Below are 115,343 nucleotides of genomic sequence, written 5' to 3'. Positions count from 1 at the left end.
TGCCATTGAGCTCGCCACGCAGGTCGATGGCCAGTTCAGGCTGCACGACCGGTTCAGGCTTGAGCCATTCGAGGCGCAGAATGGCCTCCAGGCGCGCGCTGTCGTGGCTGGCCAGCAGGGTCAGGCCGACCACCAGCGGAATGCAGCCCAGCCCACCGAGAGCGACGGCACTGCGCGCGTGGCGCCAGTGAATCAGCACAAACAGCACTGCCAGCGGCGGCAGCAGGCTGGCAAGCCCCCAGAACAGGCTGCGCTCGAAGGCGCGGGCGATGAGCCAGACGTACCCGGCGAGGATCAGCAGCAGGCCGAGCAGGATCAGCAGCGTGTCCATTCAGGCGCCGTCGACCTTGAAGTGCGCGCGGGCGGTGGCGATGGGCTCGGTGCGGGTGGTCTGCCAGGCGGTGATGGCGACGTTGGCCACGCGCCGGCCCTGGCGCCAGACCTGGCACTGCGCGTAGGTATCGCGGAAGTGCCCGGCGCGCAGGTAATCGATGGAGAAGTCGATGATCTTGGGCATGTGCGGGATGCCCATGAACATCAGCAGGTGCAGCAGCGCCGATTGCTCCATGAAGCCGGCGATCACCCCGCCATGCAGGGCCGGCAGCGTCGGGTTGCCGATGTTGTCCGGGTTGGCCGGCAGGTGGAAGATCGCGTCGTCGCCCAGGCGCAGGCAGCGGATGCCCAGCAGCCTGGCGTAGGGAATCATGTCCAGCAGCGGGTCGTAGTTCTTGCTCTCGTGCGCCGCACGCACCATCGCCTCGATGTTCACCGCGCTCATCCCTGGCCCCCCTCGACGTCACGCTTCACGGCGCCGGCGGACACCGCCTTGCCCATGCGCATGAAGGTGCCGACTACGTGGGCGATGGGCTCCGAGGGGTCGTCCTGGTAGGCGTAGCCGCGGGTAAAGATGATGTTCGGGGTGACCCGGTAGCACTCGGCGAATCCGTAGACGTCCTTGTGCGGCTGCGCCGGGTGCATGTAGTCGATGCGCAGGTCCAGGGTCGGGCATATCTCGAATTGCGGCAGCACGCAGACGGTGGAGATGCCGCAGGTGGTGTCCATCAGCGTGGTGATGGCGCCGCCGTGGATCACGCCAGTCTCCGGATTGCCGACGATGGCCTCGCTGTAGGGAAGCCGCAGGGTCAGGCCGGAAGCATCCGCCGCGTGTGCGCTGATGCCCAGCAACTGGCAGTGGCGCAGCGCCGACAGGAAGCGTTGGGCACGCTCCAGGAGTGGGTTTTCGGACATGGGAGGGGTCGACCGATTGACTGCACGGGGCCGCATCATACCCCGTGCGTTGTCACTCCTGCAGTGATGGATTACAGGGCCTGCGGAATATTCGTTGAACTAATTCACACAACCTCTGTTCAAAGGGCTAACACCAGGAAAGCCGCACATGGAGGCTCCGCATGAAAAAAACCCTTCCCTTCGCTCTGCTGATCGTTGCCGGTCTCGGCCTTGCCGCCTGCGACAAGAAAGAAGAGCCGAAAGCGCCGGCCGCACCCGCCGCGACCGAGCAGCCGGCAACTCCGGCGCCGACCACCCCGCCGGCACCTGAAGCCGCCCCGGCTGCTCCGGCTGCCCCGGCCACCGCGCCGCAGGAGCCCGCCGGCGAGCAGAAGCAGCAATAACAGCGCTTTTGCCGCACAAAACAAGGCCCGCACTATGCGGGCCTTGTCGTTTCTGTCGTTTGCCGGTCAACCGCTGGGGGGAATGTCATTGTCCCGTGGCGCGTCGCCCTGCAGCGTCGGCGTGTAAACCATCACGTGGAGCACGCTGGAGTGGAATTCGCGCTGGTACAGCACGCCCACCACGCCCGCCGTCACCAGCATGAAGATCCACGGGTTGATGAACCAGGCGAGCATGGCCAGGGCAAAGTAATAGGTCCGCAGCCCCTGGTTGAACTGGTGCGCCGCCAGCGATACCACGCGCGCCGCCCGCTCGGCGAAGGACTTGCGCTCCAGCTCGCCGACGTTGCGCTCCCCCACCATGGGCGCGGAGCCGATCAGCACCGCCGCGAAGTTGTACTGGCGCATGCACCAGCTGAAGGTGAAGAAGGCGTAGACGAACACCACCGCCAGGCACAGCAGCTTCAACTCCGACAGGCCACGGGTTGGCGCCGTGACAAAGGGCAGGTCGGCCAGCACGGAGATCGTGCGCTCGGCGGAGCCCAGCAGGGTAAGGATGCCGGCCAGGATGATCAGGGTGCTGGAGGCGAAGAACGAGGCGTTGCGCTCCAGGTTGCCGATCACGCTGGCGTCCGCCACACGGTTGTCACGCAGCAGCACGCGGCGCATCCAGTCCTGGCGGTAGAGGTGCAGCACGCTGGCCAGGCACGCGGTGTCGCGGGCCTTGGTCTTGGCATAGCGGGTGTAGCCGATCCAGCAGAAGAGGAACCAGAGGATGGCGAGCAGGTTCCAGAAATACTGGATGTCGAACAGGTCGACGACGTCGGTCATGGATTTCCTTGCGATTCGAGACGGGATGAAGTCAGTACGCAGCCGATAGACGCCAGATCCTACCCTCAAGACACGATTTCCGCTTCCCAGGGCAACGCCCTCTTCCGCTGCGCCCCGCCATCGACATTGCCTGTCCAGGGACCCGATCAGATCGGAAGAATTTCTGAATAAAAAGCCAATATTGACGTACTCGTCATTTTTGTTAGATTCCGCCTCACCCGGATCAGCAAGAATCCGGGCCCACTTCTGGCTGCGGATCTCCCAATGCATAACAACAATGAGCTCCTTCCCGAATCGGTCGATGTCCTGGTGATCGGCAATGGCCCGGTCGGCGCGACGCTGGCTGCCCTGCTCGGCCGCTATGGCGTGGACGCCCTGGTGATCGACAAGGCCCATGACATCCTGCCCATGCCGCGCGCCATCGCCCTGGACAACGAAGCGCTGCGCATCCTCCAGCTCGCCGGGCTGGGGGAAGACGCGTTCGAAACCGTGGTCATCCCCCAGGTGAAGATGCACTGCCCCATCGTCGGCCAGTTCGGCCAGGCCAACACCAGCGGCCGCATCGACGGCCACCACAAACTGGTGACCTTCTACCAACCGGACCTCGAACAGGCGATGCGCCGACAGGCCCGGCACTACGAGAATCTGCGCTGCCGGGGAGGCCTGGAATTGCAGGAGTTCACCCAGAACGACTGCGGCGTCAGCGCCACCCTGCTTGACGGAGCCGGCGTGCAGCACCATGTACGTTGCCGCTATTTGGTCGGCGCGGACGGCGCAAGCTCGCGGGTACGCGGGTTGATCGGCCAGGAATTCAACGGCCAGAGCTATTCCGAGGACTGGCTGATCGTCGATGCCGGCTCACGCCAGGGAAAGGCCATCGACCACGTCGAATTCCTCTGCGACCACCGCCGGCCGACACCGCACATGCCCGCCCCCGGCGGCCGCGAGCGCTGGGAGTTCATGCTCCGCCCCGGCGAAACCCGCGACGAAATGGAAGACCAGGAGCGCATCCGCAGCCTGCTGGCGCCCTGGATCGAGCCGCAGCACCTGACCATCGAGCGCCAGGCGGTCTATCGCTTCCACGCCCGCTGCTGCGAACGCTTCCAGCAGGGTCGGGTTTTCCTCGTCGGCGATGCCGCGCACATCACTCCACCCTTCGTCGGCCAGGGGCTGGTGGCCGGCTTGCGCGACGTGGCCAACCTGGCCTGGAAGCTCTCCTGGGTACTCCAGGAACGCGCCTCGCCGCGGATACTCGACAGCTACGATCAGGAGCGCCAGCCCCACGCGCGGGAGATGATCGACCTGGCCAAGCTCATGGGTCGCCTGGTCATGCCCGGCAATGCCCTGGCCGCCGCCCTGATCCACGGCCTGATGAAGACACTGCGGCTGATCCCGGCGGCGCGGCGGCACTTCGAGGAGCTGGACATCAAGCCCAAGCACCGCTTCCGCCGCGGCCTGTTCGTGCGCAGCCCGCGGCAGGCGCGACCGGTCAGCGGCGGGCTGTTCCCCCAGGGCTGGGTGCGCAACGCCGGACGCATCTGCCTGAGTGACCAGTTGCTGGGCGATCGCCTGCAACTGGTCGGCCTGGGCACCGACCCGCGCCAGTGGCTCGACGCTGCGCAACAGCAGCAATGGCTGGAACTGGGAGGCAGCTTCCTGCAGATCGTCCATGCCCGCGACGATAGCCGCGTGGATCTTGCCGAAACCCTCGACGGATCACTGCTCGCGCCCTGGCCTGATCCGGCGCTGGTGGTGGTGCGCCCGGACCGCATCATCATGCATCAGGGCCGGCCCGAGCAGGCCGCCGAGTTGCTGCGCCATTGCCAGGCGCTGCTGCGGGCATGAGCGGGTACCGGTTGGCCATGGGCATCCCGTATCATCGCCGCAGCCCCGCAGACGAATGATCGCCATGACCGACCGCCAGCCCCGCGAAGACCACAGCGAACCCCTCACCCGCGGCCACAAGAAGCGCGCCCGCACCCGCCAGGGACTGCTCGATGCGGCGCTGCGGGTGTTCGCCCGGCAGGACATCGCGGCCACGGTGTTCCAGGACCTGGCCGCCGAGGCACAGGTCTCCACCGGCACCATCTACAACTACTTCAAGACCCGCGAGGAGCTGGCCGAGGCCGTGGGCATCTCGCTGGCCGGCGACTTCTCCGAGACCATCACCCAGCTCAGCGCCGGCATTTCCAGCGGTGCCCGACGGCTGGCCATCGGCGTGCGCATGTTCGTCCTGCACGCACAGGCCGACCCGCAATGGGCCAGCGCGCTGTTGCGGGTGATCCATTACGACCAGGCCATGCATTCGACGCTGGCCGGGCATGTTCGCGACGACCTGCGCGGCGGGCAGGCCGAAGGCGTCTTCAACTACGAGAACGAAGATGTCGCCCTGGACCTGGTGCTTGCCTGCGCCACCGGAGCCATCCGCGCCAGCCTCGAGGGCCGGGCGCCGGAGGGTCAGGACATCCTGCTCAGCGAGATGGTCCTGCGCGCTCTCGGCGCCACTCCCGCCAGGGCGGCGAAGCTAGCCGCCCTGCCCTTGCCGCAGGGCGACTGAACGCGACTCAGGCCTGAGCGACCCAGAGCCGGTAGCGACGCGACAGCTTGCGCAGCTTCAGCTGGTTGCCGATCAGCGCCAGCAGTGGCGAGGTGCGCGGATTGGTCGGGCGGCCCTGGCTGAGCAGCGTCAGTTGCTTCTTCACCACCGACTGGGTCGCCACGGCGGCGAAGGCCTTGTTCTTCCACGCCACGACTATCGGTTCGACCTGTGCGCCCTCGCCGGCCTGCCAGCGCCGTGGCAGCGTGGGATCGACTGCCAGGGCCGTGGCCATCCCCACCATCGCCACCGGGCCCTGCAGGGCGCGTTCGGCGACCTCGCGCCTGCGAATGCCACCGGTGACCATCAGCGGCATGCGTGCCGTCGCGGCGATACGCTCGGCGAACTCGAGGAAGTAGGCCTCCCGCGCCAGTGTGCTGCCGTCGCGAGTCTGCCCCTGCATCGCCGGGCTTTCGTAGCTGCCGCCGGACAGCTCGACCAGGTCCACGCCGCGCTCGTTGAGCAGACGCACCACGGCCTCGGCGTCCCGCGCCTCGAAACCGCCGCGCTGGAAATCGGCGGAGTTGAGCTTCACCGCCACGCAGAATTCCGGAGCCACCCGCTCGCGGATCGCCTCCACCGTGCGCAACAGGATACGCGCGCGGTTCTCCAGGCTACCGCCCCAGTCGTCCTTGCGCTGATTGCTCAGCGGAGAGAGGAACTGGCTGAACAGGTAGCCATGCGCGGCATGTACCTGCACGCCAGTGAACCCGGCGCTCTCGGCCAGCAGAGCGGTGTTCAGGTAGCGCTGGATCAGCCCGTCGATTTCCGCGCCGGACAAGGCACGCGGCTGCGCGAAGACGCCCTTCAAACCGGGAATGTCCACGGCGATAGCCGATGGCCCGAGGGCTTGCTGGCCAAGGTCGGCCATCAGTTGGCGGCCCGGATGGTTGACCTGCATCCAGGCCTGCGCGCCCTGGCTGCGACAGACCTCGGCCCAGCGTCTGAAGCGCGGCAGCAGACGGTCGTCCTCCAGCACCACGCCGGCCGGGCCGGTCAGCGCGCGGCGGTCGACCATCACGTTGCCGGTGATGATCAGCCCGGCCCCGCCTTCGGCCCACCGCTGGTAAAGGCGCAGCAGCGTTTCGCCAGGCGCGTGGTCGGCATCGGCGAGGTTTTCTTCCATCGCCGCCTTGGCGATGCGATTGCGGATCACCTGCCCGTTGGGCAGGCGCAACGGTTCGAACAGGGTGCTCATGGGATCGCTTCTCCGTTAATCACTGGGACCTGGCTCAACGGCTGCGCACCCGCTCGACGTAGGCGCCCAGCGGACGGGTGAGACTGCGCTTGATCCGGCTGGCGAACGACTCGCCGCTGTAGATCGGCGCCGCCACCACCTGCTCGCGGGCATCGCGGTACTGCGGGAACAGGCTCAGCGCGTGCCCCCGGTTGATCCCGTAGCGCTGCGCACCCGACCACAGGGTGTTCTGCTCCAGGGTCTGGCAGGTCAGGGTGGTGACCGGCGCCGGCGCGAAGGGGAAGTCGCTGCCGAAGAGAATCTGCGAGGGCTCCACCAGCTCCTTGAGCGCCGCCATGGAGTAACGCGACGGCGACAGCGCGGTGTCGAAGTAGAAGCGCTTGAGGTAGGTCATCACCCCCTGCGGGGCCTTGTCCTGGAACTGCGGCAGGGCATTGGCAAGGGACACGCGCCAGGCCACGTAGGGCAGGAAGCCGCCGCCGTGTGCGAGGATCCAGCGGATGCGCGGGTACTTCTCCAGGGTGCCGGTGAGGATCAGGTTCACTGCCGCACGGGTGGTGTCGCAGAGGAACTCGACGAGGAAACCCGGCGCGGCTATGCCCAGCTTCTCGCTGCTTTCGTGCATGTTCGGGTGGACGAAGACGATGGCCGCGCGGCGGTCCAGTTCGGCCATCAGCTCGTCGAAACGCTCGTCGCCAAGGAACACCCCATCGGTGCTGCCCAGCAGCACCACGCCTTCGGCCTTCAGCTCGTCCAGTGCGCGGATGGCCTCGCGACAGGCGGCTTCGGTGAAGGGAGTGGGCAGCACGGCGAAGTTGCCGAAGCGCCCCGGATGATCGGCCCGCATCTGCGCGGCGAAGTCGTTGCAGCGCATCGCCAGCTCGCGGGCCTGCTCCACTCCTCCGCCGAAATGCACGCCCGGCGCCGACAGCGAGGTAATGGCGGTCTGGATGCCGTTGAGGTCCATCACCTCGATGGACTTCTGCGGCGACCATTTCGGCAGCGGCGCGCCGGCGACCATGTCCAGGCCGTTTTTCGCCATGACCTCGACGAAGGCCGGCGGGATGATGTGATGGTGCACGTCGATTCGACCTTGTTGGATCGTCATTCTTGTTGTCCTTGTGTGATCCGTGAGGGGCTAGGCAGCCCGGGCGATCTTCATGGCTTCGTTGAACCACAGGGCCACCGCGAAGCGCCCCTGCAACTGGCACTGCCCGCCTTCGACGGCGCGCAGCATGTCGGTCTCGTCGCGGCTGAGCATCACCCGCAGCGCGTCCGCGCTGCGTTGCCAGTGCTGGATGAAGTCCGGCCTGCGGTGCTCGCCACGGTGCAGGCTGAGCACCCCGCCGCGCAGTTGGAAATAACCGCCGACGCCATCACCGGTGCGAATCTGCAGCACGAACGAGTCCTCGTGGAGCAGCTCGCGCAGGCGCGCCGAGCGGCGTTCGGCCCGGCGCAGCAGCGGGATGGACGCCAGCAGGAGCAGGCGCAGTTTCAGCGAATCGATGAACAGGCTCATGGTCAGCGGGCTCCGCGCAGACGGTTGAACAGCGAATAGCAATCGACCGGCAGGCTGTCGCCACGCCAGCACACATGCTGGTCCGGGCGTACCAGCACGAAGCGCCGTTCGTACAGGCTGGCCAGGTACTTCTCGTGAATCGGCAGAACGCTCAGCGGCACGCGGCATTCCTCGGCGGCCTCCTGCAGCGGTGCGCAACTCTCGGCGTCCACATCGAAGGCCAGCAGGGTATAGCCGCCCAGGGCCAACTGGTCGAAGACCGCCATGCCATCCTCGCGGAACGCGCTGGGCAGGCGCGCGCCGGACCAGGTGGTGGGGGTGTAGCGAATCTCCTCGTAGGCCGGCTCACTCGCGGTGTCTGCTTCGATCGCCGGAGAGCCGTGATAGCGATAGCCGATCTCCACGCCCAGCGACTCGTAGAGCCGCGACACCTTGCGTTCGAACTCGCGCCCGGCAGCCTCTCGCGCCGCCTCACCGGCCGGCCCCTGGGCGAGTAGCGCGTCGTCGCGGCGCATCTGCGCCTCGAAGGTCGCTGCCGCGCATTTCTTCACGTGGTCGCGGTTGCGCCGGGCAACGGGCAGGCGCTCCGCCTCGTAGCTCTCCAGCAGGCGCGGGCCACCCCAGCCGGCCAGGCAGGCCGCGAGCTTCCACGCCAGGTTGTGCGCCTCGGCCACGCCGGTGTTCATCCCCAGTCCGCCGGTGGGCATGAACTGGTGGGTAGCGTCGCCGGCAATGAATACACGCTGCCGGCCGAACGAACGGGCTACCAGGAACTGCGGGCGCCACGGGCCGGACTGGACGATCTCATAGCGCAGCCGGGTGCCGAGGGCAGCGTCCACCACGCTCTCCAGCGACTCGCCGGGGCGCGGCGCAAAGGGCCGGTGCAGCACGTAGTCGTTGCGGCTGGCATCCGGCGATACCAGCAGCCCGGCAAAACCCGGCCGGGTCAGCCAGGTGTGCCAGTAAGGCTGGTTGTTCGGAAACAATCCAGCGATCTCGTCGGAGCGCAGGTGGATGATGAACAGCTCGCCGACCAGGTCGCGGGTGCCGTCGTAATCGATGTTGAGGAAGTTGCGCACGCGGCTGTTGGGGCCGTCGCAGCCGATCAGGTACTGGGCGAAGAACTGCTGCGCCTCGCCGCTATCCACTTCGTGGGCCATCGCCACCACGCCGGTAGAGCCCTGCTCGAAGCCGTACAGGCGCCAGCCCATGCGCAGCTCGATGTTCGGGTCAGCTTGCACCTCGGCCATCAGCACCGGCTCCAGGTGCATCTGCGCGATTCGCTGCATCGACTCCAGCGGCAGGCTGCCGTCGCGGCAGGCGCGGATGGCCTGTTCGGCCTGGCTGACCGGCTGGTAAATGAGGTGACGGTCCGCCATCACGCTGTAGAACGGCCCGTTGGCCGACGCCGCCATTGCCGAGTACTGGTTGGCGTCGACCGGGTTGCCGGCCGCGCGGATGCGCTCGGCCAGGCCCAACTGGCGGAAGATTTCCATCGAGCGGCAGTTCACCACGTCCAGCTTGGGATGCGTGGTGGTCTCCCGGCGATCGTTGAGCAGCACCGAGCGAATGCCCAGGCGGCTGAGGTTGAGCGCCAGGGTCAGGCCGACCGGACCGGCGCCGCTGATGAGAACGGGCGTGTCGATCATGCCGCCACTCCTTGGGGTTGGTTGCTGTGCCGGACCAGTGCCAGACCGGCGAGGAAGCGCTCGGCGACACGACCCAACTGGTCGGCACGGCCGGCGTCGAAGACGTAGCGGTCGGGGCGGATCAGCACGAAGTCCATGTCGGCTTCGTCGAACCAGTCCTGCAGCGCGCCGGTGGGGTCGCCCAGCACCGGGCTGGTCGGGTCTTCGGCGAACTCCAGCAGGCGCAGCTCCACCTGTTGCGCCAGCCGCTCCAGCAGGGCGCGCTGGGTGTCCAGGCAACCTCGCCGGGCGAGCAAGGCGAAGCCGTGGCCGAGCGCCTCGTCGAGCAGCACCCGCTCGCCCTCCTCCTCCCGCAACACCTTCGGCTGCAGCGCGAGGTGGCCCGACAGCCGATGCCCCCAGCCGCAGAAGCCGGCAGCCAGCGGCTTCTTGCGGTTGGCGCGCTCGTTGAACGCCTTGTTGGCGAACGGCAGCATGCCGGCGATGCGGAACAGCAGCCAGTCGCGCAGGAAGGCCACGCCGCGGTGGCGGGTCTGGATGACGTTGCCGAGGAACATCGCGCCGTTGATGATTTCGCGCACGTGGGCCGAGCGCTCGGCCTCGTAGTCGTCGAACAGTTTCTCCTGCGCGGCCCCGCGCAGCACCATGTCCAGCCGCCAGCACAGGCTGCTGGCATCGCGCACGCCCGAGCACATGCCCTGGCCGAGGAACGGCGGCATCTGGTGAGCCGAGTCGCCAGCCAGGATGATCCGGCCGTTGCGCCAGTCGTTGGCCCACAGGCCGTGGAACTTGTAGTAGGCGATGCGGGTGATCTCGATCTTGTCGAGGTCGACGAAGTCGCGCAGCTGCTGGCGCACCAGGTAGGGATCAGTGGCCTCGCGCTCGGACTTGCCGCCGGTGACCATGAACTGCCATTCGTAGTACGGGCCGGCCATCGGCACGTAAGTCACCGGCTGCGCCGGGTTGCACACCTGCGAGTGGTTGGCCGGCAGCAACGCATCCTTCTCGCCGGAGCGCGTCTTGGTATCGACGACCACCCAGGCCTCGTCGAAATCCGCTGACTCCAGGCGCAGCCCGGCCTCGCGGCGGACGAAGCTCTTGCCGCCATCGCAGCCGATCAGGTAGCGGCCCTGGAACACCCGCTCGCTGCCGTCGCGCTGTACGGCGGTGGCGCGCACGCCTTCGGCATCCTGCTCGACGCCGGTGACTCGGCAGCCATACACCGGAGTGACGTTGGGGTAGCGCTTGAGCCCGTCGTGGAAATGCCGTTCCAGGGTCGGCTGGTGGAACCACCAGGCGCCGGGATGGCCGTAGCGGCGGTCCTGGCTGCCGATGCGCGAGCGGGTCACCGGCTTGCGACCGGGGCGCAGGATGATTTCCATGTCGGTGAACGACTCGCTGGTGCGGCCGATGTCGTCGGCCAGGCCAGCGGACTGGAAGATGCGCATGATCTCGTCGTCGAAGTGCACGGCACGCGGGGCATAGTAAAGGTCCTCGTCGCGCTCCAGGCCGATCACCGACCAGCCATAGCGGCCCAGCAGGTTGGCCAGTACCGCCCCGGTGGGGCCGAGGCCGACGATGATCACGTCACAAGTTGTCGTTGTTGTTGTGGACTGTTGCATTGCTTGCTCCAGGGGAAGACATCGCCGAATCATTTTGAACACTAGTGTTCAATTTAGTCAACTGGAGATCAATTTTGATTCGAATTGCCTAACCAAACCCGCCGGCCAGAGCCTTTCCAGAGCACCGCCGCGGTACTGGAAAGGTCCGGAAGTCGGAAGAAACCGAGGAGAAAGCAGGAAAAATGACGACCAATGGACCCTGTTGACTTATTTTGAACGCAAGTGTTCAATCGCTCCAAGCTTGACCTTGGAGCCATTTCTTCATGGAAACCCTCAACCCCGTACAACGCCGCATCCATCAGGCCGCCCTGCGCCTGTTCGCCGAGAAGGGCGCCAGCCAGGTGAACATCAGCGATCTGGCGCAGGAGGCCGGTGTGGCCCGGGGCACCATCTACAACAACCTGCAGTCGATCGACGACCTCTTCCAGCACGTGGCCAGCCACCTGGCGGCGGAGATGCACCAGCGCGTGGTGAAGAGCTTCGGCGAGACCTCGGACCCGGCCCTGCGCCTGGCCAACGGCATGCGCTTCTTCGTCCGCCGGGCCCACGAGGAACCGCACTGGGGCGCCTTCATCAGCCGCTTCTCGATGAGCGAGGAATCGCTGCGCGGCATGTGGTTCGGGCCACCCACCGCCGACCTGCTCAGCGGGCTCGCCAACGGCCGCTACAGCTTCCGCCAGGAGCAGCTGCCGTCGGTGATCTCGATGATTGCCGGGTCCGTGCTCAGCTCCATCTTTCTGGTCCTGGAGGGCCACCGCACGTGGCGCCAGGCTGGCAGCGATGCCGCAGAACTAACCCTGCGCGCGCTCGGCGTGGCGCCGGAGGAAGCACACAGCCTGTCCACCGGTGAGCTGCCGGTGCTACCGCCAGCGGACTGATCCAGCCGAACCTGCCAACGCTCCTTTTCAGGGGCGATGGCGAAGCCTTGCCTGACGAAAGCCACGGAGAACAACAAACATGAGCCGTCAGCACTCCTCTACTTCCCTGGCAACGCCGCAGCCGGCGCGCCATCCGCAGCCGACGGTGAAGGCCCGCGCGCTGGCGCACCTGATCTTCGAGCGCCCGGACCTGGAGCAGGCCGAACGCTTTCTTGGCGACTTCGGCCTGACCCTGGCGCGCCGCGATGCCGACTGTCTCTATCTGCGCGGCACCGGCCCGGCGCCCTACTGCTATCGGGTGCAACAGGCGGCACAGGCGCGCTTCGTCGGCTTCGGCCTGGTCGTGGAATCGCGCGAGGACCTGCAACGGCTGGCACGCCTGCCGGGCGCCTCGCCGATCCAGAAGCTCAGTACTCCCGGTGGCGGCGAGTCCGTCAGCCTGAACGACCCTTCCGGCTTCGTCGTCGAGGCGATCCACGGCCAGCAGCCGGCCAGCCAACTGGCGCACCGGGCGGCCCTGCCGCTGAACCAGGTCGACGACGCACCGCGGATCAACGCCACCCAGCGCCCGCCCGTGGCGCCGCCGGACATCATCAAGCTCGGCCACGTGGTGCTCGAAGTGGCCGACTACCAGGCCACCGCCGGCTGGTACACCGAGCATTTCGGCCTGATTCCCAGCGACGTGCAGGTGCTGCCCGATGGCTCCCCGGCGGTAGCCTTCCTGCGCCTGGACCTGGGCGACACACCCGCCGACCACCACACCCTGGCACTGGCCCAGGGCTTCATGGCGGCCTACAGCCACAGCGCCTACGAAGTAGTGGATGCCGACGCCGTCGGCATGGGTCAGCGGGTGCTGCGCGAACGCGGCTGGAAGCATGCCTGGGGTATCGGCCGGCACATCCTCGGCAGCCAGATCTTCGATTACTGGCAGGACCCCTGGGGCGACAAGCACGAGCACTACTGCGACGGCGACCTGTTCACCGCCGAGCGTCCCACCGGACTGCACGGCGTCAGCCCCGAAGCCATGTCGCAGTGGGGCCAGCGCATGCCCAAGAGCTTCACCAAGCCGGCGATGAACCTGCAGAAGCTGCGCATCCTGCTGCACAACCTGCGGCACAGCCCGGACCTGACGCTGCGCAAGCTGATCACCCTGGCGCGGATGTTCGGCTAGCCCCGCGGCACAACAAACAGCACAACAACAATCGCCGCCCCGACGCGGCCCACAGCAGTACCAGGAGTCGCCCCCATGCCCGTGCACCTTGTCCGCTTCGAACACCAGAACGAAACCCGCTGGGGCGTGCTGCGCCAGGGACGCATCAGCCCCCTGCCCGACCGCTACGTCAGCACCGGCGAGCTGATCCGTCAGATGCAGATCGAGGAATTGAGTGAGCTGCGCGGCGACGAACTGGCGCTGGATGCGGTGAAGCTGCTATCGCCGATCACCCGCGACCAGCAGTTCGTCTGCCAGGGCGCCAACTACCGCCAGCACATGATCGAGTCGGGCATGGACCCTGACGCCAAGCACTTCAACATGATCTTCACCAAGGCGCAGAGCTGCATCGTCGCTGCCGACAGCGACCTGATCAAACCGCGCCAGGTGCGCTTCCTCGACTACGAGATCGAACTGGGCCTGGTGCTGCGCCGCGAGATCACTGGCAAGGTCGCGGTGAGCGACGCCAACCTGCACGAGTTCATCGCTGGCGTGGTCATCGTCAATGACTACTCGGCGCGGGATATCCAGATCCCGCAGATGCAGTTCTACAAGGGCAAGAGCTTCCGCACCTTCGGCCCGGTCGGCCCGTACCTGTGCCTGCTGCAGAAGAACGACATGCGTTACCTGAAGGATCTGCAGCTGCGCCTGACGGTCAACGGCGAAGTGCGCCAGAGCGACAGCACCGCCAACCTCGTGCACGGCCCGGCGGAGACTCTGAGTGAGCTGTCCGGCGTGCAGGACTTCGCCGCCGGCGACCTGATCGCCACCGGCACGCCGGCCGGTTGCGCACTGTCGGTCCCCTCGCCAGCCAAGCAGCGCATCGCCGCGCTGCTACCCGAGCACATCAAGTGGAAAGCCTTCCTCAAGACGCAGGCGGGGCGTAGCCAGTACCTCAAGGCCGGCGATCTGGTCGAAGCCAGCATCCGTAGCGCCGACGGCGTGATCGACCTGGGCGTGCAGCGCAACCGTGTGGTGGAGCAAGCCTGATGGCCGTGCAGACCCTCGCCGACATCCAGGCACTGGAGAGCGTACCGCTGTCCCGTCGCGAACTGCCCGCCAGCACCTATGAGGCCCTGCGTCGCTGCACCGCGCAGCACGGCCAGGCAACGGCGCTGAGCTTCTTCCTCGAAGCAAAGGATTTCCGCCGTACCCACGACTGGACCTACGCCGAGCTGTTCGCCGACATCACCCGCGCCGCCAACGCCTTCCATCGGCTTGGCGTCGGGCCGAAGGACGTGGTCGCCTTCCTCCTGCCGAACCTGCCGGAGACCCATTTCGTCATTTGGGGCGGCGAGGCCGCAGGCATCGTCCTGGCGATCAACCCGCTGCTGGAAGCCGCGCAGATCGGCGACCTGCTGCGTGCCGCCAATGCTCGGCTGGTAGTGACCCTGGCGCCGACACCCGGCAGCGACCTGTGGCCCAAACTGGCCAGCCAACTCGACAGCTTGCCCGGGGTGCGCGATGTGCTCTGGGTGAGCATGGCGCCCTACGTCGGCAGCGTGGCGTCTCTCGCGCTGCGCTGGATGGCCCGGCGCGAACGCGCTCGCCACCCGCGCCTGCGCATCCACGACCTGCGCCGCCTGATGCGCCGCGAGAATGGCAAGCAGCTCAGCAGCGGCCGGGTGATCCGCGCGGAGGAGCCCTCTTCCTATTTCTGCACCGGAGGCACCACCGGTCTGCCGAAGATCGCCAAGCGCAGCCACGGCTCGGAAGTCTTCAACGCCTGGGCCATGGCCGCCAACATGCAGCCACGCCAGAGCGGCCAGGTAATCTTCTGCGGGCTGCCGCTGTTCCACGTCAACGGCCAGCTGGTGACCGGGCTGATGCCCTGGACCCATGGCGACCGGGTAATCATCGGCACGCCCCAGGGCTATCGCGGCGAGGGGGTGATTCCGGCGTTCTGGGCGATGGTCCAGCACTTTGGCATCAACTTCTTCTCCGGCGTGCCAACCGTCTATTCGGCACTCCTGCAACAACCGGTCGCCAACCATGACCTGTCCAGCCTGCAGTACGCGCTGTGCGGCGCCGCGCCTATGCCGGTGGAACTGTTCCGCGAGTTCGAGCGCGTGGTAGGCGTGCGTATCCTCGAAGGCTACGGCCTGACCGAAGGCGCCTGCGTCTCGTCGAGCAACCCGCCCGACGGCGAGCGCCCGATCGGCTCCATCGGGCTGCGCCTGGCCTACCAGGGCATGCGTGCGGTGATCCTCGATGACCACGGCGACTATCTGCGCGACGCCGAAGCCGACGAAGTCGGGGTGATCGCCATCCACGGCCCGAACGTCTTCCTCGGCTACCTCGACGACAGCCACAACAAGGGCCTGTGGATCGACATCGGCGGACAGCGCTGGCTGAACACCGGCGACCTCGGGCGACAGGACGCCCAGGGCTACTTCTGGCTCACCGGGCGCAAGAAGGAACTGATCATCCGCGGTGGCCACAACATCGACCCGAAGCAGATCGAGGAGGCACTGCAGGCGCACCCGGCAGTTGCTCTGGTAGCCGCGGTGGGCAGCCCCGATCCGCATGCCGGCGAGATTCCCGTGGCCTACGTGCAGCTCGCCGCCGGCCAGCGTACCGACAGCGCCGCGCTGCTGGACTTCGCCAACCAGCGGATCAGCGAACGCGCCGCGGTGCCCAAGCGCATCGAGATTCTCGACGCCCTGCCGGTCACGCCGGTGGGCAAGATTTTCAAGCCCGCATTGCAGCAACGCGAGATCGCTCGGGTGATCCACCAGGAAGCGGACAACCAGGGTCTGGCCGGCATCGCCGTGGAGGTGGTGCAGGACGCCCGTCGCGGGCTGGTGGCGCAGGTTCGCGCCGGCACCGGACGCGATGAACTGGCCCGCGCGCTGGGCCGCTACAGCTTCGCGGTGGACTGGCACGGCTGAGACCAATCGCACCACCGCCTCGCTCGCACCCGAAACAACAATAAAACGAAGGAAGTGCCATGCGCCCCCGACTGCCCCGAGCCCTTGCTCTGCTGCTCGTCCTCGCCCTGCCCGGCTGCGAACGCATCCAGCACGCGGCCCTGGATACGATGGTCAAGGACCACACCGACCAGTCCCTGATCCAGGGCGGCAACGCCATCCGCGTCATCCTCTGCGGCACCGGCACGCCGCAGGTCAACGCTACCCGTGGCCAGGCCTGCACCCTGGTGGCTGCCGGCGGTCGACTGTTCCTCTTCGATGCCGGCGAAAACGCCATGCGCAACCTGGAGACCAATCACGTGCCGGTGCAGGCGCTGAACCAGGTGTTCATCACCCACTGGCATTCCGACCATTTCAATGGCCTCGGCGCGCTGATCAACCACAGCTGGATCTACGGCCGGCAGACGCCCTTCCTGGTCTACGGCCCGCCCGGCGTCGAGCAGGTCGTCGAAGGTCTGGCCATGGCCTACGCCCAGGACGCCGGTTACCGCAGCGCCCACGCCCTGCCGCCGACCAACCAGCAGCTGGCGTTCGCCGAGCCGCGCCGGGTGGAGATCGTCGAGGGGCTGGAGTCGGTGCGTGTCTATGACCAAGGCGGGGTGACCATCGACGCCTACCGTGTCGATCACCACCCGGTGGAACCGGCCTACGGCTACGTACTGCACTACCAGGGCAAGAAGCTGTTCATCAGCGGCGACACCCGCGTCAGCGAGCGCTATCTCCAGGCCATGCGCGATGCCGACCTGGTGGTGCACGAGGCGATCAACGCCCATCTGGTCCGCGAAGGCGCCGCCGCGCTGGAACGCACCGGGCAGCCGGATCGCGGCGCGCAGGCCGTGCGCGTGCTCGACTACCACGCCGACACCCTGGAGCTGGCGCGCATGGCCCAGCGTGCCGGGGTGCGCCACCTGCTGCTTACCCACCTGATTCCCGCCCCGGACAACTTCCTCGCCCGACGCATGTTCGTCAGCGGCATGGCCGATGAGTATTCGGGTGAGATCACGCTCGGGGAGGACGCCCTCGACCTGAGCCTCTAGCGCCTCCACCTCACCACCTTCATCAACTGGCCCGCAGACCGCGGGCCAGCGGGGAGCCGCTGCGCCCGAAAAAGGGCCGGCAGACGACAGAACAACAACAAGAGGTCGTTTCAGATGAACCGCAGATCACCCGCCTTGCACAAGCTTGCGCTACCCGCCGCCATCGGCCTGGCCCTCTTCGGTAACGGCGCGCAAGCCTACACCTTCTCCCTTGGCGAGATCGAAGGGCAGTTCGACTCCAGCCTGTCAGTCGGCGCCAGCTGGGCCATGCGCAACGCCGACGCCGCACTGCTGCACAGCCACAGCTCGGATGACGGCAAGCGCAACTTCCGCGAGGGCGACACCTTCTCCAAGGTGTTCAAGGGCATCCACGACCTGGAGCTCAAATACGGCGACTCCGGCGCCTTCCTCCGCGGCAAGTACTGGTACGACTTCAAGCTCAAGGACGAGCACCTGCACTTCAAGGACATCGATGACAACGGCCGCGAGGAAGGCGCCAAGGCGTCGGGCGCCGAGTTCCTCGATGCCTTCCTCTACCACAACTACAGCATCGGCGACCTGCCCGGCACCGTGCGCCTGGGCAAGCAGGTGGTGAGCTGGGGCGAGAGCACCTTCATCCAGGGCGGCATCAACGCCATCAACCCGATCGACGTCGCCGCCTTCCGCCGGCCCGGCTCGGAGATCAAGGAAGGCCTGATCCCGGTGAACATGTTCTACGTCTCGCAGAACTTCAGCGAGCACCTGTCCGCCGAGGCCTTCTACCAGTTGCAGTGGCAGAAGACGGTGATCGACAACTGCGGCACCTTCTTCTCCACCACCGACGTGATGGCCGACGGCTGCAACGGTCTCGCCGCCGGCCCGGTAATCAATCAGAACCCGCTGGCGGTACAGGCCCTGGCGCCGGCCGGAATCAACCTGACCGACGAAGGCATCGTCATCCCTCGCGGCAAGGACAACGAAGCGCGCGACGACGGCCAGTGGGGCGCGGCGCTGCGCTGGTTCGCCCCGGAACTGGACAGCGAATTCGCCGGCTACTTCATCAACTACCACAGCCGCCAGCCCTACCTCAGCCTGCGCAGCGGCCCGCACGCCGCCGACCTGGGCTTCGCCCCGCAACTGTGTGGCAACCTCGGCATTCCCGACGCGCTCTGCGGCGCGGTGATCGGCAGCAGCGCCGGCCAGCAACTGACCCAGGCCTATCGGCTGGGCAGCGCGCAGTACTTCGCCGACTACCCCGAGGACATCCAGCTCTACGGGCTGAGCTTCAGCACCAGCCTGCCCACCGGCACCACCCTGGCCGGCGAGATCAGCTACCGGCCGAACATGCCGGTGCAGATCAACCCGGTCGACCTGGTCACCTCGACCCTGGGCATACCGGCGCTCACACCGGTCTACGGCGATGCGCCGGCACCGGCCAACGACGCGGTCCTCAAGGGTTACCGGCGCAAGGAAGTGACCCAGGCGCAGGTCACCGCCACGCACTTCTTCGACCAGGTGATGGGCGCCGACCGCCTGACCCTGATCGGCGAGATCGGCGTCACCCACGTCGGCGGCCTGGGCGGCGACGACGAGCTGCGCTACGGCCGCAGCCCGGTGTTCGGCCAGGGCGCGTTGTACCCCGACAACAGCCTGTGCACCGGCAACAGCGTCACGCCGCAGTACTGCAACGACTCCGGCTTCGTCACCAGCACCGCCTGGGGCTACCAGACGCGGGCGATCTGGGAATACGCCGACCTCATCGACGGCGCCACGGTGCGACCCAACCTGGCCTGGTCCCACGACGTCCACGGCTACGCCCCGGAGCCGGGCTTCAACCAGGGCGCGCGGGCGATCAGCATCGGCGTCGATGGCACCTACCTCAACACCTACAACATGAGCCTTTCCTACACCAACTTCTTCGGCGGTAAGTACAACGTGAATACCGACCGGGACTTCCTTGCCCTGAGCTTTGGCGTGTCGTTCTAAGCGGAGAAAAACCGATGAACAAGAAACTTGCGTGCGCTTCACTGCTGTTCCTGGCCCTGCCCTTCAACCTCCAGGCTGCCGTTCCCGAAACGGAAGCGGCGAAACTGGGCAACACCCTCACGCCCCTGGGTGCGGAGCGCGCCGGCAATGCCGACGGCAGCATTCCCGCCTGGGACGGCGGCCTGCCAGCCAACGCAGGCAGTCGCGGCGCTGACGGCCGCCTGAGCGACCCCTTCGCCGCGGAAAAACCGCTGTTCACCATCACCGCGAAGAATATGGCGCAGTACGCGGCGAACCTCACGCCGGGCCAGCAGGCGATGCTGCAGCGCTACCCGGATTACCACCTCAACGTCTATCCCGCGCATCGCTCGGCGACCTACCCGGCAGCGGTACTGCAAGCTGTGTCCGCGAATGCGCGCCATGCCAGCCTGGTCGAGGGCGGCAATGGCCTGAAGGACTTCCAGACGGCGATTCCCTTCCCCATTCCGCAGAGCGGCGTCGAGGCGTTGTGGAACCACATCACCCGCTACCGCGGCGGCAGCGCCCAGCGTCTGCACGTGCAGGCGACGCCCACCGCCAGCGGCACCTACACGCCCACCTACTTCCAGCAGCAGTTCAGCTATCGCGACCAGCTCACCGATTACAGCCCGGACAAGGACAACAACGTCCTCTTCTACTACAAGCAGTTGGTCACCGCGCCGGCGCGCCTGGCGGGCGATGTGGTGCTGGTCCACGAAACCCTCGACCAGGTCCGCGAGCCACGCATGGCCTGGGTCTACAACGCTGGCCAGCGCCGCGTGCGCCGCGCCCCGCAGATCGCCTACGACGGCCCCTACCCGGCCTCCGATGGCCTGCGTGTCGCGGACAACCTGGACATGTTCAACGGCGCGCCGGACCGCTATGACTGGAAGCTGGTGGGCAAGAAGGAAATCTATGTGCCCTACAACAGCTTCGCCCTGGACTCCACCACCCACCGCTATGACGACCTGGTCAAACCCGGCCACCTCAACCAGGACCTGGTGCGCTACGAGAAACACCGCGTCTGGCAGGTCGAAGGCACCCTGCGCGCCGGCGAGCGACACATCTATGCACGCCGCGTGCTGTTCCTCGACGAGGACACCTGGCAGGCCGTGCTCGCCGACCACTACGACGGCCGCGGCACCCTCTGGCGCGTGGGCGAGAGCTTCATGACACCGCTGTACGACAAGCAGATTCCCTGGCTGGGCGTGGAGGCCATCTATGACCTCATCAATGGTCGCTACCTGGTGTCCGGCCTGACCAACCAGGAGAAGTCCCAGGTGGAGTTCGGCTTCAAGGCCAGCAGCGTCGACTACACCCCGACGGCGCTGAGGAACCAGGGCATCCGCTGACCTTCAGCGAACGGGATAAATCGACCTGCATGAAAAAGGCCGCCTTGTGGGCGGCCTTTTCGTGGATGGCAGGATATCAGGCCATCGCTTCCTGAGGTTTGCCCAGCAGGCGATCAATCACCACCATCACGGCCAGCATCACGACCGAAGGGATCAGCCAGGCGAGGCCCTGTTCGGCCAGCGGCAGGTGTTCCATCCACGCCGGCATCCAGGCGTCGAGCTTGGCGCCCTTCAGGGCATCGATGAGGCCGAAGACGAAGGAGATCACCATTACCGGGGCGACGATGCGGGTCTGCGAACGCCACAGGCTGGCGCAGAAGCTCAGCGCCACCAGCACGATGCACGGAGGGTAGATGGCGGTCAGCACCGGGATCGAGAACTGGATGAGCTTGGTCAGGCCCAGGTTCGATACCAGCAGCGAGAAGCCGGCGAGGATGACCACCAAGCTGCGGTACGACAGCGGCAGGATGCGGCAGAAGTACTCGGCGCAGGCGCAGGTCAGGCCAACGGCGGTGACCAGGCAGGCCAGCGCGATGAGCACGGCGAGGAAGGTGCTGCCCAGCGAGCCGAAGGTGTGCTGTACATAGGCGTGCAGGACGGCAGCGCCGTTGGCGGCACCGGCGGCGATGTCGTGGCTGCCCGAGCCCAGGCGGAACAGGCTGATGTATACCAGCGCCAGGCCGACCCCGGCGATCAGGCCGGCGATGATGGCGTAGCGGGTGATCAGCCGCGGCGAGTCGACGCCACGGGAGCGGATCGCGTTGACGATGACGATGCCGAAGACCAGCGCGCCGAGGGTGTCCATGGTCAGGTAGCCATTGACGAAGCCCTGGGAGAACGCCGCGGCCTGGTAGGCCGGTTCAGCGACGCCGATGGGACCAGCCGGCAGCATGAAGGCGGCGATGCCCAGGGCGGCCAGGGCAATGATCTTCAGCGGCGCGAGGAAGCGGCCGACGGTATCGAGCAGCTTGCCCGGATACAGCGAGATCACCAGTACCACCGCGAAGTACACCAGGCTGTAGAGGAACAGCGGCAGCGCGCCCTCCCCGGTCAGCGGCGCCAGGCCGACTTCGAAGGACACGGTGGCGGTACGCGGGGTGGCGAACAGCGGCCCGACCGACAGGTAGCAGACAGCCGCCAGCAACCCGCCGGCGACCTTGCCGATGGGGTGGCTCAGGGTGTCCATCGCCCCACCGACCTTGGCCAGCGCGACGACGGTGATCACCGGCAGGCCGACTGCGGTGATCAGGAAGCCCAGCGCGGCCATCCACACATGCGGCCCCGACTGCAGGCCCACGATCGGCGGGAAGATGATGTTGCCCGCGCCGACGAACAGCGCGAAGGTCATAAAACCAAGTGCCAGGACGTCCTGGCCTTTCAAGACTTTCATGAAGGGAAATACCACAGTGCTGAAACGGTTTCGTGGTCTCCCAAGGCACGCACACCATACAGACGTGACAAAGCCGCATCGAACGGAATTGGCCGACTCACGCTGGGCGAGCCTGGGCATCCTGTGATGCTGCTGTCATCGGTACGGTGATTTGTTCTTGGAAGTCCGATAGCAGAGGTTTTCCATGGGCTCGTGGCCCGGTTGCTCCTGCATTCTGGTTATCCCGACATCCTTGCCGGTCAGGAATCGCCGTCGCTTCCGGGTAGGAATTGACGGTGAGCGAGCCTTCCCTTGTGGGGAACGCGACGCTTCATATAGTTGCTAGCCTAACGATCTATTCCGATGAACTGCACTGACATACGTCAGATCGTCCGCGCAATGATCGGCGATGTCGCCTGAACGACACTTTGTAGACGCCGCCATAACGACAGAGGCCACCCGAAGGTGGCCTCTGTTGACAGGCGGTTAAGTAAGCGAGGGGCTTACTTGACCGGCCAGCCGGTCAGCTCGGCCAGGGCCTTGCCGATGTCAGCCAGCGAACGCACGGTTTTCACGCCAGCGTCCTGCAGGGCGGCGAACTTCTCGTCCGCAGTGCCCTTGCCGCCGGAGATGATGGCGCCAGCGTGGCCCATGCGCTTGCCGGGCGGTGCGGTTACACCAGCGATGTAGGACACCACCGGCTTGGTCACGTTGGCCTTGATGTAGGCAGCCGCTTCTTCTTCGGCCGAACCACCGATTTCGCCGATCATGACGATGGCTTCGGTTTTCGGGTCTTCCTGGAACAGCTTCAGGATGTCGATGAAGTTGGAGCCCGGGATCGGGTCACCACCGATGCCCACGCAGGTGGACTGGCCGAAGCCGGCGTCGGTGGTCTGCTTCACGGCTTCGTAGGTCAGGGTGCCGGAACGCGACACGATGCCTACCTTGCCCGGCAGGTGGATGTGACCCGGCATGATGCCGATCTTGCACTCGCCGGGAGTGATCACGCCCGGGCAGTTCGGGCCGATCAGGCGTACGCCCAGCTCGTCGCACTTGACCTTGGCTTCCAGCATGTCGATGGTCGGAATGCCTTCGGTGATGCAGACGATCAGCTTGATGCCGCCGAAGGCCGCTTCCAGGATCGAGTCCTTGCAGAACGGAGCCGGAACGTAGATGACCGAAGCGTCAGCGCCGGTAGCTTCCACGGCTTCCTTGACGGTGTTGAACACCGGCAGGCCCAGGTGGGTGGTGCCGCCCTTGCCGGGGGTCACGCCGCCAACCATCTTGGTGCCGTAGGCGATGGCTTGTTCGGAGTGGAAGGTACCCTGCGAGCCGGTGAAGCCCTGGCAGATGACTTTGGTGTCTTTATTGATCAGGACGCTCATTACTTACCCTCCGCGGCCTTGACGACTTGCTGGGCAGCGTCGGTCAGGCTGGTCGCCGCGATGATGTTCAGACCGCTTTCGGCCAGGACCTTGGCGCCGAGGTCGGCGTTGTTGCCTTCCAGACGAACGACAACCGGGATTTTCACGCCGACTTCTTTCACGGCGCCGATGATGCCTTCGGCAATCATGTCGCAGCGAACGATGCCGCCGAAGATGTTCACCAGAACGGCAGCGACGTTGCTGTCGGACAGGATGATCTTGAACGCTTCGGTCACGCGCTCTTTGGTGGCACCGCCGCCAACGTCGAGGAAGTTGGCCGGCTTGCCGCCGTGCAGGTTGACGATGTCCATGGTACCCATGGCCAGGCCAGCGCCGTTGACCATGCAACCGATGTTGCCTTCCAGCGCGACGTAGTTCAGTTCCCACTTCTGCGCATGGGCTTCACGAGCGTCGTCCTGGGACGGGTCGTGCATGGCGCGCAGCTTGGGCTGACGGTACATGGCGTTGGAGTCGATGTTGATCTTGGCGTCCAGGCAGTGCAGGTTGCCGTCTTTCTTGATCACCAGCGGGTTCACTTCCAGCAGCGCCAGGTCGTAGTCCTGGAACAGCTTGGCCAGGCCCACGAAGATGTGGGTGAACTGCTTGATCTGGTCGCCCTTCAGGCCCAGCTGGAAGGCCAGCTCACGACCCTGGTAAGGCTGCGCGCCAACCAGCGGATCGATGGTCGCCTTGAGGATCTTCTCAGGGGTTTCGTGCGCAACTTTCTCGATGTCCACGCCACCTTCGGTGGAGGCCATGAAGACGATGCGACGGCTGGAACGGTCGACAACGGCGCCGAGGTACAGCTCCTTGTCGATGTCGGTGCAGGATTCCACCAGGATCTTGCTGACCGGCTGGCCATTGGCGTCAGTCTGGTAAGTCACCAGACGCTTGCCCAGCCAGTTGGCGGCGAACGCCTTGGCGTCCTCTTTGCTCTTGACCAGCTTCACACCGCCCGCTTTACCGCGGCCACCGGCGTGTACCTGGGCCTTAACGACCCACTCGGTACCACCGATCTTTTCACAGGCTTCTGCGGCCTCTTCGGGTGTGTCGACGGCGAAGCCCTTGGATACGGGCAGGCCGTACTCAGCGAACAGCTGCTTACCCTGATATTCGTGGAGATTCATGCTTGTCTACCGTTTTCGTCTTGGGTATTGCGCATTCGGCGCGGCGCTCGTGGCACCACGCCACCTGTGACCGAGTCCCCCTCGGGGGAGAAACGATCCGGCGGGATGGACGGCAGCCCCTCGCAAAAGACTGCCGCCCTCCCCGCCGTGGTCCCGTTCCTTAGCGCTTCTTGCGGTTGGCGATGTGGATGGCGTGGCCATTCACTGCCAGGGCCGCTTCATGCAGCGCTTCGGACAGAGTCGGGTGGGAGAAGACCATCATGCCCAGGTCTTCGGCACTGGTGCCGAATTCCATGCCGATCGCGCCCTGCTGAACCAGCTCGGCGGCGCTCGGGCCGATCACGTGGACGCCCAGTACGCGGTCGGTCTTGGCATCGGCGATGACCTTGACCAGACCGCCGGTGTCGTTGGCAGCCATGGCGCGGCCGCTGGCGGCGAACGGGAAGGTACCGACGTTGACTTCGACGCCTTCACCCTTGAGCTGCTGCTCGGTCTTGCCGACCCATGCGATTTCCGGGTGGGTGTAGATCACCGACGGAATCAGGTCGTAGTTCATCTGGGCCTTGTGGCCGGCGATGCGCTCGGCAACCATCACGCCCTCTTCCGAGGCCTTGTGCGCCAGCATGGCGCCGCGGACCACGTCACCGATGGCGTAGACGCCCGGAACGCTGGTCTTGCACTGGTCGTCGACGAAGATGAAGCCACGCTCGTCCAGGGTCACGCCGCTGTCGGCAGCCAGCAGATCGGTGGTCACCGGGCGACGGCCCACGGCCACGATCAGCTTGTCGAAGACTTCCTTCTGCTCGCCGTTGGCGTCGGTGAAGGTCACGGTGACCTGCTTCTTCTTCACATCCGAACCGGTGACGCGCGCGCCCAGGCGGATGTTCAGACCTTGCTTGGTCAGGGTCTTCAGGGCTTCCTTGGCGATCTGCTCGTCGGCAGCCGGAAGGAATTTGTCCAGGGCTTCCAGGACGGTGACTTCAGCGCCCAGGCGAGCCCAGACCGAACCCAGTTCCAGGCCGATGACGCCAGCGCCGATCACGCCGAGCTTCTTCGGTACGCTCTGGAATTCCAGGGCGCCGGTGGAGTCGACGATGATGTCTTCGGTCAGCGGGGCCGGCGGGATTTCGACCGGCTTGGAGCCCGAAGCGATGATGATGTTGTCGGCTTCCAGAACCTGGGTCTTGCCATCCAGGCCGGTCACTTCGACCTGCTTGTTGGCCAGGACCTTGCCGTGGCCTTCGAAGGAGGTCACGCCGTTGGCCTTGAACAGGGTGGCGATGCCGCCGGTCAGGTTCTTCACGATGTTGGCCTTGCGACCAATCATCGCCGGAACGTCCATCTTCACTTCGCCAGTGGAGATACCGTGAACGTCGAAGCTCTCTTTGGCTTCCTTGTACTTCCAGGAGCTGTCCAGCAGCGCCTTGGACGGAATGCAGCCTACGTTCAGGCAGGTACCGCCGAGAGCGACCTTGCCCTCTTTACCGATGTACTTCTCGATGCAAGCGGTCTTCAGGCCGAGTTGGGCGGCACGGATGGCGGCTACGTAACCGCCGGGGCCGGCACCAATCACAACCACGTCGAATTTCTGGCTCATGTCTCAATCCTTATTCCGGTGAAGCGGACGGCCCCTTGCGGGGCCGTCGTGTAGTACGGGGCCGTCGTGTGAACTGACGTATCAGACGTCGAGCAGCAGGCGAGCCGGATCTTCCAGCAGATCCTTCATGGTGACCAGGAAGCTTACCGCTTCCTTGCCATCGATCATGCGGTGATCGTAGGACAGCGCCAGGTACATCATCGGCAGGATCACTACCTGGCCATTAACGGCCATCGGGCGTTCCTGGATCTTGTGCATGCCGAGGATGGCGGTCTGCGGCGGGTTGACGATCGGAGTCGACAGAAGGGAACCGAATACGCCACCGTTGGAAATGGTGAAAGTACCACCGGTCATGTCTTCGATGGACAGCTTGCCGTCTTTGGCTTTCTTGCCGAAGGTGGCGATGCCGTTCTCGATCTCGGCCAGGCTCATGAACTCGGCGTTGCGCAGAACCGGTACGACCAGACCGCGGTCGCTGGAAACTGCCACACCGATGTCCTGGTAGCCGTGGTAGACGATGTCGTTGCCGTCGATCGAGGCGTTGACGCCCGGGAAGCGCTTCAGGGCTTCGGTGGCGGCCTTGACGAAGAAGGACATGAAGCCCAGGCGAACGCCGTTGTGCTTCTTCTCGAACAGGTCCTTGTACTTGTTGCGCAGGTCCATGATCGGCTTCATGTTGACTTCGTTGAAGGTAGTCAGCATGGCCATGGAGGACTGGGCTTCGACCAGACGCTCGGCAACCTTGGCGCGCAGGCGGGTCATCGGCACGCGCTTCTCGACGCGGTCGCCAGCGGCGAACACGGGAGCAGCGGCAGCGGCCGGAGCAGCTGCCTTGGCGGCCGGAGCGGCAGCCGGGGCATTCTTCTTGGCTTCAACGGCGGCTACGACGTCTTCCTTGGTCACGCGACCGCCCTTACCGGTGCCGGCCAGGCTGTTCGGGTCGATGCCGTTCTCTTCGGCCAGCTTGCGGGCAGCCGGCGAGAGGATGTTGTCGTCGCCGGCAGCGGCGGCCGGGGCAGCAGCAGCCGGTGCGGCAGCCGGAGCCGAGGCAGCAGCCGGAGCGGCAGCGGCAGCACCGCCTTCGCTCAGCTTGCCCAGCAGTTCGTTGGAAAGAACGGTGTCGCCTTCGTTCTTGACGATCTCAGCCAGGACGCCGTCGGCCTCGGCCAGTACTTCGATCACGACCTTGTCGGTCTCGATGTCGACGATCAGCTCGTCACGCTTGACGGCTTCACCGACCTTCTTGTGCCAGGTTGCGACGGTGCCGTCGGCAACCGATTCCGGGAAGGTTGGGGCTTTGATTTCGATAGCCATTATGTGTGTTTCCTTAAATTCGGTATCAACTGCGCGTTGGCGTTAAACGGTGAAGGCGTCCTGCAGCAGTTTTTCCTGCTGCTCGGCGTGCATCGAAGCGTAGCCGCAAGCCGGAGCTGCCGAGCCTTCGCGGCCCGCGTATTCCAGGTTGAGACCTTTCTTGTGCGCGGCGATGACACGACGCATGTGGTGCTGCGAGCAGAACCAGGCGCCCTGGTTCATCGGCTCTTCCTGGCACCAGACGATGTGCTTGAGGTTCTTGTACTGCGACAGCACCTCGGTCAGATCGTCTTCCGGGAAGGGATACAGCTGCTCGATACGAACGATCGCGATATTCTCGAGACCTTCGGCACGACGCTTCTCCAGCAGGTCGTAGTAGACCTTGCCGCTGCACAGCACGATGCGGTCGACTTTCTTCGGATCCAGGCTGTCGATCTCGTTGATCACAGTCTGGAACGAACCGTCGGCCAGATCTTCCAGGGTCGAGATGGCCAGCTTGTGACGCAGCAGCGACTTCGGAGTCATCACGATCAGCGGTTTGCGCAGCGGACGGATCACCTGACGACGCAGCATGTGGTAGACCTGAGCCGGAGTAGTCGGCACGCAGACCTGGATGTTCTGCTCGGCGCACAGCTGCAGGTAACGTTCCAGACGCGCGGAAGAGTGCTCCGGGCCCTGGCCCTCGTAACCGTGCGGCAGCAGCATGGTCAGACCACACAGACGTTGCCACTTGGTTTCGCCGCTGGTGATGAACTGGTCGATCACGACCTGTGCACCGTTGGCGAAGTCACCGAACTGCGCTTCCCACACCACGAGTGCATCCGGGGTGGTGGTGGCGTAGCCGTATTCGAACGCCAGTACAGCTTCTTCCGAGAGGTAGGAGTCGTACAGGCTGACGCGCGGCTGGCCGTCGAACAGGTTGGCCAGCGGGATGTAGACCGAGTCGTCCTTCTGGTTGTGCAGCGCCGCGTGGCGGTGCGAGAAGGTGCCGCGGCCGACGTCCTGACCGGTCATGCGGACCGGGTGACCTTCGAACAGCAGGGTGGCGTAGGCCAGGTTCTCGGCGAAGCCCCAGTTGATCGGGAAGCCACCGGCAGCCATCTTGGCGCGGTCTTCGTAGATCTTCTGTACCTGACGCTGCATGACGAAGCCGTCCGGGGTTTCCAGCAGCTTGTTGGACAGGTCCTGCAGGGTCTTCAGGTCGCAACGGGTGTCGTGACGGGCGGTCCAGGCATGGCCGATGTACGGACGCCAGTCGACGAAGAGCTCCTTGTTGGGCTCCTTCACCAGGCTCTTCACCACGTGCAGGCCGTTGTCGAGAGCGTCGCGGTATTCGTCGACCTTCTCCTGGGCCTGCTCGGTGGTCTGCACGCCAGCGGCGATCAGCGCGTCGGCATACAGGTCACGGGTGGTGCGCTGCTTGGCGATCTGCTGGTACATCATCGGCTGGGTGCCGCTCGGCTCGTCGGCCTCGTTGTGGCCGCGACGACGGTAGCAGACCAGGTCGATGACCACGTCACGCTTGAACTGCATGCGGTAATCGATGGCCAGCTGGGTCACGAACAGGACCGCTTCCGGATCGTCGCCATTCACATGGAAGATCGGCGCCTGGATCATCTTCGCCACGTCGGTCGCGTACTCGGTGGAACGAGCATCGTCCTGACGGCTGGTGGTGAAGCCGACCTGGTTGTTGATCACGATGTGGATGGTGCCGCCCGTCTTGTAAGCACGGGTCTGCGACATCTGGAAGGTTTCCATGACCACGCCCTGCCCCGCGAAGGCGGCATCGCCGTGGATGGAGATCGGCACGACCTTGTCGCCGCTGCCGTCTTTGCGACGGTCCTGACGAGCGCGTACCGAGCCCTCGACCACCGGGGAAACGATTTCCAGGTGCGAGGGGTTGAACGCCAGGGCCAGATGGACTTCGCCGCCGGTGGTCATGACGTTGGAGGAGAAGCCCTGGTGGTACTTCACGTCACCCGAGCCCAGTTCGACCAGTTTCTTGCCTTCGAACTCGTCGAAGAGGTCGCGCGGGTTCTTGCCCAGGGTGTTGACCAGGACGTTCAGACGGCCACGGTGGGCCATGCCGATGACGATTTCCTTGACGCCGTAGGAGCCGGAGCGCTGGATGATCTCGTCGATCATCGGGATCAGGCTCTCGCCGCCTTCCAGGCCGAAGCGCTTGGTGCCCGGGTACTTGGTGCCCAGGTACTTTTCCAGGCCTTCGGCAGCGGTCAGGCGCTCGAGCAGGTGGGAACGGGCGTCGGCGGAATACGTCGGACGGCCGCGCACGCTTTCAAGGCGCTGGGCGAACCAGTGGCGCTGCTCGGAATCGACGATGTGCATGAACTCGGCGCCGATGGTGCTGCAGTAGGTCTGCTTCAGCGCATCGATGATTTCACGCAGGGTCGCTTCTTCCTTGCCGATGTAGAGCTCACCGGTACGGAAAGTAGTGTCGAGGTCTGCAGCGGTGAGCCCGTAGTGTTCGAGCGACAGATCGGAGGGAGCGGTACGCACCCAGAGACCCAGCGGATCGAGCGATGCTGCCTGATGTCCACGCAGACGATATGCCAGGATCAGACGCAGGACTTCAACCTGCTTTTTCTCGTGCTCGGTGCTTACGCTGCCAGCGGAAACAGGCGCAGCGCGGCGCTGGTTCTTGGCCAGGAGTACGAAATGATCACGGATAGAGGAATGCGAGACGTCGGGGGCAGGATTGCCGTCGGCGGGGAGCTTCTGGAAGTACGTGCGCCACTCTTCTGGCACAGCGTTCGGGTCGTGCAGGTAGAGCTCGTAGAGCTCTTCGACGTAGGCAGCGTTTCCACCGGATAGATGGGCACTGTTCCACATCCGCTGCATTACGCTTTCGTGCATGCTTGGTCACCCTCGGTAAGGGGACTCCACCTGTGGAATCTCTGGCGCGAAGTCATACACAGCGACTTCAAGCCACCGATCCCCGCAGATAGTCCGGGTACCAGCCCGGATGCCCCTGCTGGTCATATATACGTTTTCAAAACAGGACCCCCGCTTTGTGGGCTTGGGTCCTAGGGACTGTACCGCCGGAAAATGTTCCGGCGGCACAGGTGTCGCTCTTGCAATGATCTTTGGGCGCGAGGCCCTCGGATCAAGTGCCGCTCTGCAGCAGCATGTTACGGATGTGACCGATTGCCTTGGTGGGGTTCAGACCCTTCGGGCAGACGTTCACGCAGTTCATGATCCCGCGGCAGCGGAAGACGCTGAACGGGTCATCCAGGCTCGCCAGGCGCGCCTGAGTTTCGGTGTCACGGCTGTCGGCCAGGAAGCGATAGGCTTGCAGCAGTGCGGCGGGACCCAGGAACTTGTCGGGGTTCCACCAGAACGACGGGCAGGACGTCGAGCAGCAGGCGCACAGGATGCACTCGTACAGACCGTCCAGCTTCTCGCGCTCTTCCGGGCTTTGCAGACGTTCGATGGCCGGCGCTGCATATTTGTTCTGCAGGAACGGCTTCACGCTCTCGTACTGCTTGTAGAAGATGCGCATGTCGACGACCAGGTCACGGATGACCGGCAGGCCGGGCAGCGGGCGAATGACCAGCTTGCCGCCCTTCAGGCCAACGGCCGACAGGGGGGTGATGCAGGCCAGGCCGTTCTTGCCATTCATGTTCATACCGTCGGAACCGCACACGCCTTCACGGCAGGAACGACGGTAGGAGAAGCCCTCGTCCTGTTCCTTGATCAGCGCCAGCACGTCCAGGACCATGATGTCCTTGCCGTCGGTATCGACCTGGAAGTCCTGCATGTAAGGTGCAGCGTCCTTCTCAGGGTTGTAGCGGTAAACACTCACTTGCAACATGGCGGGCACCCTTAGTAAGTACGAACCTTGGGTTCGAATGCCGGAACAGTTTTCGGCGCGAAGTTGACGGCACGCTTGGCTACACGCTTCTCACCCGGGAAGTACAGGGTGTGGCACAGCCAGTTCTCGTCATCGCGCTCCTCGAAGTCTTCACGGGCATGCGCGCCGCGGGACTCTTTGCGGGCTTCTGCCGCAATCGCAGTGGCTTCGGCCACTTCGAGGAGGTTCTGCAGTTCCAGCGCTTCGATACGCGCCGTGTTGAATGCCTGGCTCTTGTCGTTGATCTTGACCGCGGCGATGCGCTCACGCAGATCAGCCAGCTGAGCGATACCTTTCTGCATGTATTCGCCGGTACGGAATACACCGAAGTAGTTCTGCATGCAGGATTGCAGCTCGCGCTTGAGCGGAGCGACTTCTTCGCCGCTGGTGCGCTCGTTCACGCCGTTCAGGCGCTTGAACGCAGATTCCAGGTCGGACTCGGAAGCCTGGCGGTGCTCGATACCATCCTTGAGCGCCTTCTCCAGGTGCAGACCGGTGGCACGACCGAACACAACCAGGTCGAGCAGCGAGTTGCCGCCCAGGCGGTTGGCGCCGTGTACCGATACGCAAGCCACTTCGCCTACAGCGAACAGGCCTTCGATGATCTGCTCGTTGCCGTTGGCGTCCATGGTCAGGGCCTGGCCATGGATGTTGGTGGCAACGCCGCCCATCATGTAGTGGCAGGTCGGGATAACCGGGATCGGAGCGACAACCGGGTCAACGTGGGCGAAGGTCTTGGAGAGTTCGCAGATGCCGGGCAGGCGGCTGTGCAGAACTTCTTCGCCGAGGTGGTCGAGCTTCAGCAGTACGTGGTCCTTGTTCGGGCCCACGCCGTTGCCGGCGATCACTTCTTTAACCATGGAGCGGGCAACCACGTCGCGGCCGGCCAGGTCTTTCGCGTTCGGAGCGTAACGCTCCATGAAACGCTCGCCATGGGCGTTGATCAGGTAGCCACCTTCACCGCGGCAGCCTTCGGTGACCAGTACACCAGCGCCGGCGATGCCGGTCGGGTGGAACTGCCACATCTCGATGTCCTGCACCGGCACGCCAGCGCGCAGGGCCATGCCGATGCCGTCACCGGTGTTGATCAGGGCGTTGGTGGTGGAGGCGTAGATACGGCCAGCACCGCCAGTGGCCAGGACCACGGCCTTGGAGCGGATATAAACGGTGTCGCCGGTTTCGATGTCGATGGCGATGACGCCAACCACATGACCGTCCTGGTTCTTCACCAGGTCAACCGCGTACCACTCATTAAGGAAGGAAGTACCGCTCTTCAGGTTGGCCTGATAGAGGGTGTGCAGCAGGGCGTGACCAGTACGGTCAGCCGCGGCGCAGGTACGGGCAGCCTGGCCACCCTTGCCGAAGTCCTTGGACTGGCCACCGAACGGGCGCTGGTAGATGCGACCCTGTTCGGTACGGGAGAACGGCAGACCCATGTGTTCGAGTTCGAACACGGCTTCCGGGCCGACGGAGCACATGTATTCGATAGCGTCCTGGTCACCGATGTAGTCGGAGCCCTTGACGGTGTCGTACATGTGCCAGCGCCAATCGTCGTTCGGGTCGGCCGAAGCGATGGCGCAGGTGATGCCGCCCTGGGCGGATACGGTGTGCGAACGGGTCGGGAAGACCTTGGTCACCACGGCAGTCTTGTGACCGCCCTGGGCCAGTTGCAGCGCAGCGCGCATGCCGGCGCCGCCACCACCAACGATGATAGCGTCGAAGGAAAGAGTACGAATGCTAGCCATGGATCAGTTACCCCAGAGAATCTGCACACCCCAGACGAAGAATGCGAACATGGCCATGCCGCATACCGCCTGGACGAGGAAACGCACGACGGTCGCGGACTTGCCCAGCGCCATCGGAGTCAGGTAGTCGGTAGTGATGGTCCACATACCAACCCACGCGTGCACGCTCAGGGAAACCAGCGTCAACAGGCTGAAAATCTTCATCAGGCTGTGGGAGAACAGACCATGCCACTCGGTGTAGGTGATACCCGGGTGGGCGATCAGGAAGCCCAGCAGGAAGAGAACATAAGCCGCGAGAACGACCGCGGAGACGCGCTGGACCATCCAGTCATAGAGACCCGAACGCGACAAGTTAGTGACGTTAGTTACCATACCCATACCCCCGCCAGAACGATCAGCACCACTGCGACAGCGATGACGATTTTCGAACCACGCTTACCGCCTTCCAGCGTTTCGCCAATACCTGCGTCCATGACGAGGTGACGAATACCGGCTACCAGGTGGTACAGGAGCGCAGACAGCAGGCCCCAGATCACAAGCTTGACCAACGGATGGGTCAGACACGCCTTCACCTGCTCGAAGCTTTCTTCCGAAGCGAGGGAACGATCCAGTGCGAACAGCAGCACTGCGATGCCCACGAACAGAATGACGCCAGAGATGCGGTGGAGAATCGACGTGTAAGCAGTGATAGGGAGTTGGATGGTCCTTAGGTCTAGGTTTACGGGTCGTTTGCTATTCACGGCTTTTTTCACACTGAGAGCCCTTCTATGAATCAGGGCTAGTTGTCGGGAGGTGCACTTGTCAGGTACCCATCACCTTCGGGAGTGACAACCACCAATCAAGCGAGGCCGGACGGCCCTTGGCGGCTGGTCGCCGAGTATAGACAGTTAGGCTCCTAATGACAACGGAAAGACCTTCACCTAAGGACTAATTGCCGCACCCCCCGAAAAGGCGTAAACAGGCAAATTTTTCCGGCAAAACAGGGGCTTGGAGGAGCCAAACTTCTCCGATTGTGCAAATTGACATTCGGATTTATCTCTCTATAGTGGTGCGGGCCCTGCGTGGGGGGTCGTACAGATGATTTCAAGCATAAATAGGAGGCCATCATGGCTGACAAAAAAGCGCAGTTGATCATCGAGGGCGCTGCCCCCGTCGAACTGCCTGTCCTCTCCGGCACGCTGGGTCCCGATGTTGTCGACGTGCGGGGCCTGACCTCCACGGGTCACTTCACTTTCGACCCCGGCTTCATGTCCACCGCCTCCTGCGAGTCGAAGATCACCTACATCGACGGTGATAAAGGTGTGCTGCTGCACCGCGGCTACCCGATCGAGCAACTCGCCGAGAAGTCCGACTACCTGGAAACCTGCTATCTGCTGCTCAACGGCGAACTGCCCACTGCCGAGCAGAAAGAGAAGTTCGTCGGCACCATCAAGAACCACACCATGGTTCATGAACAGCTGAAGACCTTCTTCAACGGTTTCCGCCGTGATGCGCACCCGATGGCCGTGATGTGCGGCGTGATCGGTGCCCTCTCCGCCTTCTATCACGACTCCCTGGACATCAATAATCCGAAGCACCGGGAAGTCTCGGCGCATCGTCTGATCGCCAAGATGCCGACCATCGCTGCCATGGTGTACAAGTACTCCAAGGGCGAGCCGATGATGTACCCGCGCAACGACCTGAACTATGCAGAAAACTTCCTGCATATGATGTTCAACACCCCTTGCGAGACCAAGCCGATCAGCCCCGTGCTGGCCAAGGCGATGGACCGCATCTTCATCCTGCACGCCGATCACGAGCAGAACGCCTCCACCTCCACCGTGCGCCTGGCGGGCTCCTCGGGTGCCAACCCGTTCGCCTGTATCGCCTCGGGCATCGCTGCCCTGTGGGGACCGGCTCACGGCGGTGCCAACGAAGCCGTTCTGCGCATGCTGGACGAGATCGGTGACGTGTCGAACATCGAGAAGTTCGTGGCCAAGGCCAAGGACAAGAACGATCCGTTCAAGCTGATGGGCTTCGGCCACCGCGTGTACAAGAACTTCGACCCGCGCGCCAAGGTCATGAAACAGACCTGCGACGAGGTTCTCCAGGAGCTGGGCATCAACGACCCGCAACTGGAACTGGCCATGAAGCTGGAAGAAATCGCCCGCCACGATCCCTATTTCGTGGAGCGCAACCTCTACCCGAACGTGGACTTCTACTCCGGCATCATCCTGAAGGCCATCGGCATTCCGACCAGCATGTTCACCGTGATCTTCGCCCTGGCACGTACCGTGGGCTGGATCTCGCACTGGCAGGAAATGCTCTCCGGTCCGTACAAGATCGGCCGTCCGCGTCAGCTGTACACCGGCGCCACCCAGCGCGACTTCGTGGACCTCAAGGCCCGCTAAGCGCTACGGCGTACGAGAAAAGGCCGCCTTCGGGCGGCCTTTTTTATTGCCGCGGGCAAGGCTTCGCCTTCCTGCAGAAGCGAGCCCCGCCGACGCGCCACGACAGGAACGAAAAAGCCGCCCGAAGGCGGCTTTTTCATGCAAGGCAACGACAGCGCCGATTACTTCTCGGCAGCGCTGCGCAGGCCCTTCAGGGTGTTCATCGGCGCATCGACCACGAAGCTGTTGGCCAGCCAGGACGGGATGCTGCCACCCGGCTCGGTCTGCACCTGGTAGGTCACTTCGGTCACGCCGGCGCCCTTGGGGACCAGCTTCCACTCGCCGATCAGCTTCGGCACGCGGATTTCGCCCTTCTCTTCCGGGATGTAGGTCGGCTCGGCCTTCAGGTGCCGGATCAGGCCGCCGTCGGCGGTCTTCTCGGTGGTCACATGGATCACCACGTCGCGGCCGGTCACCGGCCAGGGCATGTCGATCTTCGAGTAGGTCCAGGAATTGTCGCCTTCGGTCTTCAGCAGACGCATCTCGGCACAGGCATGGATCCACTTGCAGGAACCGGCCACGTCTTCCTGCAGGGCGTTGATCTTGGCCACATCGGCCTTGATGTCGACGACGCCACGGTAGGCCTTGTACTTGGAGCCGGCCACAGGGCTGAGGAAGACCTTCACGCCGTCTTCTTCCTTCTCCAGCTTCCAGTCTTCCGCCAGGGCAGTGCCGGCAAAGCCCATCACGGCAGTGGCCAGCAGGGTCATACGCAATACACCACGCATCGTCTTACCTCTCTTTATTCTTGATCTTGTGGGGGCAGCAAACGCCGCCGCCCCGTCGCAATCCGCGGTCTTGATCGGGTCGGGGCGTCAGTATGGACCGCGAAAACGTGACTTCCAAGTCACATCAGGCGGCGGTGATGCGTTCCCACTCGGTGAGGATCTGCAGGGCCTGCTCGTTGCTGCTGCCGCAGGCGTCGGCGTCTGCATCGAAGGCCGCACAGACCTTTGGACGCCGCGAGTCGCCGAATAGTTTGCACAGATTGCGTTCATCGAGCTGCACGCAGCGGACGCCCGCCGGCTTGCCGTCAGGCATACCGGGGATGGGCGAGGAAATCGACGGCGCTATGCAGCAGGCGCCACAGCCGATACGGCATTGCATGGATGAACTCTCGACAGGGAAATCATGGACTGGAGCGCAGCATCCCCTGCTTGCGCAGGGCCGCCACCAATTGCTCGCCATCGGTGGAGCCGGCGCGATAGAACACCGCCGGCTCGCCAATCGGCGCGGGAACCTCGACCGTCCCGCCGGCAGCGACTTCAAAGGTCGCACCGCTCCACAGATGCACCCAGCGCCCCTCGGGCAACGCCACGTTCAGACGCTGCACGCCAGGCTCCAGCACCGGGGCCACCAGAAATTGGTCGCCGAGCATATAGCTCGTCGGCGTTTCCGCCAAGCTGGCCGGATCAGCGGGGAACTCCAGCCAGAGCGGGCGCGCCAGCGGCCAGCCATGCTGCGCCGCCTCTTCCATCAGGCGCTGGCGGTACGGCGCCAGCTCGCGGAACACCGTGGCGAAGCGCTGCAACTGCGCCACGGTCGCTGGCGAACTGTAGGCCTGTACGTTGTCGTCCGGGCGGTTGCCCTCGTGGGTGCGCAGCAGGCTGGTGAAGGCGGAGAATTCCATCCAGCGCAGCAGCAGTTCCTCGCTGCGGTGGTAGTTCCTGATCGGGCTGCTGATGGTGGTGTAGCCGCCGGTGTCGCTGTGGTTCAGGCTGAAACCGGATACCCCGCCCGACAGCAGCCCCAGCAGCGCACTGTGCAGGCCGTCGTCGGCATCCCAGGTCACCAGTTGGTCGCCCAGCCACATACTGGTGGTCAAGCCAGGGCTGCGGCTGTACGCGGAGCGCATGAAGAACAGCAGGTCACCGGCGCCCTCCTCGTCCACCAACTGCCGGTTCAGCTTGGCCCACAGCTCCGGATAGCGATTGTGCACGACGGAGGCCGGCTCACCGGAGGCCAGCTTCGCCTCGTAAGGCAACGCCTCGCCGAAGTCCGCCATCCAGCCGGAGAAGCCCGCGCCGAGCATCTCCTTACGCATCACCCCGCGCAGCCAGTCAGCCGCCCGGGGGTTGGTCAGGTCCACCAGGCCGGCGCTGAAGCTGGTGTTCTGCAACAGCAACGGCTGCCCCTGTTGATCCAGGGTCAGGTAGCCGTGTTCCAGCGCTTCACGGTAGAGGTTGCGGGTCGCCCCGCCCTTCTCAGCCGTATCCACCAGGAAGGGATTCACATAGGCCAGGCTGCGAATGCCCTTGGCCCGCAGTTCAGTGTTGAACGCCAACCAGCCCGGATAGCGCTCGCCATCCAGCACCCAGTTCCACCACAGTTGCTTGCCGAAGCTGGTGGTGCGCTGGCCGACCCAGTCCTGCACCCAGACGCCCGCCAGCGGCACCTTCGCCTGCTCGAATTGCCGGACGATGCCGCGCACGCGCTCGGTGCCGCCCTGCAGCCCGAGGATCGCGCCCTGCTGGGTCCAGGCCGGCAACGGCGGCATGCGCCCGACCACCGAGGTGTGCGCCTCGATCAGCGCCTTGGGGCTGCTGCCTTTATAGAAGTGGGCCTGGAGCTTGCCAGCATGCACCTCCAGCGCCACGCGCTGGTCGTCGCGCAGGTCGAAGACCTGGTACTCCGGCGCCTCGCTGAAGAAGCCGTGCAGGCGCGAGGTGAGATAGAAAGGCACCGGCGCGTAGGTGGTCCACCAATCGCCACCAGCACGAGCACTGAGGTCCGCGGCCAGGGTGATCGGTTGAAGACCGCGCCCCACGCCCTGCTCCTGCACCAGGATCGGCAGCCGCCGCCCGCTCAGGTCGAAGCGGGTGAATTGCTCGCCGAAGCCATGGAACTGCTCGTCCGCCTCCCGTGCCCAGGCCAGATAGAGGCGATTCAGCGCCGGATCAGCCAGGCTCACGTCCATCACCACGCCTCGCTCGCCGTCGGCGCGCAACGAGAAGGTATAAGGAGCTTGCCGGCCATCGGCACAACCAAGCGTACCGGCGATCAGCAACCTGTCCGCTTCAGCGCGCACGGAGTCCAACTGTTGCTGGCGACACAGCAACTCGCGGTGTTCGTGGACGAACATCGCGCCGCGATGCTCTTCGGCATCCACGCGACCGATGCCCGCGGCCAGGAATCCGCCACGGGTCTGCCACAGCGTCTGCGCGGGATGTTCGCCCGCGCGCAGGGCGAAGGACGCACCGTCCCACTCCAGGCGATAGTCACCCAGCGGCCAGTTCTGCCCGGCAGCCATGGCCGGAGCCACCGTCAGCTGCGCCCAGACCGGCCGCTGCTGCCACCACTGCCAACCTTTCCAGCCGCCGAACGCCAATACCCCCAGCGCCAGCAGCGCCGCCGTTCCCCGCAATACGAACCTGATCAATATCCCGCCCCTTGGCTGTCGCGTCGCGCATCCACTAGGCTCAGGCGCAGTCCCCTTCTGGAGCCGCTGCCATGCCGGTCTGGCTGCAAACCGCGTTTCTTCTGTCACTCTCCAACCTGTTCATGACCTTCGCCTGGTACGGTCACCTGAAAACCCTGAGCAGCAAGCCGTGGATAATCGCGGCGCTGGTCAGCTGGAGCATCGCACTGTTCGAATATCTGCTGCAGGTGCCGGCCAACCGCATCGGCTACACGGTGATGTCGGTGGGGCAGCTGAAGATCATGCAGGAGGTCATCACGCTGGCGGTCTTCGTGCCGTTCAGCGTGTACTTCATGCAGCAGCCACTGAAGCTCGACTATCTATGGGCCGGCTTGTGCCTGCTGGGCGCGGTGTACTTTATCTTCCGCGCCTGAGGCGATCAGGAGCGGCGCACGACGATCTCTGCGACCGATGGCGCCACCTGAGGGGGAGAAACGGATCAGGCCTCGGGCGAGTCCTGAAGGCGGGTGATCAGGCTGGAAGTGTCCCAGCGTCCGCCGCCGGCGGCCTGCACCTCGGCGTAGAACTGGTCGACCAGCGCGGTCACCGGCAACTGCGCGCCGTTGCGGCGAGCCTCATCCAGGACGATACCCAGGTCCTTGCGCATCCAGTCCACCGCAAAGCCGAAGTCGAAGCGACCTTCCAGCATGCTCTGGTGGCGATTCTCCAGTTGCCAGGACTGCGCGGCGCCCTTGCTGATCACTTCCATCGCCGCCATACCGTCGAGGCCGGCGCTCTGGGCGAAGTGCAGCGCCTCGGACAACCCCTGCAGCAGGCCGCCGACGCAGATCTGGTTGACCATCTTGGTCAACTGGCCGCTGCCCACCGGGCCCATGCGCCGCACCATGCGCGAATAGGTGGCGATCACCGGCTCGGCGCGGGCGTAGAGGTCAGCGTCGCCGCCGACCATCACCGTCAGCGCACCGTTCTCGGCGCCGGCCTGGCCGCCGGAAACCGGCGCATCGAGGAAGCCCAGCTCGCGCTCGGCCGCCGCCACCGCCAGCTCGCGGGCCACTTCGGCCGAGGCGGTGGTGTGGTCCACCAGCACGGAGCCGGGCTGCATGCCGGCCAGCGTGCCATCCTCACCCAGCACCACACTGCGCAGGTCGTCATCGTTGCCCACGCAGCACATCACGAAGTCGGCCCACTGCGCGGCCTCGCGCGGGGTCTGCGCCGAGCTGCCGCCGAACTGCTTGACCCACTGGGCGGCGCGGCTCGCGGTGCGGTTGTAGACGCACACCTCGTGCCCTTCGCGCGCCAGATGCCCGGCCATGGGGTAACCCATCACGCCCAGGCCGATGAAAGCCACTTTCGCCATCGCAGTCCCCTTGTCCGATCAAGTCGCTCAGCCTAGCACAGCGGTTTGCCGGTCCCGCAAACGCCTTCCATACTCGATTCGAACCCAACCACGAGCACCGACTATGCCCCACTGGCTGGTGATCGACCTGGAAGCCACCACCGAGGAAGGCGGCTGGCCGGTCGAGGAAATGGAGATCATCGAGATCGGCGCGAGCCTGGTAGCCGAGGCCGACGGCCGCGAGCTGGACCATTTCCAGCGTTTCGTCCGCCCGCAGCGACGCCCGCTGCTGACGACCTTCTGTCGCGAACTCACCCACATCACCCAGGCCAATGTCGATGCCGCCGCGCCGCTGCGCGAGGTCTGGCCGCAGTTCGAGCGCTGGCTCGCCCAGCACAGCCCGCGCCTGGCCGGCTGGACCAGCTGGGGCGACTACGACCGTCACCAACTGGAACTGGAATGGCGCCGCCAGCACCTGGACAGCCACCTGTCCCGCGTCCCCCACGTCAACCTCAAGCAGCGCTTCGCCCAGGCCCGTCAGCTCAAGCGCCAGGTCGGCCTGAACGCCGCGCTGCACCTGGCCGGCCTGCACTTCCAGGGACAGCCGCACCGCGCCCTGGAGGACGCCCGCAATACCGCCCGCCTGCTGCCGCTGACCCTGCCCGTCGCCGGCTGAAGCCGCCAACTCATCGTCGATTCAGCGCCGACCTGGCACTGACCGCACGGTCGCCTGCGCCGCTCTAGTGACGGGGCCTGCGGCCTTGGGCATACTGGCGGGCCCTTTTTCACCCCTCTAGCAGGAGAAGCCCATGTTCAAGGTCAACGAGTACTTCGACGGCACCGTCAAATCCATCGCCTTCGACATGACCGCAGGCCCCGCCACCATTGGCGTGATGGCTCCCGGCGAATACGAATTCGGCACCAGCCAGCTGGAGGTGATGCACGTCGTCGCCGGCGCACTGACCGTCAAGCTGCCGGGCAGCGACAGCTGGGAAACCTTCGAAGGCGGCAGCAACTTCACCGTGCCGGCCAACAGCAAGTTCCAGCTGAAAGTCGCCCAGGACACCGCCTACCTCTGCGAATACCGCTGAGTTCGGCGCGTCATGAAAAGCCGGCCCTGAGGGCCGGTTTTTTATTTGTCCCGCAGAAGAAATAGCCTGGTCAGGAAAGTCCGTACCATCTCATGCCCTCACCCCAGCCCTGGCTGCGCGCCCCGCTCCAAAGGGAGAGGGAGTGGATTGTGCCGGCTGATACCTCAGCTTCATCCTGCACCGAACGGTCCCCTCTCCCCTTGGGAGAGGGTTAGGGTGAGGGGAAGCCCAGGCGCAGAGTTCCAGGCAGCTTTGTCTACGAAATGCACCCTCGCAGCCCGACCTCAAGATCCGCCCGCAACCCCGCATCCTTCTCGGCAATGAACACCAGCCGCGAGCCCTGCGCCGCCTCGGCCGCAGTGGCCGGGCGCAGCTGATAGCGCCCGCCGACATATTGCAGCCAGACCGTCTCGCCCTGTCCCGCCAGGCGAATCAGCCCCTTGAGGCGCAGCAGGCCGCGGGGCAGTGCCTCCAGCCATTGTTTCAACCGCGCGCCATCGAAGCTCGCCTCGCCCTGCCAGCTCCAGCTGTCGAACAGGTCGCCATGGTCGATGCCTTCCTGCCCATGGGGCCGCAGCTTGCGCGACGACTCACCGAGCAGCAGCTCATCGGGAATCTGCGCCTGGATAGTTTCCAGCACCCGCGCGCCCCGGCCGAAACGCTCGCACTGGCTGGCACGCTCGTCGGCGTCCAGCAGGTCGCACTTGTTCAGCAGCAGCAGGTCGGCGGCGGCGGCCTGCATGCGCTCCAGTCGCGCATACTCGCCTTCCAGCGGCTCCCGGCGGGCAGCATCGACCACGGTGAGCACCGCATCCAGATGCAGGCGCCGGCGCAGTTTCGGGTAACCCAGCGTCTGCACGATGCGCTGCGGGTCGGACACCCCACTGCACTCGATCACCACCTGCTCCAGCGGCGGGTACATATTCGCCAGGCGCTCCAGCTGCGCCAGCAGGTCGTCCTGCACGCTGCAGCAGATGCAGCCGTTCTCCAGGCTGTACACTGCCTCGGTCTGCTCGGCGATCATCCCGGCATCGATGTTCAGCTCGCCGAAATCATTGACGATCACCGCCAGGCGCCGGCCCTCGCAGCGCTCCAGCAGGTTGCGCAGCAGCGTGGTCTTGCCCGCGCCGAGGAAGCCGGCGACCACCGTCACCGGGATGCTCGCGGCGTTCATGCGTTGACGCCTTCGATGCGCGGCGGTTCGCCCTGCCACACCGCCGCCAGGGCGGTATCGCTGAACTGGCCGAGGCGGTCGTACACCGGGCGGCCTTCGACGAAGGTCAGTTGCACCTCGGTGCGGTGGATGAAGTTGCGCGCCGGCTGCTCGAACAGGTTGCGGTCGAGCACGATGAAGTCCGCCGACTTGCCAGCCTCCAGGCTGCCGGTGAGCTTCTCCAGGCCCATGGCATAGGCGCCATTGAGGGTCGCCACGCGGATCGCCTGCTCCAGGCTGATCGGCTCGCCGAAGCAGGCCGGGTCGTCGTTCCACGGGTTTTGCCGGGTGACCAGGGTTTCCAGCGCCAGCCAGGGGTCGATGGATGCCACCGGCCAGTCGGTTCCGAATACCGCGATGCCGCCGGCGGCCAGCACGCCCTTGAAGTCGTAGATGCGTTTCAGGCGATCCGTGCCGTAGCCCGAACGCGCGCCGCTGGCGAAGGGCGTCGGGTACCAGGCTGCCGGGGAGAACTCGGCGATCACTTCCAGCTCGCGGAAGCGCTTGAGGTTGCCCGGATGCAGGATGGTGCTGTGTGCGCACTGGTGGCGCACACCGCTGAAACCATTGCGCCGGCGCGCTTCGGCCACCGCATCGAGGAACACGTCGGACGCCGCATCGCCAGTGCAGTGGGCGATGACGCGGATGCCACGGCTGTCCATATCCACCACCATGTCGGTGATGTGCTCGGGCGTCAGGTTGAGCTTGCCGCGCCAGGCGTCCTCGCCCGGCCAGGGTGTAATAAGGAAGGAAGAGCGCGGCTCGACGGTACCGTCGAAGTGGAACTTCACAGCGTTCGCCGACAACCGTGCGCTGCGATAGTAGTGACGCTCGCCGCTGAGCAGCTCCCAGCGGCGGCGCACCGGGAAGATGTCGTCCTGCCAGCTGATCGCTGCTTCCACGCGCAGGGTCAGTTGGCCGGCGTCGTCGAGATACTTGAGAGCGTCCAGGCGGTTCTCGCAGACGTGCAGGTACTTGGCCGCGGTGACGCCGCGCGAGCTCTGGAAGTGCACGCCCTCGCGGTAGGACTGGCGCAGCACCTTCGCCGGGGTCGGCGGCATGGCGGCGTGGATCAGCGCGTAGGCGCCGTCGATCATCAGCCCGTTGGGCTCGCCGGTCAGCTCGTCGCGCTCCAGGTAGCCGTTGCGCGGGTCGGCGGTGCTGGCGTCGATACCGGCCAGTTCCAGCGCGCGGGAGTTGACCATCATGGTGCCCCACATGCGGTCGAGCAGCGCCACGGGGCGATCCGGCAAGATACTGTCGAGCCACTCGCGGCCCGGCTTCAGCCCGGCTTCGCGGAAGGTGTAGCGCACCCAGTACTGGCCGTAGACCCAACCGTCACCGGGGTGGCTGGCGGCGTAATCGAGGATGGCTTTTGCAAGCTGCTCCGGGGTCGGGTCCTCGATGCCGACGTCGAGGTCGTCGGCGTAGCGCGGGTTCAGCGCCAGGTCCGGGTGGGTGTGCATGTCGTGCAGGCCGGGCATGCAGAACGCGCCTTCGAGGTCGCGAACCAGGGTGTCCGGGCCGATCAGGTGCTCCATGTCCTCGCGACGGCCCACCGCCAGCAGCCGGCCATCGCGAATGGCCACGGCCTCGGCCCAGGGCTGGGCGGGGTCGAGGGTATAGAAGCGGCCGTTGTGCAGCAGCAGTTCGGCGAAGCGCTCGGTGGGGGAATTGGAGGAGCGGAAGCGGTCCGGAGCGGTCATGGGAAGCCCTTGTTGTTCTTGTCCGTGGAGGCAGTATAGGGCTCGGCTTTCGGTCATCGGCTAGCATAAGATGACAACTCACTAGCATCAGACGACAGCTTGAGCCTGCGCCATGCCCACCGCGTCCTTCGACATCGATTACGCTGCCCGCCAACTGTTCCGCCACTTCCTCGACGAGTGGCGCGCACGCCCCACCCTGCCGGCGCTGGCGCCCTTGCTGGGTGGCCTCGGGCTCCCCAGCAACAGCGAAGCGGCGGCCGCCGAGATGAACTTCGCCCGCTATTACCGCCTGCTGCAGCAGGCCGCCGGGCTGCTCGGCCCGAGCGACTTCTTCCTGCGCCTGGGCCAGCGCTACAACCTCTATGACCTGGGGGTGATCGGCTACGCGCTGATCAGCGCGGCCAACCTGCGACGCTCCTGGGACATCTCCCTCGGCCAGCCGTCGAGCCTGATGCCGCATCCGATCCACACCCACCGCGAGGAAGTCGGCGAGCACATCCGCCTGACGCTGCAACTACCGCCCTTCGGCGAGGTGGAACGCATCGCCCTCTGCGAGGAGTGGCTCAGCAGTACCTGGCGCTGGCTATGCCAGCGCCTGCCGGACCTGGAGGCCTGCACCGGCATGCAACTGCACCTGCCCTACCCGCCACCCGCCCACGCGGCCCTGTATGGCGAGCTCTTCCCCGGCCCCAGCCAGTTCAATGCCGGGCAGGCCGAGCTGTGGATGCCGAAGGCCTTCCATGACCAGCCCTTCTCCACCGCCAACCCGTCGGTGAGCCGGCTTTGCCAGGCCCAGGGCGCGGCAACCCTGGCCAGCTTCGAACGCGGCCCGGCGCTGCCGGACGATGTGCGCTACTACCTGCTGCAGAACGCGCGCATCCCGCTGCCGGACCTGGAGCAGACCGCCGCCTGGCTGCGTCTGCCGCCGCATACATTGCAGCGCCGGCTGCGCGAGCACGGGCTGACCTTCAAGGGAATCGTGCTGGAGGTGCGGATGGCGCTGGCCCAGCGTTATCTGCTGGCCAGCCGGATGGCGCTGCAGGAGATCGCCTTCCTGCTCGGCTACGAACATGTCACCAGTTTCCACCGGGCTTTCCAGCGGTTCACCGGGACAACGCCGGAGCGCTTCCGCGCCGACGCCGGGAAGGACTCCCTGTAGGAGCGGGCCATGCCCGCAATCGCGCCCATGGGGCGCTCCTACAGGGAGAGTCCTGCGATCAGACCTCTTTCTCGCAATTGATCATCCACGGCACCCCGAAACGGTCCTCCAGCGCGCCGAACAGCTCGGCCCAGAAGGTCTGCTCCAGCGGCATGGTGACCTTGCCGCCCTGGCCGAGGGCATCGAAGATGCGCCGCGCTTCGGCCTTGGTGTCGACGTTGAGGGTGATCGACACGCCCTTCACGCCCTCGTACTGGCCGCACTGGGGCGAGGCGTCCGAGCCCATCAGCACGTGGCCGCCCACTTCCAGGCGAACGTGGATGATGCGGTTCTTCAGCGCCTCGGGCATGTCCTCGCAACCCGGCGCATCGGAGAAACGCATCAGGTGCGGCAGCTCGCCGTGCAGTACTTCGGCGTAGTGACGGAAGGCTTCTTCGCAGTTGCCGTCGAAGACCAGGTAGGCATTCATCAACATGGCGGATTCCTCCAGGCTCAGGATTTGCTGGCGATTTCGGCGCGCAGGCGTTCTTCCTGCTCGCGCAGTTCGGGGGTGAATTCGGCGCCGAAGTCCTCGGCTTCGAAAATCTGCCGGATTTCGATCTCGGACTCGCCGTCGAAGGGATTGGGCGAGCGCCTGACCCAGTCGATGCACTCCTGCAGCGACGCGGTCTGCATGATCCAGAAGCCCGCGATCAGCTCCTTGGTCTCGGCGAACGGGCCGTCGATCACCTGCCGCGACGCGCCATCGAAGCGCACTCGCGCGCCCTTGACACTGGGGTGCAGGCCTTCACCGGCCAGCATCACGCCGGCCTTCACCAGCTCCTCGTTGTAGGCTCCCATGGCGGCAAGCAGCTCTTCCTTGGGCATCACACCGGCTTCGGAGTCGGCGGTGGCTTTGACGATCACCATGAAACGCATGGTCTTTCTCCTCTTGTTGTCATTCTCTTGTAAGGGCCAGCGTGGCGGCCGGTTGCTTCCGGTTCCTGACAAGTAGTCGAAGGGCGCAACGACAGATCGACAGGCCACGCGAAATTTTTTTCGAGCGGGGCGACGGGGCTTTTGAGCATAGGTCGCGCCAGGGTTCCCGGAGGCGATATGGGAAAATTCGCTATGGACGCTCGGGGGCAGTGCCCTTAGAACGTGCCGCTCAGCAAACTCCCGGCGGTCCCATGCAGGTTCAGCTCATCCCCGTCATCGAAATCTTCTACCTGGTCGACTCCGTTCCCTTGCCGTCCCACGGGCCGTACTGGGAGCACGTGGCAGGCTGGCGTGATTACCATGAGCGCAACCTGCGAGCCAACGGCTTCAGCCCGCGACTGCGACCGTACCTGCAGGGCAGTGCGTTCCATCGCATTGCCGAGCTGAGCGACACGGACATTTCGCGGTTGGTCCGCCTGCACTGCGCCGAGGGCCTGGAGGGCTCCGGAGACTGGCGCCAGGTTCCGCCCCTGTCTGGCGGCTACGTGTTGCGGATCGGCGATCTCGACGTCCTGTTCCCGCAATGCTGCAGCGACCTGGGCGACATGCACAGCTGGAAGCGCATCGCCGCCGGCAAGGGCGCCTACCTGTACAGCGGCCATCCCTCTCCCGATATCAATCAGCACAACCAGTCCGTCAGCTTCGACTTCAACGGGCCGGGCGAGACCTTCATCCCGCCGCCGCCGCTGCATTCGGTCACGGTACCGCTGTCCGCGCTGACCCGCGCGGTGCAGGCGGCCGACCGCGAGCTGAGGATCTTCGCGGCTCGCCTGGATCTGCTGAACGCCAACCAGTCCATGGGCATACCCGACATCGAGACGCTGCTCATTCGCGGACACTGAAAACCCGCTCTGGACAGCTCCGCCCACGCTCCCTAGATTCAGTCCTTTTCGCACCATACGGAGCATCGCCCCATGAGCCTGGAATCGGTTCGCGCCTTCTTCGCCGAAAAGGCCCCCGACATCGCCATCATCGAGCTGGAAACCAGCACCGCCACCGTGGCCCTGGCCGCCGAGGCCCACGGCGTGGAGCCGGGCCGTATCGCCAAGACGCTGTCCCTGCGCGTCGGCGAACGCACCGTGCTGGTGGTGGCCCGCGGCGACGCGCGGCTGGACAACCGCAAGCTCAAGGAAGCCTTCGGCGGCAAGGCCAAGATGCTCGGTGCCGAGGACGTCGTGGCCCTGACCGGCCACCCGGTGGGCGGTGTCTGCCCGTTCGGCCTGGCGACGCCGTTGCCGGTGTATTGCGATGTGTCGCTGCAGGCGTTCGACGAAGTACTGCCGGCGGCCGGCGCGGTGCACAGCGCAGTGCGGATCGAACCGCAGCGCATGGCGCAGCTGGTGGCGGCGGATTGGATCGACGTCTGCCAGGAACTGGCGTGAAGGTTTTTGATGCCCATGCCTCCTGACCTGTAGCACGTAGGGCGCAGGGTTATGCGCCGATGCCACAATGGCGGATAACGCTGGCGCGTTATGCGCCCTACTGAATGCTCACGATATCCAGCCCGCTCTGGGCGCATCGCGATTGATGGGTATCGCTGCGCTCCACGCCATCCTACGTTGATGCTCTGTGTGGCTGGGAACTCTGATCGCCGAGAAGCTTCGCTCCCGCAAGGCCAATCGCTGCTCCAGCACTGTTGCTACAGCAACACCCGCCCAACACTTTGCTGCGTGCCCAGCGCCCAAACTGTTGGATAAAATATTCAAGCCATTGAATTCAAAGGGTTTTAATTTACGGCACAGCTTGTGCAATGACCTCATCAGTCAGACCCGAACGCCGGGTCGAATCATCTGCCGAGGTCGCTGTACTGCCATGCCCCCACTCCCCGAATCCGCCCACTACGACATCCGCGAACCCAACGCGCAGCGGATCGTCTCCGACGCACAAGCCATCGAAGTCGCCCACAAGGTCGCCGCGTTCCTGCTCGAAGGCGCCGCCGAACGCGACCGCAACCGCGTCGTCCCGCCCGAGGTCGTCGAGGTCTACTCCAACAGCGGCCTGTGGGGCATCACCGTGCCCCGCGAGTTCGGCGGCGCCGAGGTGTCCTATGCGACCCTCGCCGAGGTCATCGCCATCGTCTCCGCTGCCGATCCCTCGCTGGGCCAGATTCCACAGAACCACTACTGCCTGCTGGAAGACATCCGCCTGCAGGGCAGCGACGAGCAGAAGCGCTTCTTCTTTGATCTCGCGCTCAAGGGCAACCGCTTCGCCAACGCGCTGTCGGAAACTGGCGGCAAGAACGTCCAGGACATCCAGACCCGCCTGCGCCACGACGGCGACAGCGTGCTGATCGACGGCCGCAAGGGCTACTGCACCGGCTCGCTCTACGCCCACTGGATCGGCGTGCTCGGCCTGGACGAACAGAACAACGCCCAACTCGCCTTCGTCCCGCGCGGCACGCCGGGGCTGGTGATCGTCGACGACTGGGCCAGCATCGGCCAGCGCACCACCTCCAGCGGCACCGTGCTGGTGGAAGGCCTGCGCGTACCGGCGTTCAACGTCTTCCCCACGCACCGCTCGTACGACGTGCCGACCCTGGCCGGCCCGTTCGCGCAGATCACCACCGCCGCCATCGATGCCGGCATCGCCCGCGCGGCGCTGCGCGACACCATCGCCTTCGTCCGCGAGCAGGCGCGCCCGTGGATCGACGCCGGCGTGGAAAAGGCCAGCGACGACCCGCTGACCATCATCCAGATCGGTGAACTGGGCATCCGCATCGAAGCCGCCGACGCCCTGCTGGAACGCGCCGGCAAGGTGATGGACGCCGCTCGCCCGGCGCCGGACGAAGACAGCGTGGCCCGTGCCTCGGTCGCCGTGGCCAAGGCCAAGGTGCTGACCACCGAGGTTGCCATCGAGGCCTCGAACAAGCTGTTCGAGCTCGGCGGCACCCGCTCCACCCTCGCCCGCCACGGCTTCGACCGCCACTGGCGCAACGCCCGCGTGCACACCCTGCACGACCCGGTGCGCTGGAAGTACCACCTGGTCGGCAACTGGCTGCTCAACGACAAGCGCCCGCCGCGCCACGACTGGAACTGAGGACGCGCGATGAGCAAGCAGATCCGTCTCAACGCCTTCGCCATGAACTGCGTCGGCCACCTTTCGCCCGGCCTCTGGCGCCACCCGCGCGACCAGCAGGCCGCGCGGTACACCGACATCCACTACTGGATCGAACTGGCGAAAACCCTCGAACGCGGCAAGATCGACGGCCTGTTCCTCGCCGACGTGCTGGGCGTGTATGACGTCTACCACGGCAACGCCGACGCGGCCCTGCGCGCCGGCGCGCAGGTGCCGGCGAATGATCCGCTGCAGCTGGTCCCGGCCATGGCCGCGGCCACCGAGCACCTGGGTTTCGGCATCACCGCCTCGGTGTCCTTCGAGCACCCGTTCCCCTTCGCCCGGCGTATCTCCACGCTGGACCACCTGACCCGTGGCCGCGCCGGCTGGAACATCGTCACTTCCTACCTCAACAGCGGCGCGCGCAACCTGGGGCTGAAGCAGCAACTCAACCACCAGCAGCGCTATGCCCTGGCCGAGGAGTACCTGGAGGTCTGCTACAAGCTCTGGGAAGCCAGCTGGGATGATGACGCGCTGGTCGCCGACCGTGCGAGCGGCATCTACGCCGACCCACGCAAGGTGCACCCCATCGAGCACAAGGGCGAGCACTTCGAAGTCCCCGGCTTCCACCTGAGCCAGCCGTCGCCGCAGCGCACACCAGTGCTTTACCAGGCCGGCGCATCGAGCCGGGGCAAGGCGTTCGCCGCCGGCAACGCGGAGTGCGTGTTCGTTGCCGCGCCGACCAAGCGCATCCTCCGCGACCAGGTGGCCGACCTGCGCCGCCTCGCCGTGGAAGCCGGCCGCGAGCCGAGCGACGTGCTGGTGCTGAACCAGCTCACCGTGATCGTCGCACCGACCGACGCGGAGGCCCTGGCCAAGCTGGAAGACTACCGCCGCTACAGCGACCGCGAGGGCGCCCTGGCGCTGGTCTCCGGCTGGACCGGCATCGACTTCGGCCAGTACGCGCCGGATCAGGTGTTGCGCCACGTACAGAGCGACGCGATCCAGTCCGCGGTGGACGCCTTCAGCGCTGCCGACCCGGAGCGCCAGTGGACCGCAGCCGAGATCGCCGACTACTGCGCCCTGGGTGGCGACGGCCCGCTGCTGGTGGGTTCGCCGCAGACCGTGGCGGACCAGTTGCAGGCCTGGGTCGAGGAAACCGACGTCGACGGCTTCAACCTCTCCAGCCTGGTGGCGCCGGAGACCTTCGTCGACATCGTCGACCTGCTGGTGCCCGAGTTGCAGGCGCGTGGGCTGTTCAAGCGCGAGTACGAACAAGGCACCCTGCGCCACAAGCTGTTCGGCCAGGGCGATCGCCTGCGCGCGCCGCACCGTGCGGCGAAACTCAGACGAGGTGGCGCCTGATGGACGGCTGGTTCCGCAACCTCGACTGGCACGATCTCGCCCAGGCCTGCCTGGACACCCTCGCCATGCTCGGCGGCGCACTGGCCTTCACCGTGTTGCTGGGGCTGCCGCTGGGCGTGCTGCTGTACCTCACCGGCAAGCGCCAGTTGCATGCCAGGCCCGGCCTGTACCGCGCTCTGTCGGTGGTGGTGAACATGCTGCGCTCGCTGCCATTCATCATCCTGCTGATCGTGCTGATCCCGGTCACCACGCTGATCACCGGCACCTCGCTGGGCGTCGCCGGCGCGATTCCGCCGCTGGTGGTGGGTTGCACGCCGTTCTTCGCGCGGTTGGTGGAGACTGCCCTGCGCGAAGTCGACCGCGGCCTGGTGGAAGCCACCCAGGCGATGGGCGCCAGCACCTGGCAGATCATCTGGCACACCCTGCTGCCGGAAGCGCGCACTGGGCTGATCGCCGCCGTGACCGTCACCGCCATCGTGCTGGTGGACTACACCGCGATGTCCGGCGTGATCGGTGGCGGCGGCCTCGGCGACCTGGCCATCCGCTTCGGCTACCAGCGCTTCCAGACCGACGTGATGATCATCACCGTCGCCCTGCTGATCCTGCTGGTGCAGGCCCTGCAGATGAGCGGCGACCGTCTCGTGGCGCGCTACACCCGGCGCTGAATTCCCCGCCCACTCCCCCTCCGGGAGCGGCACTTGCGATCCACCCGCCGGCAGCCGGGCCCCGCTGCCATCAAGGCCCCACGTCCACACCACGACGGCCCACCCACTACTGCCAAGGAGCAACACCCATGAAAAAGGCCATCGCCATTCTGGCGGCCGTCGTCGCCTTCTCCGCCCACGCGGGGGAGAAGCTAGTGGTCGGCGCCACCCCGGTGCCCCACGCCGAGATCCTCGAGTTCGTCAAACCGGAACTGGCCAAGGAAGGCGTCGACCTCGATATCAAGGTCTTCACCGACTTCATCCAGCCCAATCTGCAACTTGCGCAGAAGAACCTCGACGCCAACTACTACCAGTACCGTCCCTTCCTCGATGACTTCAACAAGACCCGCCACACCGATCTGGTGCCGGTGGTAGGCATCCACATCGAGCCCTTCGGCGCCTACTCCACCAGGTACAAGTCCCTTGCCGAGCTGCCCGACGGCGCCAGCGTGGCCATCCCCAATGACCCGGTGAACACCGGCCGCGCCCTGGTGCTGCTGGCCGAGAGCGGCCTCATCAAGCTCAAGGACCCGAGCAACCCGCAGTCCACCGAGCGCGACATCATCGACAACCCCAAACACCTGAAGATTCGTGAGCTGGAAGGCGCCCTGCTGGCCCGCGCGGTGAAGCAGGTGGACCTGGCGTTCATCTTCGCCAACTACGCGCTGGAAGCCGGCATCGACACCAAGAGCGCGCTGATCGTGGAGAAAGGCAAGGACCTCTACGCCGAGTTCCTCGTCGCCCGCCCGGACAACATCCAGGACCCGGGCATCCAGAAGCTGGCCAAGGTGCTGAATTCGCCGGAGGTCCGCCAGTTCATCCTGACCCGCTACAAGGGTGAGATCGCTCCCGCCTTCTAAGCACCGATTCTCCCCTGTAGGAGCGAGCTTGCTCGCGAACCCTGCCCGCAGCGGGTGTCGTTCGCGAGCAAGCTCGCCCCTAAGAAGAGATGCTCCGTCAACACAGGAAACCGCATGACCGACGAATCCGCACCCAAGGACCTTCGTGACCAGGCGCCCCGGCAACTCCCGGCGCGCCGCATCGACAACGACGCCCAGGCCATCGACGCCGCCCACGAAGTGGCCCGCCTGGCGAAACCCGGCGCTGCCGCCCGCGACCGCGAGCGCGCACTGCCCTGGCGCGAGCTGGAGCACTTCACCGCCCTGGGCCTGGGCGGCATCAGCATTCCCCGCGAGTACGGCGGCGCGCAGGTTTCCTACGCCACCGTGGCCGAAGTCTTCCGCGTGATCTGCGCCGCCGACCCGGCGCTGGGGCAGATTCCGCAGAACCAGTTCGGCCTGCTCAACGTGATCGACAACGTCGCCAGCGACGCGCAGAAGCGCGTGCTGTTCGGCGGCGTACTCAACGGCCGGCGCATCGGCAATGCCGGCCCCGAACGCAACACCCGCAACACCCTCGAACTCAAGGCGCGGCTGCTGCGCGACGGCGAGCACTTCCGCGTCAGTGGCGAGAAGTTCTATTCCACCGGCGCGCTGTTCGCCCACTGGGTCGCGGTGAAGGCCATCGACGAGCAAGGCCGCGCGGTCATGGGCTTCGTCGAGCGCGGCGTGGAAGGCCTGCGCATCGTCGACGACTGGTCCGGCTTCGGCCAGCGCACCACCGCCAGCGGCACCGTGCTGCTGGACAATGCCCCCGTTGCCGGTTCGCTGGTGATCCACAACGGCCGCCTCGCCGACGTGCCGAACATCCAGGGTGCCGTCTCGCAACTGATCCAGGCCGCCATCGATGCCGGCATCGCGGCGAACGCCCTTGAAGATGCCATCGACTTCATCCGCACGCGCACCCGTCCCTTCATCGACGCCAACGTCGAGCAGGCCAGCGAAGAGCCCTTCACCATCGCCGAGATCGGCCGCCTGCAGGTCGAACTGCACGCCGCCGAGGCGCTGCTGGAGCGCGCCGGCCATGTGCTCGACGAAGTCAGCGCACGCCCCATCGACGACGAGTCCGCCGCCCGTGCCTCCATCGCCGTGGCCGAGGCCAAGGTGCTGACCACCGAGGTCAGCCTGGCCGCCAGCGAAAAACTCTTCGAGCTGGCCGGCAGCCGCGCCACCCTTGCCGAATTCAACCTCGACCGCCACTGGCGCAACGCCCGCGTGCACACCCTGCACGACCCGGTGCGCTGGAAGGTCCAGGCGGTCGGCGCCTACCACCTCAACGGCGCACGCCCCGCGCGTCATTCCTGGATCTGAGGAGCGCCGATGAACAGCCTCGTACAATCTCCCGCACAGATCGCCCCCATCCACATCATCCGCAGCGACGACGAAGCCCTCGACGTCGCCCGTACCCTGGCCGCCGACTTCCGCGAAGACGCCATCGCCCGTGACCGCGAGCGGCGCCTGCCGATCGACGAACTGGAGCGCTTCAGCCGCTCCGGCCTGTGGGGTATCACCGTGCCGCGCGAGCATGGCGGCGCCGGGGTTTCCCGCGTCACGGTGGCCCGCGTGATCGCGATCATCTCCGCCGCCGACGGCTCGCTGGGGCAGATTCCGCAGAACCATTTCTACGCCGTCGAACTGCTGCGGGTGAACGGCAGCGAAGAGCAGAAAGCCCGCCTGTTCGCCGAAGTGCTGGCCGGCGTGCGCTTCGGCAACGCGCTGGCAGAAATCGGCACGCGCACCGCCCACGAGCGCACCACCCGCCTCAAGCGCGAAGACGGCCAGCTGCGCATCCGTGGCCGCAAGTTCTACTGCACCGGTGCGCTCTACGCACAGCGCATTCCGACCCTGGTGATCGATGACGACGGCGTCCAGCAGTTCGCCTTCATCGCGCGCGACAGCCAGGGCGTGGAGGTGATCGACGACTGGTCCGGCTTCGGCCAGCGCACCACCGGCAGCGGCAGCGTGGTGTTCGCTGGCGCGCCGGTGGGCGAGGACGACATCGTGCCGTTCCAGAGCGCCTTCGAGCGTCCGACCACGGTCGGCCCCTTCGCACAGATTCTCCACGCCGCCATCGATGTCGGCATCGCCCGTGGCGCCTATGAAGATGCTTTGGTGTTCCTGCGCGAAAAGGCGCGGCCGTGGATCGACGCGGGCGTGGACAAGGCCAGCGACGATCCGCTGGCGATCAATGAAATCGGCCGCCTGGCAATCCGCTTGCACGCCGCCGAAGCGCTGCTGGATCGCTCGGGCCGCGTGCTCGATGCCGCCACTGCCGAGCCAAGCGCCGAGAGCGTCGCCGCCGCCTCCATCGCCGTGGCCGAGGCGCGGGCGATCACCACCGAGGTCTCGCTGCTGGCCGGCTCCAAGCTGATCGAACTGGGCGGCAGCCGCGCCAGCCTCGCCGAGCTGGGCCTGGACCGCCACTGGCGCAACGCCCGCGTGCACACCCTGCACGACCCGGCGCGCTGGAAGTACTTCGCGGTGGGCAATTACTACCTCAACGACCAGCTGCCGCCGCGCCGGGGGACCCTATGAGCCAGAAGCAGATCCTCCTCAACGCCTTCAGCATGAATTGCGTCGGCCACATCAACCACGGCCTGTGGACCCATCCGCGCGACCGCTCCAGCGACTTCAACAAGCTCAGCCACTGGACCGACCTCGCCCGCCTGCTGGAGAAAGGCCTGTTCGACGGCCTGTTCCTCGCCGACATCCTCGGCGTCTACGACGTCTACCAGAGCGGCATCGAACTCACCGCCAGGGAAGCCATCCAGCTGCCGGTGAACGACCCGCTGATGCTGGTCTCGGCCATGGCCGGGGCAACGGAGCACCTGGGCTTCGGCATCACCGCCAACCTCACTTACGAAGCGCCCTACCCGTTTGCCCGGCGACTCTCCACGCTGGATCACCTGAGCGACGGCCGGGTCGGCTGGAACATCGTCACCGGCTACCTGGAAAGCACCGCCCGCGCCATGGGCCAGGACCGACAGATCGACCACGACCGTCGCTACGACCGCGCCGACGAATACCTGGAGGTGCTCTACAAGCTCTGGGAAGGCAGCTGGGAAGACGATGCCGTCGTCGCCGACCGCCAGCGGCGCATCTACGCGCAGCCGGCCAAGGTGCACAAGGTCCGCCACCACGGCGAGTTCTTCGACATCGAGGGTTACCACCTCAGCCAGCCGTCGCCGCAGCGCACGCCGCTGCTGTTCCAGGCCGGTGCGTCGAATCGCGGGCTGGCCTTCGCCGCACGCCACGCCGAGTGCGTGTTCGTCTCGGCGCAGACTCGCGAGGCCACCCGCGTGCTGGTGGAGCGCATCCGTCAGGCGGCGGTGGATGCCGGCCGCCGGGCGGACGACATCAAGGTATTCATGGGCATCAACGTCATCGTCGCACCGACCGAGGCCGAGGCCCGCGACAAGCTCGCCGAATACCGCCGCTTCGCCAGTGCCGAGGCCGGCCTTGCACACTTCGCCAGCACCACCGGCATCGACTTCTCGCGCTACGCACTGGACGAGCCGATCCGCTACGAGAAGACCAACGCCATCGAGTCCGCCACCAAAGCGCTGACCGTCGCCCGCACCGACGCCACCGTGCGCCAGTTGCTGGAACAGCTCGCCCTCGGCGGCCGCTACACCACGCTGGTCGGCGACCCGCTGCAGGTGGCCGATGAGCTGCTGGGCTGGATCAACGAGGCCGGTCTGGACGGCTTCAACCTTACCCGCACCGTGGAGCCGGAAAGCTACGCCGACTTCATCGACCTCGTGGTACCCGAACTGCAGAACCGCGGCGCCTACAAGACCGCCTACGCGGACGGCACGCTGCGGGAAAAACTCTTCGGCGCCGGCCGCGCCCGACTGCCCGCGCGGCACGTCGGCGCAGGCTTTCGCCAGGCAACCGCCACTGGAGCGACTCCAGCTTTCTCGCTTTGACGATCGGCTTAAAAAATCACAAAGGATTCGTTGCCATGCATGCACGCTTCAAACTGGCCCTCGGGCTCTCCTTCAGCCTCCTCGCCGCCGGCCTCGCCCAGGCCGCCGACACCCTGCGCCTGGGCACCACCGCCGCCTTCGCCCCACCGCTGGAAGTGGCGGTGAAGGAAGCCGCCGAACAGGGCCTGAAGGTCGAGCTGGTGGAGTTCACCGACTGGAACGCACCGAACATCACCCTCGACCACGGCGACATCGACGCCAACTACTTCCAGCACACGCCCTTCCTGGAGAACGCCAACCGCGAGGGCGGCCTGCACCTGAAGGCGTTCGCGCCGGGGATCATCAACAACGTCGGCCTGTACTCGACCCGATACAAGGCCATCGCCGACCTGCCCGAGGGTGCCAAGGTCGCCATCGCCAACGACCCGATCAATGGCGGCCGTGGCCTGCAGCTGCTGCAGAAGGCCGGGCTGCTCAGGCTCAAGGATGGCGTCGGCTACAAGGCGACACTGGACGACATCGTGGCCAACCCCAAACACCTCCAGATCATCGAGCTGGAGGCCGTGCAGCTGGTCCGCGCGCTGGACGACGTCGATCTCGCCCAGGGCTACCCGCATTACATCCGCCTGGCCGGGACCCTCGATCCGAACAGCGCGCTGCTGTTCGATGGCATCGAGAACCGCGAGTACGTCATCCAGTTCGTGACCCGCGATGACTACAAGGACCCGGACGGCAAGCTGAAGAAATTCGTCGATCTCTACCAGCACTCGCCGCAGGTCCGCGCCGCGCTGGACAAGGCCCACGGTTCGCTCTACCAGCCGGGCTGGCAGTAAACGCGCCAGCATCACCGCTGGCGCGCTATTTCGTAGGACGCATAACGCGTCAGCGTTATCCGCCGCGCAGGCGCCGGCGGATAACCTGTTCCAGGTTATGCGCCCTACGTTCCGGCCGCGCCGAAATCTCCGGCAAGAACCGCAATTGCCGAACACACCGAACCAGTCCCCTCTCCCTTCAGGGAGAGGGTTAGGGAGAGGGCAAGGCGCCCGCTCCGAACTACCGAACAGGCCCCCACCATGGTCAGCTTCAACCGCAATCTCGAACTCGCCACCCAGCACATCGCCCTGCGCGGGCTGGGCAAGACCTACGCCGGCCACCACGGCCCGGTGGAAGCACTGAGCGACATCGAACTCGCCGTCCGCCGTGGCGAAGTGTTCGGCATCATCGGCCGCAGCGGCGCCGGCAAGAGCTCGCTGATCCGCACCCTCAACCGCTTGGAACAACCCAGCGTCGGCCAGGTACTGATCGATGGCGAGGACATCGGCACCTTCGACGCCCAGCAACTGGTCGGCCTGCGCCGTCGCGTCGGCATGATCTTCCAGCACTTCAACCTGATGTCGGCCAAGACGGTGGCGCAGAACATCGCCCTGCCCCTGCGCGTGGCCGGCGTGCCCAAGGCGCGCATCGCCGAGCGAGTGGACGAGCTGCTGCAGCTGGTGGGGCTGGAAGACAAGCGCCACGCCTACCCGGCGCAACTCTCCGGCGGGCAGAAGCAGCGCGTCGGCATCGCCCGCGCTCTGGTGCACCAGCCGGAAATCCTGCTCTGCGACGAGGCCACCTCGGCGCTGGACCCGGAGAGCACCCAGGCCATCCTCGCGCTGCTGCGCGACATCAACCGCCGCCTGGGTCTGACCATCGTGCTGATCACCCACGAGATGGCGGTGATCCGCGAAATCTGCGACCGCGTGGTGGTGCTCGAACGCGGGCGCATCGTCGAACAGGGCGACGTCTGGGAAGTCTTCGGCAACCCGCAGCACGAGGTCAGCCGCACCCTGCTCGGCTCGCTGCAACAGCACCTGCCGCCTGACCTGCTGGCACGGCTGGAGCATCCCTCGGACAACGAAATGATCCTCGACCTGCACTACACCGGCGTACGCGAACAGGAGCCGGACCTGCTGGCCATCGCCCAGGCCCTGGGCAGCCGCATCAGCCTGCTGCACGGCGGCATCGAGCGCATCCAGGGCCGCGCCCTCGGCCGGCTTCTGCTGAGCGTCGCAGCACCCGCCGCCAGTGCCCCGCAACTGCTCGAACGTGCCCGCGATGTAGCCGACAGGCTGGAGGTGCTCACCCATGCCTGATCGCCTGCTGCAAGGCCTGCTCGACACCCTGCTGATGATCGGCGCGTCCTCGGCCATCGTCCTGCTGGTGGGCATCCCGCTGGCCCTGGTGCTGGTCACTACCGGGCCCGGGGGGATCTTCCAGGCGCGCCTGGTCAACCAGGGCCTGGGCAGCGTGGTCAACGTGCTGCGTTCGATCCCGTTCCTGATCCTGATGGTCGCGCTGATCCCCTTCACCCGGCTGATAGTCGGCACCAGCTACGGCGTGTGGGCGGCAGTCGTGCCGCTGACCATCGCCGCGACGCCGTTCTTCGCGCGCATCGCCGAGGTCAGCCTGCGCGAGGTCGACCACGGCCTGATCGAAGCGGCCCAAGCCATGGGCTGCCAGCCCCGGCACATCATCTGGAACGTGCTGCTGCCCGAGGCACGACCGGGCATCGTCGCCGGTTTCACCATCACCCTGGTGACCATGATCAACTCCTCGGCCATGGCCGGCGCCATCGGTGCAGGCGGCCTGGGCGACCTGGCCTACCGATACGGCTACCAGCGTTTCGACACCCAGGTGATGCTCACCGTGATCATCCTGCTGGTCGCCCTGGTGACCCTGATCCAGTTCGGCGGAGATCGCCTCGCGCGCTGGCTCAACAAGCGGGCGTGACGTTCGTCGGCTGGGCTCGGCGCAACCCTGCCCCCACGCGGGTTGCGTCTAACCTGACAACACACCCGCCCCTCCGTGCCCAGGCACAGCTCGTGGATGCGTGGCGTCCCTGTGCTCACTGCGGAGGCGTTCGTCATGGCCAATCCCCTTTCCACCCTGGGCATCGTGCATACCGCCATCAGCCTGGTACCACTGGTTGCCGGGTTGTGGGCTTTCTACCAGGCGGGGCGCATCGATCCGCGCAGCCCGGCCGGACGCTGGTATGTCTACGGAATGATCCTCGGCGTGCTGACGGCCTTCGGCCTGTCCAGCACCGGCGGCTTCAACGCCGGCCACGCCATCGGCATCCTCTGCCTGATTGCCATCGCGGCAGGCAGCTACGCGCGGCGGATCAGCGCGCTCGGCGGGCTGCGTGAATACGTGGAAACCGGCGCGATGAGCTTCAGCTTCTTCCTGATGATGATCCCCACGCTCAACGAATCCCTGTCGCGCCTGCCGCCGTCCAGCCCCATCGGCCAGGGCCCGGATTCGCCGCCGGTGCAGACGGCGGTGCTGGTCGCGCTGCTGGTGCTGGTGGTCGGCGTGCTCTACCAGTTCTACCGCATCCACCGTCGGCGCATGCCGCCGGCACGCCCGGCGCACTGAGCGTCTATGCTGGCGGACTCCCGCCTCGGAGCTCCGCCATGACCGTCCGCCGCATCGTCGCCAACCTCGCCACCGGCCAGCCTGCCGAGGTCGCGCGTTTCTACCGCGAGCTGTTCGACCTCGACGTGGTGATGGACCACGGCTGGCTGATCACCCTCGCCAGCGGCGACAGCGCGCTGGCGCAGATGAGCCTGGCCAGCGAAGGTGGCTCCGGTGCGCCGGTGCCGGACCTGTCCATCGAGGTGGACAATCTCGACGAGGTGTACGAGCGCGCCCACGCGGGCGGCCACGAGATCACCTACGCACTGACCGTCGAGCCCTGGGGCGTGCGGCGCTTCTTCCTGCGTGACCCGTTGGGGACGCTGTTGAATGTGCTGGAGCACCGCTAGCCACTGACCGTTCGTCACTCCCGCCTTTGCTCGCCCCTCTTTCCCGGCAAACCGCCTGGGGCGACCTAAACTGCTTCTGGGCGCCGCCGAGCAAGGCCGCCCAGCGCCGGATGGAATCGGTTCCCGCCCGCCAGGCAGAAGCCCGCAACGCACCATGCAACCCGACGCCCGAGACAGCCCCTGCCCAGAGCCCCGCCCTGCCGGAAACCGGCAGCAGCCCTGCTCCAGGTGCTTCCCGCCTCACCATGAACAGCTTCGGGAGAACCGCATGAGCATTCGCAATTCCAAGGAACCGGCCGAAGGCGCAGGCCAGCCGAAGCCGCAGCGGCCCTTCGCGCACCCACAGGACCACCTGTCGCAGCTCTATGACCTGCCGCCCGGCCAGCTGCCGGACGCGCTGGGTGCCACGCCGAGCCAGGCATCCGCCTATTCGGCCGGCGCCACGGACTACGCCCGGAAACAGCAGCAGAGCGCACAGCACACCCTCGACCAGCTCGACGAAATCGATGAAACCCTGCAGCGCGAGGCGAGCCGGCCCACCCCCGATGCCATCGTCACGCCGGATGGCGCGCCCGACACCCCGCTCAGCCAGGCCGATCAGTTGCTGCAAGCAGTTGTCTCGCAGGACGCCAGTGACACCGAAAACGTGCTGCAGGACGTGCAGAGCACTCTCGACTCCCTCGCCGGCATGGCCCAGGGCCTGTCGCAGCAACGCCTGGACTCCATCAAGGAACGCGAGACGCTGGACGCACGCCAGGAACAGGCCGATGAGCGCGAGCGCCTGCTCAACGAACGGGAAGACGCCTTGCGCCAATGGGAGCAGCGGTTACAGCAGGAGAAGGCTGCGCTGACCCGCCTCGGCGAGCAGCAGGCCGCCACCCTCGCCGAACGCAGCGCCACCCTGCAGGCGCTGGCGGAGACCGTCGACAGTCGCGACCGCGCCACCAGCAAGCGTTGCGAGGTGCTGCAGACGGAGCAGGACCAACTGGAACGCAAGCTGGCGCAGATGCGTATTCGCCATGCCGACCTGGACGGCCGCGAGACGCTGCTGCAGCAAAAGGACAACGAGCTGACCGAACGCTTCAAGCAACTGGTGGATGCCAAGGAGCGCTTCGGCGCCATCGTCCGCAGCTTCAACGAAACCGTACGCTTCAACACCGCGCTGAGCGCCATCAACCGCACCGTGAACGGGCGCCCGGACGGCCACTGATTCACTCGTGGAGTGCCGGGGCCCAGCGGCCCCGGCAGCGGCGTCTCAGCGATTGAGGAAGCCCAGCAGGTCCTCGTTCACCTGGTCGGCCAGGGTGGTGCACATGCCGTGCGGGCCGCCCTTGTAGACTTTCAGCTCGCCCTTCTGCACCAGCTCCACCGAACGCTGGCCGGCGGCGCCGATGGGCACGATCTGGTCATCGTCGCCGTGGAGGATCAGCGCTGGCACGTCGATCTTCTTCAGGTCCTCGGTGTAGTCCACTTCGGAGAACTCGTGGATGCACAGGTACTGGCCCAGGTGCCCGCCGGTCATGCCCTGCAGCCAGAAGTTGTCGATCACACCCTGGGACTGCTTAGCGCCCGGCCGGTTGTAGCCGTAGAACGGCACCGCCAGGTCCTTGAAGAATTGCGAGCGGTCTTCCTTCACGCCCTTGCGGATGCCGTCGAACACGTCGATCGGCAGGCCGCCGGGGTTGGCAGCCGTCTTGAGCATCAGCGGCGGCACCGCACCGATCAGCACCGCCCCGGAAAGACGTTTGGTGCCATGCCGGCCGATGTAGCGCGTCACCTCGCCGCCACCGGTTGAGTGGCCCACCAGCGTGGCGGACTTGAGGTCCAGCGCATCGATCACCGCCGCCAGGTCATCGGCGTAGGTGTCCATGTCGTTGCCGTTGGCCGGCTGGCCCGAACGGCCGTGGCCGCGCCGGTCGTGGGCGATGACCCGGTAGCCCTTCTGCACCAGGAACAGCATCTGCGCGTCCCAGGCGTCGGCATTGAGCGGCCAGCCGTGGGAGAACACCACCGGCTGCCCGCTGCCCCAATCCTTGTAGAAGATCTCAGTGCCATCTTTCGCTTTGACGAAGCTCATTTAGGTCGTTTCCTTCAGGGAGTGGTTGAAAAGAAACGCCGCAACTCCAGCGACTGCGAACCGCTCTACGGCGGCCTTGAGCATAGCCAGCGCGGTGACGCCGGCAGCCGCGCCTGGCAGCTTTCCGACAAGCGACCACTCAGCCGATGCCGGCCGCGAACAAACCGCCGAGCCAGTCGGAGAACACCCGCAGGCGCCGCGACATCTGCCGGCGCACCGGGTGCAGCACGCTGACCGGCAGCGGCGGCGGCTGCCAGGCGCGCAGCACCTCCACCAGCTCGCCGCTGGCCAGGCCTTCGTGCAGGTGATAGCGCGGCGCCTGGATCATGCCGAAGCCGGCGCGGCAGGCGGCAATGTAGGCGTCTGCGTTGTTCACCGCGATCCGGCTGGGCAGCCGCTGGGTGCGCAGTTGGCCATCGAAGCGGAACTCCAGGTCGAAGATGCGCCCGCTGGAGGCCGACTGGTAGTTGACCGCCAGGTGCCCTTCGAGCCGCTCCGGATGCTCGGGCAGGCCGAACTCCTGCACGTAGGCGCGGCTCACGCAGGTCAGTTGCTCCAGCTCGGCGATGCGCCGGCCGACCAGGCTGGAGTCCGGCAGTTCGCCTGCACGCAGCACGCAATCGACGCCTTCTCGCACCAGGTCCACCTGGCGATCATTCAGGCTCAGTTCGAGCTCGATCTGCGGGTAGCGCCGGCAGAACTGCGGCAGCGCCGGGATTACCACCAGCCGTCCCAGCGAACTGGGCAGGTCGATGCGCAGCTTGCCGCGCGGGTTGTCGGGCGAGTCGGAGAAGCAGTTCTCCGCCTCCTCCAGGTCCTCCAGCAGGCGCACGCAGCGCTCGTAATAAGCCTGTCCATCGGCGGTGACGCTGACCTGCCGCGTGGTACGACGCAGCAGTTGCACGCCCAGGTGCGTCTCCAGTTGCTGGATCAGCTGGGTCACGCTGGCGCGCGGCATCTGCAGGCTGTCCGCGGCCTTGCCGAAGGCCTTGAGTTCGACGATGCGGGTGTAGACCTGCATGGCCTGCAAGCGGTCCATGGCGCACTCCGATTATTCATCCAGGCCGAATAGTTAAACCGCAATCTGCCGGTTTATCCATGCCTGACAAACAACAAGAATGGTCCTGCCCCTTTACCCACCCCGGAGAATCCCCGCATGAAGACCCGCCGCCTGGGCTCGCAAGGCCCCGTCGTCTCCGCCATCGGCCTCGGCTGCATGGGCATGTCCGACTTCTACACCACCGGCAGCGATGAGGCCGAATCCATCGCTACCCTGCACCGCGCGCTGGAGCTGGGCGTCACCCTGCTCGACACCGCCGACATCTACGGCCCGCACACCAACGAGGAACTGCTCGGCCGCGCCCTGAAGGGCAAGCGCGAACAGGTGTTCCTCGCCACCAAGTTCGGCATCGTGCGCACCCCTGACCAGCCGCAGGTGCGCGGCGCCAACGGCAGCCCGGAGTACATCCGCCAGGCCGTGGAAGGCAGCCTGAAGCGCCTGGGCACCGACCACATCGACCTCTACTACCAGCACCGCGTCGACCCCAAGGTGCCCATCGAGGACACCGTCGGCGCCCTGGCCGAGCTGGTGAAGGCCGGCAAGGTGCGCTACCTCGGCCTGAGCGAAGCCTCGGCAGAAACCCTGGAGCGCGCACACAAGGTCCACCCGATCACCGCGCTGCAGAGCGAATACTCGCTGTGGACCCGCGACCCGGAAGAGAACGGCGTGCTGGCCGCGTGCGAACGCCTGGGTGTCGGCTTCGTGCCCTACAGCCCGCTGGGCCGCGGCTTCCTCACCGGCGCGCTGAAGAGCCCGGATGACTTCGCGCAGGACGACTACCGGCGCTCCAGCCCGCGCTTCACCGGCGAGAACTTCGCGAAGAACCTGCTGCTGGTGGACAAGGTCGCCGAGCTGGCCGCCGCCCGCGGGGTGAAGCCCTCGCAACTGGCGCTGGCCTGGGTGCTGGCCCAGGGCGAGCACCTGGTGCCGATCCCCGGCACCAAGCAGCGCAAGTACCTGGAAGAGAACGTCGCCGCCGTGGACCTGGCTCTGACCCGGGCGGAACTGCTGGAGCTGGACGCAATCTTCCCGGCCGGTGCGGCCGCTGGCGGGCGCTACAGCGAACAGGTGATGGCGCTGATCCAGTAAAAGCTCTGCATCGGGGCTCCGGTGGACGCTCGCAGCGGTTATGCTGACGGGGTCCACCGGAGGCTCCATGCGATTCGTTCCCGCCGCACTGCTCGTACTTTCCTTCCTTCCCCTCGCCGCCCACGCGGATGAGGAGTGCCAGGTGACGGCCGTGTTCAGCGGCGACCAGTTGACCTGCCAGCGCGCGGATGGCGGTGATACCACCATCCACCTGCGCGGCATCACTGCTCCAGAACTGGAACAACCCTTCGGCCAGCGCTCCCGCGCGGCCCTGGTGCAGCTCGCCCTGGGCAAGAGCGCCACCCTCAAGCACGCCGAGCCGCTACCCGACGGCAGCCTGCGCGCGGCGGTGTGGGTCACCCCGGCGGAGTGCCCGAACTGCGGTCATACCCTGGATATTGGTCGCGCCCAGCTGAGCATCGGCCTCGCGCGCTGGCGGCAGAGCGACGCGCAGACGCCCGAGGAAGTCGGCCAGTACCAGTTCGAAGAGCACGAGGCCAAGGCCCGCCGCACCAATCTCTGGCGCAAGCCCTGACGCGGGAATCCGTCAGTTGCTGACGTAGTGCTGCAGGATGCGCCGATCCTCGCCCGCTTCCACCAGCGTCTTCAGCGTCTGCGCGTAGCGACGGACGAAGTCCTCGTCCTGGGTGCGCTTGCTGAAGGCGACTTCCGCCGACTCCGCTGACACCACCACGCTGGTGGGCTCGATGCGCTTGGCCAGGCCCAACTGCTGCAGTTCGTACTGGCCGCTGTGCTCATCGGCGATGATGCCGTCGATTCGGCCCTTGTCGACCATGTGCCAGAGGTTGCTGCGGCTGGGATTGAAGAACACCCGCGCGGCGAAGTCGGGGTCGGCCATCAACTGGCGATAGGGTTCACCGTAGGAAACGTCGATCTGCGCGCCGAGGCGGAAGTCGCTGCCGGGCAGGTCGGAAAGCTGCTGCAGGCTGCCCAGCTGGGGCAGGCCGCGACGGACGAAGAGGATGTTGCGCGACGGTGGCAGCACGGTACCGGAGAACCAGGCGTAGGCCTCGCGCTCGGGCTTGCGGAAGGCCCCGGGCAGCACGTCGAGGCGACCGAGTTCGAGTTCCTTGAGCGCCCGAGCCCAGGGCAGCTTGACCATCCGCACCTCGCATCCCAGGCGCTCCAGCACAGTGCGATTCAGCTCGACGTAGAGCCCGCCGACGCTGCCGTCGGGCAATTGCATGCTGAAGGGCGGGTCGTCATCCCAGCGCAGGGTCTTCTCGCAGGCGGCCAGCGGCACGCTGGCCAGCGCCAGGCCCAGCAGGACCAGGCGCTTCAGGCGCGCACGCGGGAGCAACGGCAGGCGATGGGCTTGCGACGGCAAGATCACGACTCACAGCAGGAGAAGACGGATGACCGGAGTGTATTGAACCCGATGCCTGCGTGACCAGTGGTGATCGGGTTCGCACGTTGGTTCCGTTTCGCTCACTGCCAGCCGTAGCGCCGGGCGAACCAGCCCTTCACGGTCTGGGTCAGCGCCATGTAGCCCAGCAGGATCGCCACCAGCCAGGGCCAGTACCCCAGCGGCAGCGCCTCCATGCGGAAGGAATGCGCCAGCGGCCCCATGGGCAGGAAGATCGCCACCGCGACGATCGCCAGGGTCATGCCCAGCAGCGGCCAGGCGGCGCGGCTCTGCAGGAAGGGAATGCGCCGGGTGCGAATCATGTGCACCACCAGCAGTTGCGAGATCAGCCCCTCGACGAACCAGCCGGACTGGAACAGCGTCTGCTGCTCCGGTGAATTCGCACCGAACACGTGCCAGAGCACAAGGAAGGTGGCGATGTCGAAGATCGAGCTGATCGGCCCGAAGAACACCATGAAGCGCCCCAGTCCGTCCGGGTTCCACTGCTGCGGCTTGCGCAGCAGTTCGTCATCGACATGGTCGAAGGGAATGGCGATCTGCGACAGGTCGTAGAGCAGGTTCTGCACCAGCAGTTGCAGCGGCAGCATCGGCAGGAAGGGAATGAAGGCGCTGGCCACCAGCACGCTGAACACATTGCCGAAGTTGGAACTGGCGGTCATGCGGATGTACTTGAGCATGTTGGCGAAGGTACGGCGCCCTTCGATCACGCCCTCCTCCAGGACCATCAGGCTCTTTTCCAGGAGGATCAGGTCGGCGGCTTCCTTGGCGATGTCCACTGCCGAATCCACTGAAATGCCGATGTCCGCCGTACGCAGCGCCGGGGCATCGTTGATGCCGTCGCCGAGGAAGCCGACCACGTGGCCGCGCTCGCGCAGCACGCGCACCAGGCGCTCCTTGTGGCTGGGCGTGAGCTTGGCGAACAGCGTGGTGCGCTCGGCCAGTTCGCCCAGCTCGGCGTCGTTGAGCTCGTCCAGCTGTGGGCCGAGCAGCACGCCCTCGACCAGCAGCCCCACATCGCGGCAGACCTTCAGGCTCACCCGGTCGTTGTCGCCGGTCAGCACCTTCACCGCCACGCCGTTCTCCGCCAGCGCGCGCAGCGCCTGGGCGGTGGTTTCCTTGGGCGGGTCGAGGAAGGCGATGTAGCCGGCCAGGCACAATTCGCTCTCGTCCGCCACGCCGTAGATATCGCGGGTGGGCGGCAGCTCGCGGGTGGCCACGGCGACCACCCGCAGGCCTTCCTGGTTGAGCCCGTCGGCCACTGCGCGGATGCTTTCCAGACGCGCCCCGGTGAGCGGCTCGACACCTTCGGCGGTTTCCACCGTGGCGCAGACCGACAGCACCTCTTCCAGCGCGCCCTTGCAGATCAGCAGGTGGTTGTCCTCGCGTTCGCTGACCACCACCGACATACGCCGGCGGGCGAAGTCGAAGGGAATCTCGTCGAGCTTGCGGAAGCGGCTGTCTACCTTCAGTGCATGACGCAGTTCGACGTGCTCGAGGACGGCGACATCCAGCAGGTTCTTCAGCCCGGTCTGGTAGTGGCTGTTGAGGAAGGCCAGTTGCAGCACGCGGTCCTGCACCTGGCCGAAGGCGTCGGTGTGGCGCTCGAGGACGATGCGGTCCTGGGTCAGGGTGCCGGTCTTGTCGGTGCAGAGGATGTCCATGGCGCCGAAGTTCTGGATGGCGTCCAGGCGCTTGACGATCACCTTGCGCCGGCTGAGCACCACCGCGCCCTTGGCCAGGGTCGAGGTGACGATCATCGGGAGCATTTCCGGGGTCAGGCCGACGGCGATGGACAGCGCGAACAGCGCAGCCTCCAGCCAGTCACCCTTGGTGAAGCCGTTGATCAGCAGGACCACCGGCGCCATCACCAGCATGAAGCGGATCAGCAGCCAGCTGACGCGGTTGACACCGGTCTGGAAGGCCGTCGGCGTCGGGTCGCTGGCGATCACCCGTTCGGCGAGGGAACCGAAATAGGTACGTGTGCCGGTGCCAATCACCACCGCCAGGGCGGAGCCACTGACCACCGTGGTGCCCATGAAGCACAGGCTGTCACGCTCCAGCGGGTTGCCCTGGCGGGCGTCACGCAGCTGGGCAAACTTCTCCACCGGCAGCGATTCGCCGGTGAGCGCGGCCTGGCCGACGAAGAGGTCCTTGGCGCTGAGCAGGCGCACGTCCGCCGGGACCATGTCGCCCGCCGACAGCCACAGCACGTCGCCGGGCACCAGCTCGCGAATCGGCACTTCCACCCGCAGCGCGGGGCCATCGCCTTCGGCACTGCGAAATACCGTGGCCGTGTTGCTGACCATCGCCTTGAGCTTCTCGGCGGCACGGTTGGAGCGCTTCTCCTGGATGAAGCGCAGCAGCGTGGAAATCCCCACCATGCTGCCGATCACCACGGCGGCCTCGACGTCCTCGGTGAACCAGGAAATGGTCGCGAGCACGGTGAGCAACAGGTTGAAGGGGTTGCAGTAGCAGTACCACAGGTGCATCCAGGCACCTAGCGGCCGGTCCTGGTCGACTTCGTTGAGCCCGTCACGCTGGCGGCGCTCGCCCGCCTCGGTCTCGTTGAGGCCCTCGCGCCGGCTCTCCAGGCGCTCCAGCACCGTGGCCGATTCCAGCGCGGACCACTCCAGCAGGGCCGCAGCCAGCGCATTGGGCGCCTGTCTCCCGGCCGCCGAACCGCGCAGCAGGTCGCGCGCGACCAGCCGGCGCAGTTGGCGGGCCGGGAAGCCCTTGTTGATGAATTCGAGCAGGTGGGTCCTGATGAGGTCCAGGCGCATGATGACTTTCCCCTTGTGCGCACTTCGTCCGGCGGCGGGGGGAGTCTGTGCCGGGTACCTTAAGGGGCCATGAAGACCGGCGGCGCCGAACGACGGCGCCGCCGAGCGCACTCAGAAGTCGCGCTTGTAGAAGATATCCAAGGAGCTGGCCAGGCCGCTGGCGGCCTCCAGGTAGACCTTCTTGCTCAGCAGGTAGCGCAGCGCGATGGTGTTGGCCGGTTCGAACACGCCCACGCCGTAGCGCAGGCTGAGACGGTCGGAAAGCTGGCCGCTGGCGACCACGCTGGTGCTGTTGCCGGTGCCTTCGGTGTCCAGCTGGAAGTCCTGGATGCCCAGGCGCTGGGCGACTTCACCGGTCAGCGGCGCGCTGCCTGCCAGGCCGAGCGCCAGGGCTGCCTCGCCGAGCATGTTGCTGTCCTCGCCGCTGGACATGGGCCGGCCCAGCACCAGGTAGGACAGCGCCTGCTGCTGGCTCATGGCGGGCTCGGAGAACACTTCGCTGCGCGGCTGCTCGGCGTTGCCGGTCAGGCGCAGGCCGGCCACCACGTCGTCGACCTTGCGGATCGCCTCGACATCGAGGAACGGCTGGTCGATAGGCCCGGCGAACAGCAGGCGCGCGCGGCGGATGGTCAGCTTCTGGCCGTAGGCGCGGTAGCGGCCGTTGTTCAGGCGCAGCTCGCCACGGGTGTCCATGTTGTCGCCGATGTGCACCTGACCCGCCAGCTCCGCGTTCAGGCCGAAGCCGCTGAAGGTCAGCTTGTCGCTGCCGACCCTGACATCGATATCCATGTTCAGCGCAAGCGCGCTTTTCGGCTCCTGCTTCGCGCCGACGATCACGCTGTCGTCGGACACCTTGACCGTGGACGGCGGCAACTGGCGAATGGTGATGGCGCCGCGCGGCACCTGCACCGAGCCGGACACGGCAAGCCGTTCGCCCGCCATCTGCACCGTGAGATCGGGCTCCACTTCGAGGTTGGCGTAGGGCTCCACGGTCACCGGCAGTCGACTGCCGCGCAACTTCACGTCGACGTCCAGGCCACTGAACCAGGCGATGCGCCCGGACAGGCTGCCGTTGCCATGTTCTCCGGCCTTCCAGTCGCCGCTCAGGTCGACCTGCTCGCCGGCAATCCGGGCGGTGACCTGCAACTGCTCGAAACGGGTCGGCAGGTCGCCGCCGGAGATTTCCCCGTCGTTCAGGCGCAGCTCGCCATCCACCCGTGGTGCCAGCAGGCCGCCAGAAATCTGCCCGCTGCCGTTGAGGTGGCCTTTCAGGGTTTCCACCATGGGCGCAAAAGGCCGCGCCACGGCGATGTCCAGGCCACTGAGGCTGAAGGTGCCGCTCACCGGCTTGGCTTTCGGCCGCGGGTCGAGCTGGACCTGGGCCTGCAGGCTGCCGAGCTTGTCGCCCTGGAACTGCAGGCTGGTGTCGATGCGCCGGGGCGTCAGGCGGCTCTCCAGTTGCAGGCGCTGGTAGGGGAAGTCGACCCACTCCTCCTGCTCCTTGATGCGCAGGGTGCCGTTGTTGGCATTGATCAGGATGGAGCCGTTGGGGCCGCTGGCGGGCAGGTCGAGCTGCACGTCGCCGTCGAGCTTGCCCTTCCAGGCGAAGTCCTCGGGCAGCCAGCGCGCCAGGCTGTCCAGCGGGAACTCGCGCAGGTGCATGCGCAGGCGTGGATCGGGCATCAGCCGCTGGTCTTCCATGCAAAGGCTGGCGGGGCCGGAAGCCCAGCAATGGGCGCCGAGGTTGATCCGACCGTCCGCCAGGCGTTCCAGGCGTGCCGGCTGTTGCAGGCGCCAGTCCTGGCCGCCGCTCTGGATATCGCCTTTCAAGAGACTTCCGCGCCAGTCCTTGCCGTTCCAGTTGCCGTCCAGGCCGAGGTCGAGCACTACCGGCTTGCCCTGCAGGTTCAGGGCAAGTTGCTGGCGCTTGAGGTCGCCGCTGCCCTCCAGCTTGAGCGCGCCGAAATCGGTGTCGCCGCTGCGCAGCCCCTGGGCTGTCAGGTTGACGCGACCACGCTGGCCGGCATCGAGGGAGGCGCTCAGATCCAGTGTGCGCAGGCCCTGGTCGGCGTAGGCGACGCGCTGGCCGTCGAGCTTCAGCTGCCCTTGCGGCGCCTGCAGCGTGCCGGCCAGGTCGAGCTGGCCGTTGAGACGGCCGAACAGCTGCGGCCACAGCTGACCGAGGCGATTCAAGGCGATGTCCAGGCGACCGGATAGCCGCTGGTCCAGCGCGGCTTGCCCGCTGATGCGGTTGTCGCCCAGCTGCAACGCCAGGCCATCGACCTTCCACGCCTGCCCTGCCGCCGTGGCATTCGCCTTGAAGGTAGCCGGCTGGCCACGCAGGCGGCCCTGCAGGTCGAGGTTGGCATCGAGGTTCAGCGCTTCGCCCTTGAGCGAGCCCTTGCTGCGCAACGGTCCAGCGAGGCGGCCGGGCATTTCTTCGAGCCAGTAGGCCGGGTCGAGATCGGACAGGTCGAGCGCTGCGTCCCAGCTCACCGCATCGGCGAAACCGACCTTCAGGTGCCCTTCGGCCTTGCCCTGCCCGGCCACCAGTTTCAGCGACGGCAGGAAGACTTCCGCGAGATTGCCAGACACCGGGCTGGCCAGGGTGAAATCGCCGGCCGGCCCCTTGAAGGCGCCGTCAAAATTACCCAGGTAGGCACCCTCGCTGTAGCTCACCTCGGCCTTGAAGGTGTGTACGCTCACCGGCGGCTCGTCGATCTCCGGGTACAAGCGGCGCCAGGGGAAGTCCAGCCAGTCGAGCTGGGCGTTGGCGGCGAAGGCGTCCTTCCAGTCGAGGCGGCCGGTCAGTGCCACACGCTGGTCCTTGGCGGCGCTCAGGTCGAGGGCGGCGATATCCGCACCCTCGGCGTCGACGCGCCCGCGCAGGGTCAGCACCACCGGGCTTTCCTCGGCGGGCAGCACGGCGGCGCCAGCCAGCTGGTAGCCATCCTTGAGGTTGCCGCTGGCATTCAGGCGCAGCTGGTTCAGCGTCAGAGTGTCGGGTAAGGACGCATCGGCCTTGAAGCCGTCGGCAGTCACCAGCGCGGTGGCCGGCAGGTTCTCCGCCAGCGGTTGCAGGTCTCCTTCCAGGTTGCCGTTCAGGTAGCCACTGCTCTGCGCCTGCAATTTGAGGTGGCCCATCAGCTCGCCCTTGGCCTGCAGCTGCAGGGTCCAGGGCTTCTCGCCCGGCGCGGGCAGGCCAAGCGTCCCCTCGGCCTCCAGCGGCCAGCCCTGGGTCGGCTTCAGCAGGCCCTTGAGCGACAGGCTCAGGCCATCACGGGCAAGCTTCACTGAGTCGATGTGCAGGCCTTCATGGTCCCAGTGCGCGGCCAGTTCGGCGTCGCGCAGCTGCTCCTGGCCATCGAGCAGGAAGCGGCCGATGCGGATGTCACCCAGTTCCAGTGACAGCGGCAGGCTCAGGTCGGGCAGCTCGATGGGGCCGGACGATTCGCTCGGCTGGCTCGGCGGCAGGGTCAGCAGCACTTCGTTGGCCACGACCTTGTGCAGGCACAGCGTCATGCGCAGCAGACAGGCCGGCGACCAGTCGATCTGCGGCTGGTCCAGCACCAGATGGGTGCCGCCGTCGGTCCACTCCAGGCGCTTGGCGCTGAAACCACCGGCAAGGCGGCCGTCGAACTCATCGACGCTCAGGCCCGGCACCCAGCTCAGCACGGCGCGGCTGCCCGCAGGCGTGCCGAGCAAGGCGGCCACCGCAATGACCAGCAGCAGGATCAGCCCGAGCAGGCCGCCCAGGCTCCAGCGCAGCGCGCGCATCCAGCCCGCGCGGGTCACAGCTCAGGCCCCATGGAGAAGTGCAGGCGGATGCCGCCGTCCTCGTCCAGGCCATCGGCGAGGTCCAGGCGCAGCGGGCCGACCGGGGAAATCCAGCGGATACCGATGCCGACGCCGGTCTTGATCGAGGGGAAGTCCAGCGAGTTGAACGAGTTGCCCTGGTCGACGAAGGCTGCAATACGCCAGCGCTCTGCGATGGGGTACTGGTATTCGACGCTGCCGGCGACCATGTAGCGGCCACCGATGCGATCGCCGTCGGAGTTCTTCGGCGACAGCGTCTGGTAGTCGTAGCCGCGCACGCTCTGGTCGCCGCCAGCGAAGAAGCGCAGCGACGGCGGGATCGCGCTGTAGTCATTGGTGGCGATGCCACCAACCTGGATGCGTCCGAGCAACCGCTGCCCTCCCCAGAAACTGGTCACGCCCTTGGCCATGGCGTTGATATGGGCGACGTCGGCGTCCGCCAGCAGCCCTTCCTTGGCGCCCTTCACCTCGAATTGCAGGCGATAGCCCTTGCCGGGGTCGATCTTGTTGTCGGCCTCGAGGATCGAATAGCCGATGCCCGGCATCAGGAAACTGCTCAGGCCCGAATCGTCGCCCAGTTTGTATTCCTCGCGCTGCCAGTTCAGCGAGACGACCCGCTGCCAGCCGCTGTCGAGCTTGTGGTGCCACTCGCCGCCGAGGGTCAGCAGCTTGCTCTCGGTGTCCACCAGGTCTTCGTACTGGTAGCCGCTGGTGAAACGCAGCTTGTCGGTGAGCGGCGGGTCCAGCGGAATTTCGTACCAGGCGCCGACGTTCTGCCGGGGCGCGGAAACTTCCGCCTCGAATCCCAGACTATGGCCCTGCGGGTTGACCCAGTGGCGGGTCCAGGTGGCCCGTGCACGGGGCCCGACGTCGGTCGAGAAGCCCAGGCCAAGGCCCATGGTGCGTGGCTTGCGCGCCTCCAGATGAACGTTCACCGGCACCACTTCGCCATCGGCGTTGGTCGGCGCGGCATCCACCCGTACGCCATCGAAGTAGCCGCTGGACTGCAGGGCCTGGTTGAGGTCGGCGATCTGTTCGGAATCGTAGTCGGCGCCTTCCTTGAACGGCACCATGCGCTGCAGCAGGTCCTCGTCGAAGGGGAAATCGCCAGCGAATTCGACCTTGCCCAGGCGATAACGCGGCCCGCTGGCGTACACCAGTTCGATGTCCGCCACGCCGGCTTCGGGGTCAATGCGCAACTGCTGCTGGGTGAACTGGCCGCGGAAGAAACCGAAGCGCGAGGCCTGGTTCTGGATCAGCCGCTTGGCGTCTTCGTAGGCACCGTGGTTGAGTTGCGCGCCAGGCTTCAGGGCGTCGCCGCCGGGCACCCGGAAACTCTTGAGTCTGGCTGCCGGGCCTTCGACGCGCACGGTGACGTTACGCAAGTGAACGGGCTCGCCGGGCCGCACATTGATGCGCAGGGTGGGCACCTTGTCATCGGTCACCCGGCCACGGATGCGCGCCTGGTAGTACCCCAAAGCCTGGGCGGCCTTCTGCGCCTGCTCCACGGCATTGCGCCGGAATCTTTGCAGGGCCTCCTGATCACGCTCGCCAAGGCTGCCCACATAGGCCTCGATATTGGCCTTGAGCGCAGCGTTGGCGGGGGTGACACGAACGTCGAGATGGGCTTCGGCCGCCAGGACCCTCTGCAAGCAGAAGGCCATCACCAGCAGCAACCCAAGCAATCCTTGGACAACTCTCATGGCGCGAAATGCTAGCACGGGTTTTCCCCGTATTGCCTTCCTTCAGGCTGTAGGAAGCGTCTGAGGATTCAAGGCGACAGCTATCCCGCGGACACTTTCACTGCCTCGCGCCCATGGGTGGGATGGAACAACACGTGCTCGCGGATCGGGCCCAGCGCCACCTCTCCCAGTTCCTCGTAACCGTGGCGCCGGTAGAACTCCAGGTAGCGAGCGTTGCCCGTATCCAGCACCAGTCCCTGGGAGCCACCGTCCTCGGCGCACCAGGCATGCAGCGCATCGAGCAACTGCTCGCCCAGGTGCTTGCCCTGGAACTCCGGGTGCACGCCGATCAGCGGCAGGATGTGATAAGGCCCCGGCGGCAGGCAGCCGAGCACGGCGGCGTGGTAGTCCAGGTAGCGTCGGGTGCAACCCAGGCCGGTGGTGAGCAGCATGCGCATGCGCCAGAACCAGCTCTCGGTGACATCCAGGCGACGTTGCGGCGGGACCACCAGCGCTACACCCACCAGACGATCCTCGATCAGCAGGCCGATGGCGGGCAGCTCCTCGAGGAAGTGCTGGTTGACCAGCTCGCGGACGGTCGCCCGCACGCGCTGGTCAAAACCGGCACGGTCGGATTCGAACAGGTAGGCGAAGGTGGGTTCGTGGCGGTAGGCGTGATAAAGCAGCGAGCGGACTTCACGGCTGTAGTTGCCGTCCAGCAGACTGACTTCGGCGAGGGTATCAGGCATGCGGACGCCTCTTCGTGTGAGTTCTTCTTATGGTTATGAGTCCAGCCACAAAACCCTAGCAGCGCCTTGCCGGGGTCGCCAGGGTCGCCCTACCTGGGCTAGCATCGTGCTTTTGCCAGGGCGCCCAGGATGAAAATCGTCTCCTTCAATATCAACGGTTTGCGCGCACGTCCCCACCAGCTCCAGGCGATCATCGAACGCCACCAGCCGGACGTGATCGGCCTGCAGGAAACCAAGGTTGCCGACGAGCAGTTCCCCCGCGAGGAGATCGAGGCCCTTGGCTACCACGTGCATTACCACGGACAGAAAGGCCACTACGGCGTCGCCCTGCTCTCCCGCCAGGAGCCGCTGGAACTGCAGCGCGGCTTCCCCAATGACGGCGAGGAGTCCCAGCGCCGCTTCATCTGGGGCACCTTCAAGGACGCCGACGGCCAGCCGATCACCGTGATGAACGGCTACTTCCCACAGGGCGAGAGCCGCGACCATCCGGTGAAATTCCCCGCCAAGCAGCGCTTCTACGCCGATCTGCAGGACCTGCTGGAAACCCGCTTCCAGCCCGACCAGCCGCTGGTGGTGATGGGCGACATCAACATCTCGCCGGAAGACTGCGACATCGGCATTGGCGAGGAGAACCGCAAGCGCTGGCTGAAGACCGGCAAGTGCAGCTTCCTGCCGGAAGAGCGCGAATGGCTGGCGCGCCTGAAGGGCTGGGGCCTGGTGGACAGCTTCCGCCTGCAGAACCCGAGCGTGGACGACCGCTTCAGCTGGTTCGACTACCGCAGCCGTGGCTTCGAGGACACGCCCAAGCGCGGCCTGCGCATCGACGTGATCCTCGCCTCCGAAGCCCTGCGCGGCCGCATCGCCGAGACCGGCGTGGACTACGACATCCGCGGCATGGAAAAGCCCTCGGACCACGCGCCGATCTGGCTGCAGCTGAAGTAATTGCCTTGAACGAAAAAGCCCGGCCAATGCCGGGCTTTTTCATTTTCCGATGAGAATTCAGGCTTCTTCCGCACCAGTTCCAACCGTCTTGCTGATGGCGCTGTAGGTCGTGTTGAAGCGCACGGTCTCATTGAAACTCTTGACGATGGCGCCAAAGCGCTCCTTGGCGTCGAGCAGTTGCTTGAAGCGGTCCGCCAGCTCGCCGCTCTGGCGCTGCAGGCCGGCCTCGCGATCATCCAGCTCCTGAACCCGCGCACGCAGCTGGTTCTGCTGGCGGTCGATACTCTGCTGCTCCTGGCCCAGGACCTCAGCGCGCTTGGTCGTCGCGCGGTCGCGGCTATCGACGGTCTCGGCCAGGGCCTGCAAGGCCGTGCTGCGTTCAGCGAGAACGGTGGCGTTGTGTTCGGCGATACGCTCGATGCCTTGTTTCTCTTCCTGCAGGCGTTGCTCCTGCTGACTCAGGCGCTCCTCCCGCTCGGCCAGCTGGCGCTCGCGCTCCAGTGTCGCCAGACGGCGCTCCTCGAGCGCCTCGCGCATTTTCACGATCTCCAGTTTCTGCTGCGACAGGCCGTGCGCCATGCCAGCCAGCGAGTCGAGAGTGGACTGAACATCGTGCAGGACGCCATCGGTTTCGAGGACCGAAGATTGGCGCACAGTCACGGCGGATTCCACGGACGCCCGGGCATTCGCGGCTTCGGTGGTGGTGGGTTGGGCTTGAGCGTTCATGATGGAGGTTTCCTCGTGGGAAATGGGGGAAGTCGCCTGACTGGAAAGCAGATGGGTTGTCGCATCGACAGGAGTGTGTGGGTGGCCCTGGTTCGGCTCCGGAATCCGTAGCGAATCCAGCAGGATGTCAGCCTCTTGAACTTCGGAAACCGCCAGCTCGAAATGGGGAACACCAGCGGCCAGCGCCAGTGGCTCGGCGATGTCGGGGGAGTCGTTTTCCGCGACACCCAGCCCAGAACAGGCAGAGGCGAGTTCGGCAAGGTCTCTTTCGAGGTGCTCGAAAGCCTCCAGGGACTGAGGGCCCTCCGGCTGCCCGGCGGGCGAAGTCTTGTCGCTCTGAATCGGGATGTACCCTGCCGATAGTGCAGGGCGAGCAATTTTCTCGGCCGGCGGGGGTAGAGGTGCCGTGAGACTGGGCAGGCCCTCGTCGATAGCTGGAGAAAGAAGTGCGGTGACCTCACCGGACGAATGTGGAGCGGTCACGTCTGACGAGCCGTCCTCCTGGAGTCCTTCGAACCGCTGCGCATCTGAAGTCATGAAACGTCCTACCCTGAGGGTGGTCAGCCACACCTTCTCTGCACGCCGCACGACAAGTCGAACGGAGGTCGGAGACTCGGTGGCGCTGCCCCTTCGCAATCAAGGGCAACAGGCCGACGGGAAGAGCCGATGGGATGCCCCGCTCTTCTCGGATGGGGGAAGAGCAGGACAGGTTGCAGGAGGAATTCTTACAACCCCGCGCCACCGTGACTGTCAGTTAATTCCTGCACGAATGAAGGAAAACTATGGAAGGTCACCTGATCGATTCGGCTCGTTACCACGGCGCCGACTGCCCTCCAGAAGCCAGGCGAGCGTCACTGACCGATGCCCCTAAAGCAGGCCGATCTCCTCACTGATGCTGAACAGCTCTTCCAGGGTAGCGGCCGACAGTTTCCGCATCAGTTGCCTCTTATGCTGGCCGACACTGGCCCCCGATAGAGCCAGCACCTCCGCAAGCGATGCCACCGAACGCCCCAGTCGCAACCCGTGCAGCACGGCGACCACATGGGTGGGGAGACCCAGTGCCGACTCCAGCCGTGGATCGTCCACCAGCGGCAAACGCTCATGTTCAGGGAAGATCTTGCCACCCGAGAGTACGGCGTCGACGGCCCTGCCGATCAAGGTCGGTCGGTCGTCCATCAAGAGAAAGCCTGAAACCCCGACGCGAATTGCGCGTTGAATGTTCAGCGGTGAGCCCAGGCTGGAGCAGACCAGCACAGGAGTGCTGGGTTTGAGTCGGCCGTCTCGCCTGAGCATGGTGACCAGTTCCATACCATGGATGTCCGGCAACTCCAGGGTCACCACCAGCAGATCGCAGTCACTGGCCTCCAGGCTGCTCAAGGCCTGGCGTGCGTACTTGAAATGCACGTCGCACTGATGGCCATGCTCCTGCAGAAACCGGCGGAGCGTGAGGAAGTCACGCCGAGACGGCTCGATGAGTACTATACGGGCCATGTTCCTCCTTGCTGCAAAGGCCCCGCGGGCCGCGTGCGACATGGCATACAGAAAGAATCCACTGCAGTAATCGTTCCCACAGAAATCTCATTGAACAGCTAAGCCAACGGAACACGGCGCTGGCGTAACTGACAAAGCCGGACAACTCCTTGTCTCGGCATCCCCTGTTTCGCCAGCCCCCACTGCGGCAGATAAACCCGACCGGAACGCCCGATGGCGTGCCGGTCGCTCCGGTCACTCGTTGACGGTTTTGGAAATGGCCGACAGGGTGCTGTTGAACTGCACCGTCTCGTTGAAGCTCTTCACGATAGTGCTGAACTTGTCCTTGGCGCTCTGCAGTTGCTTGAGCCGAACGCCCAGTTCCTCGCTCCTGCGCTTGAGGGAACTCTCCCGCTCGTCCAACTCGCTGGCACGGGCACGCAGGCTGGCAGTCTGTTCATCGATACGCTGCTGTTCCAGCTGGATCGACTCGGCACGTTTGACAGTGGTCTTGTCGCGCAAATCGACGGTCTGGGCCAGCTCCTTGAGCGCTTCGCTGCGTTCGGCGAGTAGACGATTGTTCTCTGCGGCCATGCGATCCAGGTTGGTCTTGGCCTGCTTGAGATGATTTTCCAATTGCAGCAGGCGCTCTTCCTTGTCGCCCGCCAGGCGCTCGCGCTCCTGCAACTGGATGTTCCACTCCTCCAGCTCTTCCTGCAGACGGCCCGCCGCCTGTTTCTGCTGAGTCAGCCCTTGAGCCATGCCGGCGAGCGAGTTCAAGGTGCTCTGCACATCGGACAGCACGTCATCCGGATCGGCATCAAGCTGCGGAACACTCAGCGTGGCCGCTACTTCCTGCAATTCCGCCGAGGAGATGGGGGCATTGGCCGGAGCCTCGACCTCGATTGACTCATCGTGCATTTCGGTCATTTCAGTTTCCTTCTGGATAAAGATTCCCTGAAGCGCCGTCGCTTCAGGAAGGTGGTCGTCTGTCTGCCTGACCCCGGCAGCAAGGGAGGCGGACGAGGTGTGCGCGACGTTCGGCCGGGCCTTTGCTGCCGGGGTTGCATCGCGAACGACATTGGCAACCGTCAGCGCAGCCAGGGCGTCCTCCAGACTTGCGATCATCGGTTCAAAACCGAAATCGTCCGTGACAGTGCCTTCCGGGGTCATTTCGATCACTTGCGTGTCCACCTGCCGGACCAGATCAGGCTGTTGCTCCGGAGTCACGGGCTCCCAGTGCATGACGGCCGGTGGATGATCCGTTTCGGGCTGGTCGGCGGCCTCCGCGATCGGCGACTGCGCAGGCTCGGCAGCCTCTGTGCCGGTGTTTTCGGTGGTACACACGCTCGCAGCGATGGTTTCCAGCGCGCTCGCTTCCGGCACATCGGCTACCGCCGCCGGCTGGGCGTGCTGGAGCGCAGCCTCGACCTCGGGAGCGCTCTCATCAGCCGACAGCGATATACCGAGACTCGGAGCGGCAGACGCCCGCTCCACGCTCGGCCGTGGCCGCGCGAAGACTTTCCTGGCAAGACGCACGCCACTGACGACGATGCCCGGACCTGCTGCTTTTGGCGTTTCCACCACGGGCGCGGGCCCTTGCTCGTGGCCGACCTCACTGTCTGCCTCTGCCTCTGCCTCGGGCACTGCCGGTACCGCTGCAGTGCTCATCGCTGACAACTGCCGTTGCTCGACAGCCTCCTCGATCACCGGCGCCTGCTCGATGGGCTCCGACTCAGCCACGACCGTCGCCTCGACGGCAGCCACGGTCTCGGCAGGACCTTCAACTTCAGGCTCGATCGCTGCCGTGACCACTGGTGCTGTCGGTGCAGTGCTCACCACGGACGGCTGCCGTTGCTCGACAGCCTCCTCGATCACCGGCGCCTGCACGATGAACTCCGGCACAGCCTCGTCCGACGCCTCTACGTCAGCCACGGTCTCGACAGGACCTTCAACTTCAGGCTCGATCGCTGCCGTGTCCACTGGCGCTGTCGGTGCAGTGCTCACCACGGACGGCTGCCGTTGATCGACAGGCTCCTCGATCTCCGGCGCCTGCACGATGGGCTCCGGGACAGCCTCGTCCGACGCCTCTACGTCAGCCACAGTCTCGGCAGGACCTTCAACTTCATGCTCGATCGCTACCGTATCCACTGACGCTTCCACTGCTGGAAGTTCGCTGACGATTTCTTCCAGCTGGGACGGCTCGCCAACGGGTTCAACGAATGGCATTGGCACGGGTGCGGCCACTGGCTGCAGTCCTACGTCCTCGACCAAGGGCGACGTCCGCCCTTCAGAGGCAGCCGCTTCCGGCGTCGAAACCTGCGGTCGCTCGACGCGTTCCTGAACGTTCAGCACTGGCTCCACTGCCGCAGATTCGCCCCGCTCCACCAGGGCCGGAACGTCCAGCACTTCCATGGTCAACTCGACCGGAGGTTCGTCCAGAGGAAGCGGTGCCTCCGGCATCGGGGGAAGCTCGGCAATCTGCTCTTGTGGCGCCTGCGCAGCCTCGGTACGGCCCTTCGCGGCAGACGATTCGCGTACCAGGAAGTCCTGGTCCAGGGACTCCGACGCCACGCTGCCGGCCAGACTGAGCCCATGCAACTGGTCAATACCGACAGTGGAAGCGAGAGCGGACGGCTCATCGTTACTGGAAGCTGCAACCACGGCCTCGGGTTCCGCTCCCACTTCTTCGGCGGAGCTGTTGTGCCTCGACTGGCGGGCGAAATTGGCGAAATCCAGGATCATCTCGGTAGCCATTTCGAATCCAAGGTCTTCGATCCTGGTCGGCGCATCCTCTTCGCCCTCGTCGGGCTGTCGCAGGACGCCGGCCGCAGGCGGGCGTACGCCGAGCATTCCGGCTCGGGACAACAGTTGCAGCCACGAACGCATCGGCTGTAGCGGCAGCCGGATCCCCTTGAAGGTCAACGCCTGGGGAGAAGGCAGGCTCAGTGCGCGACGCCGCCAGGGCCGTCCCCAGGAAGCGGCGGATGCGACGTGCAGGGCCAGAGCGGTGGGTTTGACACGATGCTCGGAGCCAGCCGAGGCTGGCGCGCTTTGGAATTGGGTCATGATCACTTTCCGGCGGGGACGTTGAAACGACGCAAGTTTCGCTTGGCCGGAAAACGGGTGTTATCAGGCTTTCCTGATGAGCCAGGAGATTTTTCCTATCACTTCGTCAGCGCCCTTTTGTCAGCCGTTCCAGCAAGTCCCGGCTCAGTCGCGGCGTCAATGCGGCAGGCGCTTTCTGGCCCCCTTCGCGGAAAAGCGCTGAGCGAGCCCCGCGAGATCCAGCAGCATCACCAGGACAAAAAGTGGCGCCACCAGCATGAGCATCGGGACCGCCAAGGCCAGCGCCCTTTCCGGTGCGATGACCAGCGTGCCGGCCATCAGCACCACCAGAAGAATGAGCACCAGCTTCATCAGGACCGACGCAAAATCGAGGGTCTCGTGCATGTCGTTCTCCAGCAGGGTCGATTCGAGTGACCTGTATAGCCGTGGGCCAAGAGCGTCGAAATCGGAAACTTCCTGCAATCCGCCAGTCATGTCCGAAGGCATCAGGAACTGCTCTGCCCTGCTGCGAAGCGTCATATCGATGCAATGATTCCGACTTAATCTGCCGCGCCAACGATGCCTCAAATGGAAGTTGACCCATGCAGTACAAGTCGAGCCCCAGCGATGCCCAACCCTGGCCCGTCACCATCGCCTGGCTCACCATCGCATTCATCTGCTACGCATTTCCCTGGTCGGCCTTTGCCGCCCTGCCCTCATCCCAGGGCGGCGAGCCGGTGCTGCGTATCCAGGGCTCCAACACCATCGGTGCGCACCTGCTGCCGGAGCTGGTGAAGGGCCTGCTGGTCAGCGAGGGCTACGCGGACGTCAGCGCCAAGCCGGGCAAGGCGGACAACGAACAGCGCATCATCGGCCGCAGCAAGGAAGGCAAGGAGGCCATCATCGATCTCGCTGCCCACGGCTCCAGCACCGGTTTCGTTGCCCTGAAGGACAACAGTGCCGAGCTGGCCGCCGCTTCGCGCCCGATCAAGGACGCCGAGGTCGCGGGCCTGTCGGCGTCGGGCAACCTGCGCAGCGCCAAGGCCGAACAGGTGATCGGTATCGACGGCCTGGCGATCATCGTCAACGCGGCCAATCCGCTGGACGAGCTGACCACCGATACGCTGGCGAAAATCTTCTCCGGCGAGGTGAAGACCTGGGAGGAAATCGGCGGCCGCGGCGGTGCGATCCGCCTTTACTCCCGCGACGACAACTCCGGCACCTTCGATACCTTCAAGGAGCTGGTGCTGGCCAGCCACGGCAAGACGCTGGCCAGCGGAGTACAGCGCTTCGAGTCCAGCGACCTGCTGTCGGCCGAGGTGAGCAAGGACCCGCAGGGCATCGGTTTCGTCGGCCTGTCGTCGATCCAGAAGTCCAAGGCCCTGCGCATCGCCGATGGCGACTCCCAGGCCATGCCGCCGTCCACCACCCTGATCGCCACCGAGGACTACCCGCTGTCGCGTCGCCTGTTCCTCTACATGAAACCCGAGGAACCGAACCGCTGGGCACGCGCCCTGCTGCAGTTCGCCCAGGGCGACAAGGGCCAGGCCCTGGTCAGCGCCAGCGGCTTCGTCGGCCAGCGCGTGCAGGCGGTGAAGATGGCACCGCGCGCCAGCATGCCGGAGAACTACCAGGCCCTGGCGCGCGACGCCGAGCGTCTGTCGGTGAACTTCCGCTTCCGCGAAGGCAGCGCCACCCTGGACAACAAGGCCCAGCGCGACATCGACCGCCTGCTCGCCTACCTGCAGCAGAACGGCAAGATGAACAAGCAGGCGGTGCTGGTCGGCTTCGGCGACCCCAAGCAGGACCCGGCGCGCGCCGAGCTGCTTTCCAAGCTGCGCGCCATGGCCGTGCGCCGCGAGCTGGCGAAGGAAGGCGTGATGTTCCGCGAGATCAGCGGCATGGGCGATGCCCTGCCGGTGGCGGCCAACAGTGACAACGACGGCCGGGTGAAGAACCGCCGCGTCGAGGTCTGGGTGTACTGAGTCTCCAGATCGAAAAGGGTTCTTCCGAGGATCAGCGTCTAGACTTTCTTTCAGACGCTGCTCCTCAGTCGCAAATTCATGTAGGAACTTGTTACGTTCCATCGCTTGCCTGAGGCGTCCGCTCTGCTATTTTCCCGCCAGTGACGCCGGGCCCCTCTGACGGTTGCCAACCGCCATGTCGGAGTCACTTTTCGACAACGACACTAAGGGAGGGGCCACATGACAGCTCTGCACGCCTTTTTGACCGAACCATTCCTCGGAACCGCCACCTGGTTCTGGCTGGCCTTCCTGGCCATCGTGATTCTTCTTCTCGTACTCGATCTGGGCGTCCTGCAACGCGATCACCACGAGATCGGCGTGCGCGAGAGCCTGATGCTCTCCGCCGGCTACTTCGCCTGCGGCCTGGCCTTCGGTGGCTGGGTCTGGTACGAGTTCGGCGCCACCAGCGCGGTGGAGTACTACACCGGTTTCCTCGTCGAACAGTCGCTGTCCATGGACAACGTGTTCGTCATGGCGATGATCTTCGGCTTCTTCGGCATCCCCCGCCGCTACCAGCACCAGGTCCTGTTCTGGGGCATCCTCGGGGCCATCGTCATGCGCGCGCTGATGATCGGCCTGGGTGCCGCACTGGTGAAGGAATTCGAGTGGATCATGTACGTGTTCGGCGCCTTCCTGCTGTTCAGCGGCGTGAAGATGCTGTTCAGCAAGCATGACAGCGAACCCGACCTGGCCAACAACCCGGTACTGAAGTTCCTGCGCAAGCGCATCCGCATGACCGACACCCTTCACGAGCATCACTTCTTCGTGAAGATGCCGGATGCCTCGGGCAAGCTGGTGCGCTACGCCACCCCGTTGTTCCTGGCGCTGATCCTGATCGAACTGGCCGACCTGGTGTTCGCCGTGGACAGTGTGCCGGCGATCTTCGCCATCACCCAGGACCCGTTCATCGTCTACACCTCGAACATCTTCGCCATCCTCGGCCTGCGCGCCCTGTACTTCTCGCTGGCGGCGATGATCCACCGCTTCGTCTACCTGAAGTACGCCCTGGCGCTGGTGCTGGTGTTCATCGGTACGAAGATTTTCCTCCACGGATTCATCGGCAAGGTTCCCGCAGCCCTGTCCCTTGGCGTAACCTTCGGCCTTTTGGCAGGTGGCATACTGCTATCCTTGCTCAAGACCCGCCGGACCAGCGAGGAACCGCTGGAAATCGTCAGCCAGGAGAGGATCCATGCAAGCGCTGGAGGTGAGGATCGAAGCCGTTGAGTTTCGCGGCCGGGCCTATTGGCAGGTCCGCCTCGGTCGTCGCGCGCTGCGTTTCCCCCATGAGGCCGCTGCGCGCGCCTTCGCCGCCCAGTTGCACACGCGGCGGGAGTGGCTGATCGAGCAGCGGGCGAACGCCGAAGGGCCGGAACCCTCCGCCCCGCAATGAAAGAACAAGGCCAGCGCAAGCTGGCCTTGTTCGTTGTGCGGGGCGGAGAATCTCCCGTAGGGCATATAACCCGGAACGGGTTATATGCCGAAGGCTCCGATGGCGAATAACGCCTCAGGCGTTATTCGCCCTACGCTTTGCCAATGAAAAGGCCCGCATCAGCGGGCCTTTTCAGTGCTGCCTGGGATCAGCGGCTGCTGCGCAGCGCGTCGCGCGGCACGTACTTGCCGATCTCGTATTTGCCGATGGCGGCGCGGTGCACTTCGTCCGGGCCGTCAGCCAGGCGCAGGGTGCGCTGCATGGCATAGAAGTACGCCAGCGGGGTGTCGTTGGAAACACCGGCACCGCCATGCATCTGGATGGCGCGGTCGATCACCTGCAGGGCGACGTTGGGCGCCACGACCTTGATCTGGGCGATCTCGCTCTGGGCGATCTTGTTGCCGGCGGTGTCCATCATGTACGCGGCATGCAGGGTCAGCAGGCGGGCCTGGTTGATCTCGATGCGCGAGTTGGCGATGTGGTCGATGTTGCCACCCAGGCGCGCCAGCGGCTTGCCGAAGGCGGTACGGCTGACGGAGCGCTTGCACATCAGTTCCAGCGCGCGCTCGGCCATGCCGATGGAGCGCATGCAGTGGTGGATGCGGCCCGGGCCGAGGCGACCCTGGGCGATCTCGAAGCCGCGGCCTTCGCCGAGCAGCACGTTCTCATAGGGCACGCGCACGTTCTCGAAGAGCACTTCGGCGTGGCCGTGCGGGGCGTCGTCGTAGCCGAACACCGGCAGCGGGCGGAGGATCTTCACGCCGGGGGTGTCGGTGGGCACCAGGATCATCGAGTGCTGCTGGTGACGCGGCGCGTCCGGGTTGGTCAGGCCCATGAAGATCATGATCTTGCAGCGCGGGTCGCAGGCGCCGGAGGTCCACCACTTGCGGCCGTTGATGACCCACTCGTCACCGTCGCGTACCGCGTTGGCTTCCATGTTGGTGGCGTCGGAAGAAGCCACGCCCGGCTCGGTCATGGCAAAGGCGGAACGGATCTCGCCGCGCAGCAGCGGCTCCAGCCAGGTGCGCTTGTGTTCTTCGGTGCCGTAACGCACCAGCACTTCCATGTTGCCGGTGTCCGGCGCGGAGCAGTTGAAAGGCTCGGAGCCCATCAGCGAGCGACCCATGATTTCCGCCAGCGGCGCGTATTCCATGTTGGTCAGGCCAGCACCCAGCTCGGACTCGGGCAGGAACAGGTTCCACAGACCCTCGGCCCGGGCCTTGGCCTTGAGCTCTTCCATGATGGCCGTGGGCTGCCAGCGGTCGCCTTGCGCCACTTGCTCCTCGAACACCTTCTCGGCGGGATAGACATAGGCATCCATGAACGCGGTAACGCGTTCACGCAGGTCCTGAACCTTGGCGGAATAAGCGAAATCCATGGGGGCTAACCTTCTGGCGGCGGTTGTTTGTGTGGTGATGATGCTAGAACAGCCCAAGGCATTTACCCAGCCTATTATCCGAATCAATGAACATTCATAACCCGTATGGACCTGAGCGTTCGTTCGGGTATGATCGGCCGCAGAACAAATACAAGCGGAGCCCTGGAATGAACCTCAGCAAGGTCGATCTGAACCTGTTCATCGTCTTCGACGCGATCTACACCGAAGCCAACCTGACCCGCGCCGGACAGATAGTCGGCATTACCCAGCCGGCCGTGTCCAACGCCCTCGCCCGCCTGCGTGAAACCTTCAACGACCCGCTGTTCGTGCGGACTGCGCAGGGCATGGTGCCCACGCCGATGGCGCAGAACATCATCGGGCCGGTGCGCAACGCGCTGCAGTTGCTGCGCGTCTCGGTGCAGGAGAGCCGCACCTTCACGCCGACCCAGGCGAGCAAGACCTACCGCATCAGCATGACCGACCTCACCGAGGCCATCGTCCTGCCGCCGCTGTTCCAGCGCCTGCGCCGCCTGGCGCCGAACGTGCACATCGAGAGCTTCCTCTCCAAGCGCCGCGAGACCACCAAGGAATTGGCCGCCGGCCGCCTGGACTTCGCCGTGGACGCGCCGCTGAACACCGACCCGCAGGTGCGCCACGTCAAGCTGATGGAAGACCGCTACGTCTGCGCCATGCGCCAGGGCCACCCGCTGGCCAAGGACAAGCTGAGCCTGGACGAGTACCTGTCGGTGGCGCACATCCAGATTTCCAGCCGCCGCAGCGGCCTGGGCTATGTGGACCTGTCGCTGGGCAAGATGGGCCTGCAGCGCAAGATCGCCCTGCGCTCGCAGCACTACCTGATGGCCTCGACCGTGGTGCAGCAGACCGACATGGTGGTTACCGTCCCCGAGCGCTTCGCCCGCCACCACGGCCTGCATTTCGTCGACCTGCCGGTGAACGACGTGCCCAAGCTGGAAACCCATCTGTACTGGCACGAAAGCACCGACCAGGACCCCGCCAACCGCTGGATGCGCGAGCAGATCATCGAGTTGTGCCAGCAGGTGACGGCGCGGGAAGCGCGTGAGGCGGCGGAGCGCGCCTGATGCTTCGAGCGATGTCCATCGATGGGTATCGCTTCGCTCCACGCCATCCTACGTAGCGCCTGTAGTCAATGTAGGAGCAACTGTCTTTGTACCGGTTCACTTCGTGCCAGCTTTCCCCTCACCCCAGCCCTCTCCCAGAGGGAGCAGATTGTGCCGGCTGACGCTGTAGTTTCATCCTGCACCGAACGGTCCCCTCTCCCTCCGGGAGAGGGCTGGGGTGAGGGCAAGCCCAAACGACGGAGCCCCATCGTAGGAGCGAGCTTGCTCGCGAACCGCCCAACGGTGAAATCTCCGGCGAGCACTGTTCGCGAGCAAGCTCGCTCCTGCAAGAAATGTCCGCTACATAAGCCACCCGCAAACCCCGCCCTGCCGAAGTGCCTGTCCAACGAACAGGCCGGGGTCTGCCGGCGAACCCTTCAAAGACTCCGCGCGATCACCAGCCGCTGCACGTCGCTGGTGCCTTCGTAGATCTGGCACACGCGCACGTCGCGGTAGATGCGTTCAACCGGGTAGTCCTGCAGATAGCCATAGCCGCCGAGGGTCTGGATCGCTGCGGAACACACGCGCTCGGCCATTTCCGAGGCGAACAGCTTGGCCATGGAGGCTTCGGTCAGGCACGGCAGGCCGGCTTCGCGCAGGCTGGCGGCGTGGTGGACCATCTGCCGGGCCACGGCGATCTCGGTGGCCATGTCGCTGAGGCGGAAGGCCACCGCCTGGTGCTGGATGATCGGTTTGCCGAAGGTCTCGCGCTCATGGGCGTAGTCGCGGGCGTACTCGAATGCCGCGCGAGCCATGCCCACCGCCTGCGAGGCGATGCCGATGCGCCCGCCCTCCAGGTTCGCGAGGGCGATGGCGTAGCCCTGTCCCTCCTCGCCCAGCCGGTAGCTGGCCGGGATGCGCACGTCGTCGAAGGCGATCTGGCAGGTATCGGAGGCGTGCTGGCCGAGCTTGTCCTCGACGCGCACCACGCGGTAGCCGGGTGTGTCAGTGGGCACGATGAAGGCGGTGATGCCCTTCTTGCCCGCCGCCGCATCGGTCACCGCGAAGACGATCACGAGACCCGCGTGCTTGCCGGAAGTGATGAACTGCTTGCTGCCGTTCAGCACGTAGTGGTCGCCGTCGCGGCGAGCGCGGGTCTTCAGGAAGCTGGCGTCGGAGCCGGCCTGGGGTTCGGTCAGGGCGAAGGCACCGATCATCTCGCCACGGGCCAGCGGCACCAGGAACTGGCGCTTCTGCTCATCGTTGCCGAACTTGGCGATGGGCATGCAGCCCACCGAGTTGTGCACGCTCATGATGGTCGAGCAGGCGCCGTCGCCGGCGGCGATTTCCTCCAGCGCCATGGCGTAGGCCAGGTGGCCGGTCTGCGCGCCGCCCCACTGCTCCGCCACCAGCATGCCGAGGAAGCCGAGGTCGGCCATTTCCTTGATGGCTTCGGCCGGGAAGCGGTGCTCGCGGTCCCACTCGGCGGCGAAGGGCTTCAGCCGCTCCTGGGCGAACTGGCGGGCAACGTCGCGGATCTGGATATCTTCTTCGCTGGGAATCATCACTCGCTCCTTAGGCCAGGCGCTCGACCGCGATGGCCGTGGCTTCGCCGCCACCGATGCACACCGAGGCAACGCCGCGCTTGAGGTCGTACTGCTTGAGCGCCGACAGCAGGGTCACGATCACGCGCGCGCCGGAAGCCCCGATGGGGTGGCCGAGGGCGCAGGCGCCGCCGTGGACGTTGAGCTTGTCGTGGGGAATGTCCAGGTCGCGCATGGCGGCCATGGCGACCACGGCGAAGGCTTCGTTGACCTCGAACAGGTCGACATCGCCCAGCGCCCAGCCGGTGCGCTGCATCAGGCGCTCGACCGCGCCCACCGGGGCGGTCGGGAACAGGTTCGGCGCGTCGGCGTAGGACGAATGCCCACGGATTGCCGCCAACGGCGTCAGTCCGCGCTTCTCGGCTTCGGACAGGCGCATCAGCACCAGCGCGGCGGCGCCGTCGGAGATGGAGCTGGCATTGGCCGCCGTCACGGTGCCGCCGTCGCGGAACGCCGGTTTCAGGGTCGGAATCTTGTCCAGCCTGGCCTTGGGTGGCTGCTCGTCTTCGCTGATGGCGCGCAGTTCCTTGCCGGCCTTCACGGTGACCGCGACGATCTCGTCCTTGAAGCGACCTTCGCTCATGGCGTTCTGGGCGCGGGTCAGCGAGGTGATCGCGTAGTTGTCCTGCTGCTCGCGGGTGAAGCCGTACTTCTCGGCGCAATCCTCGGCAAAGGTGCCCATCAGGCGACCCTTGTCGTAGGCATCCTCGAGGCCATCGAGGAACATGTGGTCGAGCACCCGGCCATGGCCCATGCGGTAGCCGCTGCGGGCGCGGTCCAGCAGGAACGGCGCGTTGGACATGCTCTCCATGCCGCCGGCCAGGGCGACGCGAGCGCTGCCGGCGAGGATGGCGTCGTGGGCCATCATCGCGGCCTTCATGCCCGAGCCGCACATCTTGTTCACCGTGGAGCACGGCGTGCCGCGCGCCAGGCCCGCGCCCAGCACGGCCTGGCGTGCCGGCGCCTGGCCCTGCCCGGCGGCAAGCACGCAGCCGAGCACGGCTTCGTCCACTTCTTCGGCGCCCAGGCGGGCGCGCTCGACGGCGGCGCGGATCGCTGCCGCGCCGAGGGTGGCGGCGGTGACGTCCTTGAAGTCGCCGAGGAAGCCGCCCATGGGGGTGCGGGTGGCGCTGACGATGACGATGGGATCGTTCATGACTCTGACCTCCTGCTTACTTCGCGGCCATGCGGATGGCGCCGTCGAGACGGATCACCTCGCCGTTGAGCATGGTGTTCTCGATGATGTGGCGGGCCAGCGCGGCGTACTCGTCCGGGCGACCGAGGCGCGGCGGGAACGGCACGCTGGCACCGAGGGAGTCGCGCACTTCCTGGGGCATCGCGGCCATCATCGGAGTCTCGAAGATGCCGGGGGCGATGGTCATCACGCGGATGCCCGAACGCGCCAGTTCGCGGGCGATCGGCAGGGTCATGCCGACCACCGCGCTCTTGGACGCGGAGTACGCGGCCTGGCCGATCTGCCCGTCGAAGGCGGCGACCGAGGCAGTGTTGATGATGATGCCACGCTCGCCACCGGCGTCCGGCTCGTTGCCGGCCATGGCTTCGGCAGCCAGGCGCAGCATGTTGAAGGTGCCGATCAGGTTGATGTTGATGGTACGGGTGAAGCTTTCCAGCCCGTGCACGCCGTTGCGGCCGATGACCTTTTCCGCCGGGGCCACACCCGCGCAGTTGGCCAGGCCGTGTAGCGCGCCGAAGGCGTCCAGCGCGAGTTGCACGGCAGCTTTGCCGTCCGCCTCGCTGCAAACGTCGGTGCGGATGAAGCGCGCGTTCGCCTCGCCCAGCTCGGCAGCCTGGGCCGCGCCGGCTTCGGCGTTGACGTCGGCCAGCACCACCTTGGCGCCGGCGCTCACCAGCAGCTTCGCGGTGGCCGCGCCGAGGCCGGAACCGCCGCCGGTGATGAGGAATACCTTGTTCTGGATCTGCATGAAGTCTCTCCGCTGTACTTAGTGAGCCGCCGCTTTCTCGGCCGCTTCGCGTTGCCTGGCAATCTCCTGGTTGCGCAGGAGGAAGCGCTGGATCTTGCCGCTGGGGGTCTTGGGCAGTTCGTCGACGAACTCCACTTCCCGCGGGTAGCTGTGCGCCGACAGTCGCTTGCGCACGTACTGTTGTAGTTCCTCGGCCAGCTCCGCGCCCGGCCGGTAGGACGAACAGAGCACCACGAAGGCCTTGACCAGTTCGGTGCGCTCCGGGTCCGGCTTGCCGATCACCGCCGCCTCGATCACCGCCGGGTGCTCGATCAGCGCGCTCTCCACGTCGAACGGGCCGACACGGTAGCCGGAGGTGGTGATCAGGTCGTCGGCGCGGCCGACGAAGCTGATGCTGCCGTCGGCGTTCAGCTCCACGGTGTCGCCGCTCAGGTAGTAGTCGCCGACGAAGGATTTGGTCTCCATGCCCTGGTAGCCGGCGAACCACATCAGCGGCGACTGGCGGCGGTCCATGGCCAGCACGCCGGGCTGGCCGGCGGGCAGTTCGTTGCCCTGCTCGTCCAGCACCACCACACGGTGGCCGGGGATGGAGAAGCCGGCAGCGCCCAGGTGCACCGGGTGCTGCAGTTCGTGGTGATTGGCCAGCACCATGCCCAGCTCGGTCTGGCCGTAGTGGTCATGGATGGTCACGCCCAGCTCGCTGGCGAACCAGCGGATCACTTCCGGAGTCAGCGGCTCACCGGCGCTGCTCACTGCGCGCAGGCGACCCTTGAGCGGTTTGGACACGGCCTCGCCAGCGGCGATCAGCAGGCGGTAAGCGGTGGGCGAACCGGCCAGGTTGGTGATGCCGTACTTGCGCACGATGCGGCAGGTGCTTTCCACCGTGAACGCGCCTTCGTAGAAGGTGATCGGGTGCCCCATGGCCAGCGGCCCGGTAACACCGTAGTAGAGGCCGTAGGCCCAGCCCGGATCGGCGAGGTTCCAGAACGAGTCCTCCTCGCGCAGCCCCACCGCATCGCGCATGTAGCCGACGAACGCGACTATGGCCTTGAGCGGCACGGCCAGCGGCTTGGCCAGCCCGGTGGTGCCGGAGGTGAACATCAGCAGGAAGGTGTCTTCGCCGCTGCGCAGCACCGGTTCGAAGTCCGGCGAGTGGCGTTCCAGTTCGGCCCAGAAGCTGAAGTCGCCATGACGGATGCCCTGCCCCTTCGGACCACCAACCGTCACCAGCAGAGGCGCGTCGGGCACCTCGTCGAGCTTGCCGCGGTTGGCGCCGTCGGTAACCACCACCTTGCTGCCGGCCAGCTTGACCCGGTGCTCGATGGCCTTTGGGCCGAAGGCCGTGAACAGCGGCTGGTAGACCGCGCCCAGACGCCAGGTTCCGAGTACGGCGATCAGCAGTTCCGGGGTGCGCGGCAGCATGCCCGACACCACGTCGCCGGGACGCACGCCGAGGCCGTGCAGGAAGCTGGCGAAGCGGCCTGAAAGCTCCTTGAGCTGGGTGAAGGTGTAGGAGGCGCTATCGCCGTCCTTGCCCTCCCAGAACAGCGCGACGCGGCCGGGAATGGCGTGGCGGTCGCAGCATTCGACACAGGCATTGAGGGCATCGAGATTGCCGGCCAGGACGGCGTCGGCGGTGGCGCGGTAGTCGAATTCGGCCGTGGCGGCGGTATGGGAACGCATCGCGGAACTCCTGGGTTTGTTCTTGTCTGGAGTCCCCTGATGTTCCCGCCGCGCTGGCGCGCGGGCAATGTCGAAAGCCGCCAATCTGGATGAGCGGATTGGACAGCCCTAGCGTGTGGAGATGATGGGCGTTGCGTAGGAGCGGACTTCGTCCGCGATGGGTTTGGTGCCGTGCGGTTCGCGGGCATGGCCCGCTCCTACAGGGATGTTTCGGCGCTTGGGCGGGCCCTCACCCTAGCCCTCTCCCAGAGGGAGAGGGGACCGTTCGGAGCGCGATGAGGGATCAGAGCTCGCTGGTTAGCAGAGGTGCAGGAAGAGCGACAAACTCGCCGAGTGCAGCAGACTGCCCCCTCTCCCTCCGGGAGAGGGTTGGGGTGAGGGGAAAGCCCGAGCGCCGAAGGTTGGGATCAAACGCGGAACTGATCCATCAACCCCTGCTGATGGTTCGCCAGCTTGTTCAGCGACTGGCTGACCTGCGCCGATTCCTGCGCCTGGCTGGACAGCGATTCGGTGACGTCACGGATGCCAGCGACGTTGCGATTGATCTCCTCGGCCACTGCGCTCTGTTCCTCGGCGGCGCTGGCGATCTGCAGGTTCATGTCGGTGATCACACCCACGGCGTCGCCAATGCGCTTCAGCGCGGCCACGGCCTGTTCGACCTGGTTCACGCTGTCCTGCGCCTGGCGGTGGCTGTTGTTCATGGCGCCGACTACCTCGCGGGTGCCGTTCTGCAGGCCTTCGATGACCTGGCGGATTTCCTCCACCGAGTCCTGGGTGCGCTTGGCGAGGTTGCGCACCTCGTCGGCGACCACCGCGAAGCCGCGCCCGGCCTCACCGGCGCGGGCCGCTTCGATGGCGGCATTGAGCGCCAGCAGGTTGGTCTGCTCGGCGATGCCGCGGATGACTTCCAGCACCGAGCCGATCTGCTCGCTGCTCGCCGCCAGCCCTTCCACCTGACTCATGGCGCTGCTCATATCGCTGGCCAGTTCGTCGATCAGGCGGGTGGTGTTGTCGATCACGCTCAAGCCATCGCGGGTCGCGCCGTCGGCGCCACGGGCGGCATCGGCGGCCATGGCGGCGCTGTTGGCGACGTCATGGGCGGTGGCGCTCATTTCCTGGGAGGCTGTGGCGACCTGATCGACTTCACGGAACTGCTGCTGCATGCCGGCGCTGGTCTGGCTGGCGATTTCCGAGGATTGGTCGGCAGTGGCGCGGGCGTCCTGCACCGAGGATTTCACGTCACGGATGATCGGCTGCAGCTTGTCGAGGAAGCGGTTGAACCAGCCGGCCAGTTCACCCAGCTCATCCTTGCCGCTGTAGTCCAGGCGCTTGGTCAGGTCGCCTTCGCCGCTGGCGATGTTGCGCAGCATGGCGGCGACGTTGAGGATCGGCCGGGTCACGCCGCGAGCGGTGAGCCACACCAGCAGCAGGCCGACGATGGCGGCGGCGAGGCCGAACAGGGTCTGCCACAGCGCGCCGCTGGAGTTGCGTTCATCCAGTTGCTTCTGCAGTTCCAGCGCCGGAGCCAGCAGCACGTCCTGCGGCACGTCGAGCACCACAGCCCAGGGCTTGGTGGCATCCGGGATCGGCAGCAGCGGCTCGAGCACGCGCAGCTGGCCGTCCTGCTCCAGCACCTGCGGACGACCGCCGGCCTGCAGGGACAACAGCTCGGCGGCCTGGTCGGGAATGGCCTTGGCCAGCGGCTGGCCGAGCAGCGCTTCGTCGCTGCTGTAACCGGCGAGCAGGCCCGCCGGGCTGACGATGCTGACGCTGCCGGCGCCGTCGTAGAGTTGGTTGTCGCCATCGACAGAGAGCTTCTGCAGGCGGCTGAGGCTGATGTCGATGCCGATCACGGCGATGACCTTGCCCTGGTCGATCAGCGGGAAGGTCACGGTGGTCATCAGCACCTTGGTGCCCGAGGCGCTGTCGAAATAGGGGTTGAGCACGCAAGCCTTGCGGGTCTGCAGCGGGCACAGCTGCCAGGTGTTGAACGGGCTGCCGTCGAGCATCGCCGAGGTGTCGGCGATCATGTCCTCGGTCACTGCCAGGCCGGTCATCTCGCCGGAGGCCTTCTGCGCCCAATAGGCGCCGAAGCGCCCCTTCTCGTTGCTGCCGGCGTCGGGCTGGTCATGGAAGGCAGCGTCCTGGCCGTCCAGCGCATCGGGCTCGAAGACCACGTAGAGGCTGAGCAGGTTCGGGTTGCTCTTCAGGCCGTCGCGCACCAGCTGGTTCAGGTCCTTGCGCACGCTGCCGGCGTCCGCGCCGTGCTGGGTGCTCTGCTCGCGCAACTGGGCGACCTGGCGGGAGAACTGGTTGCCGAAGTGGTAAACGTCGGTGAAGAAGCGCTGGATGATCTCCGCCTGTTGCTCGCTGCGCGCCTGCATCCGCGACTTGGCCGCGTCCTTGAGCATGTCCGCGTTGGCCGCCTTGATCAGCTGCGCGTCGTGGTTCATCCGGAACAGCGAGAGACCGACCAGCAGGCAGACGATGCAGAGCAGGCAAAGGCCGGTCAGCAGCGTGATCTTCCACTGGATCGAGAGGCGGGAAAGGGGCATGGAGTGGCGTCCTTGAGCAACAAGCAATTCTTGGGAGTTTTATCGGCTTGTAAGGCGGCTACTTGAGCTGCGCCCTTAAATTTCAGGGCTCCTGGCGGATCAGCGCGCGGTACTGCCCAGGCGTCGATCCGGTCCATTTGCGGAAGGCCTTGTAGAAGGCGCTGGTGTCGGCGAATCCCAGCTCCTCGGCCAGGTCGGCGAAGTTGCCGTCGCCGCTGTCCAGCCGGGCGATGGCGAGGTCGCGGCGCAGCTGGTCCTTGAGCGCCTGGTAGGACTGCCCCTCGGCGGCGAGCTTGCGGCGCAACGTCGAGGGCGCCATGTAGAAGTGCCCGGCGAGGGCGTCGAGGTCTGGCCAGCGTTCGAACTTCAGGCTGCGCAGGTAGGCCTTGGTGCGGGCGGCAAGACTCTGCGGGTCGCGGTAGCGCACCAGGATGTTCGCTGGCGCGCCACCGAGGAAGCGCCGCAGCTCGCGCTCGTCGCGGCGCACGGGGAGATCGAGCGCCTCGGCGTTGAACAGCAGGCGCGACTGGCGACGGGCGAAATTGAGGTTCTCGGTGAACATCACCCGGTAGTCGGCGATGAAGTCCGGCTGCGGGCAGCGCAGTTCGATGGCCAGCACCGGGATGCGTCGCCCCACCAGCCAGCAGGCCAGGCCGTGCAGCATCAGCCACAGGGTGAAGTAGCAGAACGCGCGCGGCGCCGGGCCCTCGGGCTCGTCGAGGACGATGGCGGCCAAGCCTTCCTGGCGCGTCAGGCGCGGGGTGAAGTCGTCGAACACCAGGCCCATGAAGCGCAGCGCGGCGTTCATCGCCGTCTCCAGGGTCGGCTCGCGGACGGCGGCGGCGGTCATGAAGTTGAAGCTGCCGGACTTCATGCGCCGGGCGTTCATGCCGAAGAACTCGTCGTCCATCTCCCTGGCCAGGCGCAGCCAGAGCCGCGCGTAGGCCTGGCTGGAAACCCGCGCGTAGGGTTTGCCGAACAGCTCCGGGGCGATGCCAGCGGCGGCCAATAGCGGGCCGTCGTCGCGGCCGGCGCGACGAAACTCGGCCAGCGCTTCGCTGACCAGGCGGATGGAGATGGTGCCCTTCTCTACGCCCATGGCGCCCCGGCAATCCGGGCGCGCGCCAGGGCGCAGGCGGGCATCGGGAGATCAACCACGCTGGCTGCGCACCTCTTCGATGCTGATCTCGCGCATGCGGAACTTCTGGATCTTGCCGGTCACCGTCATCGGGAACTCGTCGCAGAAGCGGAAGTGGCGCGGCACCTTGAAGTGGGCGATGGCGTTCTTGCAGAAGGTGCGCAGCTCGTCTTCGGCGACGCTATGGCCGGGGTGGAACTTGACCCAGGCCACCAGTTCCTCGCCGTACTTCTCGTCAGGGATGCCGATCACCTGGGCGTCTGCCACGGCGTGGTGGGTGTAGAGGAACTCCTCGATCTCGCGCGGATAGATGTTCTCGCCGCCGCGAATGATCATGTCCTTGCTGCGTCCGACGATGCGCACATTGCCGGCTTCGTCCATCTCGGCGAGGTCGCCGGTGAGCATCCAGCGCGCCGGACTGATGGCCTCGGAAGTCGCCTGCGGGTTGTTCCAGTAGCCGAGCATCACGCTGTAGCCACGGGTGCACAGCTCGCCGATGGTGCCGCGCGGGACGATGCGGCCGTCGGCGTCGATGATCTTGCTTTCCAGGTGCGGCTGGGTGCGGCCGACGGTAGTGACGCGGGTTTCCAGGTCGTCTTCCGGGCCGGTCTGCAGCGACACCGGGCTGGTCTCGGTCATGCCGTAGGCGATCTGTACTTCGGCCATGTGCATCTCGTCGATGACCCGGCGCATCACTTCGATCGGGCAGGTGGCGCCGGCCATGATCCCGGTGCGCAGGCTCGACAGGTCGAAGTCGCGGCGGGTCGGGTGGTCCAGTTCGGCGATGAACATGGTGGGCACGCCGTACAGCGCGGTGGCCTTCTCTTGCGCCACCGCCGCCAGGGTCGCCTCGGGTTCGAAGCTGGGCGCGGGGTAGATCATGGTGGAGCCGTGGGTCAGGCAGCCGAGGTTGCCCATCACCATGCCGAAGCAGTGGTACAGCGGCACCGGGATCACCAGGCGGTCGTGCTCGGTGAGGCCGAGGCTGTCGCCGACCATCAGGCCGTTGTTGAGGATGTTGTAGTGGCTGAGCGTGGCACCCTTGGGGAAGCCGGTGGTGCCGGAGGTGTACTGGATGTTGATCGGCTCGTCGAACTGCAGCAGCGCCTGGCGCTCGGCGAGTTCGGTGGCGGCGATACCACGCCCCAGCGGCTCCAGCTGGCTCCAGCGCAGGAAGCCGGCGGGCGCGGTATCGGACAGGCTGATCACCCCGCGCAGCTCCGGCAGGCGGTCGCTGGACAACTCTCCCGGCCTGCCCTGCCCCAGTTCGGGCAGCAAGTCAGCGAGCATGCCGTGGTAATCGGAGGACTTGAAGGCGTCGGCGCACACCAGCCAGCGGCAGCCGGACTGCTTGAGCGCGTATTCGAGTTCGTTCACCCGGTAGGCCGGGTTGATGTTGACCAGCACGGCGCCGACCTTGGCGCTGGCGAACTGGGTGACGCACCACTGCGCGCAGTTGGGCGCCCAGATCCCCAGGCGGTCGCCGGGACGCAGGCCGAGGGCAAGGAAAGCGCGGGCGATGCCATTGACCACCTCGGCCAGCTCGGCCCAGGTGTAGCGCAGGTTCTGGTGACGCACGACCAGCGCCTCGCGCGCGGCGAAACGCTCGACGGTGGCGTCGAAGGCAGCGCCGACGGTCATGGCCAGCAGGGATTTGTCCTGCGGGCCGCGGGTGTAACTCAGGTGGTTCATGGCTTTCCCTTGTTGTGCTTGTTCTGGGATCAACACTGAACGATCGGTTCGGGCAGCGACGCAGAGCGTCTGGAACCGCGCTTGCTTACCGGCAGCCGCGCGGTTGACTGGCCGGTCGCGGGCTGCGAAACATGTTTACGTTAACGTAAAGGTAAACGCAACCCCGACCTTCGACAGCGCAGCAGGCCGGGCGCCTCCGCTCATTGCAGGATAGCCACTCACAAAGCGTGCCATCCGGCCTGAACGCCATATGCGGCGCGGCTTTGAGAAGGTTTTCAGTCGTTCGTGGGTAAGCCGTCCCGGTTGCATTTCGCAACAGCTCCGGCAAGCTGCCGCGCCACGACTGCCAGCATGGCGCACGGCCTCTGCGCAGCGGGCGGCGCGAAGTCTCAATCTGTCGCAATCTGAGACGCCCCGCGCCGCGTGCGCTATGACGGACCTTGCATTAGAATTCGCCGAAAATGCCTACATGGATGTAGATACATTCCCACTCACGCTTGCGAATCCCGTCCATGACTAGTCGTCGTTCGATACTGAGCCTGCTGTTTGCCTGTGCCGCTGTTGTCTGTTCATCGAACACCTTCGCCGCCTCCCCCGCCAAGGCGGCTTCCTCCAAGGAGCTGGTGCTCGCGTCCGGCAGCGCCCTGGTGGTCGACCTGGAGAATGGCAAGACCCTCTACTCCAGCAATCCCAACCTGGTAGTACCCATCGCCTCGGTGACCAAGCTGATGACCGCCATGGTCACGCTGGACGCCAAGCTGCCGATGAACGAACTGATCCCCGTGGACATCTCCGAGACCGCCGAGATGAAGGGCGTGTTCTCCCGCGTCCACCTGGGCAGCATGATCAGCCGCCAGAACATGCTGCTGCTGGCGCTGATGTCCTCGGAAAACCGCGCCGCCGCCAGCCTCGCCCACAACTATCCGGGCGGCTCCAAAGCCTTCGTCGCGGCGATGAACGCCAAGGCGAAATCCCTCGGCATGACCAGCACCCATTACGTCGAGCCCACCGGTCTGTCGATCCACAACGTCTCCGACGCCAATGACCTGATCCGCCTGGCCAAGGCCGCCTACACCTACCCGCAGATCCGCCAGCTGAGCACCACGGCGACCAGCGACGCGCGCTTCAGCAAGCCCAGCTACTCGCTGAGCTTCTTCAACACCAACCCGCTGGTGCGCAACGGCAAGTGGGACATCCGCCTGACCAAGACCGGCTTCACCAACGATGCCGGCCACTGCCTGGTGATGGTCACCATGATGAACGGCCGCCCGGTCGCCCTGGCCCTGCTCGATGCCTTCGGCAAGCGCACCCACGTGGCCGATGCCGGCCGCATCCGCCGCTGGGTGGAAACCGGTGTCGCCTCGCCGGTGCCCGCCGTCGCCCTGCAGTACAAGGCCCAGCGCAGCCAGGCGCGTGCGGCCAACATCACGGCCACCGCCGAGTAAGCTCCTCCCCGCGCTGGCGGAGTCCGCTCCGCCGGCCGCGTTTTTTCTCCCCTCCCCCTCCTATCGCACTGTCGTTTCAGCCCTGCTGGATGGCGCTTCCGTCACTTATATGCCGATCATCATTCAATGATAGTATGACGGCTGTAATATTTGATTGCCGGAGCCTTGCGATGACCGAACTGACACTCACCCGTGAACAGAAGATTGCCGCCTGGGAAGCGGCGGCTGCGCAGATACGCCAGCGTCTGGCCGAGCCCGGCGTGGTTTCGCTGCAGGAATTGCGCGGCAAGACGCCCCAGGAGTTCTTCGACGGCATCGGCGCTGGCGAACTGCCCGCCCCACCGATCAATGCGCTGATCGGCTTCGTCCCGCTGGAATGGGGCCAGGGCCGCTTCATCTTCCAGGGCACCCCGGACATGCGCCACTACAACCCGCTGGGCACCGTGCACGGCGGCTACGCGGCGACGCTGCTGGACTCGGCCATGGGCTGCGCGGTGCACACCATGCTCGAACCAGGGCTGGGCTACACCACCACCGACCTGCGCATCAGCTACATCCGTGCACTGACCCGTGATACCGGGCCGATCCGCGCCGAAGGCACCCTGGTGCACATCGGCCGCTCCACTGCCCTGGCCGAGGGCCGCCTCTACGACGTGGATGGCCGGCTCTACGCCACCGGCTCCACCACCTGCCTGATCCTCGGGCGCTGATCCCTCAGGAGACCGACCATGACTTCCGTCGTCATCGCGGGTTATGCCCGCTCCCCGTTTCACTTCGCCAAGAAGGGCGCGCTGATCGACGTGCGCCCGGACGACCTCGCCGCGCAGACGGTCAAAGGACTGGTCGCACGCAGCGGCCTCGACGCCCGGCTGATCGAGGACCTGATCATGGGCTGTGCCTACCCCGAGGCCGAACAGGGCATGAACCTCGCGCGCATCACCGGCTTCCTCGCCGGCCTGCCGGAAACGGTGGCCGGCGCCACGGTGAACCGCTTCTGCGGCTCGTCCATGACCTCCATCCACTTCGCCGCCGGGCAGATCCAGCTCGGCGCCGGGGATGCCTTCATCTGCGCGGGCGTGGAGTCCATGACCCGCGTGCCCATGGGCGGCTTCAACCTCTCGCCCAACCCGCGCCTGCTGGCGGAGTTCCCCCAGGCCTACATGCCCATGGGGCAGACCGCCGAGCTAGTCGCCGAGCGCTTCGGCATCTCCCGCGCGGACCAGGAAGCCATGGCCGTGGACTCCCACGCCAAGGCCGCCCATGCCCGAGAGCAGGGCCTGCTGGCGGCGGAGATCGTGCCCATCGACACGCCCAACGGGGTGGTCAGCGAGGACGGCTGCATCCGCCCCGGCACCAACCTGGAGGCACTGGCGCAGCTCAAGCCGGCCTTCGGCGGCAGCGTCACCGCGGGCACCGCCTCGCCGCTCACCGATGGCGCCGCGGCCGTTCTGGTGTGCAGCGAGGACTTCGCCCGCGCCAACGGGCTGGACATCCTGGCGCGGGTAAAAGCCGTCGCGGTGGTCGGCTGCCCGCCGGAAATCATGGGCATGGGCCCGCTCTACGCAACCCGCAAACTGCTCGAACGCACTGGACTGCGCATGGCCGACATCGACCTGGTGGAGATCAACGAGGCCTTCTCCAGCCAGGCGCTGGCCTGCCTGCGCGGGCTGGAGCTGGATAGCGACCGGGTCAACCTGCACGGCGGTGCCCTGGCCATCGGCCACCCGCTGGGCGCCACCGGCGCTCGCATCACCGGCAAGGCGGCAGCGCTGCTGAAGGAAACCGGCGGGCGCTACGCCATCGCCACCCAGTGCATCGGCGGTGGCCAGGGCGTGGCGACGCTGCTCGAGGCCGTTCGCTGACGGCCACGCCCGTAGGGCGCATAACGCGCCAGCGTTATCCGCCGGCGGATAACCTGTTCCAGGTTATCCGCCCTACGGTGCTGATGATTCCCCTGTAGGAGCACGCCATGCGCGCAATCGCGGGCACGGCCCGCTCCTACAGGTTAAGTCCATGCCCCGAATCACCTCCCCGCGCCCGCCCTGCGTTAGAATGACATCCAGCATTCCATGATCCGCAGGAGACCGGTCATGCGTTACTCCGAAGACCACAAGGCCCAGACCCGCGAACGCATCATCAACGAGGCGGCGCAGCGCTTCCGCAGCGAGGGCGTGGACGCCACCGGCCTGCAGACGCTGATGAAGGCGCTGGGCCTGACCCACGGCGGCTTCTACGCACACTTCAAGTCCAAGGACGAACTGGTGGAGATCGCCCTGCAGCAGGCCGCCGAGCAGCTGCGCCCGGTCGTCGACCAGCAGTTCGAAAAGGCCGAGCCGCTGCCCGGCTTCATCGACCAGTACCTCTCCCCCGGCCACCGCAATGCGCCCGGCAAGGGCTGCCCGCTGCCGACCATCTCGGCCGAGCTGGGCGCGCGCGGCCATGCCAGCGCCACCACCGACGCCATCGTCCAGGCACGCATCGACGCCATCGAGAAGGCACTGCCCAGCGAGCATGCCGAGGATGAGAGCGTGGCCATGCTAGCCACCCTGATCGGCGCGCTGGTGCTATCGCGCAGCGTGGCCGATCCGCAGATGTCCGACCGCATCCTGGAGAGCACCCGCCGGCACCTGAAGCGCGAGATCGGCGCGGCGGAGTGAGGCGCTTTTGTAGGGGGCATAACGCGCCAGCGTTATCCGCCGTTCAAGGGCCGGCGGATAACCTGTTCCAGGTTGTTCGCCCTACGCTCCCGGGCACCAATTTCAGCGCCGATCGACACCTGTAGGAGCGGGCCATGCCCGTGATCGCGAGCATGGCGCGCGCATAAAAAAGCCCCGGCGCAAGGCCGGGGCAAGCTTTTCGCCACTCAGTTACCCGATCAAGCCACTGCCACGCCATAGCGCTGTGCCGGGGCGCTGCGCGACAGGTTCGGCGCCATCTTCAGGCGCGCGGCAGTAAAGGCTTCGAATTCGCCCGCATCCGGCAGCGCCGGCAGGGTCACCACTTCACCCTGGGCCAGGCCGGCCAGCGCGGCGTCGACCATGTGGTTCACGTCCATCAGCATTTCCGCCGGCAGTGCGGAGATGTCGGTGCCGGCGCGGTCCCAGATTTCGGTGCGGGTGGCGCCCGGCAGCACGGCCTGGATGCGCAGGCCCAGCGGCGCCAGCTCCTGCTGCATGGACTGGGTCAGGTTGAGCACGAAGGCCTTGGTGGCGCTGTAGCTGCCATTGAACAGTTCCGGCGCCAGCGCCAGCACCGAGGCCACGTTGATGATGGTGCCGCGGCCACGCCCGGCGAAAGCCTTGGCGGCAGCGCCAGCCAGGCGCGCAGTGGCGATGACGTTCAGCTCGATCATGCTTTCCAGGCGGTCCAGGTCGGTTTCCAGCAGGGTGCCGTTGATCGCCACGCCGGCGTTGTTCAGCAGCAGGCTGAGACTCGCATCCTCGGCCAGGCGGGCCTCGATGCGGGCGCGGTCTTCGCGACGGGTCAGATCAGCCTTCAGCACATCCACCGAAACGCCGTATTCCTCACCGAGGCGCGCGGCCAGGGCGTCCAGGCGTTGCTGGTCGCGGGCCACCAGCAGCAGGTCGTAGCCCTGCGCGGCGAGGCGCTGCGCGTAGGTGGCGCCGATGCCGGAGGAAGCACCGGTGATCAGTGCGCGGCCCAGTTCGGATTTGGCATTCATGGTTCTTTCTCCAGGGAGGCGTTCGCCCCGCTTGCAACGTTGGGTGGGCCTGGTGGCCGTCTGGAATGTCCGGCCACTGGAATGATGACCGTCATCTGAAGTTGAATATTATGCTCATAATATTATCTGTCAAGACCTGCCATGCGGTGCTGACGAACGGCCAGGGAGTCGCCGGCAAGCCTTGCGGGGCAGGCGCCAGGTGCCATCCGGCAGTTTAGGTTGCCCATTCCAGAGCGCCCGCGAGAGGCTCGCCGGGTCTCCACACAAGAACAATCCCGGAGCGTCACCTGCACCCTGCTGCCTGTCTAAGTACCGGAGCGATCCGGAGGAGGACACATGCGATTGCGCTGCTTTTTCCTGGGATGTGTTTGGGATGAAGGGAATCTGACCGAAGTCGGCCGCGTACCGATGCTGTGCCAGCGCTGTGCGCGCTGCGGTGCACAGCGGTATCTGGCAATGAAGAGCGAGGGTCCAGAGGCGGAAATCTGAGCCGGAAACGAAACTGCCCCGGAGCACGCGAATGCTCCGGGGCAGTTCGTCAATCAGACAGCTTTCAGTTGGCCACGAACGCCTGACTGGTGGTGATCGCCATGTCGCCGCCGGGCAGCTTCAGATCGCCGATGCGCTCCAGGCTGTCGGCGTCGAAGATCGCCACGTCGTTCAGGGTGCCGGTCAGGTACAGCTTGTTGCCGGCCTTGTTGGTCGACAGGCAGTAGTAGGAGTGGTCCAGGTTCGCCGCCTTGACCAGCTTCTGCTCCTTGATGTCGTACTTGGCCAGGCGGTTCAGCACGCCGTAGACGATATTGCGGTCCTTGGCCGAGCGGATGCCGCTGAAGTACACCTCGGTGACCGGGCCGAAATCGACGGTCTCGGTCTTGCCGGTGGCCAGATCGATGTTGAAGAAGCCGTAGAGGAAGTCGGCCGTGGCCATGTCCTGCTTGGCGTCCTTGAACTTCGCCGTGGTGTAGAGCAGCGAGAAGTCACGCGGGTAGGTCTGCTGGTTCCACACGTAGAGCACATCTGGCGGCGCGTAGTTGGGGCGCTTCCAGTTGCGGCTGGGGATCACCACGTCGAACTTGCCGGTCTTCACGTCCACCTTGTAGATGTCCGGGCCTGCCACGTAGAGGGTGCCGTCATCGCCGCTCTGCATGATGGTCAGCTGGCGCGGCGCCGGGAAGGTGCGCACCGGCTTGGCGCCCATGCCGTCGGCGACGGAATACACCTGCAGGCGCGGCTGCTGCACCTCGTAGTGCTCGGCGAGGATCAGCGTCGGGTTGGCGATGGCGTAGATCTCCTTGCCGTCGTGGCTGACGGTCATGGAGAACATCGCCCGCGCGTTCTCGCCCGGCTTCTGCGCAATGGTGGCGTGGAACACCGGTTTGCAGTCATCGAGCTGGATGCCGTAGATGTCCGCGTAGTGGTTGCTGAGGATGTAGACGGTCTTGCGGTCCGGCGACAGCTGGGTCATGCCCGGGCCGTAGGCGCCGGGGATGGTGCAGGTCTTGAACAGCTTGTCGGTCTGCATGTCGATGACGTGCAGGTTGTTCGGGTAGTTGGTGCTGATCAGGTACTCGTGGCCACTTTCCAGCGCTTTGCTCACGTCTGCGCCGGCGTCGGCGGCTACAGCTTGCAGCGCGCAGGCCAGCGAGAGGCCACCGAGGGCGGCGGCGAATGCTTTTCTGGACATGCAGGTTTTCCTCTTGTTCTTCTGTCCCATATGTTTCAGGGCGATCATTTGTCGTCCGGGAATACGGTGCCGAGGTTGCGCCAGTTCTCGGCCGAGGCCTGCGCATCCTTGTTCCAGTCGGGGTAGGTGCTCATCATGTCCGGCACCTGGGCCGGCCACCAGCAAGGATCGGAGCAGCCGTAGAGGTCCGCTTCCATCGGCTGGCAGAGCGAGGACACGCCGCCGAACACGTCGACTTCCCAGCCCGGGTCGGTGGTCGCCGCGCAGCCGGCCACGGAGTTCATCGCCACCACGTCCTCGATGCGATCCTCGGCGGCGGCCTGTTCGAGCTTCTGTGCTTTGGTGTTGATCGCTTTCAGATGTTTCATGTCAGTGCGCCTTCCGCGGAGTGATGTGGCGGTCGATGAAGCTGGGGTTGGAAGCCATGATCCGGCTGTAGACCTCGATGCCGAAGTCGACCCAGTCCCTCATCAGTTCGCAGTAGTGGTAGGTGGGGTGCGCCGGGTCGCCGTAGCGCGCGTAGCTCTCGTGGTAGCAGCCGCCGGAGCAGAGGTTGCGGATATGGCAGCTGGCGCAGCCGGTATCGGTGCGGTCCAGGCGCTGCGAGAGGAACTCGTTCAGCTCGGCCTGCTTCACCCCTTCATGCACGTTGCCGAAGGTCGGCAGCGAAGAACCGGTGAAGCGATGGCACAGGTTCAGCTCGCCCTTGTGGTCCACCGCCAGCATCTTCAGGCCGGCGCCGCACGGCAGGGCCTTCTTCTGCCCTTCGTGGATGTCGGTGATCAGCTGGTGCAGGTTGGAGAAGCCGATGTTGCGCCCTTCCAGCGCCTCGTCCAGGTAACGGCGACCGAGGGCCTTCATACCGGCGAAGACAGCCTTCAGCTCATCGGTGGTGAGGTTGTAGCTGCTGATGTCGCCCGAGGTGACCGGTGCGAAGCCGACTTCGGCGAAACCCATCTCGTTGAACAGGTGATTCCAGATGGTCTCGACGTCGGTGACGCCGGTGGTCAGGGTCACCCGCGCGCCAACCGGCCGCGCGGTGTAGCGCGACAGCAGCATGTCAGCCTTGCGCCGCACCACGTCATAGGTACCCTGCCCGCCCACGGTAATGCGGTTGCGGTCATGCACCGTCTTCGGCCCGTCGATGCTGATGGACAGCCCGAAGCGATGGGCATTGAGCCAGTCGACGATTTCCTCGGTGAGCAGCGTGGCGTTGGTGGTCATGACGAAGTCCACCGTCTTGCCCAGCTCGCCGAAACGGCGCTCGCAGTACGCGACCATGTGCTCGATCAGCGGGCGGTTGGACAGCGGTTCGCCGCCGAAGAACACCACGGTGTAGCGCTGCTCGTCGGGGGATTCCTGGATCAGCATTTCCACCGAAGCCTCGGCAGTTTCCGCGCCCATCTTCTTGCCGGCGGAGGGCTTGTCCAAGTCTTCCTTGTAGCAATAGGTGCAGCTGAGGTTGCAGCCGGTGTTGACGTTCAGCACCACGGTGTTGAGCGCGGTGCGGTCAACCTTCTTGATGCCGATTTCAGGGGTCAGCGGCGAGCCGTCGCTGACCAGTTCCAGCGCGATCAGCTCGCGCAGGGTCTCGTCGATATCCTCGGCGGCGAAACGCCCGGCCAGGCGCTGGGTCAGCTCGTCCGGCGAGCAGGCATGCCCGCGCAGCGCGTCGATGATCCCGCCGGTCAGCTCGTCGCTGGCGAACAGCGAGGAGCTGGGGATGTGGAACAACAGGCGGTCGGCGTCGACCTGCACTTCATGCAGGTTGCGTTCGACCAGATTCAAGATGGCGCCCATGGCGACCTCCCGGAACTTGCTTGGTACACCCGCCCGAAGGCGGGGGCTCATGCTCTGAGTTCATCCGATACCGACACTTACGGGATCGGCGGGTTGTTCCAACGCTGCACGGTGACGATCATGTGCCCTTCGCCCTTGTGCGACTGGCCGGCGTCGTCCACCGCGGCGATCACCTTCAGGTTGCCGGCGTTGTTGGTCATCATCTTGCGTTCCGGGTTCGGGCCGGCGTCACCCGGGGTGAAGATGCCGGTGGCGGCGTCCATCGCGCCGGCGAACTTCACATCCTGGTCTTCCTTGGCGCGGTCATCGAAAGGCTCGACCGACCACTGCGCCGGGAACACGCCGATGCGGAACGGCTTGCCGTCGGCGCCCTTGCCCCAGGCCTCGGCATCGAAGCTGCCCTGGACCTTGGGCGTGGAGCCGCCATTGCCACCGATGCGGGAGATGGAGAACTCCGGCACTACCTTCACTTCGGCGATGTCCTTGTACACCGCGAGGCTGCCGCCCTTGGCGGTGCCCACGGTGACATCGCGCTCGCCAGCGGCAGCCGCGTCGCTGGCCTTGACCTTGACGGTCACGCGCTCGGGCGTCTCGGAAACCACCGACACCACTTCCACGCCCTTGCCGAACGACGGCTTGCCCTTCAGGCCGGTGCCGACCACGCTGACTTCGGTCTCCGCGCCCGCCTTGATGTAGGCCGGCTGCACACCCAGCACGTGGCTGGTGCCGTCCTTCGCCGCGACGAAGTCCAGGCCGCGCTCGTCGTGGGCCTTGTCGAACATGCGGCCCTGCATCTGGCCATTGAGGGCGGCGAACACCTGACGCATGGTCACGTCACCGACGGTGACCGCGCCACGCCATTCGTAGCCGTTGTAGAGCACCGCGCTGCCCTCGCCGCTGAACGGCGAACCGTCGGCGTACTGGCCCTTCACGCTCACCTTGAAGGCATCGTCGCCGTCCTTGCTCACGCTCATGCTGCCGGCCAGGTCGCCCTTGCCCGGCATGTGCCCGGCGAAGCTCCAGTTACCCGCCAGCGACTCGGCCTTGGGACGGTTCTTCTGCCAGTCGGACCAGGCCTTGCTGTCCAGCGGGTAGCGCTTGGCCAGTTCCGGGACCATCTCTTTCCTCGCCAGGTCGAACCAGTCGCGGTCGCGGGACAGGGCCTGGTATTCCAGCGACGGCCAGCGGCCGAGGTGGAAGTTCACCAGCTTCTCCCACTCCGCCGCCGGGCGGCGCTGCAGGGCGATGCGCGCACCCGAGTGGCAGCGGGCGCACATCTGCTCGAAGTTCGTATCGAATTTCTCGACGGTGTTCAGCCGGCGCTCGAGGGCGTAGCGCACGCCTTCGGTTTCGCTGGGCGCCAGGCCCTGCTTGTCGGCGAGGAACTTGACCACCGAGCGACGTTCCTCATCGGTGATCTTCAGGCCGTACATCACCTGCATGCGGGCGATGCTCATCAGCCAGCCTTCGGGGGTCTTGCGCTGGTGGCTGATGCGGCTGAGGGAATTGTTGCCTTCGGGCGTGTGGCACGCCTGGCACTTGGCGTTGATGATCGCCTGGCCTTCGGGTGCGGCCTGGGCCGTCTGGTGGAGCGCAAGGGCCAGTGCGGCCAGGGTTCCGGCACCCAGATAGTGCCGAAGTCGTGTCATCTTCAAGGTCAGGCCTCCTCGGTATTCTTGTAGGTTATTCGCGCCCACCGATGGGCTAAGAGCGAGCTCTTGAAAGCGGTTTTGCAGGTTGTGTGCCACTACTGCGCAAACCGCGCCGAATCAGGCTTTCAGCGCTGTTTGCAGGCACGTCCGGCAGAGGACACCGGGATTGCGACGTCACATTTCGCGATTGCTGTCTAACTCTGAGACAGGGCCCGTGAGACACCCTGCGAAGCAGTATGGTCCGGCTGGCGCAAAGCGCCGCCCGCCGGGAGCAACAAGGCGCCGAACAGCATGGTCAGCAGGCCGATCCAGACCAGCGAGAGGAACGGAAAACGGCGCACCACCACGACGCTCTCGATGTCGTCGCCGGGCTGCTTGAGCAGACGAGCGGAAGCCGGCACCCAGATCTGCAGGTCGCCGCTCCAGCCGCGGACGATGAACGGATGCAGCACGTAGCCACGATCCGAGGCGAAGCGCGCGTAGTGGTAGTCGAGGATTTCGCAGAGCTGGCGCACCGGGCCCTGGTAGGCCGGCGGGTTGCCGCGGCTGTCCTGGAACAGCGCGTGGCCGGCCAACGTGCGGTCACCGTCACGCAGCTCCACCTTGGCCACCGCGTGGTAACCGGAGAAGTCCGGGCGGCTGGCATCCGGCGAGACGCGCATCTGCATACCGCCGATCACCGCGTGCCACTGCTCGAAGGAAGTGCCCGGCGGGATGCTGATCTGCTGGTAGCTGTTCAGCGCCGTGGCGGCCAGCCCGCCCACCAGCGCGATCACCGCGCCGCCGTGCACCAGCGCCAGCCCGCCGCTGTAGCGCAGGTTGCCGACACGCCGGCTGCGCCACAGGGTCTGCGAGCCCCAGAGCAGGCAACTGCCCATCAGGAAGGCGCCGCCCAGCAGCGACGCGTCCAGCCACGGCAGCACCCGCACGATGTTCTGCGAGAGCATGCCGTCGCCGTTGTAGCCGTCGCTCAGCCAGCCGCCGTGCCAGCCGGTCCAGAGCATCACGGCGGCCATCAGCAGGGTCGCCAGCAAAGCCAGCCGGGGCCGCCCGCAACGGCGCAGGAAGCTGTAGCCGCCCATCAGGCCGAGCGCCGCCAGCAGCGGCACTACCCAGTGCGCCAAGCCGTAGCCGTTGACGTCCCACTGGTCGAAGGCACGGCGCAGGCTGTCCATCTCGGCGGTGGTGGCCCAGGCGGTCAGGGTCTCGAAGAAGGGTTTCAGCTCGCTGGGACGCTCCATCCCCAGCCACTCGTAGAGATGCGCCTGAAGCAGCGCACCGAGTGCCAGCAACCCGGTGCCGGCGAACAGGTAGATGGCCACGTCCAGGGTCCAATCCGACGCCCCGCGCCGCCGCCCTGCCCGCTTGCGCGGGCGCCACCCAACCAGCAGGTGGAACGCCGCGAGCGCCAGCAGGATCGCCGCCAGCGCCAGGTGGCTGAGCCAGGAGGTGGTGCCGATGTAGCGGTGCGAACTGGCGAGCACCGTGCTGCGGGTCACCGCCATGGCGCCGCAGGCCATGGCCGCCGCCAGCAGGCTGAGCACCGGCAACAGCCGCGCGTATGAGCCGTCCGCGCGCCAGCGGCGGGCGCCGTGCAGCACCGCGCCGAGCAGCGCCCAGATGATGAAGGCCGAGGTCTGGACCGGGTCCCAGTGCCACAGCTGGCCGTAGGTGAAGTCCTCCATGGCCCAGGCCATGCCGACACCGATACCGGCGCTGAGGATCAGCCAGGCGCGGCGACTGTAGCGCGGCATCACCCAGGCATAGGCGTGGCCGCCTCGGCCCAACGCTTCCAGCGCGGCACCGGCCGGCGCCAGTACCCAGGCATAGGCGCAGAGGATCAGCGGCGCGTGCAGGGACATCCAGAAGGTCTGCAGATGGGCGTTCATGCCCTGGCTCGGCTGCGCCGCCAGCCAGTCCGCCGGCGTCGCACTGAACGGCCCGAGCCAGGCGGCGGTGGCGACGTACCAGGCGGCGATCAGCGCCATGCCGCGCCCGGCCCAGCCCGGCAGCGCCGCGCTCTTCAGGGCAATAGCCATGCTGAAGGTCGCCAGCAGCAGCACCGTGCCCTCGTCGCCGCCCCAGAGGTTGGAGAACTTCAGATACGTCGGCAGCGCCGCGCTGCTGTAGAGCCAGGCGTAGCGCAGCTGGAAGTGGTCGGCCACCAGGTGCAGGCCAAGCGCCAGGCAGGTGCCGCACAGTGCGCCGAAGCCAACCAGCCATACCCGCCCACGCCACTCCTGGCGGATGGCGCCCAGGGCAATCAGCGCCGCCAGGCCCCAGAGCAACCCATCGCCCGCGCCAGGCAGCAGGCACAACAACAGGCAGGTCAGCGCGGCAGCCAGCGGCCCCGCAATCCACGGCAACGACAGGTGCATCCTCTTCAAGCCAGGCCTCCTTGTGCAACGCCGACGTGGCGCCGGGCGAAACCCCGAGCGGTTCACGTTGCGTGCCATCCGGAAAAGTCCTTGCAAAACAGCAGGCTGCGCTCGCCCGGACGCTGCCTGTGCGTGGCAGATCGCGACAGCTGTAGCAGTCTGAGACAGCCCTGACCGTTATAGACGATGGTCTAATTGCACGACTTCCCCACAAGGAAGTGCCGGCCAATGAGGCGCCAGCCAGACGCCTCGCGTCATCCGGCCTGTCCGGAACAGGTGCCAATCCGCGCCAGCCGGGGCTTTGCCGGGGCCGGCAGGTGGCCGAATACGTGAGAACGATTATGCTTTCAGATGACCTTGCGGCCAGCCGCAGGGCCGCCTGACTTCACGCATCGCGCAATCCGTACGACCTGTCATCAGCCCTGGGCTCGAGTGCGGTAACGGAAAATCGAGGGACTCCGGCCCAAAACAACAACAAGACGGAGACGAACATGGCGCAGACATACAGCCCGGCCGCGGGCAACGCTCCTCACAGCGGAATCACCAAGGAGGAGCGCAAGGTCATCTTTGCCTCCTCCCTGGGTACGGTGTTCGAGTGGTACGACTTCTACCTCTATGGCTCCCTGGCGGCGATCATCGCCAAGCACTTCTTCGCCGGGGTCAATGAAACCACCGCCTTCATCTTCGCCCTGCTGGCCTTCGCCGCCGGCTTCGCGGTGCGGCCCTTCGGCGCCATCGTGTTCGGTCGCCTGGGCGACATGATCGGGCGCAAGCACACCTTCCTCATCACCATCATCATCATGGGCATCTCCACCGCCGTGGTCGGCCTGCTGCCCGCCTACGCCACCATCGGCGTGGCCGCGCCGATCATCCTCATCACCCTTCGGCTGCTGCAGGGCCTGGCGCTGGGCGGCGAGTACGGCGGCGCGGCGACCTACGTCGCCGAGCATGCGCCCAAGGGCAAGCGCGGCTTCTTCACCTCGTGGATCCAGACCACCGCGACCCTGGGCCTGTTCCTCTCGCTGCTGGTGATCATGGCCTGCCGCACCGTGATGGGGAACGAGGCGTTCGAGGCCTGGGGCTGGCGGATTCCGTTCCTGCTGTCGATCCTGCTGCTGATCATCTCGGTGTACATCCGCCTGCAGCTCTCCGAGTCGCCGGTGTTCCTGAAGATGAAGGAGGAAGGCAAGGCGTCCAAGGCGCCGCTGACCGAATCCTTCGGCCGCTGGGAGAACCTCAAGGTGGTGATCATGTCGCTGCTCGGCGGCACCGCAGGGCAAGCCGTGGTCTGGTACACCGGGCAGTTCTACGCGCTGTTCTTCCTGCTGCAGACGCTGAAGATCGACGCGCAGACCGCCAACCTGCTGATCGCCGGCTCCCTGCTGCTGGGCACGCCATTCTTCGTGTTCTTCGGCAGCCTGTCCGACCGCATCGGCCGCAAGAAGATCATCATGGCCGGCTGCATCCTTGCCGCGCTGACCTACTTCCCGATCTTCCACGGCCTGACCCAGTTCGGTAACCCGGACGTGTTCGCCGCCCAGGAGAAGAACCCGGTCACCGTGGTGGCCGACCCGAACGCCTGCTCCTTCCAGTTCGATCCGGTGGGCAAGGCGAAATTCGTCAGCTCCTGCGACATGGCCAAGAGCCTGCTGGCCAAGCGCGCCATCCCCTACGAGAACCTCAAGGCGGAAACCGGCGCACTGGCCCAGGTGCACGTCGGCGACAAGATCATTGCCAGCTTCGAAGGGGCCGGCATGCCGGCGGCGGAGTTCAAGGTGCAGTCAGAGGTCTTCACCGCGCAGCTCGCCGCCTCGCTGAAGGAAGCCGGCTACCCGGAGAAAGCGGACCCAGCGAAGATCAACCACCTGATGATGCTGGTGCTGCTGACCATCCTGGTGATCTACGTGACCATGGTCTACGGGCCGATTGCCGCGTGGCTGGTGGAGCTGTTCCCGACGCGCATCCGCTACACCTCCATGTCGCTGCCCTACCACATCGGCAACGGCTGGTTCGGCGGCTTCCTTCCCACCGTCGCCTTCGCCATGGTGGCCGCCACCGGGGACATCTACTACGGCCTCTGGTACCCCATCGTCATCGCCGTGATGACGGCCATCCTCGGCATCTTCTTCCTGCCGGAAACCAAGGACCGGGATATCACCAACACCTGAGCCCTGCGTCTCAGCCGCTGTCGCACAATGCGACAGCGGCTTTTCTCCCGCTCACCAAAAACCACAATTAAATCCTTTTAATTCAATAAATTATAAAAACTGGCCAGCCTTGGCACAGCCGTTGCGATGCTCCGCCTCAGCGACTCCCAGACCGGGAGCACGAACAGACAACAAGAGGCCACCGCAATGCTCGCTTCCCTGCCCATCAAGCCCGAATCCCGCGCCTTCCTGCAGCGCGCTCCGAAGATGCTGATCGGTGCCGACTGGACCTCCGCCAGCGACGGCGCCCTGATGGACCTGCGCAACCCGGCTACCGGCGAAGTGCTCTGCCAGGTGCCGGCCGGCACCGCCGCCGACGTCGACCGCGCCGTGCGCGCCGCGCGCCAGGCCTTCGATGACTCGGCCTGGAGCCGCACCCGCCCGCGCGAACGGCAGAACCTGCTGTGGAAGCTCGCCGACCTGATGGAGCGCGACGCCGACCTGCTGGCCGAGCTGGAATGCCTGAACAACGGCAAGAGCGCCGCCGTCGCCCGCGTGATGGATGTGCAACTGGCCATCGACTTCCTGCGCTACATGGCCGGCTACGCCACCAAGATCGAAGGCACCACGGTCGACGTGTCCATGCCGCTGATGCCCGACGGCGAATTCCACGGCTACATCCGCCGCGAAGCCGTCGGCGTGGTGGGCGCCATCGTCGCCTGGAACTTCCCCCTGCTGCTGGCCTGCTGGAAGCTCGGCCCGGCGCTGGCCACCGGTTGCAGCGTGGTGCTCAAGCCCGCCGACGAAACCCCGCTGTCCGCGCTGAAACTTGCCGAGCTTGTCCTGGAAGCGGGCTACCCGGCGGGTGTGTTCAACGTCGTCACCGGCGCCGGCATCACCGCGGGCGCCGCCCTCTCCCACCACCCGCTGGTGGACAAGCTGACCTTCACCGGCTCGACCCCGGTCGGCAAGGAAATCGGCAAGGCGGCCATGGACAACATGACCCGCGTGACCCTGGAGCTGGGCGGCAAGTCGCCGACCATCGTCATGGCCGACGCCGACCTCGCCACCGCCGCCGCTGGCGCTGCCCAGGCGATCTTCTTCAACCAGGGCCAGGTCTGCTGCGCCGGTTCGCGCCTGTATGTGCAGCGCAAGCACTTCGACAACGTGATCGCCGACATCTCCGGCATCGCCAACGGCATGAAGCTGGGCAACGGCCTGGACCCGAGCATCGACATGGGCCCGCTGATCTCCGCCAAGCAGCAGAAGCGCGTGTTCGACTACATCGAACTGGGCCGAGGCAAAGGCGCCACCATCGCCTGCGGCGGCGAGCAGTTCGGCCCCGGCTACTTCGTCAAACCCACGGTGATCGTCGACGTCGACCAGAAGAACCCGCTGGTGCAGGAGGAGATCTTCGGTCCGGTGCTGGTCGCCATGCCCTTCGACGACATCGAGGACGCCCTGCGCCTGGCCAACGACAGCCCCTACGGCCTGGGCGCGAGCATCTGGTCCAACGACCTGGCGGCGGTGCACCGCATGGTGCCGCGCATCAAGTCCGGCTCGGTGTGGGTCAACTGCCACAGCGCGCTGGACCCGGCGCTGCCCTTCGGCGGCTTCAAGATGTCCGGCGTCGGCCGCGAGATGGGCGCCGCGGCCATCGAGCACTACACCGAGCTGAAATCGGTGCTGATCCGTCTGTAAGTGATGTAGCTGACCTGTAGGAGCGGGCCATGCGCGCGATCGCGGGCATGGCCCGCTCCTACAGGTTCATGCCGGTATCGAGCCAACGTGTCTACCTCGCCCGCGCGGTCCCCCTGCGCGGGTCTTGCATCCCCCGGTCGCGGCAGCGCACGGGGGATTTTTTTGCCCGGTTCAATCCCGATCCGGCGCCCCCAGCGGGAACAGCGGCCGGTGCGGCCGCGCCTCCTCCACGGCGCGGGCGAAGGATGGGCGCGCCAGCAAGCGCGAGCGGTAGGCGCGCAGCGTCGGATACTGCTCGCCGATGGGATGGGTCCAGTCCGCATAGAACAGCGACGGAGCGGCCGCGCAGTCGGCGAGGCTGAAGCTGTCCCCCGCCGCCCAGGTACGCCCGGCGAGTTCCTCCTCCAGCCAGGCGTAGGCCAGCTCCAGTTTGCTCACCGCATGGGCCAGGCCTTCCGCGCGCTTGCCCGCTTCGCCGCTCATGGCGCCCAGAACGGCGTGCTGCACCGGGGTCATCACATGCCAGTCGAAGAAGCGGTCGAGGAAGCGCACGTCCAGCGCCTTCAGCGGGTCGTCCGGCAGCAGGCGCACCGGGCCGGGATGCTTGAGGTGCAGGTACTCGATGACGATGCTGGTCTCGGCGACGCTGTGCTCACCGTCCAGCAGCACCGGGAACTTCGCCAGCGGCCACAGGCGCAGCCAGTGTGCGCCGTTCTCCGGCTGATCCGGGCCGAGGCCGCGGAACTCGAAGGGCGTGGCGTTCTCGTAGAGGGCGATCAGGACCTTCTGTGTGTAGGAGGAAAAGGGATGGCCGAACAGGACGAGGGACATGGCAGGTCACCTAGGCAGACGAAAGTACTCAGCCTAGACCCGAATGCCGGCGGGCGAAGCGGGCATGACCGCCGATCCGATCAGGCCGCCGTGCAAAGCCGTCCACTACGCATGGAACCTCCGTCCCAGAGCGGCCTATCGCCACTACGCCAGCCGCCGCCCATGTCGTTTTTGGTCATGCCCACGGCGATTTCGAGCAACTCGCCACCCATCCGGTGCCTTAGCTTGAGCCCCGCGTGAAGCGCATAGCCGCCACGCGGATTCCCCGGCCTCTACCAGCGCTCCAGCGGTTGCGGGGAAGCCGCACCCGGCCACGCGTCGCCGCGCCCTACATAACAATTTCAATAAAAGGCCGACAGATGAGTGCTCCCAGTGCAAAAGGCGCCAATGGCGATCTGGTGCAGGGCTTCAAGCCCCGCCACGTAACCATGCTCTCCATCGCGGGAATCATCGGCGCAGGCTTGTTCGTCGGCTCCGGCCATGCGATTGCCGCCGCCGGCCCCGCCGCCATCGTCGCCTACGCCCTCTCCGGGCTGCTGGTGGTGCTGGTGATGCGCATGCTCGGCGAGATGGCCGTGGCCAGCCCCGACACCGGCTCCTTCTCCGCCTATGCCGACCAGGCCATCGGCCGCTGGGCCGGCTTCACCATCGGCTGGCTGTACTGGTGGTTCTGGGTGCTGGTCATTCCCATCGAGGCCATCGCCGCCGGGGTCATCCTCAACAACTGGTTCCCGCAGGTCG

General features: G+C 65.9%; 97 protein-coding genes and 2 pseudogenes (2 of these 99 cut by a window edge). 45 read left to right on the top strand and 54 right to left on the bottom strand.

The window, feature by feature from the left end; all coding sequences use genetic code 11:
- The 3 genes in view from IB261_RS11795 to IB261_RS11785 are tightly spaced (each overlapping or abutting the next) and all read right to left on the bottom strand, a layout consistent with a single transcriptional unit that may run on beyond the window.
- Positions 1-331: the start of a translocation/assembly module TamB domain-containing protein gene (locus tag IB261_RS11795; RefSeq protein WP_192383022.1), read on the bottom strand. 914 nt of this gene lie to the left of the window's left edge; only the first 331 of its 1,245 coding nucleotides appear in the window; it begins with the start codon at positions 329-331; its stop codon lies beyond the left edge, outside the window.
- Positions 332-778, bottom strand: coding sequence for a PaaI family thioesterase (locus IB261_RS11790; RefSeq protein WP_081516718.1), 447 nt, complete (start codon positions 776-778; stop codon positions 332-334).
- On the bottom strand, positions 775-1,248 hold the full coding sequence (locus tag IB261_RS11785) for a PaaI family thioesterase (RefSeq protein WP_081516717.1): 474 nt from the start codon (positions 1,246-1,248) through the stop codon (positions 775-777). Before IB261_RS11785 ends, IB261_RS11790 begins: the two co-directional genes overlap by 4 nt.
- Before the next feature lie 161 nt (positions 1,249-1,409).
- On the opposite strand from IB261_RS11785, the gene IB261_RS11780 reads away from it, so the two are divergent.
- A complete protein-coding gene (locus tag IB261_RS11780; protein WP_138216606.1) occupies positions 1,410-1,631 on the top strand; it encodes a hypothetical protein in 222 nt (73 codons plus the stop codon).
- 66 nt (positions 1,632-1,697) lie between these two features.
- Here the strand turns inward: IB261_RS11780 and IB261_RS11775 are convergent, their stop codons facing one another.
- Positions 1,698-2,459, bottom strand: coding sequence for a DUF599 domain-containing protein (locus IB261_RS11775; protein WP_045207986.1), 762 nt, complete (start codon positions 2,457-2,459; stop codon positions 1,698-1,700).
- A gap of 264 nt (positions 2,460-2,723) precedes the next feature.
- Here IB261_RS11775 and IB261_RS11770 point away from each other — a divergent pair, with 264 nt between their 5' ends.
- Positions 2,724-4,304, top strand: coding sequence for a bifunctional 3-(3-hydroxy-phenyl)propionate/3-hydroxycinnamic acid hydroxylase (locus IB261_RS11770; protein WP_192383023.1), 1,581 nt, complete (start codon positions 2,724-2,726; stop codon positions 4,302-4,304).
- Between the two features lie 64 nt (positions 4,305-4,368).
- Entirely contained in the window at positions 4,369-5,016 is a 648-nt protein-coding gene (locus IB261_RS11765; protein WP_151186685.1) for a TetR/AcrR family transcriptional regulator, read from the top strand.
- A gap of 7 nt (positions 5,017-5,023) precedes the next feature.
- Here IB261_RS11765 and IB261_RS11760 read toward each other — a convergent pair whose 3' ends face one another.
- The 5 genes from IB261_RS11760 to IB261_RS11740 are packed head-to-tail and all read right to left on the bottom strand — an operon-like array spanning position 5,024 to position 11,043.
- The gene (locus IB261_RS11760) at positions 5,024-6,253 is read right to left on the bottom strand and encodes an NADH:flavin oxidoreductase/NADH oxidase family protein (RefSeq protein ID WP_192383024.1); all 1,230 of its coding nucleotides are present in this window, start codon (positions 6,251-6,253) and stop codon (positions 5,024-5,026) included.
- A 34-nt stretch (positions 6,254-6,287) separates the two neighbouring features.
- A complete protein-coding gene (locus IB261_RS11755) occupies positions 6,288-7,361 on the bottom strand; it encodes an amidohydrolase family protein (RefSeq protein WP_192383025.1) in 1,074 nt (357 codons plus the stop codon).
- Between the two features lie 30 nt (positions 7,362-7,391).
- A complete protein-coding gene (locus IB261_RS11750) occupies positions 7,392-7,772 on the bottom strand; it encodes a hypothetical protein (protein WP_192383026.1) in 381 nt (126 codons plus the stop codon).
- A 2-nt stretch (positions 7,773-7,774) separates the two neighbouring features.
- Positions 7,775-9,421, bottom strand: coding sequence for an FAD-dependent monooxygenase (locus IB261_RS11745; protein ID WP_192383027.1), 1,647 nt, complete (start codon positions 9,419-9,421; stop codon positions 7,775-7,777).
- Entirely contained in the window at positions 9,418-11,043 is a 1,626-nt protein-coding gene (locus IB261_RS11740) for a bifunctional 3-(3-hydroxy-phenyl)propionate/3-hydroxycinnamic acid hydroxylase (RefSeq protein ID WP_192383028.1), read from the bottom strand. The genes IB261_RS11745 and IB261_RS11740 overlap by 4 nt, the downstream gene beginning before the upstream one ends.
- 263 nt (positions 11,044-11,306) lie before the next feature.
- On the opposite strand from IB261_RS11740, the gene IB261_RS11735 reads away from it, so the two are divergent.
- From IB261_RS11735 to IB261_RS11705, 7 genes are all read left to right on the top strand, one after another.
- Positions 11,307-11,921: a TetR/AcrR family transcriptional regulator gene (locus IB261_RS11735; RefSeq protein WP_081516709.1), complete on the top strand. Its 615-nt coding sequence runs from the start codon at positions 11,307-11,309 to the stop codon at positions 11,919-11,921.
- A 79-nt stretch (positions 11,922-12,000) separates the two neighbouring features.
- Positions 12,001-13,092, top strand: coding sequence for a VOC family protein (locus IB261_RS11730; protein ID WP_192383029.1), 1,092 nt, complete (start codon positions 12,001-12,003; stop codon positions 13,090-13,092).
- Between the two features lie 75 nt (positions 13,093-13,167).
- Positions 13,168-14,121 carry a fumarylacetoacetate hydrolase family protein gene (locus tag IB261_RS11725; RefSeq protein WP_192383030.1) on the top strand — a complete coding sequence of 318 codons (954 nt, stop codon included), beginning with the start codon at positions 13,168-13,170 and terminating at the stop codon, positions 14,119-14,121.
- Entirely contained in the window at positions 14,121-16,022 is a 1,902-nt protein-coding gene (locus IB261_RS11720) for an acyl-CoA synthetase (protein ID WP_151186677.1), read from the top strand. The genes IB261_RS11725 and IB261_RS11720 overlap by 1 nt, the downstream gene beginning before the upstream one ends.
- Positions 16,023-16,081: 59 nt before the next feature.
- Positions 16,082-17,098 (top strand): MBL fold metallo-hydrolase, encoded by a 1,017-nt coding sequence (locus IB261_RS11715; protein ID WP_151186676.1) that lies wholly within the window; start codon positions 16,082-16,084, stop codon positions 17,096-17,098.
- A gap of 114 nt (positions 17,099-17,212) precedes the next feature.
- The gene (locus IB261_RS11710) at positions 17,213-19,063 is read left to right on the top strand and encodes a DUF1302 domain-containing protein (RefSeq protein WP_192383031.1); all 1,851 of its coding nucleotides are present in this window, start codon (positions 17,213-17,215) and stop codon (positions 19,061-19,063) included.
- Positions 19,064-19,077: 14 nt separating this feature from the next.
- Positions 19,078-20,433 carry a DUF1329 domain-containing protein gene (locus IB261_RS11705; protein WP_151186674.1) on the top strand — a complete coding sequence of 452 codons (1,356 nt, stop codon included), beginning with the start codon at positions 19,078-19,080 and terminating at the stop codon, positions 20,431-20,433.
- 76 nt (positions 20,434-20,509) lie between these two features.
- Here IB261_RS11705 and brnQ read toward each other — a convergent pair whose 3' ends face one another.
- The 10 genes from brnQ to sdhC all read right to left on the bottom strand — a co-directional run bounded on the left by brnQ (position 20,510) and on the right by sdhC (position 33,632).
- A complete protein-coding gene (brnQ, locus tag IB261_RS11700) occupies positions 20,510-21,823 on the bottom strand; it encodes a branched-chain amino acid transport system II carrier protein (RefSeq protein ID WP_081516702.1) in 1,314 nt (437 codons plus the stop codon).
- 482 nt (positions 21,824-22,305) lie between these two features.
- Positions 22,306-23,187, bottom strand: a complete 882-nt coding sequence (gene sucD / locus IB261_RS11695) for a succinate--CoA ligase subunit alpha (protein ID WP_038803160.1) — start codon at positions 23,185-23,187, stop codon at positions 22,306-22,308.
- Positions 23,187-24,353, bottom strand: coding sequence for an ADP-forming succinate--CoA ligase subunit beta (gene sucC, locus IB261_RS11690; protein ID WP_015477516.1), 1,167 nt, complete (start codon positions 24,351-24,353; stop codon positions 23,187-23,189). The genes sucD and sucC overlap by 1 nt, the downstream gene beginning before the upstream one ends.
- A gap of 160 nt (positions 24,354-24,513) precedes the next feature.
- On the bottom strand, positions 24,514-25,950 hold the full coding sequence (gene lpdA, locus IB261_RS11685; protein ID WP_081516701.1) for a dihydrolipoyl dehydrogenase: 1,437 nt from the start codon (positions 25,948-25,950) through the stop codon (positions 24,514-24,516).
- An 81-nt stretch (positions 25,951-26,031) separates the two neighbouring features.
- A complete protein-coding gene (gene odhB, locus IB261_RS11680) occupies positions 26,032-27,264 on the bottom strand; it encodes a 2-oxoglutarate dehydrogenase complex dihydrolipoyllysine-residue succinyltransferase (RefSeq protein WP_138525723.1) in 1,233 nt (410 codons plus the stop codon).
- 42 nt (positions 27,265-27,306) lie between these two features.
- The gene (locus IB261_RS11675; RefSeq protein ID WP_081516699.1) at positions 27,307-30,138 is read right to left on the bottom strand and encodes a 2-oxoglutarate dehydrogenase E1 component; all 2,832 of its coding nucleotides are present in this window, start codon (positions 30,136-30,138) and stop codon (positions 27,307-27,309) included.
- 250 nt (positions 30,139-30,388) lie between these two features.
- Positions 30,389-31,096, bottom strand: coding sequence for a succinate dehydrogenase iron-sulfur subunit (locus IB261_RS11670; protein WP_045208028.1), 708 nt, complete (start codon positions 31,094-31,096; stop codon positions 30,389-30,391).
- A gap of 11 nt (positions 31,097-31,107) precedes the next feature.
- On the bottom strand, positions 31,108-32,880 hold the full coding sequence (gene sdhA, locus IB261_RS11665; RefSeq protein WP_045208031.1) for a succinate dehydrogenase flavoprotein subunit: 1,773 nt from the start codon (positions 32,878-32,880) through the stop codon (positions 31,108-31,110).
- Positions 32,881-32,883: 3 nt separating this feature from the next.
- Positions 32,884-33,252 carry a succinate dehydrogenase, hydrophobic membrane anchor protein gene (gene sdhD / locus IB261_RS11660; protein ID WP_081517058.1) on the bottom strand — a complete coding sequence of 123 codons (369 nt, stop codon included), beginning with the start codon at positions 33,250-33,252 and terminating at the stop codon, positions 32,884-32,886.
- Positions 33,246-33,632: a succinate dehydrogenase, cytochrome b556 subunit gene (sdhC, locus tag IB261_RS11655; protein WP_167523168.1), complete on the bottom strand. Its 387-nt coding sequence runs from the start codon at positions 33,630-33,632 to the stop codon at positions 33,246-33,248. Before sdhC ends, sdhD begins: the two co-directional genes overlap by 7 nt.
- Positions 33,633-33,986: 354 nt before the next feature.
- Here sdhC and gltA point away from each other — a divergent pair, with 354 nt between their 5' ends.
- On the top strand, positions 33,987-35,270 hold the full coding sequence (gltA, locus tag IB261_RS11650) for a citrate synthase (RefSeq protein WP_045208034.1): 1,284 nt from the start codon (positions 33,987-33,989) through the stop codon (positions 35,268-35,270).
- A gap of 161 nt (positions 35,271-35,431) precedes the next feature.
- Here gltA and IB261_RS11645 read toward each other — a convergent pair whose 3' ends face one another.
- The 3 genes from IB261_RS11645 to IB261_RS11635 form a co-directional block, all read right to left on the bottom strand.
- The gene (locus IB261_RS11645; protein ID WP_138216627.1) at positions 35,432-36,037 is read right to left on the bottom strand and encodes an START domain-containing protein; all 606 of its coding nucleotides are present in this window, start codon (positions 36,035-36,037) and stop codon (positions 35,432-35,434) included.
- A gap of 124 nt (positions 36,038-36,161) precedes the next feature.
- Positions 36,162-36,416 (bottom strand): YkgJ family cysteine cluster protein, encoded by a 255-nt coding sequence (locus IB261_RS11640; protein ID WP_054907940.1) that lies wholly within the window; start codon positions 36,414-36,416, stop codon positions 36,162-36,164.
- Positions 36,417-36,438: 22 nt separating this feature from the next.
- Positions 36,439-38,688 carry an alpha-glucosidase gene (locus IB261_RS11635; protein ID WP_192383032.1) on the bottom strand — a complete coding sequence of 750 codons (2,250 nt, stop codon included), beginning with the start codon at positions 38,686-38,688 and terminating at the stop codon, positions 36,439-36,441.
- 71 nt (positions 38,689-38,759) lie between these two features.
- Between IB261_RS11635 and IB261_RS11630 the strand changes: the two genes are divergently transcribed.
- A complete protein-coding gene (locus IB261_RS11630; RefSeq protein WP_192210833.1) occupies positions 38,760-39,101 on the top strand; it encodes a DMT family protein in 342 nt (113 codons plus the stop codon).
- 65 nt (positions 39,102-39,166) lie between these two features.
- On the opposite strand, the gene IB261_RS11625 is transcribed toward IB261_RS11630, so the two are convergent.
- Positions 39,167-40,045, bottom strand: coding sequence for an NAD(P)-dependent oxidoreductase (locus tag IB261_RS11625; protein WP_151186671.1), 879 nt, complete (start codon positions 40,043-40,045; stop codon positions 39,167-39,169).
- Positions 40,046-40,148: 103 nt separating this feature from the next.
- Here IB261_RS11625 and IB261_RS11620 point away from each other — a divergent pair, with 103 nt between their 5' ends.
- Both IB261_RS11620 and ppnP read left to right on the top strand, forming a co-directional pair.
- A complete protein-coding gene (locus IB261_RS11620) occupies positions 40,149-40,700 on the top strand; it encodes a 3'-5' exonuclease (protein WP_045208048.1) in 552 nt (183 codons plus the stop codon).
- A gap of 133 nt (positions 40,701-40,833) precedes the next feature.
- A complete protein-coding gene (gene ppnP / locus IB261_RS11615; RefSeq protein ID WP_024765480.1) occupies positions 40,834-41,115 on the top strand; it encodes a pyrimidine/purine nucleoside phosphorylase in 282 nt (93 codons plus the stop codon).
- A 256-nt stretch (positions 41,116-41,371) separates the two neighbouring features.
- On the opposite strand, the gene IB261_RS11610 is transcribed toward ppnP, so the two are convergent.
- Together IB261_RS11610 and IB261_RS11605 are read right to left on the bottom strand one after the other, a co-directional pair.
- A complete protein-coding gene (locus IB261_RS11610; protein WP_192383033.1) occupies positions 41,372-42,289 on the bottom strand; it encodes a CobW family GTP-binding protein in 918 nt (305 codons plus the stop codon).
- Positions 42,286-44,034, bottom strand: a complete 1,749-nt coding sequence (locus IB261_RS11605) for an amidohydrolase (RefSeq protein ID WP_081516694.1) — start codon at positions 44,032-44,034, stop codon at positions 42,286-42,288. The genes IB261_RS11610 and IB261_RS11605 overlap by 4 nt, the downstream gene beginning before the upstream one ends.
- A 112-nt stretch (positions 44,035-44,146) precedes the next feature.
- Here IB261_RS11605 and IB261_RS11600 point away from each other — a divergent pair, with 112 nt between their 5' ends.
- A complete protein-coding gene (locus IB261_RS11600) occupies positions 44,147-45,193 on the top strand; it encodes a helix-turn-helix transcriptional regulator (RefSeq protein ID WP_081516693.1) in 1,047 nt (348 codons plus the stop codon).
- 58 nt (positions 45,194-45,251) lie between these two features.
- On the opposite strand, the gene IB261_RS11595 is transcribed toward IB261_RS11600, so the two are convergent.
- Together IB261_RS11595 and IB261_RS11590 are read right to left on the bottom strand one after the other, a co-directional pair.
- Entirely contained in the window at positions 45,252-45,668 is a 417-nt protein-coding gene (locus tag IB261_RS11595; protein WP_081516692.1) for a VOC family protein, read from the bottom strand.
- 17 nt (positions 45,669-45,685) lie between these two features.
- Positions 45,686-46,111 (bottom strand): YciI family protein, encoded by a 426-nt coding sequence (locus IB261_RS11590; RefSeq protein ID WP_045208059.1) that lies wholly within the window; start codon positions 46,109-46,111, stop codon positions 45,686-45,688.
- 251 nt (positions 46,112-46,362) lie between these two features.
- On the opposite strand from IB261_RS11590, the gene IB261_RS11585 reads away from it, so the two are divergent.
- The 15 genes from IB261_RS11585 to IB261_RS11515 all read left to right on the top strand — a co-directional run bounded on the left by IB261_RS11585 (position 46,363) and on the right by IB261_RS11515 (position 61,138).
- On the top strand, positions 46,363-47,013 hold the full coding sequence (locus tag IB261_RS11585; RefSeq protein WP_192383034.1) for a hypothetical protein: 651 nt from the start codon (positions 46,363-46,365) through the stop codon (positions 47,011-47,013).
- 72 nt (positions 47,014-47,085) lie between these two features.
- Positions 47,086-47,553 (top strand): YbaK/EbsC family protein, encoded by a 468-nt coding sequence (locus tag IB261_RS11580; protein WP_045208063.1) that lies wholly within the window; start codon positions 47,086-47,088, stop codon positions 47,551-47,553.
- 430 nt (positions 47,554-47,983) lie between these two features.
- Positions 47,984-49,207, top strand: a complete 1,224-nt coding sequence (locus IB261_RS11575) for an SfnB family sulfur acquisition oxidoreductase (RefSeq protein WP_192210838.1) — start codon at positions 47,984-47,986, stop codon at positions 49,205-49,207.
- A 9-nt stretch (positions 49,208-49,216) separates the two neighbouring features.
- Complete coding sequence (locus tag IB261_RS11570) at positions 49,217-50,590, top strand: LLM class flavin-dependent oxidoreductase (protein ID WP_192383035.1); 1,374 nt, start codon at positions 49,217-49,219, stop codon at positions 50,588-50,590.
- Positions 50,590-51,255, top strand: coding sequence for a methionine ABC transporter permease (locus IB261_RS11565; protein ID WP_151186665.1), 666 nt, complete (start codon positions 50,590-50,592; stop codon positions 51,253-51,255). The genes IB261_RS11570 and IB261_RS11565 overlap by 1 nt, the downstream gene beginning before the upstream one ends.
- Positions 51,256-51,383: 128 nt before the next feature.
- Complete coding sequence (locus IB261_RS11560) at positions 51,384-52,154, top strand: MetQ/NlpA family ABC transporter substrate-binding protein (protein ID WP_192210841.1); 771 nt, start codon at positions 51,384-51,386, stop codon at positions 52,152-52,154.
- A 114-nt stretch (positions 52,155-52,268) separates the two neighbouring features.
- Entirely contained in the window at positions 52,269-53,504 is a 1,236-nt protein-coding gene (locus IB261_RS11555) for an SfnB family sulfur acquisition oxidoreductase (RefSeq protein WP_192210842.1), read from the top strand.
- Positions 53,505-53,513: 9 nt separating this feature from the next.
- On the top strand, positions 53,514-54,728 hold the full coding sequence (locus IB261_RS11550; protein ID WP_192383036.1) for an SfnB family sulfur acquisition oxidoreductase: 1,215 nt from the start codon (positions 53,514-53,516) through the stop codon (positions 54,726-54,728).
- A complete protein-coding gene (locus tag IB261_RS11545) occupies positions 54,725-56,122 on the top strand; it encodes an LLM class flavin-dependent oxidoreductase (RefSeq protein WP_192383037.1) in 1,398 nt (465 codons plus the stop codon). Before IB261_RS11550 ends, IB261_RS11545 begins: the two co-directional genes overlap by 4 nt.
- A gap of 35 nt (positions 56,123-56,157) precedes the next feature.
- Positions 56,158-56,955, top strand: a complete 798-nt coding sequence (locus tag IB261_RS11540) for a MetQ/NlpA family ABC transporter substrate-binding protein (protein WP_192383038.1) — start codon at positions 56,158-56,160, stop codon at positions 56,953-56,955.
- 240 nt (positions 56,956-57,195) lie between these two features.
- Positions 57,196-58,257, top strand: a complete 1,062-nt coding sequence (locus IB261_RS11535; RefSeq protein WP_192383039.1) for a methionine ABC transporter ATP-binding protein — start codon at positions 57,196-57,198, stop codon at positions 58,255-58,257.
- Positions 58,250-58,894, top strand: coding sequence for a methionine ABC transporter permease (locus tag IB261_RS11530; RefSeq protein ID WP_081516681.1), 645 nt, complete (start codon positions 58,250-58,252; stop codon positions 58,892-58,894). Before IB261_RS11535 ends, IB261_RS11530 begins: the two co-directional genes overlap by 8 nt.
- A gap of 135 nt (positions 58,895-59,029) precedes the next feature.
- Positions 59,030-59,539, top strand: a complete 510-nt coding sequence (locus IB261_RS11525; RefSeq protein WP_225606126.1) for a hypothetical protein — start codon at positions 59,030-59,032, stop codon at positions 59,537-59,539.
- 38 nt (positions 59,540-59,577) lie between these two features.
- Positions 59,578-59,928 carry a VOC family protein gene (locus IB261_RS11520; RefSeq protein WP_081516679.1) on the top strand — a complete coding sequence of 117 codons (351 nt, stop codon included), beginning with the start codon at positions 59,578-59,580 and terminating at the stop codon, positions 59,926-59,928.
- Between the two features lie 268 nt (positions 59,929-60,196).
- Positions 60,197-61,138, top strand: coding sequence for a hypothetical protein (locus IB261_RS11515; RefSeq protein ID WP_192383041.1), 942 nt, complete (start codon positions 60,197-60,199; stop codon positions 61,136-61,138).
- A 45-nt stretch (positions 61,139-61,183) separates the two neighbouring features.
- On the opposite strand, the gene IB261_RS11510 is transcribed toward IB261_RS11515, so the two are convergent.
- Positions 61,184-62,005: an alpha/beta fold hydrolase gene (locus tag IB261_RS11510; protein WP_081516677.1), complete on the bottom strand. Its 822-nt coding sequence runs from the start codon at positions 62,003-62,005 to the stop codon at positions 61,184-61,186.
- A gap of 139 nt (positions 62,006-62,144) precedes the next feature.
- Positions 62,145-63,044 carry a LysR family transcriptional regulator gene (locus IB261_RS11505; protein ID WP_081516676.1) on the bottom strand — a complete coding sequence of 300 codons (900 nt, stop codon included), beginning with the start codon at positions 63,042-63,044 and terminating at the stop codon, positions 62,145-62,147.
- A gap of 117 nt (positions 63,045-63,161) precedes the next feature.
- Here IB261_RS11505 and IB261_RS11500 point away from each other — a divergent pair, with 117 nt between their 5' ends.
- Positions 63,162-64,154 (top strand): aldo/keto reductase, encoded by a 993-nt coding sequence (locus IB261_RS11500; protein ID WP_192223049.1) that lies wholly within the window; start codon positions 63,162-63,164, stop codon positions 64,152-64,154.
- Positions 64,155-64,221: 67 nt separating this feature from the next.
- The gene (locus IB261_RS11495) at positions 64,222-64,689 is read left to right on the top strand and encodes a thermonuclease family protein (RefSeq protein WP_081516674.1); all 468 of its coding nucleotides are present in this window, start codon (positions 64,222-64,224) and stop codon (positions 64,687-64,689) included.
- Between the two features lie 12 nt (positions 64,690-64,701).
- On the opposite strand, the gene IB261_RS11490 is transcribed toward IB261_RS11495, so the two are convergent.
- The 5 genes from IB261_RS11490 to IB261_RS11470 form a co-directional block, all read right to left on the bottom strand.
- Entirely contained in the window at positions 64,702-65,508 is an 807-nt protein-coding gene (locus IB261_RS11490) for a substrate-binding periplasmic protein (protein WP_081516673.1), read from the bottom strand.
- Positions 65,509-65,603: 95 nt separating this feature from the next.
- Positions 65,604-68,321 (bottom strand): magnesium-translocating P-type ATPase, encoded by a 2,718-nt coding sequence (gene mgtA / locus IB261_RS11485; RefSeq protein WP_192383042.1) that lies wholly within the window; start codon positions 68,319-68,321, stop codon positions 65,604-65,606.
- Between the two features lie 111 nt (positions 68,322-68,432).
- Complete coding sequence (locus IB261_RS11480) at positions 68,433-72,098, bottom strand: translocation/assembly module TamB domain-containing protein (RefSeq protein ID WP_192383252.1); 3,666 nt, start codon at positions 72,096-72,098, stop codon at positions 68,433-68,435.
- A 14-nt stretch (positions 72,099-72,112) separates the two neighbouring features.
- Positions 72,113-73,840, bottom strand: coding sequence for an autotransporter assembly complex protein TamA (locus IB261_RS11475; RefSeq protein ID WP_412548054.1), 1,728 nt, complete (start codon positions 73,838-73,840; stop codon positions 72,113-72,115).
- A gap of 80 nt (positions 73,841-73,920) precedes the next feature.
- Positions 73,921-74,568: a GNAT family N-acetyltransferase gene (locus IB261_RS11470; protein ID WP_192383043.1), complete on the bottom strand. Its 648-nt coding sequence runs from the start codon at positions 74,566-74,568 to the stop codon at positions 73,921-73,923.
- Positions 74,569-74,697: 129 nt separating this feature from the next.
- Here IB261_RS11470 and xthA point away from each other — a divergent pair, with 129 nt between their 5' ends.
- Complete coding sequence (gene xthA / locus IB261_RS11465; RefSeq protein ID WP_081516668.1) at positions 74,698-75,510, top strand: exodeoxyribonuclease III; 813 nt, start codon at positions 74,698-74,700, stop codon at positions 75,508-75,510.
- A 57-nt stretch (positions 75,511-75,567) separates the two neighbouring features.
- On the opposite strand, the gene IB261_RS11460 is transcribed toward xthA, so the two are convergent.
- From IB261_RS11460 to IB261_RS11445, 4 genes are all read right to left on the bottom strand, one after another.
- Positions 75,568-76,773 (bottom strand): hypothetical protein, encoded by a 1,206-nt coding sequence (locus tag IB261_RS11460; RefSeq protein WP_192383045.1) that lies wholly within the window; start codon positions 76,771-76,773, stop codon positions 75,568-75,570.
- A 330-nt stretch (positions 76,774-77,103) separates the two neighbouring features.
- A complete protein-coding gene (locus IB261_RS11455) occupies positions 77,104-77,727 on the bottom strand; it encodes a response regulator transcription factor (RefSeq protein ID WP_081516666.1) in 624 nt (207 codons plus the stop codon).
- 234 nt (positions 77,728-77,961) lie between these two features.
- Positions 77,962-80,775 (bottom strand): hypothetical protein, encoded by a 2,814-nt coding sequence (locus IB261_RS11450; RefSeq protein WP_192383047.1) that lies wholly within the window; start codon positions 80,773-80,775, stop codon positions 77,962-77,964.
- Positions 80,776-80,931: 156 nt separating this feature from the next.
- On the bottom strand, positions 80,932-81,159 hold the full coding sequence (locus IB261_RS11445) for a hypothetical protein (protein WP_192223043.1): 228 nt from the start codon (positions 81,157-81,159) through the stop codon (positions 80,932-80,934).
- A gap of 197 nt (positions 81,160-81,356) precedes the next feature.
- On the opposite strand from IB261_RS11445, the gene IB261_RS11440 reads away from it, so the two are divergent.
- From IB261_RS11440 to IB261_RS11430, 3 genes are all read left to right on the top strand, one after another.
- Positions 81,357-82,739 carry a substrate-binding domain-containing protein gene (locus IB261_RS11440; protein WP_151186647.1) on the top strand — a complete coding sequence of 461 codons (1,383 nt, stop codon included), beginning with the start codon at positions 81,357-81,359 and terminating at the stop codon, positions 82,737-82,739.
- A 219-nt stretch (positions 82,740-82,958) separates the two neighbouring features.
- Entirely contained in the window at positions 82,959-84,002 is a 1,044-nt protein-coding gene (locus IB261_RS11435) for a TerC family protein (RefSeq protein ID WP_081516663.1), read from the top strand.
- On the top strand, positions 83,968-84,168 hold the full coding sequence (locus tag IB261_RS11430; protein ID WP_081516662.1) for a hypothetical protein: 201 nt from the start codon (positions 83,968-83,970) through the stop codon (positions 84,166-84,168). Before IB261_RS11435 ends, IB261_RS11430 begins: the two co-directional genes overlap by 35 nt.
- Positions 84,169-84,355: 187 nt before the next feature.
- Here the strand turns inward: IB261_RS11430 and IB261_RS11425 are convergent, their stop codons facing one another.
- Positions 84,356-85,585: an acyl-CoA dehydrogenase gene (locus IB261_RS11425; RefSeq protein ID WP_081516661.1), complete on the bottom strand. Its 1,230-nt coding sequence runs from the start codon at positions 85,583-85,585 to the stop codon at positions 84,356-84,358.
- A 167-nt stretch (positions 85,586-85,752) separates the two neighbouring features.
- Here IB261_RS11425 and IB261_RS11420 point away from each other — a divergent pair, with 167 nt between their 5' ends.
- A complete protein-coding gene (locus IB261_RS11420) occupies positions 85,753-86,685 on the top strand; it encodes a LysR family transcriptional regulator (protein ID WP_081516660.1) in 933 nt (310 codons plus the stop codon).
- Between the two features lie 416 nt (positions 86,686-87,101).
- On the opposite strand, the gene IB261_RS11415 is transcribed toward IB261_RS11420, so the two are convergent.
- The 8 genes and pseudogenes from IB261_RS11415 to IB261_RS11380 form a co-directional block, all read right to left on the bottom strand.
- Positions 87,102-88,229, bottom strand: coding sequence for an acyl-CoA dehydrogenase family protein (locus IB261_RS11415; RefSeq protein WP_192383055.1), 1,128 nt, complete (start codon positions 88,227-88,229; stop codon positions 87,102-87,104).
- Positions 88,230-88,239: 10 nt separating this feature from the next.
- Positions 88,240-89,424: an acetyl-CoA C-acyltransferase gene (locus IB261_RS11410; RefSeq protein ID WP_192383056.1), complete on the bottom strand. Its 1,185-nt coding sequence runs from the start codon at positions 89,422-89,424 to the stop codon at positions 88,240-88,242.
- Between the two features lie 16 nt (positions 89,425-89,440).
- Positions 89,441-90,211, bottom strand: a complete 771-nt coding sequence (locus IB261_RS11405; protein ID WP_151186645.1) for a 3-hydroxyacyl-CoA dehydrogenase — start codon at positions 90,209-90,211, stop codon at positions 89,441-89,443.
- Between the two features lie 18 nt (positions 90,212-90,229).
- Positions 90,230-91,894 carry an acyl-CoA synthetase gene (locus IB261_RS11400; protein ID WP_192383058.1) on the bottom strand — a complete coding sequence of 555 codons (1,665 nt, stop codon included), beginning with the start codon at positions 91,892-91,894 and terminating at the stop codon, positions 90,230-90,232.
- Positions 91,895-92,301: 407 nt separating this feature from the next.
- Positions 92,302-92,814 (bottom strand): annotated as a pseudogene (locus IB261_RS11395) (methyl-accepting chemotaxis protein); the annotation flags it as partial.
- Positions 92,815-93,207: 393 nt separating this feature from the next.
- Positions 93,208-94,278, bottom strand: a pseudogene (locus IB261_RS11390) (PDC sensor domain-containing protein); the annotation flags it as partial.
- 253 nt (positions 94,279-94,531) lie between these two features.
- Positions 94,532-95,548, bottom strand: coding sequence for an AraC family transcriptional regulator (locus IB261_RS11385; protein ID WP_081516655.1), 1,017 nt, complete (start codon positions 95,546-95,548; stop codon positions 94,532-94,534).
- 51 nt (positions 95,549-95,599) lie between these two features.
- Positions 95,600-97,279 (bottom strand): AMP-binding protein, encoded by a 1,680-nt coding sequence (locus tag IB261_RS11380; protein WP_192210854.1) that lies wholly within the window; start codon positions 97,277-97,279, stop codon positions 95,600-95,602.
- 512 nt (positions 97,280-97,791) lie between these two features.
- Between IB261_RS11380 and pbpG the strand changes: the two genes are divergently transcribed.
- The 4 genes from pbpG to IB261_RS11360 all read left to right on the top strand — a co-directional run bounded on the left by pbpG (position 97,792) and on the right by IB261_RS11360 (position 101,381).
- A complete protein-coding gene (pbpG, locus tag IB261_RS11375; protein ID WP_192383060.1) occupies positions 97,792-98,724 on the top strand; it encodes a D-alanyl-D-alanine endopeptidase in 933 nt (310 codons plus the stop codon).
- 170 nt (positions 98,725-98,894) lie between these two features.
- Positions 98,895-99,434, top strand: a complete 540-nt coding sequence (locus IB261_RS11370) for a PaaI family thioesterase (RefSeq protein WP_081516652.1) — start codon at positions 98,895-98,897, stop codon at positions 99,432-99,434.
- An 18-nt stretch (positions 99,435-99,452) separates the two neighbouring features.
- A complete protein-coding gene (locus tag IB261_RS11365) occupies positions 99,453-100,586 on the top strand; it encodes a thiolase family protein (RefSeq protein ID WP_192383062.1) in 1,134 nt (377 codons plus the stop codon).
- Positions 100,587-100,814: 228 nt separating this feature from the next.
- Positions 100,815-101,381 (top strand): TetR/AcrR family transcriptional regulator, encoded by a 567-nt coding sequence (locus IB261_RS11360; protein ID WP_081516650.1) that lies wholly within the window; start codon positions 100,815-100,817, stop codon positions 101,379-101,381.
- A 218-nt stretch (positions 101,382-101,599) separates the two neighbouring features.
- On the opposite strand, the gene IB261_RS11355 is transcribed toward IB261_RS11360, so the two are convergent.
- Positions 101,600-102,406, bottom strand: coding sequence for an SDR family NAD(P)-dependent oxidoreductase (locus IB261_RS11355; RefSeq protein ID WP_081516649.1), 807 nt, complete (start codon positions 102,404-102,406; stop codon positions 101,600-101,602).
- A 336-nt stretch (positions 102,407-102,742) separates the two neighbouring features.
- Here IB261_RS11355 and IB261_RS11350 point away from each other — a divergent pair, with 336 nt between their 5' ends.
- Positions 102,743-102,895 carry a PSPA7_2676 family Cys-rich small protein gene (locus IB261_RS11350; RefSeq protein ID WP_318653077.1) on the top strand — a complete coding sequence of 51 codons (153 nt, stop codon included), beginning with the start codon at positions 102,743-102,745 and terminating at the stop codon, positions 102,893-102,895.
- Between the two features lie 64 nt (positions 102,896-102,959).
- Here IB261_RS11350 and peaD read toward each other — a convergent pair whose 3' ends face one another.
- From peaD to ccsA, 5 genes are all read right to left on the bottom strand, one after another.
- Positions 102,960-104,093 (bottom strand): quinohemoprotein amine dehydrogenase subunit beta, encoded by a 1,134-nt coding sequence (gene peaD, locus IB261_RS11345; RefSeq protein ID WP_139791493.1) that lies wholly within the window; start codon positions 104,091-104,093, stop codon positions 102,960-102,962.
- Positions 104,094-104,137: 44 nt separating this feature from the next.
- Complete coding sequence (gene qhpC, locus IB261_RS11340; protein ID WP_015477047.1) at positions 104,138-104,461, bottom strand: quinohemoprotein amine dehydrogenase subunit gamma; 324 nt, start codon at positions 104,459-104,461, stop codon at positions 104,138-104,140.
- Between the two features lies 1 nt (position 104,462).
- Complete coding sequence (gene peaB / locus IB261_RS11335; protein ID WP_081516648.1) at positions 104,463-105,893, bottom strand: quinohemoprotein amine dehydrogenase maturation protein; 1,431 nt, start codon at positions 105,891-105,893, stop codon at positions 104,463-104,465.
- Positions 105,894-105,970: 77 nt separating this feature from the next.
- The gene (gene peaA / locus IB261_RS11330) at positions 105,971-107,542 is read right to left on the bottom strand and encodes a quinohemoprotein amine dehydrogenase subunit alpha (protein WP_192223032.1); all 1,572 of its coding nucleotides are present in this window, start codon (positions 107,540-107,542) and stop codon (positions 105,971-105,973) included.
- Positions 107,543-107,739: 197 nt separating this feature from the next.
- The gene (gene ccsA, locus IB261_RS11325) at positions 107,740-109,923 is read right to left on the bottom strand and encodes a cytochrome c biogenesis protein CcsA (protein WP_192383253.1); all 2,184 of its coding nucleotides are present in this window, start codon (positions 109,921-109,923) and stop codon (positions 107,740-107,742) included.
- Positions 109,924-110,414: 491 nt separating this feature from the next.
- Between ccsA and IB261_RS11320 the strand changes: the two genes are divergently transcribed.
- A complete protein-coding gene (locus IB261_RS11320) occupies positions 110,415-112,091 on the top strand; it encodes an MFS transporter (RefSeq protein WP_192223031.1) in 1,677 nt (558 codons plus the stop codon).
- 186 nt (positions 112,092-112,277) lie between these two features.
- On the top strand, positions 112,278-113,771 hold the full coding sequence (locus IB261_RS11315; RefSeq protein ID WP_081516644.1) for an aldehyde dehydrogenase family protein: 1,494 nt from the start codon (positions 112,278-112,280) through the stop codon (positions 113,769-113,771).
- A gap of 171 nt (positions 113,772-113,942) precedes the next feature.
- Here the strand turns inward: IB261_RS11315 and IB261_RS11310 are convergent, their stop codons facing one another.
- Positions 113,943-114,602: a glutathione S-transferase family protein gene (locus IB261_RS11310; protein ID WP_192383064.1), complete on the bottom strand. Its 660-nt coding sequence runs from the start codon at positions 114,600-114,602 to the stop codon at positions 113,943-113,945.
- A 359-nt stretch (positions 114,603-114,961) separates the two neighbouring features.
- Here IB261_RS11310 and gabP point away from each other — a divergent pair, with 359 nt between their 5' ends.
- A protein-coding gene (gabP, locus tag IB261_RS11305) for a GABA permease (RefSeq protein WP_192223028.1) crosses the window boundary here: on the top strand, positions 114,962-115,343 show its start. The gene runs 1,031 nt beyond the window's last position; only the first 382 of its 1,413 coding nucleotides appear in the window; it begins with the start codon at positions 114,962-114,964; its stop codon lies off the right edge, out of view.

The organism is Pseudomonas sp. PDM20 (assembly GCF_014852575.3).
Taxonomy (GTDB): domain Bacteria; phylum Pseudomonadota; class Gammaproteobacteria; order Pseudomonadales; family Pseudomonadaceae; genus Pseudomonas.
The sequence above is the reverse complement of the archived record's forward strand: the minus strand, read 5'-3'. Positions and strand labels throughout refer to the sequence as shown.

Coding starts and splice junctions, on each gene's coding strand:
- IB261_RS11790 (WP_081516718.1), bottom strand. CDS start 778: ATGAGCGCGGTGAACATCGAGGCGATGGTGCGTGCGGCGCACGAGAGC.
- IB261_RS11785 (WP_081516717.1), bottom strand. CDS start 1,248: ATGTCCGAAAACCCACTCCTGGAGCGTGCCCAACGCTTCCTGTCGGCG.
- IB261_RS11780 (WP_138216606.1), top strand. CDS start 1,410: ATGAAAAAAACCCTTCCCTTCGCTCTGCTGATCGTTGCCGGTCTCGGC.
- IB261_RS11775 (WP_045207986.1), bottom strand. CDS start 2,459: ATGACCGACGTCGTCGACCTGTTCGACATCCAGTATTTCTGGAACCTG.
- IB261_RS11770 (WP_192383023.1), top strand. CDS start 2,724: ATGCATAACAACAATGAGCTCCTTCCCGAATCGGTCGATGTCCTGGTG.
- IB261_RS11765 (WP_151186685.1), top strand. CDS start 4,369: ATGACCGACCGCCAGCCCCGCGAAGACCACAGCGAACCCCTCACCCGC.
- IB261_RS11760 (WP_192383024.1), bottom strand. CDS start 6,253: ATGAGCACCCTGTTCGAACCGTTGCGCCTGCCCAACGGGCAGGTGATC.
- IB261_RS11755 (WP_192383025.1), bottom strand. CDS start 7,361: ATGACGATCCAACAAGGTCGAATCGACGTGCACCATCACATCATCCCG.
- IB261_RS11750 (WP_192383026.1), bottom strand. CDS start 7,772: ATGAGCCTGTTCATCGATTCGCTGAAACTGCGCCTGCTCCTGCTGGCG.
- IB261_RS11745 (WP_192383027.1), bottom strand. CDS start 9,421: ATGATCGACACGCCCGTTCTCATCAGCGGCGCCGGTCCGGTCGGCCTG.
- IB261_RS11740 (WP_192383028.1), bottom strand. CDS start 11,043: ATGCAACAGTCCACAACAACAACGACAACTTGTGACGTGATCATCGTC.
- IB261_RS11735 (WP_081516709.1), top strand. CDS start 11,307: ATGGAAACCCTCAACCCCGTACAACGCCGCATCCATCAGGCCGCCCTG.
- IB261_RS11730 (WP_192383029.1), top strand. CDS start 12,001: ATGAGCCGTCAGCACTCCTCTACTTCCCTGGCAACGCCGCAGCCGGCG.
- IB261_RS11725 (WP_192383030.1), top strand. CDS start 13,168: ATGCCCGTGCACCTTGTCCGCTTCGAACACCAGAACGAAACCCGCTGG.
- IB261_RS11720 (WP_151186677.1), top strand. CDS start 14,121: ATGGCCGTGCAGACCCTCGCCGACATCCAGGCACTGGAGAGCGTACCG.
- IB261_RS11715 (WP_151186676.1), top strand. CDS start 16,082: ATGCGCCCCCGACTGCCCCGAGCCCTTGCTCTGCTGCTCGTCCTCGCC.
- IB261_RS11710 (WP_192383031.1), top strand. CDS start 17,213: ATGAACCGCAGATCACCCGCCTTGCACAAGCTTGCGCTACCCGCCGCC.
- IB261_RS11705 (WP_151186674.1), top strand. CDS start 19,078: ATGAACAAGAAACTTGCGTGCGCTTCACTGCTGTTCCTGGCCCTGCCC.
- brnQ (WP_081516702.1), bottom strand. CDS start 21,823: ATGAAAGTCTTGAAAGGCCAGGACGTCCTGGCACTTGGTTTTATGACC.
- sucD (WP_038803160.1), bottom strand. CDS start 23,187: ATGAGCGTCCTGATCAATAAAGACACCAAAGTCATCTGCCAGGGCTTC.
- sucC (WP_015477516.1), bottom strand. CDS start 24,353: ATGAATCTCCACGAATATCAGGGTAAGCAGCTGTTCGCTGAGTACGGC.
- lpdA (WP_081516701.1), bottom strand. CDS start 25,950: ATGAGCCAGAAATTCGACGTGGTTGTGATTGGTGCCGGCCCCGGCGGT.
- odhB (WP_138525723.1), bottom strand. CDS start 27,264: ATGGCTATCGAAATCAAAGCCCCAACCTTCCCGGAATCGGTTGCCGAC.
- IB261_RS11675 (WP_081516699.1), bottom strand. CDS start 30,138: ATGCACGAAAGCGTAATGCAGCGGATGTGGAACAGTGCCCATCTATCC.
- IB261_RS11670 (WP_045208028.1), bottom strand. CDS start 31,096: ATGTTGCAAGTGAGTGTTTACCGCTACAACCCTGAGAAGGACGCTGCA.
- sdhA (WP_045208031.1), bottom strand. CDS start 32,880: ATGGCTAGCATTCGTACTCTTTCCTTCGACGCTATCATCGTTGGTGGT.
- sdhD (WP_081517058.1), bottom strand. CDS start 33,252: ATGGTAACTAACGTCACTAACTTGTCGCGTTCGGGTCTCTATGACTGG.
- gltA (WP_045208034.1), top strand. CDS start 33,987: ATGGCTGACAAAAAAGCGCAGTTGATCATCGAGGGCGCTGCCCCCGTC.
- IB261_RS11645 (WP_138216627.1), bottom strand. CDS start 36,037: ATGCGTGGTGTATTGCGTATGACCCTGCTGGCCACTGCCGTGATGGGC.
- IB261_RS11640 (WP_054907940.1), bottom strand. CDS start 36,416: ATGCAATGCCGTATCGGCTGTGGCGCCTGCTGCATAGCGCCGTCGATT.
- IB261_RS11630 (WP_192210833.1), top strand. CDS start 38,760: ATGCCGGTCTGGCTGCAAACCGCGTTTCTTCTGTCACTCTCCAACCTG.
- IB261_RS11625 (WP_151186671.1), bottom strand. CDS start 40,045: ATGGCGAAAGTGGCTTTCATCGGCCTGGGCGTGATGGGTTACCCCATG.
- IB261_RS11620 (WP_045208048.1), top strand. CDS start 40,149: ATGCCCCACTGGCTGGTGATCGACCTGGAAGCCACCACCGAGGAAGGC.
- ppnP (WP_024765480.1), top strand. CDS start 40,834: ATGTTCAAGGTCAACGAGTACTTCGACGGCACCGTCAAATCCATCGCC.
- IB261_RS11610 (WP_192383033.1), bottom strand. CDS start 42,289: ATGAACGCCGCGAGCATCCCGGTGACGGTGGTCGCCGGCTTCCTCGGC.
- IB261_RS11605 (WP_081516694.1), bottom strand. CDS start 44,034: ATGACCGCTCCGGACCGCTTCCGCTCCTCCAATTCCCCCACCGAGCGC.
- IB261_RS11600 (WP_081516693.1), top strand. CDS start 44,147: ATGCCCACCGCGTCCTTCGACATCGATTACGCTGCCCGCCAACTGTTC.
- IB261_RS11595 (WP_081516692.1), bottom strand. CDS start 45,668: ATGTTGATGAATGCCTACCTGGTCTTCGACGGCAACTGCGAAGAAGCC.
- IB261_RS11590 (WP_045208059.1), bottom strand. CDS start 46,111: ATGCGTTTCATGGTGATCGTCAAAGCCACCGCCGACTCCGAAGCCGGT.
- IB261_RS11585 (WP_192383034.1), top strand. CDS start 46,363: ATGCAGGTTCAGCTCATCCCCGTCATCGAAATCTTCTACCTGGTCGAC.
- IB261_RS11580 (WP_045208063.1), top strand. CDS start 47,086: ATGAGCCTGGAATCGGTTCGCGCCTTCTTCGCCGAAAAGGCCCCCGAC.
- IB261_RS11575 (WP_192210838.1), top strand. CDS start 47,984: ATGCCCCCACTCCCCGAATCCGCCCACTACGACATCCGCGAACCCAAC.
- IB261_RS11570 (WP_192383035.1), top strand. CDS start 49,217: ATGAGCAAGCAGATCCGTCTCAACGCCTTCGCCATGAACTGCGTCGGC.
- IB261_RS11565 (WP_151186665.1), top strand. CDS start 50,590: ATGGACGGCTGGTTCCGCAACCTCGACTGGCACGATCTCGCCCAGGCC.
- IB261_RS11560 (WP_192210841.1), top strand. CDS start 51,384: ATGAAAAAGGCCATCGCCATTCTGGCGGCCGTCGTCGCCTTCTCCGCC.
- IB261_RS11555 (WP_192210842.1), top strand. CDS start 52,269: ATGACCGACGAATCCGCACCCAAGGACCTTCGTGACCAGGCGCCCCGG.
- IB261_RS11550 (WP_192383036.1), top strand. CDS start 53,514: ATGAACAGCCTCGTACAATCTCCCGCACAGATCGCCCCCATCCACATC.
- IB261_RS11545 (WP_192383037.1), top strand. CDS start 54,725: ATGAGCCAGAAGCAGATCCTCCTCAACGCCTTCAGCATGAATTGCGTC.
- IB261_RS11540 (WP_192383038.1), top strand. CDS start 56,158: ATGCATGCACGCTTCAAACTGGCCCTCGGGCTCTCCTTCAGCCTCCTC.
- IB261_RS11535 (WP_192383039.1), top strand. CDS start 57,196: ATGGTCAGCTTCAACCGCAATCTCGAACTCGCCACCCAGCACATCGCC.
- IB261_RS11530 (WP_081516681.1), top strand. CDS start 58,250: ATGCCTGATCGCCTGCTGCAAGGCCTGCTCGACACCCTGCTGATGATC.
- IB261_RS11525 (WP_225606126.1), top strand. CDS start 59,030: ATGGCCAATCCCCTTTCCACCCTGGGCATCGTGCATACCGCCATCAGC.
- IB261_RS11520 (WP_081516679.1), top strand. CDS start 59,578: ATGACCGTCCGCCGCATCGTCGCCAACCTCGCCACCGGCCAGCCTGCC.
- IB261_RS11515 (WP_192383041.1), top strand. CDS start 60,197: ATGAGCATTCGCAATTCCAAGGAACCGGCCGAAGGCGCAGGCCAGCCG.
- IB261_RS11510 (WP_081516677.1), bottom strand. CDS start 62,005: ATGAGCTTCGTCAAAGCGAAAGATGGCACTGAGATCTTCTACAAGGAT.
- IB261_RS11505 (WP_081516676.1), bottom strand. CDS start 63,044: ATGGACCGCTTGCAGGCCATGCAGGTCTACACCCGCATCGTCGAACTC.
- IB261_RS11500 (WP_192223049.1), top strand. CDS start 63,162: ATGAAGACCCGCCGCCTGGGCTCGCAAGGCCCCGTCGTCTCCGCCATC.
- IB261_RS11495 (WP_081516674.1), top strand. CDS start 64,222: ATGCGATTCGTTCCCGCCGCACTGCTCGTACTTTCCTTCCTTCCCCTC.
- mgtA (WP_192383042.1), bottom strand. CDS start 68,321: ATGCGCCTGGACCTCATCAGGACCCACCTGCTCGAATTCATCAACAAG.
- IB261_RS11480 (WP_192383252.1), bottom strand. CDS start 72,098: ATGCGCGCGCTGCGCTGGAGCCTGGGCGGCCTGCTCGGGCTGATCCTG.
- IB261_RS11475 (WP_412548054.1), bottom strand. CDS start 73,840: ATGAGAGTTGTCCAAGGATTGCTTGGGTTGCTGCTGGTGATGGCCTTC.
- IB261_RS11470 (WP_192383043.1), bottom strand. CDS start 74,568: ATGCCTGATACCCTCGCCGAAGTCAGTCTGCTGGACGGCAACTACAGC.
- xthA (WP_081516668.1), top strand. CDS start 74,698: ATGAAAATCGTCTCCTTCAATATCAACGGTTTGCGCGCACGTCCCCAC.
- IB261_RS11460 (WP_192383045.1), bottom strand. CDS start 76,773: ATGACTTCAGATGCGCAGCGGTTCGAAGGACTCCAGGAGGACGGCTCG.
- IB261_RS11455 (WP_081516666.1), bottom strand. CDS start 77,727: ATGGCCCGTATAGTACTCATCGAGCCGTCTCGGCGTGACTTCCTCACG.
- IB261_RS11450 (WP_192383047.1), bottom strand. CDS start 80,775: ATGACCCAATTCCAAAGCGCGCCAGCCTCGGCTGGCTCCGAGCATCGT.
- IB261_RS11445 (WP_192223043.1), bottom strand. CDS start 81,159: ATGCACGAGACCCTCGATTTTGCGTCGGTCCTGATGAAGCTGGTGCTC.
- IB261_RS11440 (WP_151186647.1), top strand. CDS start 81,357: ATGCAGTACAAGTCGAGCCCCAGCGATGCCCAACCCTGGCCCGTCACC.
- IB261_RS11435 (WP_081516663.1), top strand. CDS start 82,959: ATGACAGCTCTGCACGCCTTTTTGACCGAACCATTCCTCGGAACCGCC.
- IB261_RS11430 (WP_081516662.1), top strand. CDS start 83,968: ATGCAAGCGCTGGAGGTGAGGATCGAAGCCGTTGAGTTTCGCGGCCGG.
- IB261_RS11425 (WP_081516661.1), bottom strand. CDS start 85,585: ATGGATTTCGCTTATTCCGCCAAGGTTCAGGACCTGCGTGAACGCGTT.
- IB261_RS11420 (WP_081516660.1), top strand. CDS start 85,753: ATGAACCTCAGCAAGGTCGATCTGAACCTGTTCATCGTCTTCGACGCG.
- IB261_RS11415 (WP_192383055.1), bottom strand. CDS start 88,229: ATGATTCCCAGCGAAGAAGATATCCAGATCCGCGACGTTGCCCGCCAG.
- IB261_RS11410 (WP_192383056.1), bottom strand. CDS start 89,424: ATGAACGATCCCATCGTCATCGTCAGCGCCACCCGCACCCCCATGGGC.
- IB261_RS11405 (WP_151186645.1), bottom strand. CDS start 90,211: ATGCAGATCCAGAACAAGGTATTCCTCATCACCGGCGGCGGTTCCGGC.
- IB261_RS11400 (WP_192383058.1), bottom strand. CDS start 91,894: ATGCGTTCCCATACCGCCGCCACGGCCGAATTCGACTACCGCGCCACC.
- IB261_RS11385 (WP_081516655.1), bottom strand. CDS start 95,548: ATGGGCGTAGAGAAGGGCACCATCTCCATCCGCCTGGTCAGCGAAGCG.
- IB261_RS11380 (WP_192210854.1), bottom strand. CDS start 97,279: ATGAACCACCTGAGTTACACCCGCGGCCCGCAGGACAAATCCCTGCTG.
- pbpG (WP_192383060.1), top strand. CDS start 97,792: ATGACTAGTCGTCGTTCGATACTGAGCCTGCTGTTTGCCTGTGCCGCT.
- IB261_RS11370 (WP_081516652.1), top strand. CDS start 98,895: ATGACCGAACTGACACTCACCCGTGAACAGAAGATTGCCGCCTGGGAA.
- IB261_RS11365 (WP_192383062.1), top strand. CDS start 99,453: ATGACTTCCGTCGTCATCGCGGGTTATGCCCGCTCCCCGTTTCACTTC.
- IB261_RS11360 (WP_081516650.1), top strand. CDS start 100,815: ATGCGTTACTCCGAAGACCACAAGGCCCAGACCCGCGAACGCATCATC.
- IB261_RS11355 (WP_081516649.1), bottom strand. CDS start 102,406: ATGAATGCCAAATCCGAACTGGGCCGCGCACTGATCACCGGTGCTTCC.
- IB261_RS11350 (WP_318653077.1), top strand. CDS start 102,743: ATGCGATTGCGCTGCTTTTTCCTGGGATGTGTTTGGGATGAAGGGAAT.
- peaD (WP_139791493.1), bottom strand. CDS start 104,093: ATGTCCAGAAAAGCATTCGCCGCCGCCCTCGGTGGCCTCTCGCTGGCC.
- qhpC (WP_015477047.1), bottom strand. CDS start 104,461: ATGAAACATCTGAAAGCGATCAACACCAAAGCACAGAAGCTCGAACAG.
- peaB (WP_081516648.1), bottom strand. CDS start 105,893: ATGGGCGCCATCTTGAATCTGGTCGAACGCAACCTGCATGAAGTGCAG.
- peaA (WP_192223032.1), bottom strand. CDS start 107,542: ATGACACGACTTCGGCACTATCTGGGTGCCGGAACCCTGGCCGCACTG.
- ccsA (WP_192383253.1), bottom strand. CDS start 109,923: ATGCACCTGTCGTTGCCGTGGATTGCGGGGCCGCTGGCTGCCGCGCTG.
- IB261_RS11320 (WP_192223031.1), top strand. CDS start 110,415: ATGGCGCAGACATACAGCCCGGCCGCGGGCAACGCTCCTCACAGCGGA.
- IB261_RS11315 (WP_081516644.1), top strand. CDS start 112,278: ATGCTCGCTTCCCTGCCCATCAAGCCCGAATCCCGCGCCTTCCTGCAG.
- IB261_RS11310 (WP_192383064.1), bottom strand. CDS start 114,602: ATGTCCCTCGTCCTGTTCGGCCATCCCTTTTCCTCCTACACACAGAAG.